General features: G+C 70.5%; 81 protein-coding genes and 2 pseudogenes. 38 read left to right on the top strand and 45 right to left on the bottom strand.

Annotated elements, in window-relative coordinates; genetic code table 11:
- Positions 1 to 535: 535 nt before the first annotated feature.
- On the bottom strand, positions 536 to 1,420 hold the full coding sequence (locus DR046_RS16225; protein ID WP_115383437.1) for an HAD-IIA family hydrolase: 885 nt from the start codon (positions 1,418 to 1,420) through the stop codon (positions 536 to 538).
- Positions 1,421 to 1,718: 298 nt separating this feature from the next.
- Here DR046_RS16225 and DR046_RS16220 point away from each other — a divergent pair, with 298 nt between their 5' ends.
- The 7 genes from DR046_RS16220 to DR046_RS16190 are packed head-to-tail and all read left to right on the top strand — an operon-like array spanning position 1,719 to position 9,087.
- Positions 1,719 to 2,498, top strand: a complete 780-nt coding sequence (locus DR046_RS16220; RefSeq protein ID WP_115383436.1) for a DeoR/GlpR family DNA-binding transcription regulator — start codon at positions 1,719 to 1,721, stop codon at positions 2,496 to 2,498.
- Positions 2,495 to 3,529 (top strand): ABC transporter ATP-binding protein, encoded by a 1,035-nt coding sequence (locus DR046_RS16215; protein WP_115383435.1) that lies wholly within the window; start codon positions 2,495 to 2,497, stop codon positions 3,527 to 3,529. Before DR046_RS16220 ends, DR046_RS16215 begins: the two co-directional genes overlap by 4 nt.
- 42 nt (positions 3,530 to 3,571) lie before the next feature.
- Positions 3,572 to 4,828 (top strand): ABC transporter substrate-binding protein, encoded by a 1,257-nt coding sequence (locus DR046_RS16210; protein WP_115383434.1) that lies wholly within the window; start codon positions 3,572 to 3,574, stop codon positions 4,826 to 4,828.
- A 58-nt stretch (positions 4,829 to 4,886) separates the two neighbouring features.
- On the top strand, positions 4,887 to 5,780 hold the full coding sequence (locus DR046_RS16205) for a carbohydrate ABC transporter permease (protein ID WP_115383433.1): 894 nt from the start codon (positions 4,887 to 4,889) through the stop codon (positions 5,778 to 5,780).
- Entirely contained in the window at positions 5,777 to 6,586 is an 810-nt protein-coding gene (locus DR046_RS16200; protein ID WP_115383432.1) for a carbohydrate ABC transporter permease, read from the top strand. The genes DR046_RS16205 and DR046_RS16200 overlap by 4 nt, the downstream gene beginning before the upstream one ends.
- A 3-nt stretch (positions 6,587 to 6,589) precedes the next feature.
- Positions 6,590 to 7,387 (top strand): phosphodiesterase, encoded by a 798-nt coding sequence (locus DR046_RS16195; protein ID WP_115383431.1) that lies wholly within the window; start codon positions 6,590 to 6,592, stop codon positions 7,385 to 7,387.
- 44 nt (positions 7,388 to 7,431) lie between these two features.
- A complete protein-coding gene (locus DR046_RS16190) occupies positions 7,432 to 9,087 on the top strand; it encodes a Na/Pi cotransporter family protein (RefSeq protein ID WP_115383430.1) in 1,656 nt (551 codons plus the stop codon).
- A gap of 113 nt (positions 9,088 to 9,200) precedes the next feature.
- On the opposite strand, the gene DR046_RS16185 is transcribed toward DR046_RS16190, so the two are convergent.
- The 3 genes from DR046_RS16185 to ugpA are packed head-to-tail and all read right to left on the bottom strand — an operon-like array spanning position 9,201 to position 12,061.
- A complete protein-coding gene (locus DR046_RS16185; RefSeq protein ID WP_115383429.1) occupies positions 9,201 to 10,286 on the bottom strand; it encodes an ABC transporter ATP-binding protein in 1,086 nt (361 codons plus the stop codon).
- The gene (ugpE, locus tag DR046_RS16180; protein WP_115383443.1) at positions 10,287 to 11,123 is read right to left on the bottom strand and encodes a sn-glycerol-3-phosphate ABC transporter permease UgpE; all 837 of its coding nucleotides are present in this window, start codon (positions 11,121 to 11,123) and stop codon (positions 10,287 to 10,289) included.
- 53 nt (positions 11,124 to 11,176) lie between these two features.
- Positions 11,177 to 12,061 carry a sn-glycerol-3-phosphate ABC transporter permease UgpA gene (gene ugpA / locus DR046_RS16175; RefSeq protein WP_115383428.1) on the bottom strand — a complete coding sequence of 295 codons (885 nt, stop codon included), beginning with the start codon at positions 12,059 to 12,061 and terminating at the stop codon, positions 11,177 to 11,179.
- A 64-nt stretch (positions 12,062 to 12,125) separates the two neighbouring features.
- Here ugpA and DR046_RS16170 point away from each other — a divergent pair, with 64 nt between their 5' ends.
- Positions 12,126 to 12,401 (top strand): ribbon-helix-helix domain-containing protein, encoded by a 276-nt coding sequence (locus tag DR046_RS16170; protein ID WP_115383427.1) that lies wholly within the window; start codon positions 12,126 to 12,128, stop codon positions 12,399 to 12,401.
- Complete coding sequence (locus DR046_RS16165) at positions 12,385 to 12,738, top strand: type II toxin-antitoxin system RelE/ParE family toxin (protein ID WP_115383426.1); 354 nt, start codon at positions 12,385 to 12,387, stop codon at positions 12,736 to 12,738. Before DR046_RS16170 ends, DR046_RS16165 begins: the two co-directional genes overlap by 17 nt.
- A gap of 18 nt (positions 12,739 to 12,756) precedes the next feature.
- On the opposite strand, the gene ugpB is transcribed toward DR046_RS16165, so the two are convergent.
- The 9 genes and pseudogenes from ugpB to DR046_RS16120 form a co-directional block, all read right to left on the bottom strand.
- Positions 12,757 to 14,073: a sn-glycerol-3-phosphate ABC transporter substrate-binding protein UgpB gene (gene ugpB / locus DR046_RS16160; protein WP_115383425.1), complete on the bottom strand. Its 1,317-nt coding sequence runs from the start codon at positions 14,071 to 14,073 to the stop codon at positions 12,757 to 12,759.
- A gap of 536 nt (positions 14,074 to 14,609) precedes the next feature.
- Positions 14,610 to 15,690: pseudogene (locus tag DR046_RS16155) on the bottom strand (IS30 family transposase).
- A 289-nt stretch (positions 15,691 to 15,979) separates the two neighbouring features.
- The gene (locus tag DR046_RS16150; protein WP_115383424.1) at positions 15,980 to 16,699 is read right to left on the bottom strand and encodes a ThuA domain-containing protein; all 720 of its coding nucleotides are present in this window, start codon (positions 16,697 to 16,699) and stop codon (positions 15,980 to 15,982) included.
- Complete coding sequence (locus DR046_RS16145) at positions 16,696 to 17,559, bottom strand: NAD(P)-dependent oxidoreductase (protein WP_115383423.1); 864 nt, start codon at positions 17,557 to 17,559, stop codon at positions 16,696 to 16,698. The genes DR046_RS16150 and DR046_RS16145 overlap by 4 nt, the downstream gene beginning before the upstream one ends.
- Positions 17,559 to 19,082, bottom strand: coding sequence for a sugar ABC transporter ATP-binding protein (locus tag DR046_RS16140; RefSeq protein ID WP_115383422.1), 1,524 nt, complete (start codon positions 19,080 to 19,082; stop codon positions 17,559 to 17,561). The genes DR046_RS16145 and DR046_RS16140 overlap by 1 nt, the downstream gene beginning before the upstream one ends.
- Entirely contained in the window at positions 19,079 to 20,131 is a 1,053-nt protein-coding gene (locus DR046_RS16135) for an ABC transporter permease (RefSeq protein WP_115383421.1), read from the bottom strand. The genes DR046_RS16140 and DR046_RS16135 overlap by 4 nt, the downstream gene beginning before the upstream one ends.
- An 11-nt stretch (positions 20,132 to 20,142) precedes the next feature.
- The gene (locus DR046_RS16130; RefSeq protein WP_115383420.1) at positions 20,143 to 21,117 is read right to left on the bottom strand and encodes an ABC transporter permease; all 975 of its coding nucleotides are present in this window, start codon (positions 21,115 to 21,117) and stop codon (positions 20,143 to 20,145) included.
- A gap of 35 nt (positions 21,118 to 21,152) precedes the next feature.
- A complete protein-coding gene (locus DR046_RS16125) occupies positions 21,153 to 21,950 on the bottom strand; it encodes an SDR family oxidoreductase (protein ID WP_115383419.1) in 798 nt (265 codons plus the stop codon).
- Positions 21,951 to 22,029: 79 nt separating this feature from the next.
- A complete protein-coding gene (locus tag DR046_RS16120; protein ID WP_115383418.1) occupies positions 22,030 to 22,992 on the bottom strand; it encodes a sugar ABC transporter substrate-binding protein in 963 nt (320 codons plus the stop codon).
- 308 nt (positions 22,993 to 23,300) lie between these two features.
- On the opposite strand from DR046_RS16120, the gene DR046_RS16115 reads away from it, so the two are divergent.
- The 13 genes from DR046_RS16115 to DR046_RS16055 all read left to right on the top strand — a co-directional run bounded on the left by DR046_RS16115 (position 23,301) and on the right by DR046_RS16055 (position 37,644).
- Positions 23,301 to 24,977: an ABC transporter substrate-binding protein gene (locus tag DR046_RS16115; protein WP_245190974.1), complete on the top strand. Its 1,677-nt coding sequence runs from the start codon at positions 23,301 to 23,303 to the stop codon at positions 24,975 to 24,977.
- Positions 24,978 to 24,990: 13 nt separating this feature from the next.
- Entirely contained in the window at positions 24,991 to 25,800 is an 810-nt protein-coding gene (locus DR046_RS16110) for an SDR family NAD(P)-dependent oxidoreductase (protein ID WP_115383416.1), read from the top strand.
- Positions 25,801 to 25,870: 70 nt separating this feature from the next.
- Positions 25,871 to 27,169, top strand: a complete 1,299-nt coding sequence (locus tag DR046_RS16105; protein WP_115383415.1) for a M24 family metallopeptidase — start codon at positions 25,871 to 25,873, stop codon at positions 27,167 to 27,169.
- 50 nt (positions 27,170 to 27,219) lie between these two features.
- Positions 27,220 to 28,197: a thiamine pyrophosphate-dependent dehydrogenase E1 component subunit alpha gene (locus tag DR046_RS16100; protein ID WP_115383414.1), complete on the top strand. Its 978-nt coding sequence runs from the start codon at positions 27,220 to 27,222 to the stop codon at positions 28,195 to 28,197.
- 13 nt (positions 28,198 to 28,210) lie between these two features.
- Positions 28,211 to 29,206, top strand: a complete 996-nt coding sequence (locus tag DR046_RS16095) for an alpha-ketoacid dehydrogenase subunit beta (RefSeq protein ID WP_115383413.1) — start codon at positions 28,211 to 28,213, stop codon at positions 29,204 to 29,206.
- Positions 29,196 to 30,482: a biotin/lipoyl-containing protein gene (locus DR046_RS16090; RefSeq protein ID WP_115383412.1), complete on the top strand. Its 1,287-nt coding sequence runs from the start codon at positions 29,196 to 29,198 to the stop codon at positions 30,480 to 30,482. Before DR046_RS16095 ends, DR046_RS16090 begins: the two co-directional genes overlap by 11 nt.
- 13 nt (positions 30,483 to 30,495) lie before the next feature.
- Positions 30,496 to 31,920 carry an NAD-dependent succinate-semialdehyde dehydrogenase gene (locus DR046_RS16085; RefSeq protein WP_115383411.1) on the top strand — a complete coding sequence of 475 codons (1,425 nt, stop codon included), beginning with the start codon at positions 30,496 to 30,498 and terminating at the stop codon, positions 31,918 to 31,920.
- Positions 31,921 to 31,930: 10 nt separating this feature from the next.
- Positions 31,931 to 32,818 carry a 2-oxo acid dehydrogenase subunit E2 gene (locus tag DR046_RS16080; protein WP_115383410.1) on the top strand — a complete coding sequence of 296 codons (888 nt, stop codon included), beginning with the start codon at positions 31,931 to 31,933 and terminating at the stop codon, positions 32,816 to 32,818.
- A complete protein-coding gene (gene lpdA / locus DR046_RS16075) occupies positions 32,815 to 34,188 on the top strand; it encodes a dihydrolipoyl dehydrogenase (RefSeq protein ID WP_115383409.1) in 1,374 nt (457 codons plus the stop codon). Before DR046_RS16080 ends, lpdA begins: the two co-directional genes overlap by 4 nt.
- Positions 34,185 to 34,901 (top strand): SDR family oxidoreductase, encoded by a 717-nt coding sequence (locus DR046_RS16070; RefSeq protein ID WP_115383408.1) that lies wholly within the window; start codon positions 34,185 to 34,187, stop codon positions 34,899 to 34,901. The genes lpdA and DR046_RS16070 overlap by 4 nt, the downstream gene beginning before the upstream one ends.
- A gap of 74 nt (positions 34,902 to 34,975) precedes the next feature.
- Entirely contained in the window at positions 34,976 to 35,143 is a 168-nt protein-coding gene (locus tag DR046_RS16065) for a DMT family transporter (protein ID WP_115383407.1), read from the top strand.
- 157 nt (positions 35,144 to 35,300) lie between these two features.
- A complete protein-coding gene (locus DR046_RS16060; protein WP_115383406.1) occupies positions 35,301 to 36,359 on the top strand; it encodes a family 8 glycosyl hydrolase in 1,059 nt (352 codons plus the stop codon).
- A 229-nt stretch (positions 36,360 to 36,588) separates the two neighbouring features.
- Entirely contained in the window at positions 36,589 to 37,644 is a 1,056-nt protein-coding gene (locus tag DR046_RS16055; RefSeq protein WP_115383405.1) for a cache domain-containing protein, read from the top strand.
- Positions 37,645 to 37,741: 97 nt separating this feature from the next.
- Here DR046_RS16055 and DR046_RS16050 read toward each other — a convergent pair whose 3' ends face one another.
- From DR046_RS16050 to mtnK, 6 genes are all read right to left on the bottom strand, one after another.
- Positions 37,742 to 39,700 (bottom strand): glycosyltransferase family 2 protein, encoded by a 1,959-nt coding sequence (locus tag DR046_RS16050; RefSeq protein ID WP_245190973.1) that lies wholly within the window; start codon positions 39,698 to 39,700, stop codon positions 37,742 to 37,744.
- An 11-nt stretch (positions 39,701 to 39,711) separates the two neighbouring features.
- Positions 39,712 to 40,887: an HlyD family secretion protein gene (locus DR046_RS16045; protein WP_245190972.1), complete on the bottom strand. Its 1,176-nt coding sequence runs from the start codon at positions 40,885 to 40,887 to the stop codon at positions 39,712 to 39,714.
- Between the two features lie 168 nt (positions 40,888 to 41,055).
- Positions 41,056 to 42,015 (bottom strand): sugar-binding transcriptional regulator, encoded by a 960-nt coding sequence (locus DR046_RS16040; protein WP_167767146.1) that lies wholly within the window; start codon positions 42,013 to 42,015, stop codon positions 41,056 to 41,058.
- A 2-nt stretch (positions 42,016 to 42,017) separates the two neighbouring features.
- Positions 42,018 to 42,665 carry a class II aldolase/adducin family protein gene (locus DR046_RS16035; protein WP_115383403.1) on the bottom strand — a complete coding sequence of 216 codons (648 nt, stop codon included), beginning with the start codon at positions 42,663 to 42,665 and terminating at the stop codon, positions 42,018 to 42,020.
- Positions 42,662 to 43,756, bottom strand: a complete 1,095-nt coding sequence (gene mtnA, locus DR046_RS16030) for an S-methyl-5-thioribose-1-phosphate isomerase (protein WP_115383402.1) — start codon at positions 43,754 to 43,756, stop codon at positions 42,662 to 42,664. The genes DR046_RS16035 and mtnA overlap by 4 nt, the downstream gene beginning before the upstream one ends.
- On the bottom strand, positions 43,753 to 45,078 hold the full coding sequence (gene mtnK / locus DR046_RS16025) for an S-methyl-5-thioribose kinase (protein ID WP_115383401.1): 1,326 nt from the start codon (positions 45,076 to 45,078) through the stop codon (positions 43,753 to 43,755). Before mtnK ends, mtnA begins: the two co-directional genes overlap by 4 nt.
- A gap of 115 nt (positions 45,079 to 45,193) precedes the next feature.
- On the opposite strand from mtnK, the gene DR046_RS16020 reads away from it, so the two are divergent.
- From DR046_RS16020 to DR046_RS15985, 8 genes are all read left to right on the top strand, one after another.
- Positions 45,194 to 46,672 carry a sugar ABC transporter ATP-binding protein gene (locus tag DR046_RS16020; RefSeq protein ID WP_167767145.1) on the top strand — a complete coding sequence of 493 codons (1,479 nt, stop codon included), beginning with the start codon at positions 45,194 to 45,196 and terminating at the stop codon, positions 46,670 to 46,672.
- Positions 46,673 to 46,689: 17 nt separating this feature from the next.
- On the top strand, positions 46,690 to 47,718 hold the full coding sequence (locus DR046_RS16015) for an ABC transporter permease (protein ID WP_115383399.1): 1,029 nt from the start codon (positions 46,690 to 46,692) through the stop codon (positions 47,716 to 47,718).
- Positions 47,719 to 47,739: 21 nt separating this feature from the next.
- Positions 47,740 to 48,774 carry a substrate-binding domain-containing protein gene (locus DR046_RS16010; protein ID WP_115383398.1) on the top strand — a complete coding sequence of 345 codons (1,035 nt, stop codon included), beginning with the start codon at positions 47,740 to 47,742 and terminating at the stop codon, positions 48,772 to 48,774.
- 27 nt (positions 48,775 to 48,801) lie between these two features.
- The gene (locus tag DR046_RS16005; protein WP_115383397.1) at positions 48,802 to 49,194 is read left to right on the top strand and encodes a 2-dehydro-3-deoxygalactonokinase; all 393 of its coding nucleotides are present in this window, start codon (positions 48,802 to 48,804) and stop codon (positions 49,192 to 49,194) included.
- Positions 49,195 to 49,258: 64 nt separating this feature from the next.
- Entirely contained in the window at positions 49,259 to 50,095 is an 837-nt protein-coding gene (locus DR046_RS16000) for a universal stress protein (RefSeq protein ID WP_115383396.1), read from the top strand.
- A 9-nt stretch (positions 50,096 to 50,104) separates the two neighbouring features.
- Positions 50,105 to 51,139, top strand: a complete 1,035-nt coding sequence (locus DR046_RS15995) for an MlaE family ABC transporter permease (protein WP_370816294.1) — start codon at positions 50,105 to 50,107, stop codon at positions 51,137 to 51,139.
- Complete coding sequence (locus DR046_RS15990; protein WP_115383395.1) at positions 51,136 to 51,897, top strand: ABC transporter ATP-binding protein; 762 nt, start codon at positions 51,136 to 51,138, stop codon at positions 51,895 to 51,897. Before DR046_RS15995 ends, DR046_RS15990 begins: the two co-directional genes overlap by 4 nt.
- A 3-nt stretch (positions 51,898 to 51,900) precedes the next feature.
- Entirely contained in the window at positions 51,901 to 53,673 is a 1,773-nt protein-coding gene (locus tag DR046_RS15985) for an MlaD family protein (RefSeq protein WP_115383394.1), read from the top strand.
- 46 nt (positions 53,674 to 53,719) lie between these two features.
- On the opposite strand, the gene DR046_RS15980 is transcribed toward DR046_RS15985, so the two are convergent.
- The gene (locus tag DR046_RS15980; protein ID WP_115383393.1) at positions 53,720 to 54,103 is read right to left on the bottom strand and encodes a hypothetical protein; all 384 of its coding nucleotides are present in this window, start codon (positions 54,101 to 54,103) and stop codon (positions 53,720 to 53,722) included.
- 80 nt (positions 54,104 to 54,183) lie between these two features.
- The gene (locus DR046_RS15975) at positions 54,184 to 54,867 is read right to left on the bottom strand and encodes a DnaA N-terminal domain-containing protein (RefSeq protein ID WP_115383392.1); all 684 of its coding nucleotides are present in this window, start codon (positions 54,865 to 54,867) and stop codon (positions 54,184 to 54,186) included.
- Positions 54,868 to 55,198: 331 nt separating this feature from the next.
- Between DR046_RS15975 and DR046_RS15970 the strand changes: the two genes are divergently transcribed.
- Together DR046_RS15970 and DR046_RS15965 are read left to right on the top strand one after the other, a co-directional pair.
- Complete coding sequence (locus DR046_RS15970) at positions 55,199 to 56,509, top strand: AAA family ATPase (RefSeq protein ID WP_209313605.1); 1,311 nt, start codon at positions 55,199 to 55,201, stop codon at positions 56,507 to 56,509.
- Positions 56,506 to 57,573: a ParB/RepB/Spo0J family partition protein gene (locus tag DR046_RS15965; RefSeq protein ID WP_115383391.1), complete on the top strand. Its 1,068-nt coding sequence runs from the start codon at positions 56,506 to 56,508 to the stop codon at positions 57,571 to 57,573. The genes DR046_RS15970 and DR046_RS15965 overlap by 4 nt, the downstream gene beginning before the upstream one ends.
- Before the next feature lie 89 nt (positions 57,574 to 57,662).
- Here DR046_RS15965 and DR046_RS15960 read toward each other — a convergent pair whose 3' ends face one another.
- The 10 genes from DR046_RS15960 to DR046_RS15915 form a co-directional block, all read right to left on the bottom strand.
- Positions 57,663 to 58,118: a type II toxin-antitoxin system VapC family toxin gene (locus DR046_RS15960; protein WP_167767144.1), complete on the bottom strand. Its 456-nt coding sequence runs from the start codon at positions 58,116 to 58,118 to the stop codon at positions 57,663 to 57,665.
- On the bottom strand, positions 58,115 to 58,345 hold the full coding sequence (locus tag DR046_RS15955; protein ID WP_245190971.1) for a FitA-like ribbon-helix-helix domain-containing protein: 231 nt from the start codon (positions 58,343 to 58,345) through the stop codon (positions 58,115 to 58,117). Before DR046_RS15955 ends, DR046_RS15960 begins: the two co-directional genes overlap by 4 nt.
- Positions 58,346 to 58,460: 115 nt before the next feature.
- Positions 58,461 to 60,587, bottom strand: a complete 2,127-nt coding sequence (locus DR046_RS15950; protein ID WP_115383388.1) for a TRAP transporter permease — start codon at positions 60,585 to 60,587, stop codon at positions 58,461 to 58,463.
- Positions 60,588 to 60,665: 78 nt separating this feature from the next.
- Positions 60,666 to 61,679 (bottom strand): TAXI family TRAP transporter solute-binding subunit, encoded by a 1,014-nt coding sequence (locus tag DR046_RS15945; protein WP_115383387.1) that lies wholly within the window; start codon positions 61,677 to 61,679, stop codon positions 60,666 to 60,668.
- Positions 61,680 to 61,870: 191 nt separating this feature from the next.
- Positions 61,871 to 62,359: an RES family NAD+ phosphorylase gene (locus tag DR046_RS15940; RefSeq protein ID WP_115383386.1), complete on the bottom strand. Its 489-nt coding sequence runs from the start codon at positions 62,357 to 62,359 to the stop codon at positions 61,871 to 61,873.
- A gap of 8 nt (positions 62,360 to 62,367) precedes the next feature.
- Complete coding sequence (locus DR046_RS15935) at positions 62,368 to 62,778, bottom strand: Xre family toxin-antitoxin system antitoxin (RefSeq protein WP_209313604.1); 411 nt, start codon at positions 62,776 to 62,778, stop codon at positions 62,368 to 62,370.
- 133 nt (positions 62,779 to 62,911) lie between these two features.
- Positions 62,912 to 64,747, bottom strand: coding sequence for an extracellular solute-binding protein (locus DR046_RS15930; protein ID WP_115383384.1), 1,836 nt, complete (start codon positions 64,745 to 64,747; stop codon positions 62,912 to 62,914).
- Positions 64,748 to 64,887: 140 nt separating this feature from the next.
- Complete coding sequence (locus DR046_RS15925; RefSeq protein WP_115383383.1) at positions 64,888 to 66,324, bottom strand: NAD-dependent succinate-semialdehyde dehydrogenase; 1,437 nt, start codon at positions 66,322 to 66,324, stop codon at positions 64,888 to 64,890.
- Positions 66,321 to 67,373 (bottom strand): tartrate dehydrogenase, encoded by a 1,053-nt coding sequence (locus DR046_RS15920; RefSeq protein WP_115383382.1) that lies wholly within the window; start codon positions 67,371 to 67,373, stop codon positions 66,321 to 66,323. The genes DR046_RS15925 and DR046_RS15920 overlap by 4 nt, the downstream gene beginning before the upstream one ends.
- Before the next feature lie 20 nt (positions 67,374 to 67,393).
- Entirely contained in the window at positions 67,394 to 68,719 is a 1,326-nt protein-coding gene (locus DR046_RS15915; protein ID WP_115383381.1) for an NAD(P)/FAD-dependent oxidoreductase, read from the bottom strand.
- Between the two features lie 167 nt (positions 68,720 to 68,886).
- Between DR046_RS15915 and DR046_RS15910 the strand changes: the two genes are divergently transcribed.
- On the top strand, positions 68,887 to 69,381 hold the full coding sequence (locus DR046_RS15910; protein WP_115383380.1) for an Lrp/AsnC family transcriptional regulator: 495 nt from the start codon (positions 68,887 to 68,889) through the stop codon (positions 69,379 to 69,381).
- Positions 69,382 to 69,387: 6 nt separating this feature from the next.
- Here the strand turns inward: DR046_RS15910 and DR046_RS15905 are convergent, their stop codons facing one another.
- The 4 genes from DR046_RS15905 to argE form a co-directional block, all read right to left on the bottom strand.
- Positions 69,388 to 70,296, bottom strand: coding sequence for a 2-hydroxyacid dehydrogenase (locus tag DR046_RS15905; protein ID WP_115383379.1), 909 nt, complete (start codon positions 70,294 to 70,296; stop codon positions 69,388 to 69,390).
- The gene (locus tag DR046_RS15900; RefSeq protein ID WP_115383378.1) at positions 70,296 to 71,684 is read right to left on the bottom strand and encodes an aminotransferase class III-fold pyridoxal phosphate-dependent enzyme; all 1,389 of its coding nucleotides are present in this window, start codon (positions 71,682 to 71,684) and stop codon (positions 70,296 to 70,298) included. Before DR046_RS15900 ends, DR046_RS15905 begins: the two co-directional genes overlap by 1 nt.
- A gap of 14 nt (positions 71,685 to 71,698) precedes the next feature.
- Positions 71,699 to 72,529, bottom strand: a complete 831-nt coding sequence (locus tag DR046_RS15895; protein WP_115383377.1) for a GNAT family N-acetyltransferase — start codon at positions 72,527 to 72,529, stop codon at positions 71,699 to 71,701.
- Between the two features lie 121 nt (positions 72,530 to 72,650).
- On the bottom strand, positions 72,651 to 73,775 hold the full coding sequence (argE, locus tag DR046_RS15890) for an acetylornithine deacetylase (RefSeq protein WP_209313603.1): 1,125 nt from the start codon (positions 73,773 to 73,775) through the stop codon (positions 72,651 to 72,653).
- Positions 73,776 to 73,974: 199 nt separating this feature from the next.
- Between argE and DR046_RS15885 the strand changes: the two genes are divergently transcribed.
- Both DR046_RS15885 and DR046_RS15880 read left to right on the top strand, forming a co-directional pair.
- Complete coding sequence (locus DR046_RS15885; protein WP_115383376.1) at positions 73,975 to 74,640, top strand: haloacid dehalogenase type II; 666 nt, start codon at positions 73,975 to 73,977, stop codon at positions 74,638 to 74,640.
- A gap of 3 nt (positions 74,641 to 74,643) precedes the next feature.
- Positions 74,644 to 75,933 (top strand): NAD(P)/FAD-dependent oxidoreductase, encoded by a 1,290-nt coding sequence (locus tag DR046_RS15880; RefSeq protein ID WP_115383375.1) that lies wholly within the window; start codon positions 74,644 to 74,646, stop codon positions 75,931 to 75,933.
- 13 nt (positions 75,934 to 75,946) lie between these two features.
- Here DR046_RS15880 and DR046_RS15875 read toward each other — a convergent pair whose 3' ends face one another.
- From DR046_RS15875 to DR046_RS15845, 7 genes are all read right to left on the bottom strand, one after another.
- Positions 75,947 to 76,819, bottom strand: a complete 873-nt coding sequence (locus tag DR046_RS15875; protein WP_115383374.1) for a GNAT family N-acetyltransferase — start codon at positions 76,817 to 76,819, stop codon at positions 75,947 to 75,949.
- Positions 76,820 to 77,046: 227 nt separating this feature from the next.
- On the bottom strand, positions 77,047 to 78,357 hold the full coding sequence (locus DR046_RS15870) for an NAD(P)/FAD-dependent oxidoreductase (RefSeq protein ID WP_115383373.1): 1,311 nt from the start codon (positions 78,355 to 78,357) through the stop codon (positions 77,047 to 77,049).
- Between the two features lie 8 nt (positions 78,358 to 78,365).
- Positions 78,366 to 79,247 (bottom strand): ABC transporter permease, encoded by an 882-nt coding sequence (locus DR046_RS15865; protein ID WP_115383372.1) that lies wholly within the window; start codon positions 79,245 to 79,247, stop codon positions 78,366 to 78,368.
- A 21-nt stretch (positions 79,248 to 79,268) separates the two neighbouring features.
- Positions 79,269 to 80,219: an ABC transporter permease gene (locus DR046_RS15860; protein ID WP_115383371.1), complete on the bottom strand. Its 951-nt coding sequence runs from the start codon at positions 80,217 to 80,219 to the stop codon at positions 79,269 to 79,271.
- Positions 80,220 to 80,296: 77 nt separating this feature from the next.
- Positions 80,297 to 81,958: a peptide ABC transporter substrate-binding protein gene (locus DR046_RS15855; protein ID WP_115383370.1), complete on the bottom strand. Its 1,662-nt coding sequence runs from the start codon at positions 81,956 to 81,958 to the stop codon at positions 80,297 to 80,299.
- 26 nt (positions 81,959 to 81,984) lie between these two features.
- Entirely contained in the window at positions 81,985 to 83,673 is a 1,689-nt protein-coding gene (locus DR046_RS15850) for a dipeptide ABC transporter ATP-binding protein (protein ID WP_115383369.1), read from the bottom strand.
- Positions 83,674 to 84,193: 520 nt separating this feature from the next.
- Positions 84,194 to 85,657: an aldehyde dehydrogenase family protein gene (locus DR046_RS15845; RefSeq protein ID WP_115383368.1), complete on the bottom strand. Its 1,464-nt coding sequence runs from the start codon at positions 85,655 to 85,657 to the stop codon at positions 84,194 to 84,196.
- Positions 85,658 to 85,940: 283 nt separating this feature from the next.
- Between DR046_RS15845 and DR046_RS15840 the strand changes: the two genes are divergently transcribed.
- Genes DR046_RS15840 through DR046_RS15830 form a run of 3 tightly spaced genes read left to right on the top strand, consistent with a single transcriptional unit; the run spans position 85,941 to position 88,752 of the window.
- Positions 85,941 to 86,954, top strand: coding sequence for an ABC transporter substrate-binding protein (locus DR046_RS15840; RefSeq protein ID WP_115383367.1), 1,014 nt, complete (start codon positions 85,941 to 85,943; stop codon positions 86,952 to 86,954).
- Positions 86,951 to 87,991, top strand: a complete 1,041-nt coding sequence (locus tag DR046_RS15835) for a FecCD family ABC transporter permease (RefSeq protein ID WP_115383366.1) — start codon at positions 86,951 to 86,953, stop codon at positions 87,989 to 87,991. Before DR046_RS15840 ends, DR046_RS15835 begins: the two co-directional genes overlap by 4 nt.
- Positions 87,988 to 88,752, top strand: a complete 765-nt coding sequence (locus tag DR046_RS15830; RefSeq protein WP_115383365.1) for an ABC transporter ATP-binding protein — start codon at positions 87,988 to 87,990, stop codon at positions 88,750 to 88,752. Before DR046_RS15835 ends, DR046_RS15830 begins: the two co-directional genes overlap by 4 nt.
- Here the strand turns inward: DR046_RS15830 and DR046_RS23285 are convergent.
- The 3 genes and pseudogenes from DR046_RS23285 to DR046_RS23725 form a co-directional block, all read right to left on the bottom strand.
- A complete protein-coding gene (locus DR046_RS23285; protein WP_135227315.1) occupies positions 88,739 to 89,044 on the bottom strand; it encodes a hypothetical protein in 306 nt (101 codons plus the stop codon). The two genes, DR046_RS15830 and DR046_RS23285, sit on opposite strands and share 14 nt — an antisense overlap.
- 125 nt (positions 89,045 to 89,169) lie before the next feature.
- Positions 89,170 to 90,100: pseudogene (locus tag DR046_RS15825) on the bottom strand (IS5 family transposase).
- Between the two features lie 250 nt (positions 90,101 to 90,350).
- A partial coding sequence (locus DR046_RS23725; protein ID WP_167767143.1) for a hypothetical protein occupies positions 90,351 to 90,547 on the bottom strand: 197 nt, incomplete at its 5' end.

The raw sequence follows: 90,547 nt of genomic DNA, 5'->3' as shown, positions 1-90,547 counted from the left end.
TCTCGCGCACGAGGTCTCCGTCCGCCTGCGTCTCAACCAGCTCGATCAGCGCCAGTCTCTCTTCGGTCATCCTCATCTCCGTCTCAGCTTCCAGGTCTCGCAACCCGAACCTTCTCCGAAGATCGGCGATGACCGCCAGCGTCACCCACGGCCGCGCGCCGCGCTACGCCGAAGGCTCCGCGCGCGGCTTCCTACACCACCACCCGGGACGCTGCCGTTAAGGACACTCCCTGGCACAGCTCTCTGCGTTTCGGTTTCGCAGGCCCTCCACCGGGTCCCGGCCCCTGCCGCCTCTTTTTCGTGGGTCGGCGTACCGGACCGGCGTGCCGCGGAGACAAGGACGTGCGTGTCTGATCCCGGCTTCGGGGTCCTGCCCTCGCAGAGACCGGCCTCGCGCACCTGGCGAACCGTGCCTCCGATTGGGCGCCCGGGGATCGACGCGTCGCGTCTACCACGCCTGCGGACCCGATCCGTTCGGCGAGGCCGGTCGGACGCCCGGACCCGCTTGCCGTGCCCGGCCGGGAGACCCGGGACTTCAGATGCGTGGCAGTCTCCAGTCGGGAAACATCCCGGCAGCCCCGCAGAAGCTCATCGCGTCCTCGCCCGAGAAGAGGCCGTCCCGCTCCACGAGGACGGTCCGCCAGCCCCGTGCCGCCGCGCCAAGGATATCGGTGTGGAGCGTATCGCCGCACATTACGATGCGGTCTGGCGCGATGCCGGGCAGCGAGGCTTCCACCATCTCGAAGACCTCCGGAAAGGGCTTGCCGAAGAAGCGTATGCCGGCAATGCCGCGATCCGCCAGAAGATGGCCGAAGTGACCGGGCTCGAGCGAGAAGCCCGTCTCGCGCGGCGCCACGAGATCGGCGTTCGCGACCACGAGCGGCCTTGGGCTGGCCAGAAGCGATCGCTCCAGAAGCGTCTGCCGTTCCCCTGTCCAGGTCTCCGTTGACAGGAACACGAACCCTTCGGCGCGGTCGTAACCGGCCGCATCGTCCCCCAGGGTGTAGGCGCCGGCGGGCAGGTCCGACAGGTCGTCGGCCGGGGCGGCGATGCAGCCCCAGCGGCGATCGTCGAGATGAGCCAGCGTCGCGTCGCGGCTGGTGACGATCTCGGCATCCTCGACCCTGATCCCGAGCTTGTCGAACTTCGCGACGGCGCCCGCATGGTCGTAGCTGGCGGCATTCGAGAGGATCCGGATCCGGCGGCCCGCGCTGCGAAGCCGGTCCAGGCGTTCGGACGCGCCAGGGATCGCCCTGTCCCCGATGTTGAGGACGCCGTAGGCGTCGAACACGAAGGCGTGACCCGCATCGACGATATCGCCCAGGGAGTCGATCCGCTGCGTCCGGGGCCAGGGCCCCGCAGCGGGCAGGCGCGCGCCGATGGCCCCGTAGCGGTCGAATATCGTGGCGACTGTTTCCATGCCTTGCTCCCTCGATTCCGACGGCTCGCGCGATGCGAAACCGGGCGCGCACGCCGCGGTCACGTTACCGGAAACGACACGTATTGGAAGAATAAAGCGACAAACGTACATTCCTGCCGGGACGAGGCCTGGAAGTCATCTGTGCGAGGCATTTGACGATCTGAAAGCGCTGGCCCCTCCTCCGATGACAGGGAAGCGTGACGTCCGTATGTAACTTTCTTCCAGAACAATGTTGGAAAAGAGTGTTGCTTTGTCGCTTTGACTCGTGAACACTCGACACAGCTTGCGAGGGGCGGAGATGGCTTCGAAGAAGGTCACGCGACGCGATCTGATCCGTCAGGTCGTCCAGGAGAAAGGGGGGGTCAGCGTCGGTGCGCTGGCCGAGATGTTCGGCGTCTCGACCCAGACCATCCGGCGCGATCTCGACACCTTGTCCGCCGACGAAACCCTGCAGCGTGGCCATGGCCGCATCGAACTTGCCGAAGGCAGCCGGAACACGCCCTTCGACCAGCGCGCCGGCACCAACCTGCTGGGCAAGCGCGCCATCGCCGGGCGCGCGGCGGCGATGATCCCGGACGGGGCCACGCTGTTCTTGTCTATCGGCTCGACGGCGCTGAGCGTGGCGCGGGCGCTGAGCGGCAGGAAGGGCCTGACGGTCATCACCAACAACCTGAGCGCGGCGATGGCGCTGAGCGAGGAGATCTCCAACCGGATCATCCTGCCCGGCGGCGAGATCCGCCTGCCCGACCGCGATTTCGTGGGCGAGGAGGTGGTGGAGTTCTTCTCGCGCTTCCGGGCGGAGTTCGCGGTGTTCGGAACGGCAGGCGTCGACAGCGAGGGCGCGCTGCTCGAATTCCACCAGAGCGAGGTGCGGGCGACGGAACAGATGTGGCGCAACGCGCGCAAGTCGATCCTCGTCATCGACCGCAGCAAGTTCGGGCGACTGGCACCCGCCGTGGGCGGCAACATCGCCGAGATCGATCGCATCGTCTGCGACCAGCCGCCGCCCGAGACCTACGGCCCGCTGATCGAGGCGCTCGGGGGCCGGATTACCTTCGCAGAGGACCCCGCGCGATGACAGACCCCTTCGTTCACGTCGACGACGTCGCAAAGCGCTGGAAGGGACAGCTCGGCGTGGAAGGCATTACCCTGTCGATCCCGCGGGGATCCTTCGTCGCTCTGCTCGGCCCGTCGGGCTGCGGCAAGTCCACGACGCTGCGGCTGCTCTCGGGACTGGAACTCCCGGACGAGGGGCGCATCCATATCGACGGCCGCGACGTGACCACGGCAGCCCCGTCCGAGCGCAACCTGTCGATGGTCTTCCAGTCCTACGCGCTGTTCCCCCATCTCAGCGTGGCCGAGAACGTCGTATTCGGGCTGAAGGTCCGCAGGGTCGGAGCCGCCGAGCGGCGCGAGAAGCTGCGCCGCGCGCTCGAGATCACGGGCCTGCTGGGCTACGAGGCGCGCAAGCCCGGCGAACTGTCGGGCGGTCAGCGCCAGCGGGTCGCGCTGGCCCGCGCGATCGTCGCCAACCAGCCGCTGTGCCTGATGGACGAGCCGCTCTCGAACCTCGACGCCAAGCTGCGCGCCTCGGTCCGCAAGGACATCAAGAAGCTCCAGGTCGATCTCGGAATCACGGTGATCTACGTCACCCACGACCAGACCGAGGCGATGAGCATGGCCGACATGGTCGTGCTGATGAAGGACGGCCACATCCAGCAGACCGGCGCGCCCGAGGATCTGTATTACAGGCCCGCGAACACCTTCGTCGCGGAGTTCGTCGGCGCGCCGCCGATGGCGCTTCTCGACGGTGCGGCGGTGCCGGGCTTCGAGCGGGCGGCGAAGGTCGGGCTGCGCGCCGAAAGCCTGCGCGTCGCGGAGGCGGGCCAGGGGCGGCTGACCTGCCGCGTCTCCGAATGCGAGTTCCTCGGGTCGGAGACCTTCGTCGGGCTGACGCACCCGGCCGCCAACGGGCTGACCGTCTCGATGCCGGGGCTGAAACACATCCCGCCCGGAGAGAAGCTGGAGATCGATTTCGCGGACGAGGACCTGCATTTCTTCGACGCGAAGGGAAACCGGGTGGGCCATCCGGACACCGCGACGGCGTAGCGCCGCGCGGGAAAGGCCAAGGTCATGTCTAGGGAGGACATCATGAAGACCATCAGGACAAGCGGTCTCGCGACCATCGCGGCGACGCTGATCGCCGCGCCCGTCGCGGCCCAGACCGAATTGACGATGTACTACCCGATCGCGGTGGGCGGTGCGCTCACCGATGTCGTCGACGGCATAGTCGCGAAGTTCGAGGAGGAGCACCCCGACATAGACGTCAACGCGATCTATTCGGGGAACTACGACGACACGCGCGTGCGGGCGCTGTCGGCGATCGCGTCCGGGGAACCGGCGCAGCTGGCGGTCATGTTCTCGATCGACGCCTACGACCTGATTGAGCAGGAGCGGATCGTCCCCTTCGAAGATATCGAGGGCGTCGACGAGGAGTGGCTCGACAGCTTCTACCCGGCGCTGATGGCCAACAGCGAGATCGAAGGGAAGACCTGGGGCATCCCGTTCCAGCGGTCGACCATCGTGGCCTACTACAACAAGGACATGTTCCGCGAGGCGGGGCTCGACCCCGAGAACCCGCCCGAGACCTGGGACGAGATGGTCAGCATGGGAAAGGCGCTGACCGACGAGGACACCTGGGGGCTGATGATCCCCTCGACGGGCTATCCCTACTGGATGTTCCAGGCGCTCGCGATCCAGAACGGCAAGGAGCTGATGTCCGCGGACGGGCTCGAGACCTATTTCGACGATCCGGCCGTGATCGAGACGCTGGAGTTCTGGAAGTCGCTTTCCGCCGAGCACGGCATCATGCCCGCCGGGACGGTCGAGTGGGGCACCCTGCGCCAGGCCTTCCTCGAAGGTCAGGCCGCGATGATGTGGCATTCCACCGGCAACCTGACGGCGGTCAAGGACGCCGCCAGCTTCGATTTCGGCGTGGCCGAACTGCCGGCCAACGAACGGCCCGGCTCGCCCACCGGCGGGGGCAACTTCTACATCTTCGCGGACACGACCGACGAGGAGCGGGCCGCCGCCCTCGAGTTGATCAAGTTCATGACGGCGCCCGAACAGGCGGCGGAATGGTCGATCGCGACGGGCTACATGGGCGTCTCGCCGGCCGCCTACGAGACCGAGGCGCTGCAGGCCTATACATCGGAGTTCCCGCCGGCCCTGGTCGCGCGCAACCAGCTCGAGAACGCGGTCGCCGAGTTCTCGACCTTCGAGACGGCGCGGGTGCGCGACGGGCTCAACAATGCCATCCAGGCGGCGTTGACCGACGCGAAGCCCGCCGCAGAGGCGCTGGAAGAGGCGCAGGCCGCGGCCGAGCGTCTGCTAGAGGACTACCGCTGATCCCCGGCGCGGAGGCCGGCCCCGGCCTCCGCATCCGACGGGCGAAAGGTCGAGGACCATGGCGAACAACGTGAACATCGAATACCGCAGGCAGGCCATCTATGGCTGGCTGCTGCTGTCGCCCGCCGCGATCCTGCTGACGGCCTTCGCCTTCTACCCGTCCATCGCGACCTTCTGGACCAGCCTGTTCAGCCGCGGCACGCGCCGGCGCCCCAGCGAATTCGTCGGCGGCGAGAACTACAGCGACCTCTTCGCCGATCCGACTTTCTGGAAGGTGGTGACGAACAACCTGATCTACGCGGGCGCGACGATCCCGATCTCGATCGCGATCGCGCTCGGCATGGCGCTCTGGGCGAACTCGAAGATCCCGGCTCGGGGCTTCGTGCGCACCGCCTATTTCACGCCGACCGTGCTGCCGATGATCGCGGCGGCGAACCTTTGGCTGTTCTTCTACACGCCGGGGCTGGGCGTGCTCGACCAGATCGGGTCGCTATTCGGCCTGCCGTCGGTCAACTGGCTGGGCCAGCCCGAGACGGCACTCTGGGCGGTGATCATCGTGACGATCTGGAAGGAGGCGGGGTTCTTCATGATCTTCTACCTCGCCGCGCTCCAGACCATTCCCGAGGACCTCAAGGAAGCCGCCGACATCGAGGGCGCGAGCCGCTTCACCTATACCCGCCGGATCGTGCTGCCGCTGCTCATGCCGACGACGCTGTTCATCATGGTCAACGCCCTGATCAACTCGGTGAAGCTGATCGACCATCTGTTCATCCTGACCAAGGGCGGGCCGAACGACGCCTCGAAGCTGATCCTCTACTACATCTGGGAGATGGCCTTCGCCTTCTTCGACGCGCCTCAGGCGGCGGCCATGACGATCCTCGTCCTGGTAGTGCTGGGCGTCGTCGCCGGCATCAAGTTCACGATCCTCGACAAGCGGACCCATTACCAATGAGCGGCCTTTCCCGACATATCGAGACCCTCAGCGCGCTGCTGCTGGCGGTGATTTGGATCTCACCCCTCGTCTTCGCCTTTTGGGCCGCGTTCCACACGACCTCGGACGCGGTCAGCTTCGACCTCACCGCGCCCTGGACGCTGGACAATTTCCGCATCGCCTGGGCCGGGGCGCCGTGGCTGCAATACTTCCTCAACACCTTCCTGCTGGTGACGATCATCCTGATCGGGCAGTTCATCGTCACCACCCTGGCCGGGTTCGCCTTTGCACAGGTCCGGTTCCCGGGGCGGGACGTGGTGTTCATCCTCGTTCTGATGCAGCTCTTCATCCTGCCCGAGGTGCTGATCGTCGAGAACTACGTCATGGTCTCGCGCCTCGGGCTGTTCGACACGCTGCTGGGCGTCGGAATGCCCTACATGGCCTCGGCCTTCGGAATCTTCCTGATGCGGCAGGCCTTCAAGGGCGTGCCGATCGAACTGCACGAGGCCGCCCGGGTCGAAGGCTGCGGCTGGTTCGGGATCCTTTGGCGGGTCTACGTGCCGCTGGCGCGTCCGACCTACCTCGCCTACGCACTGGTCTCGGTCTCGACCCACTGGAACAACTTCCTCTGGCCGCTGATCGTCACCAACTCGCCAGACACCCGCCCCCTGACGGTCGGGCTGTCAATATTCGCCGCGCCCGAGAACGGAGTCGACATCAGCGTGATCTCGGCGGCGACGATGATGTCGGTCGCGCCGCTGCTGATCGCGTTCCTGGTGTTCCAGCGCCAGTTCGTCCAGGCCTTCCTGCGCGCCGGGATCAAATAGGCGATGGCCAGGTTCCTGCTTCTGTCCGACCTGCATGCCGTGGCGCCCGGCGAGCTGGTGTCGGGGCGGCTCGACACGCCGGCGCTGTTGCGTGGTGCGATCGACGCGCTCCGCGCGCGGATGCCGGCGATCGGCCCGTTCGACGCGGTGCTGGTCGCGGGCGATGTCAGCGACGATGGCAGCGCCGAGAGCTACGCCCTGGCGCGGGCCGAGCTTGCCCGCCTCGGTCTGCCGGTTCTCGCGATCCCGGGCAACCACGACATGCGTGCGGCGTTCCGGTCAACCTTCGCCGATCTGCCGGGCATGCCGTCCGAGGGTCTGCTCGACTGGGTGCGCGACATCGCCGGCACCCGGGTCGTCGGCCTGGACACGCTGGTCGAAGGGCAGGGCGGGGGCGACCTGCGGCGCGAGAGCCTGGACCTGCTGTCCTGCGCCCTGCGCGACGCCGGGGACCGCCCCGTCCTCATCGCGCTGCACCATCCGCCGCTCGGCACGGGTATCCGCTTCATGGACGGGATCGGCCTTCGCAACCCCGGCGACCTCGCCGCCATTCTCGCGGACGCCCCCCACCCCGCACGGATCGTCGCCGGGCATGTGCACGGCATCCATGCGGGGATGGTCGGGGCAAGCCCCGTCGTGACCCTGCCTTCGCTCTGCAGTGCCTTCGCGCTGGACCGGCGCGCCGACGCGCCGGTGGGGTTCATGACGGCCCCGACCGGCTGCGCCGTGATCGACACCGGCCCCGGCGGGGCATGGACGCTCCTGCCCCTCGACCACGGAGACGGCCCCTTCCCCTTCTGACAGACGCCCGACACCACCGACGCCCGAAAACCCCAGGACCTGCAATGGAAAACGGCCCCCTTGTCTTCCTCGTCAACATGGCCGCCGCGGCGGCCCTGCTGATCTGGGCCGTCCGCCTCGTGCGCACGGGGTTCGAGCGCGCCCTCGGCGGGCAGCTGCGGCTCTGGCTGCGGCGCTCGACCTCGAACCGCGTCGCGGCGGCGGCGACCGGTGGGGCGACCGCGGTCCTGATGCAAAGCTCGACCGCCGTGGCGGTGCTGATGGCCGGCTTCGTCTCGACCGGCGCGATCGGAAGCGTCGCCGGGCTCGCGATCATGCTGGGCGCCGATGTCGGGTCGGCGGTCGTGGCGCTCCTGCTGAACTCGCGGCTCGCCGTGCTGACCCCCCTGCTGCTGCTGGTCGGCGTGCTGATCTTCCTGCGCAGCGGGCGCCGGCGGGTGCGGCAGGTCGGCCGGATCCTGATCGGGCTGGCGCTGGTGTTCCTGTCGCTCGACCTGATCCGCGAGGCGAGCCGGCCCTTCACCGAAAGCGCCGGGGCGGAGGCGGTGATGCTCTACCTCGCGCAGGACATGATGTCGGCCTTCCTCATCGCGGCGCTGTTCGCTTGGCTGGTTCATTCGAGCGTCGCTGCCGTGCTTCTCTTCGCGACGCTGGCGGCCCAGGGCCTGCTGCCCGCCGACGCCGCGCTGGCGATGGTGCTGGGAGCGAACCTGGGCGGGTCCCTGATCGCCCTCGGGCTGACGCTCCGGTCCGACGCTCCGGTGCGGCGCGTGGTGTGGTGCAATCTGCTGGTGCGTGGCGGCGGCGCCGCCGTGATCCTCTACACGCTCTCTGCGCACGATCTCCCGGTCGCGACCCTCGGGGCGGGACCGGACCAGCAGGCACTGCATCTCCACCTGCTCTTCAACCTCTGTCTGATGCTCGTCTGCCTGCCCTTCGTCGGCCCGCTCATGAAGATCGCCGAGAGGCTCCTTCCCGACACGCCCGCGGCAGCGGACGGAGCCTGGCGTTCGGCCTTGGACCCGGCCGTGCTCGACCAGCCCCGGCGTGCCTTCGGCTGCGCGCAGCGCGAACTCGTCGAGATGGGTCACCGGATCGAGATCATGCTGCGCGAGGTGATTGGCCTGTTCGATCGCTACGATGAAACCGTCGCGCAGCGGCATCGCGGCGAGACGCGCGCCATCTCCCGAATGTCGCTCGACACCCGGACCTACCTGTCGCGCGTGCGCAGTCACGACCCGAAGGAAGATACCGGCAAGCGCGCCTTCGACCTCGCCGGGATAGCGGTCAACTTCGAGGCCGGCGCGGACGTGATCGGCAGGAAGCTGGTCCGGCTCGCCGAACTCAAGGACAAGGAGGATCTGAACTTCTCGGCGGAGGGCTGGCGGGAACTGTCCGACTTCCACGACGTCGTGCTGCGGAACGTGCAACACGGGATTTCCGTCCTGATGTCCGAGGATATCGGCCTGGCCAGGGAACTCGTCGAACAGAAGGAACGTGTGCGCGACCTGGAACAGAGACTGCAGCAGCGACACCTGAAGCGGCTCCGGCAGGGTCTGGCCGAGACCTTCGAGACCAGCTCGATCCATATCGACATCCTGCGGTCCCTGAAGACGCTCAACACCTCGTTTGCAATGATCGCCTACCCCTTGCTCGAGGACAGGGGCGAGCTTCTCGAAAGTCGGCTTGCCAGTTCCTGAAGCGAGGTCGCCCGATCCCCCGGGTGATCGGGTTGCCGCGCGCGCGGAACCCCTCCGAACTCCGTGATCGGCCGGGGCGAGGGTCGCAACCCGGAGTGCCGACATGTTTCAGTTCATGTGGCCGAGCCGGTCCTGATCGCCGCGCCGTCGTCCAGCCGCAGCCCCGTCGCGGAGTCGAAGACGTGCAGCGCCCTTTCGGGGATCGCCAGCCGGATCGTCTCGCCCTTGCCGCCGATGCGATGCACGCCCGGCAGGGCCGCGGTGAATGGCGCCTCCACTCCGGCGATCGTGCCGTGCAGCAGCGTGTTCGCGCCCAGCGGTTCGGCCAGCGAGACGCGCAGCTCCAGCGGGCCCTCGGGATCGACGGCCATGTGCTCGGGCCGCAGACCCAGCCGCACGGGGCCGTCCTTGCCGGGCCGGGATCCCAGATCGACCGGACCCAGCATCGCGCGGCCGCCCTCGATCCGGCCCTCCAGCACGTTCATCGCCGGAGAGCCGATGAACTGCGCCGCGAAGACCGTCCGGGGCCGCTCGTAGACCTCCAGCGGGGTGCCGATCTGCTCGGCCACGCCGGCATTCATCACGATCATACGGTCGGCCATGGTCATCGCCTCGACCTGGTCGTGGGTCACGTAGAGCGCGGTGATCCCCAGCTTGGCCTGCAATTCCCGGATCTCGACCCGCATCTGCACCCGGAGCTTGGCGTCGAGGTTGGACAGGGGCTCGTCGAACAGGAACACGCTCGGCTCGCGCACGATGGCGCGGCCCATGGCGACGCGCTGGCGCTGGCCGCCCGACAGCGCCTTGGGCCTGCGGTCGAGATAGTCCGTCAGTTGCAAGAGCCGCGCCGCCTCGTCGACCTTTGCGGCGATCTCGGCCTTCGGCAGCCCCGCGATCCTGAGCCCGTAGCCCATGTTCTGGCGCACCGACATGTGCGGATAGAGGGCATAGTTCTGGAACACCATCGCGATGTCCCGGTCCATCGGCTCCGCCTCGTTGACGCGGGTGCCGCCGATGCGGATCTCGCCCGCGCTGACGCTTTCCAGCCCCGCGACCATGCGCAGAAGCGTGGACTTCCCGCAGCCGGAGGGGCCGACGATCACGATGAACTCGCCATCCGCGATGTCGACGCTGACGCCGTGGATCACCTCGGTCTTCCCGAAGCGTTTCTTCACGTCCCGAAGCTCTACCGTCGCCATCTATTTCTCACTGTCCACGAGCCCCCGGACGAAGAGCCGTTGCATCCCCACGACCACGATGACCGGCGGGATCATCGCCAGGATCGAGGTCGCCATGATCACCGGCCAGTCGGCCGTGTCGTCGCCCGAGGGGAACATCTGCTTGATGCCCATCACGACGGTGTTCATCGAAGGGTCGGTCGTGATCAGCAGCGGCCAGAGATACTGATTCCAGCCGTAGATGAACAGGATCACGAAGAGCGCTGCGATGTTGGTCCGGCTCATCGGCAGGACGATGTCCCAGAAGAAGCGCATCGGCCGGGCGCCGTCGACCCGCGCCGCCTCGGCCAGCTCGTCCGGGATCGTCAGGAAGAACTGCCGGAACAGGAAGGTCGCCGTGGCCGAGGCGATCAGCGGCAGGATCAGGCCCTGGTAGCTGTTCAGCATCCCGAAGCCCGCCACCACCTCGTAGGTCGGCACGATCCGCACCTCGACCGGCAGCATCAGCGTCAGGAAGATCAGCCAGAAAAAGACGGTCCGGCCCGGGAACCGGAAATAGACGATGGCGAAGGCCGACAGCAGCGAGATGACGATCTTGCCCAGGGCGATGCCCACGGCCATCACCATCGAGTTGACCAGCATCGTCGTCACCGGCACGTTGACGCCCTGGAACAGCGCGCGGCGGTAGTTTTCCAGGAACTCGCCGCCCGGAAGCAGCGGCATGGGCGGGCGCGCGATCTCGGACTGGGTCACGGTCGAGGCGACGAAGGCCAGCCAGATCGGGAAGAACACGACGAGCACGCTGAAGATCAGCAGCGCATGGGTCAGCCAGAGGCCGCGGCCGCGCTTCTCGACCATGCCGGGGGGCGGCTCGTGCGCCGGGGCCAGCGGGGCGATCTTGGTGGCGTCGGTCATCCGTAATGCACCCGCTTCTCGATCACCTTGAACTGGATCACCGTCAGCAGGCCGACGACCACCAGCAGGATCACCGACTGGGCCGCCGAAGACCCGAGGTCCTGGCTGACGAAGCCGTCGCGATAGACCTTGTAGACCAGGATGGTCGTCGATTGCTGCGGCCCGCCCGCGGTGATGGTGTGGATCACGCCGAAGGTCTCGAAGAAGGAATAGACCACGTTGACGACCAGCAGGAAGAAGGTCGTCGGGCTCAGGAGCGGCAGCACGATGGTCCAGAACCGCCGCCAGAAGCGGGCGCCGTCGATCGCCGCCGCCTCGATCACCGATTTCGGAACCGCCTGCAGGGCGGCGAAGAAGAACAGGAAGTTGTAGCTGATCCGCCCCCAAGCCGAGGCCACGACCACGAGACCCATCGCCTCGCCGCCGTTGAGGACGTGGTTCCAGTCATAGCCCAGCAGGCCCAGATACCAGGCCACCACGCCGACCCGCGTGTTGAACATGAACAGCCAGAGCACCCCGGCGATGGCGGGCGCCACCGCATAGGGCCAGATCAGCAGCGTCCGGTAGGTCCCCGCCCCCTTGATCAGCCTGTCCGCCAGCACGGCGAGGAACAGCGCGGGGATCATCGAGACCAGCGTGACGAGGATCGAGAAGACCGCCGTCGTCACGAAGGAGGCGCGATAGAACGGATCCGAGAGCAGGAACTCGAAATTGCCGAGTCCGACCCATTGCATCGACAGGCCGAACGGGTCGGGGATGAACAGCGACTGATAGACCGCCTGCCCCGCCGGATAGAAGAAGAACACCAGCGAGATCAGCAGCTGCGGCGCGACAAGCGCGGCGGGCAGGATCCAGCCCCTGAAGGTGACGCGCTTTTCCATTCAGCGCACCCCGGTCTTGACCCCGGTGCGACCCGGTCGCACCTTGGCGCAAAGGAGAGACATCATGACCGTCAAGATTTCGATCTCCATCAGCGACCAGCAGGCCGAATATGCCCGCCGCCAGGTGGCGGAGGGCCGCTTCTCGTCCACCTCGGCCGTGATCCAGCAGGCGCTGGAGGCCAAGCGCCGCGAGGACGAGGAGTACGAGGACTGGAAGGCCGGGTTCTTCGCCGAGATGACGCGCCGCGCCGAGGGACGGCACCTGTCCCGCGAGGAAGGCGATCGCCGGTTCGCGGAGATGATCGCCCGCAAACGGAGAGAGTATGGCCTGGACGGCTGAGGAGTCCGACGCGTTCCTCGACGACCTCGAAGCCATCGCGGACCACCTTTTCCGATCCCACATGAGCTTCGGACATGGCGAGGCCGACGCTGCGGAGGCATCGCTTGCCCGCATCCATGCGATCCGCGAGCGCGCCTGGGCTCTCATCGACACGCCGCATATCGGGACGCGCCACGACGACATCCGCCCCGGGCTGCGTCACGTCACCTTCGACCGGGCGATCTACTGGTTCACGCTCGACGAGGACCGGCGCATCCTCCGCCTCGTCGGGGTGTTCCAGGGAAGTCAGGATCATCTTGGCTGGATGCTCAAGCGGCTGATGGCGGAGGGCGGCTGAGAGCCGCCCTCCGACCGGTCAGCGGCTGGCCTGCTCGAAGCGGCGCAGAAGCTGGTTGCCCCGTTCCACCGCCGAATCCAGCGCGGCCTGCGCGTCCTTGTCGCCGGCCCAGACGGCCTCCAGTTCCTCGTCGATGATCCCGCGGATCTGGTCGAACGATCCGAGGCGGAGGCCCTTGGAATTCGCCGTCGGCTCCTTCGCGGTCATCTGGGTCACCGCGACGTCGGTGCCTGGATTCTCGTCGTAGAAGCCCTGCTGGCGGGTCAGCTCTCCGGCGGCCAGGGTGATCGGCAGATAGCCGGTGTCCTGGTGCCACTTGGCCTGGATCTCGGCCGAGGAGAGGAAGTTGAGGAACTCGGCGACGCCCGCATATTCCTCGGACTCGTGCCCCTCCATCACCCAGAGCGACGCACCGCCGATGATGGTGTTCTGCGGCTCTTCCGTGATCGCCTTCCAGTAGGGCAGCGGGCGCACATCAAACTCGAACTCGGCCTCTTCCTTGATACCCGCATAGCCCGCCGAGGATTCGGTGAAGAGCGCGCATTCCCCGCTGCGGAAATTGGCCCCGCCCTCGTTGCGGCGTCCGGTATAGACGAAGCGGCCGTCCTTGGCCCACTCGCCCATGGCGGAGATATGGGCGACCTGCGGCTCGGAGTTGAAGACGAGCTCGGTATCGGCGCCCTCGAACCCGTTGGCCCGCGTGGCGAAGGGCACGTCGTGATAGGCCGAAAAGTTCTCGAGATGGATCCAGCTCTGCCAGGCGGTCGTCATCGGGCAGGAGACGCCGGCATCGCGCAGCTGGTTCAGGACGCCTTCGACGTTCTCCCAGGTGCTGAGGTCGGTGTCGGGGTCGATCCCGGCCTCTTCCAGCTTGTCGCGGTTGACCCACAGAACCGGCGTGGAGGAGTTGAACGGCAGCGAGAGCATGTCGCCCTCGGGGGTGGTGTAGTAGCCCTTGACCGAGCCGATGAAGCTGTCGGGGTCGAACTCCACGCTGGACTGGTTCATCACCTCGTAGACCGGGCGGATGGCGCCCTCGGCGTTCATCATGGTGGCGGTGCCAACCTCGAACACCATCAGGACATGCGGCTGCTCTCCGGCGCGGAAGGCGGCGATGCCGGCGTTCAGCGCCTCGGAATAGTTGCCCTTGTGGGTGGCGACGACCTCGTACTCGTCCTGGCTTTCGTTGAAGGTCGCGACCTGTTCGTCCACCAGCTCGCCCAGCCGGCCGGTGAAGGCGTGCCAGAAATCGATCTGGGTCTGAGCCGCCGCCGGGGCTGCCGCCGCGACCGCCGTCGTCAGCGCCAGCGCCGACCCCGTGAGAAACCTGTTCATGTCTGTCCTCCCAAACGTGACCACCAATGCGGCAGTCCTGCCGAAAGATTAGGCAGGAAAGAACCCGATAGTGAAGAGCGTTGACGCCCCGTCATGCCGCCGTGCCCTTTCTCGCCAACGACACGAACACCGCCGGACCTGTCCGCAAGCCTCGGTGAGCAGATCGCTCGTCGCGTCCGCCTCGCGCGGTGACAGTTGCGCAAGACGCCCGAAAAGACGCACTCGAGCGCGATCACTGGTGGGCGAGGGACGGCAACACCTCTCCGGATCGACGGGAGGCACCCGCAGGGGTTGCCAGCGCCGCGCACCGCGAGTGCATCGGCCTTCTGATGGTACGTCGCGCGGCGACGGCGGTGCTAGTGACGATCCATCCGCAGATGCTGGACGTGATATCGTGTGAACTCACCCTTGGTTGCGACACGTCCCCCGTCTTTCCCGTTATCCGTTCCATCTCCGCGGCGAAGGCCTCGGCCGGGGTCGCGTAGCCGAGGCACTTGCGCGGCGTGCCGTTGAGCCTGGCGCAGAGCCGGTGAGCGCTACGTGAAGTGCGACTTTCTGGTGGTGTGAGGGTAGGGCCGTCGGGCTCCGATTGCCATCATCTTCTCGGCGAAGACCTCGGCGGGGGTGCGCCATCCGAGGCATTTGCGGGGGGTCCCGTTCATCCGGTCGGTGATGGCGCGGACGCCCGCCTCGGTGAGCTGGCGCATGTCGATCTCGCGCGGCAGGAAGCGGCGGAGGCGGCGGTTGGTGTTCTCGACGGCGCCTTTCTGGTGCGGCGACTGCGCGTCGCAGAGCCAGCTCCGCGTGCCCGTCTCGGCCTGGAGATGCGGCCAGGTGACGAACTCCGAGCCACGATCGAACGTAATCGAGCGGCGCGCAGGAAGGGGCAGGGCGCCGATGGCCCTCGCGATCTTGCCCATCACCGGCTTCGAGCGCTTCGTCGTGTTTCGCAGGAGCACCGTGAAGCGGCTCATGCGCTCCATCAACGAGGTGACGTTGGGCTGGCCGAACCTCTGCTGGAGCGAGGCCCCGAGCGCCATCGGTCCGAGCGAGCGGGCCGAGCACCAGGTCGCCTTCCCAATGGCCGAACTCGGTTCTGTGTGCCACGGCCTCGGGGCGGAACAGGATCGAGACCTCGCGCGCGAAGGTCGACGCGCGGCGTTTTCTGGCGCGCCTCGGGCGTCGTGACATCCGGTGGTTCGGCAGATGCCACCAGAGCTCGGACCGCATCCCGTCGCGGCTATAGACGTGGCGGTAGATCGTCTCCTGGCAAACCCGCGGCCGCGCACCCTCCAGCCGCATCCGGCCCGCGATCTGCTCCGGCGTCCAGCCCGCCTTGAGCCGGTCCTCGACCGCCTCACGGAGGCGGTCATGCCGCACGAGCTTACGATGCCGCGCGCGTCGGTCGGCCGTCTGGCGTTGCGCCGCCATCGCGAAGTAGCCCACGACCTTCGGGAAGTCGCGATCCTGGAAATGGTTGCCCCGCAGCTCCCGGAAGATCGTGCTCCGGTGCCGCCCCAGCACCCGCGCCATCTCGTCAGGGGAGATCTTCGCCAATCTCCAGCGTTCGATCTTCCGGCGATCCTCGACGCTCAGCTGCGCGTATCTCATGCCCATTCTCGACTCCTTCCATCCGACAAGACATTGTCTCAGAAAGAAAGTCGCAGTTGGAAGTAGCGCGCACCTACGGCGCCTTCGTTTGTCGGGAATCGATCTTATGTATTTGCCCCATCGGCCTCAGCCGATCATGGTCGCCGAGACCTGCCGCCCCCCGGGCACGGCCGTCGTCCTGAACGACCTTGGCCGAGTCGCTGGTTCCCTCTGCGTCATGTTCCGCCCGGAAGCGTGCCGGACCTGCCTTCCCACGCAGGCCGTGCGCCAGACCCACGATCCGGCGCCTTGACCCTCACGAGTCGCGCGCCGTCCTCCCCTGGGCAGCCCAGAGCGCGCCGCGGCGGATCATCTCGGTCACCTGAGGCACCTTCAGGTCGTCGAGTTCGTGCCCGATCGAGCAGTAGAAGACGCGGCCCCTGTCCCAGCGGCGTGTCCAGGCTACGGGCATTACCGTGCCCTCGATCCACCAGAGATGATCGCCCGAGAAGGTCGTCGTGGCCAGCACCTCGTTGGAGGGGTCGGTGAGCATGTAGTATTGCTCGGACCGCAGGCGGAAGCTGCGGATGCCGCGCACGAGCGGGTGGTCGGGACGGCAGATGGTGACGTCGTAGTCGATATAGTCCTCGGCCGGCTGCAGGTTGTCGGGCCAGCCGGGCGGATGGGCGACGAACTGCCCGCCGATGAGGAAGTGATAGGTCGGGCGGTCACGGAAGGCGTCGCCCATGTGCCCGTGCCAGCCCGCGAGGCCGCAGCCGTCGCCGACGAGCTTCAGGAGCCCGTCCTCCTGCGGCTTGGTCATGGTGCCGAACTCGGGCCGGTGGCCGGAGCGGGCCGAGGACCAGATCGGGGTGATCAGGTCCACGTCCGCCATCGCCTCCGGGTCCTCGAGCGGGGCGAGCGTGTCGTGGCGGACGACCTCGGCGCCCTCGGCGGTCAGGAGGTCGGTATACCAGTCGGCGAAGCGCTCGGGCGCATGGCCCTCCCACCCGCCGACGAAGAGCGCGGCTTTCATCTCGATTCCTCCCGCATGAAGGCCAGGATGGCGGCTATGTCCCGCTCGGCGAAGCCCGCGCCGCGCGCCCGGCCCAGCACGGCGCGCGTGACCTCGGCCTGGGGCATCGCCACGCCCAGCCGTTCGGCCAGGGCGGCGGCGAGCGTCATGTCCTTCTCGGCCAGCCCGACGGTGAAGGTCACGTCATGGGCCGCCTCGTCCAGGTAGAGCGGCCTGCGGTAGGACAGCATCGGTGCGGCGGCAGCGCTGTTCTCGATCACGTCGAAGGCCAGCTCGGGCGCGATGCCCGCCGCCTCGGCGAGGGTCATCGCCTCGGCGAGCGTCTGGTTGAGCCCGTGGATCAGCGCATTGACGGCGAGTTTCATCACGGCGCCGCGGCCGGTCTCGCCTAGAGGGATGACCTTCCGCGCCATCGCGTCGAAGGGGAGGCCCGCCGCGGCCTCGGCGGTGCAGCCGGCCATCACCAGAAGCTGCGCCCCCTCCGCTGCCGCGGTCGAGCCCGAGACGGGCGCGTCGATCACCCGCGCGCCCTGCGGAGCCGCGGAGGCGAGGGCCGCGACATGCTCCGGCGAGACGGTCCCCATCTCGACGAAGGCGCGGGGGCCGGGCCTGGCGAAGAGCCCCTCCGGGCCCAGATGCACCGCCTCGGAGGCCGCGTCGTCGGCCAGCATGGTGAAGACGACCTCGGCCCCCTCGGCCAGCGCGGCAGGCGTCGGCGCGACGTCGCACCCCGCCTCCGCCGCCAGCGCCTCCGCCGCGCCGGGGCTGCGGTTCCAGACGGTGAGGTCATGCCCCGCGGCGGCGAGGTTGCGCGCCATCGGCCGCCCCATCCGGCCCAGCCCGGCGAAGCCGACGCGCATCAGGCCGCGCGGCCCGGCTCGATGCCCGAGATCGCCTGGATGAGGCTGTCCTCCGTCACCTCCTCGGAGGTGAAGGTGCGCATGACCTGGCCCGAGAACATCGCGACGATGCGGTCGGAGACATGCAGCACCTCCGGCATCTCGGAGGAGATGACGATGACGGCATAGCCCTGCGCGGCCAGGTCGCGGATCAGGTTGTGGATCTCGGACTTGGAGCCGACGTCGATGCCGCGCGTGGGCTCGTCCACGATCAGGACTTCCGGGTGCATCGACAGCCATTTGCCGATGACGATCTTCTGCTGGTTCCCGCCCGACAGGTTGCCCACGGTCTGGCGCCAGCCCGGCGTCCGGATGTCGAGCTTCTTGTGGTACTTGTCGAAGATCTCGACTTCGGCCCCGCCGCTGACGAAGGGCCCGGACCTCAGCGCACCCACCTGCGGCAGGGTCATGTTGTCCCGGCAGTTCATGCCGAGCACGAGGCCCTGCCCCTTGCGGTCCTCGGGCACCAGTGAGATGCCGCGCGCGATGGCGTCCTGCGGGGAGGCGATGCGCACGGACTCGCCGTTCAGCAGGATCTCGCCCGCCGACGGCTCGCGCAGGCCGAAGAGCGTCTCGGCGATCTCGGTGCGGCCCGCGCCGACGAGGCCGTAGAAGCCCAGCACCTCGCCGCGGCGGACGTGGAAGTCCACGTCGTGGAAGAGCTTGCCGCAGCTGAGCCCCCGCACCTCCAGCGCGATCTCTCCGAGTTCGTGATGCGAGGCGTTGCGGCTCAGGTCGAGGCTGCGGCCGATCATCAGCTGCGTGACCTCCTCCTCGTTCGTCTCGGCAGTGTTCAGCGTGCCGCGATACTGCCCGTCGCGCAGCACGGTGATGCGGTCTGTGATGCGGAAGATCTCCTCCATCCGGTGGGAGATGTAGATGACGCCCACGCCGCGCGCCTGAAGGTCGGCGATCACCTCGAAGAGGACAACCTTCTCGGCATCGGTCAGCGAGGCGGTCGGCTCGTCGAAGATCACCGCGCGGGGATCGACGGTCAGGGCGCGGGCGATCTCGACCATCTGCTGGTTGGCGATGGAGAGATCCCCCACCCGCGTCTTCGCGTCGAAGCCCACGTTCAGCCGCGACAGGATGCGGTCGGTGTCCCCGTAGAGCCGGGCCCAGTCGACCCGGCCCAACGATTTCCGCGGCAGCGCGCCGAGGAAGATGTTCTCGGCCACGGTCAGCTCGTCCGCGAGGCTCAGCTCCTGGTGGATGAAGACGACGCCCTCGGCCTTGGCGTGCATGGGCGAGGTCATCTTCACCGGACGCTCGGCGATGTAGATCGTGCCCTCGTCGGGCTGGTGCAGCCCGCCCAGCACCTTCATCAGCGTGGACTTGCCCGCGCCGTTCTCGCCCATCAGCGCGTGGACCTCGCCGGCCAGCACGCTGAGCGCCACCCCGTCGAGGGCGCGCACGCCGGGGAACGTCTTGACGATGCCTTCGAGGCGGAGGACGGGGCGGGGATCGCGAACGTCGTCGGTCATGTCCGAAGCTCCTGCTTGCCCTTGCGGTTGAGCTGGCGGTCGAGGAACAGCACCGCGATCAGGATCAGCCCGATCACCAGGTTCACCGTCTGCGTGTCGGCGCCGATATGGCCCAGCCCCTTGCGCAGCAGCTGGATCGCGATCACGCCGCCCAGCGTCGCCACGACCGAGCCGTAGCCCCCGGTCAGCTTGGTACCGCCCAGCACGACGGCCGTGATTGCCCAGAGCTCGAACAGCATCCCGTCATTGGGGTTCACCGAGCCCGACTCGGAGTAGAAGACGACCGCCGAGAGGGCCGCGAGGAAGCCGATGATCATGAAGTTTATCATCATGTGCGGCCCGACGCGGATGCCCGCGTTCACCGCCGCCTCGCGGTTGTTGCCGATGGCGTAGGCGTTGCGGCCATGCACCGTGCGCGTCATCAGAAGCCACAGCAACAGCGCCACGCCCAGCAGGAACCAGGTCGCCGTGTGCAGCCCGAGGAACCGCGCCTCGGCGAAGTCCACCAGCGTCCAGTTCAGGTGGCTGGTCGGCTGCTCGCCGTTGTACATGAAGACGAGGCCGCGGAAGCCCAGCATCGAGCCCAGCGTGACGATGAAGGCGTCGACGCCGGTCTTCCAGACCAGCAGCCCGTTGATGGCGCCGAGCGCCATGCCGGTCAGCAGCGCCAGCCCCCAGGCGAGCGGGATGGCGCTGTCGCCCAGGGCCTGCATCCACGGCCAGGTCATCGAGTCGAGCAGCACGATGGCGGCCAGCGCATAGGTGGCGCCGACGCTCAGGTCGATGTTGCCGTTGATCATGATGATCGTCATGCCGAGCGCGATGATCCCGATCGGCGCCGACTGCTTGAGCAGCAGCAGCATGTTCTCGAAATCCATGAAGGCCTTGTCGGAGACGGACAGGTACTCGCCCGCGACCGAGAAGAAGATCAGTTCGACGACGATGAAGGCCCAGATGGCGCCCTGCGCGATCAGCTTGCGGCGCTGAAGGGCGACGGGCGTGTCCTCCTTGACGGGCGAGACGATCTTGTCGGGGGTGACGTCGGTCATGGCTTCCTCCCTCAGGCTATCGGCGACAGGAGGCGGCCGCGCTTGGCCGCGACGTCCAGCCAGACCGCCAGCACGATGATGACCCAGGTGACGACGTACTGGACGTAGAATGCCAGTCCCATCAGCAGCAGGCCGTTCTGGATGAACCCCAGGATGAGCACGCCGATCACCGTCTTGAACACGGTGCCCGATCCGCCAAGCAGCGAGGCGCCGCCGAGGATGACCGCGGCCAGCACCTCGAGCTCCAGCCCCTGGCCCACCGTGTTCTGGCTGCCGAGGGACCGGCTCGCCTGAAGCAGGCCCGCAACCGCCACGCAGCCCGACGAGACGAGATAGGTGAGGAACACGACTCGCGCCCGGGGAATGCCGGAGAAGACGGCCGCGGTGCCGTTGCCTCCCACCGCATAGACCTTGCGCCCGAAGGGCGTGCGCGACAGCAGCAGCGACAGGACGACGGCGAGCAGCGCGAAGATCAGGATCGGCACGGGCAGGCCCAGCACCGAGCCCTGTCCGAAGACCGAGAACCAGGTCCCCTCCTTGTCAGCGATGTCCATGTTCTTGCCGCCCGACCAGGTCAGCGTCAGCCCGTGGATCGCCGAGAGCATGCCCAGCGTGACGATCAGCGAATTCAGTTTGAGATAGCCGACGAGGAAGCCGATGAAGGCGCCCAGCCCCAGCGTCAGGGCGAACATCGCCGGGATGGCGAGGGCGGGACCGATCTTGTCGTGGAGGTCCAGCACCACGATGGTCGAGAAGGACATCATCGAGCCGACGGAGAGGTCGAGGTTCCCGCCGATCACCACGAAGGTCACGCCGAGCGCAATCACGCCGAGGATCGCGGTCGAGCGCACGACGCCGAGGATGTTGTCCACCGCGATGAACCGCGGATTGGCCAGCGCGAAGACGATCATGAACGCCACGAAGGCGATCAGGATCCCCTGCCGCGCGAGCAGTCCGCCGATGCGTTCCCTGGTCATGTCCGCCATTCTGTTCCTCCCCCCTCCGGTCCGCGCGCCTGGCGTCAGACCAATGTCATGCCCCCGTCGATCATCACGATCTGGCCGGTCATGTAGTCGCTGTCCTCGGACGCCAGGAACGTCGTCGTCCCGGTGACGTCCCGGGGCCGCGCGACGCGGCCCTTGAGGATGTCGGCCGAAAATTCCTCCATCGCCTGGCCCGGCCGCTGGGCCGCGCCGATCTCCATCAGGTCGCGGTCGACCTGCTCCCACATCTCGGTGGCCACCACGCCGGGCGCGAAGCCCGTCACGGTGATGCCATGCGCGGCGAGGTCGCGCGCGCCCGACTGCGTCAGCGCCACGACCGCGAACTTGCTCGCGCAATAGGGCGCGACATTGCCGAAGCCCTGGCGGCTGGCGATGCTGGCGGTGTTGACGATCTTGCCGCCCCCGCCCTGGGCGATCATCTGGCGCGCGGCCTCCTGCATGCCGATCATGCAGCCCAGCCCGTTCACGTCCATGATGAAGCGCCAGTTCTCCTCGGTCACGTCCAGGAAGTTCATCGGCCGGTTCACGCCCGCATTGTTGAACTTGACGTCGAGCTTGCCGAAGCGCTCGACCGTGTGCGCGATCATCGCGCGGACCTGCTCGCGGTCGGTGACGTCGACCCTGGCATGGGTGACGCGGGCCGCGCCGCCGTTGAGGCGGGCGCGGTTCGCCTCGGCCACCTCGGCGGCCAGGTCGCCGTTGATGTCCGCGAAGCAGACCTCGGCGCCCTCGTCGAGCAACGCCTCACCGATGGCGCGACCGATGCCGCGCGCGGCGCCCGTCACGATGCAGGACCGCCCGGAAACCCGTCCCATGAGATACCCCCTTCGTCGTTGATCCGAGGGACGGGACGGCCGAAGCCGCCCCGTCCCGACGGGGAGAGAGTGGGCGGGATCAGAAAACGGGCTTCTCGTAGTCGCCCATGTTCTCCTGCGTGATCTTCGGCGTGTCGAAGTAGTTGAGGAAGGGGACCTCCTCGCCGTTGAGCACGTCGATGGCGGTCTGCAGCGCGGCGCGGGCGTCGTCGACGGGCGACTGGTAGATGGAGCCCCAGTACTCGCCGGCCTCCATCGCCTCGTAGCCGACGGCGAAGTTGGTGGCGCCGACGAAGACGATGTCCTCGGCGCGGCCTGCGGCCTTGGCGGCGTTCAGCGCGCCCACGCCCATGTTGTCGTCGCCGGCATAGACGCCGTCGATGTCGTCATACTTGACGAGGAAGGCCTCCATGACCTGCTGCGACTTCTCGCGGTTCCAGTCGCCCGGCTGGGTCTCGACCAGCTCGACGTTCGGGCAGACCTCGGGCAGGCGCTCCTCGAAGCCCTGGGCGCGCTCGATGGCGGTGGTGTAGCCGGGCTGGCCCGAGATCTGGACGACGCGGGCCTCGTTCTCGATGCCGTCGGCCTTGAACTTGTCGCACATGATCTCGGCCGAGCGGGCGCCCTGCGTGATGTTGTCGGGCCCCGAGAAGGAGGCGACGAAGTCGAAGCCCTGCTCGGCGATGTTCGAATTGGTCACGATGACCGGGATGCCGGCCTGGCTGGCCTTGCGCACGGCGGGGATGACGGCCTCGCCATTGGTCGGCCAGATGATGATGGCGTCGACTTCCTGCTGGATCAGGTCCTCCATCTGCGCGATCTGGCGGGCGACGTCGCCGCCGGCATCCAGCACGACGGTTTCGACCATGTCGTTGGCCTCGGCCGCCTCGATGAAGGCGCGCTCGTAGGTCGTCTGGTAGCTGTCCACGCCCACGTTGTTCTGGGTGATGCCGATGGTCATCTTTTCCCCGTGCTGTTCGGCCAGTGCGGCGCCGGCCAGCGCGGTGGTCGCGACGAGGGTCGCGGCGAAGGTCGTCTTCATGTGGTGGTCCTCCCTCTTTCTGGATCGATCGCCTCTGCCTCCCGACACGGCGTTCTGCGTCGGTTGTGGGCGAAAACCGGGCGGCGCGGAAAACCAGAAGATACCCATTATGGATAAATTTCTGTCCATAATGGACATATGGGGCGTGTCGGCCCCTCGCCAATTCGGACATTTCGACTGGACACCCCATGCGCCAACCGCACCACCCCCCCAAGCCGGACGGACAGATGCACGCCGCAGCCGCCGAAAACATCCGATCCGGACCTCGTGGCGCCCCCGCGAGCGGCGCCCTCGCCGCGACCCCGGACATGGCGCGCGTGCTGGCCTTCCTGCAGGCGCTGACGCAGGAGATCGACGGCGCGATCGAGCCCAACACGCCGAACCCGCATCTCAACATGCTGCTCCACCTGATGCGCAGCCATCTGGAGGGGCGGATCGTCTCGCCCTCGGGGCTCGTGCTGGCTTCGGGCGTGCCCTACGCCACCGGGACCCGCAAGCTGGCCGAGATCCGCGAGGCGGGCCTGGTCGAGCTGCGCCCGCGCACCCGCAGCGGGCGAAGCTTCTCACTCCACCCAAGCCCGGCCCTGCTCGAACGTTTCGCGGAGATCGCAGGCCGCGTCCACCGACTCGGGCGCGACCATTTCGGCGCGGGCACCCGCGACATCGACTATTACTACGGCGGCTCCTACCAGCCGGGCCAGGCCACCATCGCGCCGCCCCTGCCCCTGCCCCGGCCCATCACGCTTTCGGGCGGCCTGCGCGTGCTGGTTCATGGAGATCCGACCTTCATGGTGATGGGCACGCTCAAGCGGCAGTTCGAGCAGATCGTCGGGGCCGAGATCCACCAGCGCGCCTTCTCCATCGACCGGCTGCGCGAGGAGGCCCTGCGGAACGCGACGCGCGCGCGCAGCCGCTACGACCTGATCGCCGTCGACCTGCCCTGGCTGGGCGAGTTCGTCGAGAAGGGCGTGATTCGCCCCCTGCCCGAGGTGATGGAGGTCGACCGGCTCGACCCGAACGACTTCCACACCGCGGGCTGGCGCGCGACCCATTGGGACGGCGTGCCCTACGGCGTGCCGAGCCAGACCACGCCGGAGCTTCTGTTCTACCGCCGCGACCTCTTCGCGGAAGCCGGGCTGGAAGCGCCCGGCACGGTCGAGGCCGTGCTGGAGGCCGCCCGCCACTTCCACGAACCGCGGCGGGGCCGCTACGGCATGGCGTGGAACGCGGCGCGGGGCACCGCGCTCGGCCATACCTTCATGATGACCTGCGCGGCCTTCGGCCAGCCCATCGTCGACATGCCTTCCATCGCGGGCGGCTTCGATGCCGACCGGCTGGCGCAGGGAGGCCTGGCACCCCGGCTCGACAGCCCCCGCGCGCTGGCGGCAGCGGAATACCTGATGGCGCTGCTGGACTTCTCGCCGCCCGACATCCTGTCGATGTCCTGGTACGAGCGCGTCCGCCCCTATGCCGAGGGCCGCGTGCCGATGGCCTACGGCTACACGCTGCTCGCCCCCTATTTCGAGCTGGACGAAAGCTGCCCCGCCCACGGGCGGACCGGCTACCTGCCCCACCCGCACGGCCCCGAGGGTGCGCCGATCGCCCCCGTGGGCGGCTATGCGCTCTGCGTGCCCGCGAACCTCGCGCCCGAGCGGGTGGACGACGCGGTCGAGGCGCTGGTCGCCTTCACCTCGCCCGGCGCGCAGAAGCTCTATGCCCAGAACGGCAGCCGCACGGCGCCGCGCTACTCGGTCGGCGCCGACCCCGAGGTGCGGCGCCTGTCGCCGGTCTTCGAGGCGGTCGACCAGATGTCCTGGCGCGACGAGCTGCAATTCTGGCCGCGCCCGCCCATCCCGCAGATCTCGGACATCATCCGGCTCTGCGGGGAGGAGCTTCACGACATGCTGCGCGGGCTCATCGCCCCGCGCGACGCCCTCGCCCGCGTGCAGGAACGCGCCGAGGAGATTCTCGAACGACCGGTCTGACAGGGAGGAAGACATGGACCCCAAACGCCTCGAAGGTAAGCACATCCTCATCACCGGCGCCGCCCGCGGCATGGGGGCCGCCAACGCGGAGGCCTTCGCCGCCCAGGGCGCCGATGTCTGCCTCGGGGACCTCGACGGCGACGCCGCGCAGCAGATGGCCGACAAGATCAACGCCGCCGGGGGCGGGCGCGCCATCGCCGTCCGGATGGACGTCACCAAGCGCGAGGACAACGCCGCCGCCGTCGCCGCCACCGTCGAGGCCTTCGGCTCGATCAACGTGGGCCTGTTCAACGCCGGGCTGAACAAGCCGCGCTTCTTCATGGACATCGACGAGGACAACTGGGACCTCATCATGAACGTGAACACCAAGGCGATGTGGCTGGGCATGCAGGAGACGGCCCGCCAGATGATCGCCCAGGGCCCGATGGAGAAGCACCCCTACAAGCTGATCAACGTCGGATCCATCGCGTCGCGCAAGCCGCTGGTCGACGTCACCGTCTACTGCACCTCGAAATACGGCTGCCTCGCCCTGACCCATTGCGGCGCCATCGGCCTGGCCGAGCACAACATCACCGTCAACGGCTACGCCCCCGGCGTCGTTGTCACCCCGCTGTGGGAGCAGCTCGACAAGGACCTCGTCGATATCGGCTTCAAGCAGAAGGAAGGCCAGGCCTACGAGGACATCGTCCGCGACGCGCTGCAGATCAAGCGCGTCAGCTATCCCGACGACATCACCGGCACCGCCTCGTTCCTCGCCTCGGACGACAGCGACTACATGACCGGCCAGATGATCCACATCGATGGCGGCTGGTGCATCCAGTAACGCCGACCGACCCCCATTCATCCACAGACAAGACGGGCGCGCCGCCGCACGCCCGCGGAGGAGCCACGCGATGTCCCGCGCCCTGATGCCCAACCTGCTGACCCCCCAGGATCTCGAACCGAACTGGGAATGGCGGGAGAAGATCCCCGCCTGGGGCCACATGTCCGTCGATTTCGAGCGCCGGATCGACCACGACCGCCTGCGCCGCTACCGCCTCGCCCGCACGCGGCAGTCGCTGCAGAACTCGAACGCGGGCACGCTGCTGCTCTTCGACGTCAACAACATCCGCTACGTCTCGGCCACCAAGATCGGCGAGTGGGAGCGGGACAAGATGTGCCGCTTCTGCCTGCTGACCGGCGACGACTCACCCTACGTCTGGGATTTCGGCTCCGCCGCCGTCCACCACAAGCGCCATTCCGACTGGCTGGAGCCTGACCACTGCCTCGCCGGCGTCGTCGGCATGCGCGGGACCATCCCGCCGGAATTCGGCCTGATGAAGAAATACGCGAAGATGATCGCGCAGCTCATCAAGGACGCGGGCATGTCCGACATGCCGGTGGGCGTGGATTACGCGGAAACCGCGATGTTCCACGCGCTGCAGGAAGAGGGTCTGCATGTCGTCGATGGCCAGCAGATCATGCTGGCGGCGCGCGAGATCAAGAACTGGGACGAGATCCAGCTTCTGACCCAGGCGGCCAGCATGGTCGATGGCGTCTACCACATGATCTACGAGGAGCTGAAGCCGGGCGTCCGCGAGAACGACATCGTGGCCCTGTCGAACAAGATGCTCTACGAGATGGGCTCCGACGACGTCGAGGCGATCAACGCGATCTCGGGCGAGCGCTGCAACCCGCATCCGCACAACTTCACCGACCGGCTGATCCGCCCCGGCGACCAGGCCTTCTTCGACATCCTGCAGTCCTACCAAGGCTATCGCACCTGCTACTACCGCACGTTCAACGTGGGCATGGCGACGCCCGCGCAGAACGACGCCTACGTCAAGGCGCGGGAATGGATCGACGCCTCGATCGCGATGATCAAGCCGGGCGTGACCACCGACAAGGTGGCCGAGGTCTGGCCCACGGCCGAGTCGCTCGGCTTCCCGAACGAGGACGCGGCCTTCGGGCTGCAATTCGGCCACGGGCTGGGCCTCGCCCTGCACGAGCGGCCGATCATCAGCCGCGCGGTCAGCCTCGAGCACCCGATGGAGATCCAGACCGGCATGGTCTTCGCGCTCGAGACCTACTGCCCCGCCGCCGACGGCTACTCGGCCGCGCGCATCGAGGAGGAGGTCGTCGTGACCGAGACGGGCTGCGAGGTGATCTCGCTCTTCCCCGCGCAGGACCTGCCCATCGCCAACCGCTACTGACCGGACCGCCCGCGCGCTTCGGCGTGCGGGCCCCGGCGCACGAGGACATCATGGCCGAACAGAAGACCAATTCCGAGGACTACCTGCGGATGTACCGCCAGATGGTCCGCATCCGCACCTTCGAGGACAACGCCAACCAGCTCTACCTCTCGGCCAAGATGCCGGGCCTCACGCACATGTATTCGGGCGAGGAGGCGGTGGCCGTCGGCATCTGCGAGGCGCTGACGGACGACGACCGCATCACCTCGACCCATCGCGGCCACGGGCACTGCGTCGCCAAGGGCGCCGATTTCAGGCGGATGTTCTGCGAGCTTCTTGGCAAGGAGGAGGGCTACTGCCGCGGCAAGGGCGGGTCGATGCACATCGCCGACCAGAGCCACGGCAATCTCGGCGCCAACGCCATCGTCGGCGGCTCGATGGGCATCGCCACCGGCTCGGCGCTGCGCGCCAAGCTGCTGGGCCAGGACGACGTCACCGTCTGCTTCTTCGGCGACGGCGCGACGGCGCAGGGCCTGCTCTACGAGGTGATGAACATGGCCGCACTCTGGAAGCTGCCGGTCATCTATGCCTGCGAAAACAACGGCTATTCGGAATACACGAGGACCGAGGAGATCGCCGCGGGCGAGATCACCGCCCGCGCCGAGGCCTTCGGGATCGAGGCGTTCAAGGTCGACGGGCAGGACGTGCTCGCCGTCAACGCGCTGACCCAGAAGCTGGTCGCCCGCGCCCGCCGCGGCGAAGGCCCGTTCTTCATCGAACTCGAGACCTACCGCTACCACGGCCACCATGTCGGCGACATCAACCGCGAATACTACCGCTCCAAGGACGAGGAGAGATCCTGGAAGCAGGATCGCGACCCGATCGTGCGCTTCCGCGGCTGGCTGGTCGAGCAGGGCGTCGCCACCGAGGAGGAGATCGAGGCGATGAACGCCGAGATCGAGAAGGACGCCTCCGACGCCGTCGCCTACGCCGAGGCCGCCAAATATCCCGACATGTCCGAAGTGGACATGCACGTCTACGCGGACTGAAGGAGTGTCCCCCATGCGAGAGATCACCCTGTCCCAGGCCGTCAATGAGGCGCTCGCCGAGGAGATGCGCCGCGATCCGACGACCTTCATCATCGGCGAGGACGTGGCCGAGGCGGGCACGCCCTTCAAGGTGCTGTCCGGCCTCGTGGAGGAGTTCGGCACCGCGCGCGTCATCGACACCCCCATCTCGGAGCCGGGCTTCATGGGGCTGGCGGTCGGGGCCGCGATGACCGGCGCGCGGCCCATCGTCGACCTGATGTTCGGCGACTTCCTCTTCCTGATCATGGACCAGCTCTGCAACCAGGCGGCCAAGATCCACTACATGTCGGGCGGCAAGCTGAACGTGCCGCTGGTGCTGCGCACCAACATGGGCGCCACCCGGCGCTCGGCGGCGCAGCATTCGCAATCGCTTCAGGCGCTGGTGGCGCACATCCCGGGGCTGAAGGTGGCGATGCCCTCCTCGGCCTACGAGGCGAAGGGGCTGCTCAAGACGGCGATCCGGGACAACAACCCGGTCGTCATCTTCGAGGACAAGCTGATGTACCAGGACAAGGCCCCCGTCCCCGAGGAGGAGTATCTGATCCCCTTCGGCGTGGCCAACGTGAAGCGCGAGGGCAGGGACATCACGCTGATCGCCACCTCCTCGATGGTGCAGGTGGCCGAGAAGGCCGCCGTGATGCTGGCGAAGGAGGGGATCGAGGCCGAGGTGATCGACCCGCGCACCATCGTGCCGCTCGACGAGAAGACCCTGGTCGACAGCGTCAGGAAGACCTCGCGCGCCATCGTCATCGACGAAGGCCATCAGAGCTACGGCGTCACCGCCGAGATCGCCTCGCGCCTCAACGCCGCCGCCTTCTACCACCTCGACGCGCCGGTGCTGCGCATGGGCGCGATGGACGTGCCGATCCCGTTCTCGCCCGTGCTCGAGGACGTGACGGTGCCCACGCCCGAGGCCGTGGCCGACAACGCGCGCAGGCTATGCTCGGGGGAGATGATCCATGCCGCGTGACGTCACGATGCCGCAACTCGGCATGGCGCAGGACGCGGGCAAGATCGTCTCCTGGCTCAAGGCGCCGGGCGACGCCGTGGCCAAGGGCGAGGCGCTCTTCGAGGTCGAGACCGACAAGGCGGTGATGGAGGTCGAGGCCGCGGAGGCCGGCTTCCTCACCAACGTCACGGCCGAGGCCGGGGCCGAGGTCGCCGTGGGCGCCGTCATCGCCCGCATCTCGGACAGCGCCGAGGACGTCGCGGAGGATGCGCCCGCCACGGGGCCGGAACCCGCCGCGGGCCCGGACGCCTCCGACGACCTGCCCGAGGGCCGCAGCGTGACCATGCCACAGCTTGGCATGGCACAGGACGCGGGCCGCATCGTCGCCTGGCTGGTCGCGCCGGGCGACGCGGTCTCGGCCGACGCCGCGCTGTTCGAGGTCGAGACCGACAAGGCCACGATGGAGGTGCCCGCCGGGGTCGACGGCTACCTCGCCGCAACGCTCGCCCAGGCGGGCGAGGACGTGCCCGTGGGCCAGCCCGTCGCCATCGTGAGCAAGACGAAGCCCACGCGCACCGCCACCCGCTCCGCCGCCGCCCCCGTCTCTACGCCTTCCGCGCCCCCCGCGCCCGAGCAGACGGCCGAGGCGCCCGAGACGGCCCGCGCCCCAATCGCGCCGGCTCCGGGCGGCCGCATCCTGGCCTCGCCCAAGGCCCGCCGCCTGGCGCTGGAGGAGGGCCTGGACCTCGCCGACCTCGTCGCCGCCGGCCATCCCCAGCCATATCATGTCAAGGACCTGGAGGTGCTGCGCGCCCTGCCCTCCAGGACCGCCGCACCCGCTACCGCGACCGTCGCCGCCGCCCCGCGCAGCCTGATGGCAGAGGTGCCCGCCGAGGGCTTCGACGCCTTTGCCGCCTGGGCCGCCGAGGCGGCGGGGCTCGACGCCGAGGCCCTGCTCGCCGGTCTCGCGGGCGCGGGACTCGACGCGCCCGCAACCGTCGCGGTGGAGCGCGCGGGCCAAAGCCGCGCCTACGCCGTCCCCGCCACCCGCACCCTTTCGGGGGTCGCGCCGACCGAGGCCGCCCCCGACCTGATCCTGCGCGACCTGCGCGGCACGGCCCTGCGCACCGTCTCGATGGGGGCGGAGCCGGTCCCCGTGCTGACCGTGCTGAACTCCCCGCATGGCCTGACCCTGACGCTCGACTGCGCGGCGGGTGCGCTCGACGCGCCCGCCGCCATCGCGCTCCTGACCACCTTCGCGGGCCGGATGGAGCAGCCGCTCCGCCACCTGCTCTGACCGGAGGCCCTTCATGGACCATACCGACCTCTATATCGACGGCGACTGGCACAGGACGGCCGAGCGCTTCGACGTCATCAACCCCGCGACCGAGGAGGTGCTGGCCTCCGTCGCCTCGGCCGACATCGCCGACGCAGACGCGGCCCTCGACGCGGCCGAGCGCGCGATGGCGGACTGGGCCGCGCGGACGCCGCGCCAGCGCTCCGAGGTGCTGCGCCGCGCATGGGAGCTGATGACCGACCGGCTCGACCATTTCGCCCGTCTCATCACGCTCGAGAACGGCAAGGCCGGCGCCGACGCGCGCGGCGAGGCGGCCTATGCCGCCGAGTTCTTCCGCTGGTTCGCCGAGGAGGCGGTCCGCGCCGACGGGCTCATCACCCACGCCCCGGCCTCGGGCGCGCGCATCCTCGTGCAGCACAAGCCCGCCGGGCTGGCCGTGCTGGTCACGCCCTGGAACTATCCGGCCGCCATGGGCACGCGGAAGATCGCGCCCGCGCTGGCCGCCGGCTGCGGCGTCATCATCAAGCCCGCCTCCGAGACGCCGCTGACCATGCTGGCGCTGATGCCGCTCCTGGCGGAGGCGGGCGTGCCAAAGGGCCTCGTCAACGTGCTGCCGTCGAGGAAGACCGGGGCGCTGGTCGACCACATGCTGCACGACCCGCGCGTGCGCGTGGTCAGCTTCACCGGCTCGACCGGCGTCGGCCGGAAGCTTCTGAAGTCGGCCGCCGATCAGGTGCTGAAGCCCGCGATGGAGCTGGGGGGCAACGCGCCCGTGCTGGTCTTCGAGGATGCCGATATGGACACCGCGATCGAGGGCACGATGCTGGCCAAGATGCGCAACCTGGGTGAGGCCTGCACCGCCGCCAACCGAATCTACGTCCACGCCGCCGTGGCCCCCGAGTTCACCCGCCGACTGACCGAGGCCATGGCGGCGCTGAAGGTCGGCGACGGCACCGACCCCTCGGTCGATGTGGGCCCGCTGGTCAATGCCGATACCCGCGACAAGGTCGCCGCCTTCGTGGCCGACGCGGTCGCCAAGGGCGCGAAGGTCGAGACCGGCGGCGAGGTGCCGGACGGCCCCGGCTACTTCTACCCGCCCACCGTCCTGTCGAACGTCCCCGAGACGGCCGATTGCGTCCATGACGAGATCTTCGGCCCCGTCGCCGCGATCCAGACCTTCACCGATCAGGAAGACGCCATCGCCCGCGCCAACGCGACCGAATACGGTCTGGTCGCCTATGTCTTCTCGGGCGACTTCAAGCGCGCGCTGCAGGTCTGCGAGCGGCTCGACTACGGCATGGTGGGTCTCAACCGCGGGCTGGTCAGCGACCCGGCCGCGCCCTTCGGCGGAACCAAGCAGTCGGGCCTCGGCCGCGAGGGCGGGCACGAGGGGATGCTGGAGTTCATGGAGACCCAGTACATCTCGGCAAGCTGGTGAGGGGGCGGACATGACCGACATTACCGCCAGCCCCTCCGTCCGAAAGCTCGCGCGCGAGAAGGGCGTCGACCTGGCCGAACTCGCCCGCAGCCTTGGCCGCACGACCCTCGTCCGCGAGGACGTGTCGGGCGGCGCGGCCCCTGCCCCGGCCGCGGCGCAAGCGGGCGACAGGTCCTACTGGGACGTGGACCATGCGCAATACGGCCCCGTGACCGAGGAACCGACGAGCCGCATCGCCCGCCTCTCGGCCCGCAACCTCGCCGCGGCGCAGGCGCTGATCCCGGCCGTGACCCATCACGACCGCGCCGACGTCTCGGCGCTGGAGGCGCTGCGCAAGGCCTGGCGCCCCGAGGCCGAGGCGCAGGGCGTGAAGCTCACGGCGCTCGCCTTCCACGTCGCCGCGCTGGCCCGCGCGCTGCGCGCCTTCCCGCGCTTCAACGCCTCGCTGTCCCCGGACGGCGAGACGCTGATCCTGAAGGGCTACGTCCATGTCGGCATCGCGGTGGACACGCCCCACGGGCTGCTGGTGCCGGTGATCCGGGACGCGGACCGGAAGGGGCTGCTCGCCATCGCGGCAGAGATCGCCGACCTCGCCGCGCGAGCGAACGCCCGCAAGCTCGGCCCGGACGAGATGGGGGGCGCCTCGATGACGATCTCGAACCTGGGCGGGATCGGCGGCACCGCCTTCACGCCCATCGTCAACCCGCCCGAGCTGGCCATCCTGGGCCTGACCCGGACCGAGACCGTCACCGTCTGGGAGGGCGAGACCCCGCGCCCCGTGCCGATGGTGCCGCTCGACCTCAGCTATGACCACCGCGTCATCAACGGCGCGGACGCCGCGCGCTTCCTCGCCCATCACGCGGGCCTGATCGCCGATCCGCGAAGGATGACGATATGACCGATCGCTGCGACCTCCTCGTCATCGGCGCAGGGCCGGGCGGCTATGCCTGCGCCTTCCGCGCCGCCGATCTGGGCCTGAAGGTCACGCTGGTCGACGCGCGCGAGCGGCTGGGCGGGGTCTGCCTGAACGAGGGCTGCATCCCGTCCAAGGCGCTGCTGCACGCGGCCGAGGTGATCCGTTCGGCGCAGGACATGGCCGGCTGGGGCATCGCCTTCGGCAAGCCCCGGATCGACCTCGACGCGCTGCGCGCGCGAAAGGACGGAATCGTCGGCGGCCTGACCGGCGGGCTGGGCGGGCTGGCCGCGCGCCGCAAGGTGACCGAGCGGCGCGGGACCGCCACCTTCACCGGCCAGAACGCGGTCGAGATCGACGGCGAGGCGCTGGAGTTCGACCGCGCCGTTGTCGCCGTGGGCTCGCGCCCGGTGCGCCTGCCCGGCTGGCCCGACGATCCGCGCATCTGGGACAGCGCCGCCGCGCTGGAGCTGCGCGAGGTGCCGGACCGCCTCGCCATCGTCGGCGGCGGCATCATCGGGCTGGAGATGGCGACGATCTATTCCGCCCTCGGATCCGAGGTGGCGGTGGTCGAGCTGTCGCCACAGATCGCGCCCGGCGCCGACCCGCAGGCGGTGGCGATCCTCGCCCGCGCGCTGGAGGGCCACGGCGTGACGCTGCACACGGACACGCGGGTCGAAGAGGTCGAGGCGGGCGACGCCCTGACGCTGACCTGCACCGGCGATTTCGCCGGGCGGATCGAGGCCGACGCGGTGATCCAGTCCGTCGGCCGCCGCGCCAATGGCGACCGGGTGGGCGCCGAGGCCGCGGGCCTGACCGTGACCGCGCGCGGCGAGATCGCGAGCGATGCGGCCGGCCGCACCGACCAGCCGCATATCTACGCCATCGGCGACGTCTCGGGCCTGCCGATGCTGGCCCATCGTGCGACGCATCAGGGCCATGTCGTGGCCGAGGTCGCGGCAGGCCACCGCGCCGCGCTCGACACGATCCTCATCCCGTCGGTCGCCTATACCGACCCGGAGCTGGCCTGGATCGGCCCGACCGAAGCCGAAGCGAAGGCGCGGGGCCTCACGGTCAAAACGACGTCCTTCCCCTGGGCGGCGAGCGGTCGCAACCTTGCCTCGGGCGGCGGCGACGGGCTGACCAAGCTGGTCTACGACCCCGGGACGCTGCGCCTGCTGGGCGGCACCATCGTCGGGCGCAACGCGGGCGAGCTTCTGTCCGAGATCACGCTCGCCCTCGAAATGGGGGCCACGCTGGAGGATATCGGCCTCACGATCCACGCACATCCGACCCTGTCCGAGACCACGGCCTTCGCGGCCGAGCGGGCGCTCGGCATGTTGACGGACCTATGAGCCTCGCGGGCCGCACGGCGCTCGTCACCGGGGCCAGCCGCGGGATCGGCGCGGCCATCGCCGCCGCGCTGGCGCAGGCCGGCGCCGAGGTGATCGGGGTCGGAACGCGGATCGAGGCCGACCCGCCCCCCGGCCTCCGCCCCCGCGACTGCGACCTGTCAGACCGCGCGGCGATCGACGCGCTGCTGCGCGACCTCGACGGCACCCGCATCGACATCCTCGTCAACAACGCGGGCACGATCCGCCGCGCGCCGGCCGCCGAGCACCCGACGGAGGACTGGGACGCGGTCATGGCCGTGAACCTCGACGCGCCTTTCCTTCTGTCCCGGGCGCTCGGCGCGAAGATGGTGGCGCGGGGGCGCGGCCACATCGTCAACGTGGCCTCGGTGCTGAGCCAGCAGGGCGGGCTGACCGTGCCGGGCTATGCCGCGTCCAAGGGCGCGCTCGCCAACCTGACGCGCGCCCTCGCCAACGAGTGGGCGCCCCTCGGGGTCAACGTCAACGCGGTCGCGCCGGGCTATGTCGCGACCGACAACACCGCCGCACTGCAGGTCGATCCGGACCGCGAGGCCGCCTTGCTGGCCCGCATCCCGCTCGGGCGATGGTTGAGGCCGGAGGAGATCGCAGGCCCCGTCGTCTTCCTCTGCTCCGACGCGGCGTCCGCGATCCACGGAACCGTGCTGGCCGTCGATGGCGGATGGCTTTCGCGATGAACGCGCCACGATGGATCAGATCGGGGGTCCGGCGAAGCGTGGATCGCCGGACATCCGTCCGTAGAGCCTGACCCGTGACGGCGACACTTGCCTTCCTGGTCGTCCTCGCCCTCGGGGTAATGGCTCTGGTCGCCGACCGCCTTGGTTTCGCCGGTCGAGCCACCGTCGCGATCACCTGGGCCCGTGTCCTGTCCGTGGCCCTCGTCGCAGCCGGGGTGGCCCTGTTCTTCCAGCCGGACTGATCGGCCACGGTCTGCCGCGCCCCCGACACTCTCCCCTCCGCCGTCGCACTCGCTCCCGTGGTCGGCTGCTTGTTCCGGGTTTGAAGCTTGGCGCGATCGGGCCAGGCCCCGACGGCAAGATTGCCTCCGACGGCCCGCGAATGCGAGGAAGACCCGGATGAGACGCAGGGACCTCCTTTCCTCGGCGCTTGCCGCCGGCGCGCTCGGCACGGGATCGGCCCGGGCCCTGACCGGCCGCGGGGGCTGGCCGGAGGCCTGGGAGTGCTGGAAGGCGGCGTTCCTGGATCCCGAGGGGCGCGTCGTCGACGCGCTGCAGGGCGAGGCGAGCCATTCGGAGGGACAGGGCTGGGCCATGCTGCTGGCCGTGGCCTTCGACGACCGGGATGCCTTCGACCGTCTGCGCGCCTGGACCGAGACGCATCTGGCCGTCCGGCAGGACCCGCTGCTCGCCTGGCGCTGGCGCCCGGGCGAGGGCGTGGCCGACTACAACAACGCGACCGACGGGGACCTCTTCTTCGCCTGGGCGCATCTGCGCGCCGCGCGCCGGTTCGGCGACCCGGCGCTCGCCCGGCGCGCCCGCGCCGTTGCCGAGGCGATCGACCGGATCCTCGTGGTCGCGGCGCCGGGCGGGGATACGCTCCTGCTCCGCCCGGCGGCGGAGCGGTTCGCGGCCCCCGGGGCCGAGACGATCAACCCCTCCTACCTCATGCCGCTCGCGCTGCACGACCTCGCGGCGAGCTTCGGCCTGCCGCGGCTGGCGCGCGCCGCCGCCGACGGCGAGGCGGGTCTAGCGGAGCTCGCCGCACCCGGCCTCGTCCCGGACTGGGCGACGCGGGACGACGCGGGCTGGTCGCGCCCCGCAGGCCTGTCCGGCGCTTACGGCTACGACGCGCTGCGGGTCCCGCTCTACCTGATCTGGTCGGGACGGTTCGCGCATCCCGCCGTGGCCCGCGTGCGGGCGCTGCTGGCGGCGACCCCGGAGGCCACGCCGGTGCGGGCGGAGGCGGGGACCGGGCGCGTGATCGAGACGAGCGACGCGCCGGGCTATGCCGCGGTCGCCGCCCTCGTGACCTGTTCCGGCGCAGCGGTCCCTGCTGCCACGATTCCGGGCTGGACCGCCTCGCAGGCCTACTATCCCGCGACGCTGCACCTCCTGGCCGCGCTCGCCGCATCGGAGGCGGCGCCGCACTGCCTGGGCGACGGCGCCGGACCATGAGGTCGGCCCCGGAAACCTCAGCGGCTTTGTCCTCTCCGGACCTTTCCGGCACCCCCCGACTCCCCTAGACCGTCGAATGCGGCAGGCGGCCTTCGCTCCTGGACCGAGGACGCCGACGCTGCGTCAACGGATGGACGTGAAATCGTCGCATCCTGCGCGCATGACGAAGCGCCGGGCGGTTCCCTTGCCCCGGCGCCAGCATCGACGTGAAGTCAGCGAGGACCACCGCATGAAACTCCGGAACGCCGTGTTCGCCTGCTTCGGCGCAGGCCTGATCCCCCTGCTCGCCGCGGTGGGATTCGTGCTGCCGGGCTTTGCCGAGGATATCGGGACGCGCACGCTCGCCCGCACGACCCAGGTCCAGACGCAGACGGTGGCGCAGGACGTCGCGCGGCTGCTGGAATCGGACTGGTCCGAACTCCAGTACGTGGTCGAGCGCGCGCCGCAGATCGATCCGGAGCGGCTGGGCGTGTTCCTGGACGGCCTTGTCAACGAGGGCCAGCGCGTCGCCTGGGCGGGATATGCGGGCGTCGACGGCGTTGTGCGGGTCGCGTCGGGGGGGATGCTCGAAGGGCAGGACGTGTCCGCGCGGCCGTGGTTCGCGGGCGGGCTGCGCGGGGGCTTCGCCGGGGACGTGCGCGAGGCCGTGCTGCTCCAGGCCCTTCTCGGGCAGGAGGGCGCCGAGCCGCTGCGCTTCATCGACCTCGCGGCGCCGGTGCAGGGCCCGGACGGCGCGATCACGGGCGTGATCGGCCTGCGCATCAACTCGACCTGGCTGGAGCGTTACCTGGAGGGGTCGGCGGCGACGCGCGGGATGGACTTCTACATGGTGTCGACCAACGGCTCCGTCTCCGCGGCGAGCGGGGCCGTCCCGCCGGAGCCGCTCGCGCTGGAGCCGTTCCGGCTGGCCGTCGCGGGCGGCAGCGGCCTCGTGCGCGAGGCGTTTCCGGAGGCGGGCGAGCAGATCTGCGCGGTCGTCCCGCAGGTCCTGTCCGGCGACCTGCCGAGCTTCGGCTGGCGTCTCGTCGGCTGCGCGGACTACGCGATCGCGACCGCCGAGCGCGACGCGGTGCTGAGCCATGTCGCCGCTCTCGGGCTGGCCGGCGCGGCCTTCTTCGGGCTGGCGGCCTTCGCCTTCGCCCGTGTCTTCCTTGCCCCCGTCACCCGCCTCGTCGACAGCGCCGAGCGGATAAGCCGAGGCGAGGATCCCTATCCCCGGCCCTCCCGCACCTCCCACGAGGCCTCGGTGCTGGCGGCCGCCCTCGCCCGGCTCCAGGCGCGCTGACGCGTCGGACGATCTCGGCGAGTCAGGAGGCCCGGAAGGGTCCCGAGAGAGCGAAGCCCGGCAGCGTCTTTCCGGGGCGATTCGGTCGTCCGGCGCGCTAGCGGGTGAAGGCGAGCCGCCGCCCCAGGTCGCGGACGAGATAGCCCAGCCGCGCGCCCGCCACGCCGGGCATGTTGTCCTCGGCATAGAGCTTCAGTTGGAGCGCGTCGAACTGCTCGGACGTGCAGTGGAACAGCAGCGTGGTCCCGCTCGTGCGGTAGCCGAGGCTCGTCGCCGCGATCTCGCCCACCTCTGCGATCCGGATCGTCACCGGCTGCCCCGCCGGGATCTCCGCCCCGTCGACGCGGGTGCCGCGGGTGGTGAGCTGCGTGATCCAGACCGGGCGCGCGCGCCCGTCGATCAGCTCGGCCCGCTCCGGCGCGTCGGCGACATGGCGCTCGCTGCGCGGCAGCTCGATGCAGACGATGATGGTCAGCGCCAGGACGAAGACGTTGTAGAGCGTCCAGAAAAGGACCACCGCCTTGCCGTCGCCCGCGTCGAAGAAGGCGAAGCGGTCGGAGACGATGCCGAGGCCTAGCCCCACCAGCGTCAGGACGAGCAGGATCGCGAAGGGCGCCATCAGCCGCCACTGCACCTGGATGCGGCTGCGGTCGCCGCCCTTGGCCGTGACCTTGAACGGATGCCCATGCGGCTTGAACAGCCCGACCAGCGCGGCGCGGCTGATCTGGAAGGCGCCGACGAGCTGGCTGACGTCGTTGACCAGCGGCACGACGTTGCCGCGCGACAGGTGGTTCAGCGCGACCAGCGTCCAGAGGTAGTAGACCCCGAAATAGCTGAGCACGTCGGGCACGCGCGCGTCGACGACGAGGATGTTGAAATACCAGTAGAGCAGCGGGAAGACGAGCGCGGCGATCCGGAAGGGGAAGGTCGTCAGCCAGTAGGCGCCCGCGTCGAGCACGCTCCAGCGGTCGCGCAGGCGGATCCTCGACCGCGAGAACGGCCCGACCTTCGAGCGCGCGATCTGCATCATCCCGAGGCACCAGCGCGCGCGCTGCGTGATGTATTCCTTCAGCCCCTCGGGCGCGAGGCCCTCGGTCAGCGCCTCGTTGAGGTAGACCGTCCGCCAGCCCTCGGACTGAAGCACGACGGTCAGCATGAAGTCCTCGGTCACGCTCTCGGTCGGGAAGCCGCCGATCGCCTCGATCGCCTGCCAGCGCGCGATCGAGGAGGTGCCGCAGCAGAAGGCGATGTCCCAGGCGTCGCGGCAGGGCTCCATCGTGTCGAAGAAGAACCGCTGCTCGTCGGGGTAGGCGCGCGAGAGGTTCAGGTTGTGCTGGATCGGGTCGGCGTTGAAGAAGTGCTGCGGCGTCTGCACCAGCCCCACGGTCGGGTCGTGGAACAGCGCCAGCGTGCGGCTGAGGAAGCCGCGATGGGGCACGAAGTCAGCGTCGAGCACGACGACGAAGCCCGGCGGGTCCGCCGCCAGAAGCCCGAGCGCGTGGTTGATGTTGCCGGCCTTCGCGTCGCGGTTGTCCGGGCGGCGGACATACTCGACCCCCCTCTCGGCGCAGTAGTCGCGCAGCCAGTCGCGCTTGCCGTCGTCGAGCAGGTAGACGGTCTTGGCGCCGTAGCGCAGGCCGAGCGAGCCGAGGATCGTCCGCTCCAGCACCTCGCGATCCTCGTTGTAGGTCGCGATCAGGATCGCCACTCGCGGCTCGGGCGCGTCCCCCCACCAGCCGAGGTTCTCGGTCGCCTCCGCCGTCCTCTGGCGTGTCCGGCTCATCATGGTGAAGGCGCTGATCGAGCCCAGGACCGACAGCGTTTCGAGCGCCAGCAGCGACCAGCTCGCCGCCCAGTCCCAGGTCAGGCCCAGCGGGGCGACCGTCTCGGTCGCGCGCCACCAGATGTAGCGCAGCGCGAGCAGCGAGGCGATCACCAGAAGGACCGTGCGATGCGCCGTGCGGTCCTTGTCGACGAGGAAGGGGATCATCAGCGCGAGGCCGGCGACCAGCATCACCTGCATGAAGCTGGACGCCGTCTCGCCGAGAGGGATCACCGGCACCCGCGTCAGTCCCAGAGGCCGCGGAACCAGTCGAGCGGCCGGCGGTCGAAGAAGACCCGTCCCGTGCGCCCGACGGCGCAGGCCAGATCGCCCTCGGCGGCGGCGAGTCCCGGCACCAGCAGCGAGACGTCGTAGCGCTGCAGGTGCTGCGCGCTCGGCGCGACGGCCAGGTTCCGGTAGACCGTCTCGGCCCCCGCCCCCGCGCGCCGGATCACGGTCGCCTCGAAGGTGCGGCTGTCGCCCGACGGGCGGAACACCGCGCGCTGGCCGAAGGCGAGGTCGTTGAAGACCCCTTCGGTGACCGAGGCGGTCACGAAGACCGAGCCGCAGTCGAGAAGCCGGATCAGCGGGTCGCCCCGCTGGACGTTCTCGCCGTCGGAGGCGAGCGCCTCCCAGAACCGCCCGCGCGCGGTGGCCTCGACCTCCGCGCTCCGCGCCGTGTTCACGCGCAGCCGCTCGGCGGCGAGACGCGCGTCGAAGGCATCCCGCCGCGCCTCCGCCTCGCGAAGCTGCGCCTCGGCGGCGGCGATCTCGCTGCGAAGCTCGGTCACGCGCTGCTCGGCGTTCGGCGCATCGTTGTAGCTGTCGCCGATATAGACGCCGCCCTCCGCCGTCGCGAGTTCCAGCTCAAGCGCGGCGATCCGCTCCGAGACGGCGTTGATCCAGAGGTCGCGCAGCCCCTCCGCCCCGGGCGCGTCCCCGCGCTCGACGCCCGCGTCCTGCGGGGGGGCGATGTCGAAGGCGGCGGGGAAGACGCCGTCCTGAAGCAGCTCCAGCCGTTCGCGCGCGAAGCGCAGGCGCGTCTCGATCTCCTCGATCCGCGCCGCGCGGTAGGTGTCCGACCGCGCCTCCAGCGACGCGACGATGGCCTGCGTCTCGTCGCGCAGCATCGCGAAGCGCGAGATCGCGGCCTCCGCCAGCGCGCGCTCCATCACCAGGTCATCGAGCCGGACGCCGTCCACCAGCGGGTCCGTGACCGTCGCCAGCACCTCGCCCGCCGTGACGAGCGATCCCAGCTCCCGCGAGGGCATGGACACGTCGCCCGCGATGGGCGCACGCAGCGTCGCAAGCCGGGCGTTGACCGTGGCGTCGGCGCTGACCCCGCTGATCTGCTCGCCCACGATGACCCAAAGGGCAATCGCGACGATCGCGCCGCCCAGAAGCAGCCTCCAGACTATCAAGACGGGATCTCCCCTTCGGTCGCACGCCGGTCCGGCCAGGCCGATCCCGAAGCGGATCGGCTCACGGGGCGCCAGTGCCCCGCCCGGCAACGAGCAAGCGGGTCGTCAGTATGACGGACAGGGGGTGGGATCAAGTCCGCGGACCCGCCGGGCCTCGGGCGCCCGTGGTCAGGGCCCCGCGTCCCGAGGCGAGACGGGGAGGCGCGGCGCCATGGCCTCCGCCGCGGCGGCATCGGTGACGAGGTGGGTCGCGAAGCCGCCGCGCAGCGCCGCGGCCAGCGCGTCGGCGCGGGCCGCCCCGAAGGTGACGACGATGCGCCGCGGGATGCGGAGCAGCCCCTCGGGCGGGATGCCGATCAGCCGCCCGTCGAGCGAGCCGCTCATCGGCCGCCCCTCGCCGTCGATGAAGCGCCCGGCCACCACGCCCGCCGCGCCGCGCCCGTGATAGTCCGCCAGCGTGTCGAGATCGGCCACGCCGGACTGGACGATGTGGCTTTCCCGCGAGGCCAGCCCGACCGCGAAGAGTGCGGCATCGCAGCGCGCCAGCGTGTCGAGCTGGCGTGCGATGATCGGCTCCCGCGCGAGGCGGGCGACGAGCGACGGGTCCGACAGGACCGCCGGCGCATGCAGGTTGACGCAGGCCGCGCCCAGCCGCGCGGCGATGAGGGTGGAGCAGTCCTCGGCGTTGAAGCCGTAGGGCGAGGCCATCGACCCGACCATCTGGACGATGGTCAGGTCGGGGCGCCGCATCTGCGGCAGACGCTGGGCGAGGCGATAGACCGTCTCGCCCCAGGCGACGCCGAGCGTGGCCCCCTGAGGCACCAGCTCCGGCACCATCCCCGCCGCCGCACGCAGCGCCGCCTCCGGGTCGTCCGAGGGCAGGACGACCGCCTGTTCGAGGCCATAGGCAGTGGCGAGGTCGCGCGCCTGATCGGCGCGGCCGAGCAGGTGCGGGTCGAAGGAAACGCGCACCAGCCCGGTCTCGCGCGCCTCGCGCAACAGGTTGTGCACCGTCGCCCGCGACACGCCGAGCCGGGCGGCGACCTCGGCCTGGCTCAACTCGCTGACATGGTAGAGATAGGCAGCGCGTGCGGCCGGCCCGGGCAGCGCGGGCTCGAGCCCGTCCACCCTCAGGCGCCTTCCAGCGCGGGCTGCTTTCCGTAGCTCGCGAAGAGGTCCTGCACGCGCGCCATCTCGGCATCGTCGAGCAGCACCGGCTCCCCGATCCCGCGCGCGAGCAGGTATTGCCGCGCGAGCGTCTCGACCTCGCCCGCAAGCCAGAGCGCCTTCTCCAGCGACGGCCCGAAGGCGATCTGGCCATGGTTGGCGAGCAGGCAGGCGCTGCGGTCCGCCAGCGCCGCGAGCATCGCGTCGGACAGGTCCTGCGTCCCGAAGGTCGCGTAGTCCGCGCAGCGCACGTCGTTTCCGCCCGCGACCGCGACCATGTAGTGGAAGGCCGGGATGCCGCGCCGGTGGCACGACAGCGCGGTGGCATAGGGCGAATGGACGTGGACCACCGCCTGCGCCTCGGCGCGCGCGCGGTAGATGTCGAGATGCATGCGCCATTCCGAGGACGGCTTGAGCGGGCCGGTCGCGGTCCCGTCCGCCGCGACCGGCACCATCATCTCGGGCGTCGTCCGGTCGTAGGGCACCCCCGACGGGGTGATGAGCATCCCGCCCTCCTCGCGGACCGAGACATTGCCCGAGGTGCCCTGGTTCAGCCCGCTCGCGTTCATCGCGCGGCAGGTCGCGAGGATTGCGGCGCCCGCCTCGCTCATTCCGCGGCCATCCGCTCGGGGAAGAGGCTCGCGATGGCGTCCTTCTCGGCCGCGACCACGCCCTTCTCGGTGATGAGGCCCGTGACGAGCCGCGCGGGCGTCACGTCGAAGGCATGGTTCGCGGCCGGCGTGCCCTCGGGGCAGATCAGCACCTCGGTGACCTCGCCGCCCCGGGTGCGGCCCGGGACCCAGCGGACCTCGTCCGCGCTGCGCTCCTCGATGGGGATGTCCATGCCGTCGTCGAGCCGGAAGTCGATCGTGGGCGAGGGAAGTGCGACGTAGAAGGGCACGCCGTTGTCCTGCGCGGCCAGCGCCTTCAGGTAGGTGCCGATCTTGTTGCAGACGTCGCCCCGCGCCGTGGTCCGGTCGGTCCCGACGATCACCAGGTCGACCATCCCCCGCATCATCAGCAGGCCCCCGGAATTGTCGGTGATCAGGTGATGCGGCACGCCGTGGTTCAGAAGCTCCCACGAGGTCAGCGCCGCACCCTGGCTGCGCGGCCGCGTCTCGTCGACCCAGACATGGACGCCGATTCCTGCGTCATGCGCCTGGTAGACGGGCGAGGTGGCGGTGCCCCAGTCCACCGTCGCGAGCCATCCCGCGTTGCAATGCGTCAGCACGTTGACCGGGCCGTCCTTCTTCGCCGCGATCTCGCGGATCAGCTCCAGCCCGTGGACGCCGATCATGCGGCAGATCTCCACATCCTCGTCGCAGATCGCGGCCGCCCGGTCCCAGGCGGCCTGCGCGCGCGCGTCCGGGGCGAGAGGCCGGAGCACCCGCATCATCTCGTCGAGCGCCCAGCGGAGGTTGATCGCCGTGGGCCGCGTCGCGTGCAGCACGTCGTAGGCCTGCTTGAGCCGTGCGTCCGAGGCGTCGTCGCGGATCGCGAGCGCCATGCCATAGGCCGCCGTCGCGCCGATCAGCGGCGCGCCGCGGACCAGCATGTCGGCGATGGCGCGGGCCGCGTCCTCCAGCGTGGTCAGCTCCACCGTCTCGTAGCGATGCGGCAGGCGCGTCTGGTCGATGATGCCGACCGCGCCCTTCTCGCGCAGGGGCCAGATCGTGCGGGTGGGGGTGCCGTTGACCTTCATGCCGTCTCTCCGTCCTTCGGGTTCAGCGCGTCCCGCGCCAGTTCGGTCGCGGCCGCCACCGTGGCAATGCTCCGCGCGCCCTTCACGAGCCGCCCGGCCAGCGCCAGCGCCCGCGCCTCGCATCCGGCGCGGGCGGCCGGCTCGGGAATGGTCCGCAGGTCGGCCACGCCGGCGAGGCCCACGACCCGGCGGGCCATCTTGGCGCCCGCGAAGCCGAGCGTGTCGATCTGGACGCGGGCGAGGAAGGCGTCGCAGGCGGCCTCCGACGCGCCGCCCAGAACGCGCTCGACCATGGCCTCGCCGGTGCGTTCCTCCTGCCAGAGCATCCTGAAGCGGTCGGCGAAGGCGGCCCAGAACGCCTCGCCCTGCCGCAGTACCCAGTCCTGCTGGTCCTCCCAGCCCGCGCCCCAGCCCGGCTGCGCGGCGGCGTTGAGCCAGAGATTGGCCAGCACCGCGCCCAGGTCGAAGCCCATCGGGCCGTAGAAGGCGAATTCCGGGTCGATGATCCGCACCCGCTCGCCCGCGCCCGGCGGCGTCACCATGACCGAGCCGGAATGCAGGTCGCCATGCAGCAGCGCCTCGGCCCGGCTCATGAAGGCGAACTTCCACTCCTGGATCGCCAGCCGCCAGGCGTCATCGGCGCGCATCGCGGCGATGGCCTCGTGCAGCGCGGGGTTGTCGGGGTTCATCTCGTGGTCGTGATAGGGATCGGTGAAGATCAGGTCCTCGCTGATCCGGCAGAGCGCGTGGTTCCCCGCGAAGCCCGCCATCTCGGCCTTCTTCGTCACCGGGTCGAGCGCGAGGTCCGAGGACCGGAACAGCGTCTCGGCACAGAAGCGGCCGAGGATCGGGGCGGCGCTGTCGTGGCGCTGCCGCTCGATCAGGGCGCCGCGCAGGATGACGTGGCCGGCGAGGTTCTCCATCACGATCAGCGCCTGCCCGGCGTCGAAGCGGATCACCTCGGGCACGACGCCCGGTCCCGCATCCGCCGCCTGCCGGACCAGCGCGGCATGCTCGTAGATCGCGCGGTCGAGCGGCAGAGGCCAGGACTCGCCCACCAGCCGGACGTAGGGCAGCGCCTGCTTGGCGCAGACCGAACCCGCCGGCCCCTCGACGATGTAGACGAAGTTGAGGTTGCCGTCGCCCACCTCCCGCACGGACCAGTCGGACGGCGCGCCGCCGAGCCGCCGCGCGACCTCCGGGTAGGCCGCGAGCCGCGCCGGGACTGTCTCGACCGAGAGCGGTTCGTAACCCGCGAAACCGGGCACCGTGATCCCCAGGCGCCTCGGGTGGGACGTCTCCGAAACCGGTCCGCTGTCCATTCCTCGCCTCCCCTTCAGCCCCCTCTGGCATATGCCATCCCTGCTTGACATCTGTCAAACCCGAATGCAGGGTCCCGCTCACGGGGCGGCCGGAAGCGGCCGGGGAGGTCCGGGGATGAGCCTGCAGATCGAGGGGATGACGAAGCGATTCGGCACGAACACCGTGCTGCGCGGCGTCGATCTGGCACTCGCCCCCGGGACGATCACCGCCTTCATGGGGGCGAACGGCGCGGGGAAGTCGACGCTCGTCAAGATCGTCGCGGGGGTGCATTCCGCGAGCGGCGGGACGATGACCCTCGACGGGCGGCCCTTCGCGCCCGTCACGCCCTCGGCGGCGCTGCGCGCGGGCGTCGTCGTGGTCCACCAGATCATCAACGACAACGTCGTCCTGACGATGGACGTGCTCGAGAACCTGATGATCGACCGGCTCTGCGCCGGGGGCAGCCCGATCTTCCGGCGCCGCACGCACCGGGACGAGGCGCAGGCGATGCTCGACCGGGTCGGGCTCGACGTCCCGCTCTCGGCGGAGCTCGCGGACCTGCCGCTCGCCGACCGCCAGATGGTCGCCATCGCCCGGGCGCTCGCGCATGACCCGAAGCTGCTGATCCTGGACGAGCCGACCTCGGCGCTTTCCGACAGCGAGGCGGAGCGGCTCTTCGCCGTCCTCGAAGGCCTGCGCGACCAGGGCGTCCCGATCCTCTACATCTCGCACCGGATGGGCGACATACGGCGCCTCGCCGACCGGATCGTCACCCTGCGCGACGGCCGCGTGACGGGCGATTTCTCGGCGCCGCTCGACTACAGTGGCGCGGTGCGGGCGATGCTCGGCGCGGCGCTCGATGCCGCGGCGCATGACCGCGTGCCGCCGGGTCCGCCGGTCCTGACGGCGCGGGGGCTGCGCGTCCTGCCCGGCGCCGCGCCGCTCGACATCGACCTGAACGCGGCCGAGGTGACGGCCATCGTCGGCCTCGTCGGCGCGGGCAAGACCGAACTGGCCGAGACGCTCTACGGCCTGCGCCGGCCCCTGGCCGGAAAGATGACCCTGAACGGCGCGCCTTACGCGCCGCGCCATCCGGGCGACGCGGTCGCCGCCGGCGTCTTCATGGCCGCCGAGGACCGGACCGGCGGCTCGATCGTGCCCGACTTCGACCTCGCGCGGAACGTCACCCTGCCCTTCCTCGGCGCCTTCTCGCAGTTCGGGATGATGCGCCGGGACCGCGAGGCGCGCCGCGCCTCCGAGGCGATCGCGGCGCTCGACATCGTCGCGCAGGGGCCGGACGACCCCATCGCCTCGCTCTCCGGGGGCAACCAGCAGAAGGTCGTGCTGGCCCGCTGGCTGACCCGCCCCGCGCGCGTCCTGATCCTCGACGAGCCGTTCCAGGGCGTCGACATCGCCGCGCGCCGCGACATCGGCCGGGCCTTGCGGGCGACCGCGCGGGACCGGGCCACGCTGGTGCTCTGCTCGGACCTCGACGAGGCCATCGAGCTGGCCGACCGCATCGTCATCCTCTCCCACGGCGCGCTGCGCGCGGAGCAGGAAGCCGGCGCGCTCGACCGCACGGCGCTGGTCCACGCGATGTCCGCCGCCGCATGACCAGACCGGAGCGCCCCATGCCCGACACCGTGTTGACCGCAAGCGAACCTCCCGCCCGTTCCGGGGCCGACCTGCGCGTCCTCGCCGTCCGCTGGGGGCTGATCGTGCTGCTGCTCGGCATGGTCGGCTTCTTCGCCGCGGCCGAGCCCGCCTTCCTGTCGGTGCGCAACATGGTGATCGTGCTGCAATCGGTCAGCATCGTCGCGATCCTGGCACTCGGCGTGACCTGCACGCTGGTCGTCGGCGGCTTCGACCTCTCGATCGGCTCGGTCGCCGCCTCGGCGCTGATGGCCGCCTCCTACGTCATGGTCGTCTGGGAGGGCGGGACGCTCGCGGCCGTGGCCGCCTGCCTCGCGCTCGGGCTTCTGGTGGGGCTCGTGAACGGCCTCCTCATCGTCAAGCTGCGCGTGCCCGACCTGCTGGCCACTCTGGGCATGATGTTCCTGCTCCTCGGGCTCCAGCTTATCCCGACGGCGGGGCGGTCCATCGCCACGGGAATGTCGCTGCCCGACGGGACCGTGGCCGAGGGCCGCTTCACCGCCACGTTCCTGGCGCTCGGCCGCCACCGGGTCTGGGACACGGTCCCGATTTCGGTCCTCGTGATGCTGGCGCTCGCCGTCGCGATCACCGTCTTCCTGACCTTCACCCGCTGGGGCCGGGTCATGTACGCCATCGGGTCGAACCCGCAGGCCGCCCGCCTCGCCGGCGCCAATGTCGAGCGCTACAAGATCGCCGCCTACATGATCTCGGGCCTCTGCGCATCCATCGGGGGCATCCTGCTCGCCGCGCGCGTGGGCCGGGGCGACGTGTCCTCGGGCAACTCGCTGCTGCTCGACGCGGTGGCCGCCGCGCTGATCGGCTTCGCCGTCTTCGGCGCGGGCAAGCCGAACGCGGTGGGCACCGCCATCGGCGCGCTGTTCGTCGGGCTGCTGCTCAACGGTCTCACCATGATGAACGCGCCCTACTACACGCAGGACGCCATCAAGGGCGCGGTGCTGGTCGCCGCGCTGATGTTCACCTTCGGCCTTTCGGTCCGGAGATCCTAGGTCATGACAGGGAGGAATCTCATGACGCTCACCCGACGGATGCTGCTGGCGGCCACCGCCGCGACCCTCGCCCTGCCCGCCGCCGCGCAGGACGCCCCCGCGCCCTGGGACGGCTCGGAGACGCCGACCATCGCGCTCGTGCGCTACCTGTCGACGGGCGACTTCTTCCAGGCCTACCTCTCGGGCGTCGAGCGGCAGGCCGAGGCGCTCGGCGCCGAGCTGCGCGTCTTCGACAGCCGCCAGGACGCCGCGCTCCAGTCCGACATGATGGACCAGGCCATCGGCCTCGGCGTCGACGGCATCATCGTCCAGCACGGCCTGACCGAAAGCATGGCGCCCGCCGTGCAGCGCGCGGTCGATGCGGGCATCCCAGTGGTCGCCTTCGATGTCAATGTCGAGAACGACGCCGTCCCGCAGATCGAGCAGTCCGACCGCGACCTCGCGCGCCTGGCACTCGAGCAGGCGATCGCCGACAACGGCGAGAGCTTCCAGGCGGGCTATGTCTACGTCGCCGGGATCGCCCCGCTCGACCGCCGCGACGAGACCTGGCAGGAGTTCAAGGAGCGCTATCCCGGCATCGAGGAGGTCGCCTCCTGGGGCACGCTCGACAACCCCATCGCCAACTCGGTGGCCGACCAGGCGAGCGCCGTTCTGCGCGCCAACCCGATGATCGAGGTCGTCTTCGCCCCCTATGACGAATTCGCCAAGGGCGTCGTGATCGCCGCCAACGAGGCCGGCATGGCGCAGGACCTGAAGATCTACTCGGCCGACATGTCGACCGCCAACATCAACGCCATGCGCGAGCCGGGCAGCCCCTGGGCCGCCTCGGCCGCGACGAACCCCGCCGTGGTGGGCGAGGTCAGCGTCCGCGCGCTCGCCATGCTGATGGCGGGCGAGGACCCGGGCGACCAGGTCGTCATTCCGCCGGCGCTGATCACGCAGGACTTCCTCAACGAGAACGACATCGGCAACATGGAGGAGCTGGCCGCCAAGCTGCCGAGCTTCGCCCATGCCGACGTCGCCATGACCGACTGGATGCCCCTGCCCCCGCGCTGAAGCAGGCTCCCCCGGACGGCCCGTCGCATGCGGGCCGTCCGGACAGGCCCGGCCAGGAGCAGGACCGTAAGCAGGACCCGCGCGATCGACGTGCACGAGGGCGAGGACGGCCTGAAGACGGTGCCGCCGGGTGGCTTCGCAGCCGTGCTGGAGCGCTATCTGGACGGCTGGCCCGAGACCCGCGTGCTGCTGTCCGGCATGGTCACCAGCCGGACGGGATGGCTCGAGACGCCCTGTGTTCCCTGTCCCGCCGGGCTGTCCGACCTTGTCCGCAGCCGGATCCTGCGCCGCGAGGGCGGGCGCCATCTTCACTTCCTTTCCGGCCTCTCGCATCTCGACGGCGGGGTGCTGACCGACGTCACGCGCGGCGAGGAGGTGCAGCCCCCCGCGCGGCGGCGCGAACCTCCGTCAAACCGTTGATCTCCGTCAAATCGGCGCCAGCACGGGCGTGCTAGTCAGGGCCGTTCCCGAAGGAGGAGCCGCCATGACACCGAAGACCGTTCTCGCCTGCCTGACCGACGAGGCCGGGGCCCCCGCCCTCACCCGCACCGCCAGCACGCTCGCCACCGGATGGGACGCCCATCTCGTCGGGCTCCACGTCATGGAAGGCGTGGTCTTCTATCCCCGCTACCCGGTCAGCATCCCGGCGACCGTCTACCAGGGCATCCGCAAGCATCAGCGCGAGCAGGCAGAGCGCCTGAAGGCCGTCTTCGACAAGGAGAGCGCCGGGCTCGGCGCCCGCGCCGAGTGGCGGCTTCTGACCGCCGGGGACGAGCTGCCCTCGGATGCCGCCGTCGAGGTCGCGCGCGCGGCCGACCTCGTGATGATGAGCGCGGCGGAAGGCGGACAGGACGCCCACCAGCAGCGCTTCCTGCAGGAGGCGGTGATCCGTGGCGCGGGCCGCCCCGTGCTGGTCGTGCCGAAGGACGGCGAGACCGCCGGTCTCGGCCGCGCGCTGGTCGGCTGGCGCGACACCGCGCAGGCGGCGCGGGCGCTGCATGACCTCGTGCCGCTGCTCTCGGCCGGGGCGGCGATCCGGCTGGTCTCCTTCGGCCCCGGCCCGCGCCTCGGCGATGCCGGCGAGGTGATGACGGACCTCGCCGCGACCCTCTCGCGCCACGGCTTCGAGGTGGAGATCGACCGGCGGTTCGACCGCGTCGAGTCCATCGCGGGCGCGCTCGAGGCGGAGGCGCGGGAGTTCGGGGCCGACGTGCTGGCGGTCGGCGCCTATGGCCATTCGCGCGCCTACGATCTGATCCTCGGCGCCGTGTCGCGGGACCTGCTGCGCGAGGCCCGGATCCCCGTCCTCTTCTCGCGGTGAGCGCCCCCCGTGCCCGCCCCCACAGCCGAGCCGGTCGGCCCGCATCTGCCCGAGGGCGCGCTGACGCTCGGCACCGTGGACGCGCTGCGCGACGCGCTCGGGCCGGGGACGGGGCCGCTCGACCTGTCGGGCGTGGCGCGGGTCGACATGGCGGGGGCCTGGTTCCTCGCCGCCTCGGGGCGGCCGCTCCGGGGCGCGCGGCCCGAGGTGGCGGCCCTGATCGACCTCGCCGCGGCGGCGATGCCCGCGCCCGCGGCGCCCGCGGCGCGGCCCTCCTGGCGCCTGCCCTCGCCGCGGGGTCTCGTGGCCGGGCTCGCCTTCTTCGGCCGCGTGCTGGTGCTGGCCGCCGCCCTGCCCCGCCATCCGCGCCGCCTGCGCCTGACCTCTACCGTCCACCACCTGCGCGAGACCGGGCTGACGGCGATCCCGATCGTGACGCTGATGTCCTTCCTGATCGGCGTGGTGCTGGCCTTCCAGGGCGCGGCGCAGCTTCGCCAGTTCGGCGCGCAGGTCTTCGTCGTCGACCTGATCGCGATCTCTGTCCTGCGCGAGCTGGGCGTCCTGCTGACCGCGATCATCGTCGCGGGCCGCTCCGGCGCGGCCTTCACAGCCGCCATCGGCTCGATGAAGATGCGCGAGGAGGTGGACGCGCTGCGCACGCTGGGCCTCGACCCGGTGGCGGTGCTGGCCCTGCCGCGCATCCTCGCGCTGGTGATCGCGCTGCCGCTGCTGACCGTCGCCGCCGACGTGGCGGGCCTCCTGGGCGGGGCGGCGATGTCCTGGATCGAGCTCGGCGTCTCGCCGGCCATGTTCGTGGCCCGGATGGAGGCCGCCATCGGCGCGTCCCATTACCTCGTGGGGCTGGCGAAGGCCCCGGCCTTCGCGCTGATCGTGGGGCTGACGGGCTGCTGGTTCGGGCTGCAGGTCGGCTCCGACGCCGAAAGCCTGGGGCGCATGACCTCGCGCGCCGTCGTCGTGGCGATCTTCCTCGTGATCGTGGCCGACGCGGCCTTCTCGATCCTCTTCGCGGTGCTGGGCGTATGACCGCGGCGCTGACCGTCGAGGGCCTCGTCACCGGCTTCGGCGACCGCACGATCCATGACGGGCTGTCGCTGACGATGCACCGGGGCGAGGTGCTGGGCGTGGTCGGCGGCTCGGGCACCGGCAAGTCGGTGCTGCTGCGGGCGATCATCGGCCTCGTCCCGCCGCGCGCCGGGCGGATCGACCTGCTGGGCACCCGCATGGACGAGGCCGGGGAGGAGGCGCGCCGCGCCGCGCTGCGCCGCACTGGGGTGATGTTCCAGGACGGCGCGCTGTTCTCGTCGCTGACCCTGCGCCAGAACGTCGAGGCGCCGATGCTCGAACGCTTCCCCGGGCTCGACCCCCGCACCAGCCGCGGCGCGGCCGAGCTGAAGCTCGCGCTCGCGGGCCTGCCGCCAGAGGCGGCGGACCTGCGCCCCTCCGAGATATCCGGGGGCATGCGCAAGCGCGCCGGGCTCGCCCGCGCGCTGGCGCTCGACCCCGAGGTGGTGTTCCTCGACGAGCCGACGGCGGGGCTCGACCCGATCGGCGCCTCGGCCTTCGACGCGCTGATCCTCGACCTCAAGCGCGCGCTCGGCCTGACGGTGTTCTTCGTGACCCACGATCTCGACAGCCTCGCCGCGATCTGCGATCGCGTGGCGGTCCTGGCCGACAGGCGCGTCGTCGCCGTCGGCACCGTGCCGGAGCTGCGCGCGACCGGCCATCCCTGGATCGAGCGCTATTTCGGCGGCCCGCGCGGCCGCGCCGCCTTCGGAGGCTGATCCTTGGAACGCAGCGCCCCCTACGCCCTGATCGCGGCCTTCGTCCTTCTAGCCGGCGCCATCGGCGCAGGCCTGCTGGTCTGGCTGACCGACTACGATCCCGGCCGCCGCACGACCACCTATGCCGTCGTCTTCGATGACGTGTCGGGCCTGAGCCCCGCCTCCGAGGTCCGCTACAACGGCCTGCCCGTGGGCGAGGTCTCGGCGATGGAGCTGGACCCGGCGGGCACCGGGCTGATCCGGGTCGAGATCGAGGTGCTGGAGGACGTGCCGCTGCGCGAGGGCGCGGTGGCGCGGCTGTCGACGCAGGGCGTGACCGGCGTGGCCGTGGTTGCGCTGGAAGGCGGCGATCCCCGCGCCGGGCCGCTCGAGCGCGGGCCGCAGGGGATGCCGATGCTGACGCCGGGCCGTGGCGCGGTCGAGACGCTGGCCGACGAGGCCCCCGCCCTGCTGGAGGAGGCGCGCGCGCTCGTCGCCGACCTGCGCGCCTTCGCCACGCCCGAGAACGCCGCCCGCGTCACCCGCGTCCTTTCGGAGCTGGAGCAGGGCGCGGCCGGGCTGGGCGAGATCGGCGCGCTGGCCGAGGATCTGGGCGGCATCGGCCGCGACCTCGCCCCCGCGCTGCGCGGCCTGCCCGACACGCTGGCCCGGGTCGAGGGCGCGGCCGCCGAGGCGGAGGCGCTGGCCGCGACGCTGCGGACCACCGTCGCGGCGCGCGGCCCCGGCCTCGCAGACGCGGCCGAGGGCGCCCTGGCGGAGCTGTCCGCCGCCGCCGCGACCGGCCGGGCGCGGCTCGCCGAGGCGGAGGCGGTGCTGGGCGCGATAGACGCCGCCGCCCGAGAGACGGAGCAGCTTGCCGCCGGGGCGCGCGGGACGACCGACGCACTGACCGCCACGCTGGCCGAGGCGCGGCCGGCCGTCGCCGCCCTGCCCTCCCTCCTCGCCGAGGCGGAGGGGATCGCCACGGCCCTGCGGCCCCTGGCCGAGACCCGGCTCCCGGCGCTCTTCGACGAGACCGGGGCGACGCTCTCCGCCGTCACGCAGGCAGCCGAGGCGGGCCGCGCCCGGCTGGACGAGGCCGCCCCGACGCTCGCCGCCGCGACCGAGGCCGCCGAGGCGCTCTCCGCGCTCGCCCGCGACGCCCGGACCGTCGCCGCGGCCGCAGACCGGGCGCTGGCCGACCTGCGCCCGGTGCTCGCCGATGCCGGGGCGGGCGCCGCCGCGCTCCGCGCCGATCTGCCCCCTGCCCTGGCCGAGGCCCGCGCCGCCGCCGCGCGCCTCCCGGGCCTTGCCGACCGCGCCGAGACCACGCTCGACGCCGCCACGCAGGCGGTCGAGGGGGCGGCCCTGCCCGAGCTGTCGGCCCTCGCCGCGGCCCGGCTGGAGCAGGGCGGCCCCGCCCTCGACGCGCTGACCGGCGCGGCGCGCGCCGTCGACGCCGCCTCGACCGAGATCGGGACCGTCGCGCGCGACATCGCCCCCGCCGCCACCGGGATCGCCGAGGCCGGGGCGCGGCTCGCCACCTCGGCGGAGACCGTCGCAGGACGCATCGGCCCCCTCACCGAGGAGGCGGAGGCGCTGCTGGGCGAGGCGCGCGCCGCCGTCACCACCGCGCAGGCCGCCCTCGGCCGCGCCGACGGCGCCTTCGCCGATCTCGGCCGCGCGGCGCCGGGCATGGACCGCGCCCTGCGCGAGATCGCCGCCGCGGCCGAAGCCGTGCAGCGCCTCGCGCAGGCGCTGTCACGGGACCCCTCGATGCTGATCCGCGGTCGCTGACGCGCCGGAAGGACGCCGCCCCTTCCCCGTGACGCCCCCCTCAGCCTCAGACCGGTGTGGCGTGCCGCTCCTCCACGGGATCGGGCTGCCCCGGACCCGGCCGCGTCGCGGCGGCGAAGAGCCGGCCCCATTCCCGCGCGTAATCCTCGGACAGGCCGCTCAGATAGCCGATCTGCGCCGCGCAGAGCGCCTCGGGCGTGCGGCAGGCCAGCATCTCCGCCTGCGCGTCCAGCGCCCGGCGCAGCCGATGCGCGCCGAAGCGGGCGATCCTGGCCTGCACCCACGCCGCCGAGCCGACCATCCGCCCCAGCCCCGCCGCCACCTCGGGCCCGTCGCCCGTTAGGACGCCCTCCCCGATCCCGCCCATCTCCGCCTCGTCCCCCGCTGCGCCGGTGTCCGGTCGCGGTGCCGCCTTCGTCATCGTCCTCATCTCGGGCCCTCCCTGCCACTCGCCCGGACCCTAGCGCCGCCCCCCAGGCGCGCCTTGATTCGCGTCAAACGGGAGCGCCGTCACGGACCGGCGACGATGATGCGGCGGCGCGGCCCCATCTCCGCCTCCACCGCCTCGGCCAGCGGACGCATCAGCCGCGTCTCGACGTAATGGCCGATGAAGCGCGTCGGCGCGCGCAGCGTCAGCACCCCGCCCTCGTCCGCCTCCAGCCTGAGCGGCGCGATCCAGGCCGCGTGCATCCCGGCATCCGCCCGCCGCAGCCGTCCCGTCGCCGCTCGCCAGGTTCCCCGCGGCGCGGGCTCGACCGGCTCGGGCGCCTGCGCCGGGGCGACCGGCTCCGGCACCTCCCCGCGCGGCGCCATCCGCTCCACGTAGTCGGGACCGATCCGCGGCCAGAGCTCCGCCGCCTGCGCCCGGATCTCGATCAGGTCCAGCCGGTAGGCCCCCGCCCTGCCCCGCACGCCGACCCGCTTGCGCACCATCAGCCGCGCCTCGACCCAGGCGCGAACCTCGCGCTTGGCGGTGCGCTCGGTGACGCCCCAGATCCGCGCCATGTCGCGCTGGCAGACGCAGAGCTCGTCGGCGCGCCAGTTGTAGCGCGCCGTGATCAGCCCGATCAGCCGCAGCACCGAGACCTGCATCCCCCCGCCCCGGGCGAAGGCGATCAGGCTCAACGCGGTCAGCACGTCGTATTTCGCCTCCGGCGCGTGCGGCCCGGCGAAGTGCCTGACGTCGATCTTCATGCTATGGATCCCTGCCCCGATTCCACCTGTGCCTCCGAATACGGAGTAGATCGCGTTTTCTGTCAACGCATTTCCAAGAGCGGGATTTCCGGGGGTGGTCTTCCTCTTGATCGATTCAGATCGGATAGTTGGTTTAGGGGGGCGCCGAATGTCACCCTATCCGGCACTCTATGACCCCGAGTCGCCGCTCCCCTGTGCCTCAATGGGCAGAGCACTGTTGCACGCAATCCCGTTTCCTGCGTACGCACCCCACAAGACGCGAAATCGCGGTTTCCCCGTTCGGCGAAATCCCGTTATTCCCGTCTTCAGGGTACAAGACGAGAGGGGCCCCATGCGCGACCACCGCGATCTGCTGAAGATGAACGAGCGCAGCCTGTCGCAGCAGGCCGCCGTGCGCCGCGCGACCTTCTCGCCGGGCGAGGTCAAGACGCTGCGCCCCTTCTCCATCTGGGAGATCAGCCAGTTCATGTTCGACATCCCCGCCGACACGCTGCGCAAGAAGCTGGCCGACGACCCCTCCCTGCCCCAGGGCACCGTCGAGGAGGAGGGGCGCCAGCGCTGGTTCACCCTGGCCGAGATCAACGAGCTGCGCCGCCGCCTGCGCTTCCGTGGCAAGACGCTCCTGCCCCGGCGCCCGAAGGGCCGGGCGATGCGCGTCGCCGTGTCGAACTTCAAGGGCGGCGTCGGCAAGACCGTGGTTGCCCAGCATCTCGCCCATGCCGCCGCGCTCGACGGCTACCGCGTGCTCTGCATCGACTTCGATCCGCAGGCGACGCTGACCCATTCCATGGGCCTCGTAGAGGTCAGGGAATGGGAGACGGTCTGGGGCATCATGTGCCGCGACCTCTGCCGCGAGGCCGACCGCATCACCGCCACCTACGACGACCCCGACGACTGCCCGCATCCCTCGTCGGACGAGCTGCCCGAGGACGTGCAGTCGATCGGCGCGCAGCGGACGGGCGACTTCATCCAGTCGACCTGCTGGCCGACGATCGACATCATCCCCTCCTGCGCCAACGCCGCCTTCGTGGAGTTCGCCTCGGCCCAGTACCGCGCGCTGCACAAGGCCTGGACCTTCTTCGGCTGCGTCGATCGCTACCTCGCGGAGCTGCCGGACGATCAGTACGACCTGATCGTCTTCGACTGCCCGCCAGCCATCGGCTACCAGTCGCTCAACGCCGCCTTCGCCTGCGACATCCTCTACGTGCCCTCGGGGCCGGGCTACTGGGAATACGACTCGACCACCTCCTATCTGGGGCAGCTCGGCGACGCGATGGCCGACATCTCCGAAGGGTTCGCGGGGCTCGCCGAGGAGGCGGGGCTGCACCTGCCCAAGACCTTCCGGGACGTCCGCCTGCTGATGACGCGGTTCGAGTCGGGCAACCCGCTGCACCAGGCGATGCAGGATGCGTTCGCCAACGTCTTCGGCGCTGACATGTGCACCCACCCGATCGAAATGACCCGCGCGGTCGAGCAGTCGGGCCGCTTCCAGATGTCGGTCTACGAGCAGGATTACCGCCAGATGACGCGCGAGACCTGGAAGCGCGCGCGGCAAAGTTTCGACAGGGCCTATGCCGAGTTCAAGGCTACGGTGCTGGATGCCTGGGACCAGGCCGATTCGCAGACCGGAGGTGCATCTTGACCGACCGCAACAAGTTCGGCTTCTCGCCGCTCACCCCTGACGAGGCGCCCGCCCGCCCGCGCGACCGCCGGCCGGGCCCCATGGGCGCTGCCGTGCGCGAGACCGCCGAGAACCTGGCCGAGGCGACCGAGGCCAAGATCGAGCAGCGCCGCCGCAATGCCGAGGACGCCAAGGCCTTCCGGGCCGCGGCCGCCGAGGGCCGGGTGCTGTCGGATCTGCCGCTCGACCGCATCCGCACCGACGCCCTGCCCCGCGACCGGCTGGAGCTGGAGGCCGTCGCGCAGTCCGACGAGATGGAGGAGCTGAAGGCCTCGATCCGCGCGCGTGGCCAGCGCGAGCCGATCGAGGTCTGGGCCGAGGGCGACGGCTATCAGCTGCTCAAGGGCTGGCGGAGGCTGACCGCGCTGAGCCAGCTTTTCGCCGAGACGGGCGAGGCGCGCTTCTCCACCGTCACCGCCCGCGTCGCCGCCGATCCGCGCGACCGGCTGGCCCGCTACATCGACATGGTCGAGGAGAACGTGGTCCGCGAGGACCTGACCTTCGCCGAGATGGCGCAGGTCGCCATCGCCGCCGCCCTCGACGAGGGCGTGGACGAGATCGACCCCGACGCGATGGTCGGCCGTCTCTACGGGGCGCTGCACAAGACCAAGCGCAGCTACATCCGGTCCTTCGTGTTCCTACTGTCGGTGCTGGGCGAGGACCTCAAGTTCCCCAAGGCCGTGGCACGCAACCTTGGCGTCGAGGTGTCCCGTGCCCTGCGCAGGCCCGACGCGGTCGAGGCACTGCGCGCGCGGCTTGCTGAGGCCGCCGATGCCGAGGCGCAGACGCGTATCCTGACCGAGTTCCTGGAGAGTGCGAAGCCCGCGCCGAAGGAAGGTCCCGCGCCGGCGCCGAGCCCGAAGCTGGAGCTTCACGTCGGCGCGACCAAGGTGACGGCGCGGGGGCGGGAGTGCCGGATCGTCGGCACGACGGACTATTCCGAGGTTCCGCGCGACCGTCTGGAGCGGGCGATCCGCGCCTTCGAGGCGGAGATCGGGAACACGGCGCGCATCCGGCGGCTGTAGCGCGGTTACCCGCGGGTAACGGGGCTTGCAGACTGTTACCCGCGGGTAACCGGGATCGCGGGTGGAGTTGTGGGGAAGGGCAGGGGGACCTACCCCGCCACCTCCGCGAGGGCGATCACGTGCCGGGCATATCGTCCATGCTCCGAGACCGCGCGGACAAGGCGCCGGTCGGCAGTGACCATCGGCAGGTCGCGGTCCACCGCGAGCGCGAGATAGGCGCAGTCACGGACAGGCTGACCCAGTTCCAGCGAGAGGGCCAGCGCGGAGGGCAGGAGGGCCCGGTGGCCGACGATCTCCGCCTCCATCCGGGCGAGCAGGGCGGCGGCGAGCGCGGCCTCGTCGCCCGTGATCTCCCCCCGCATGGCCTTCTTCCAGAGGATCTCGGCGCAGTCCGGCAGGATCAGTTCGGGCGCCGCCAGCGGCCGGCCGTCGAGCAGGCGGGCCGCTTCGTCCGACCCCTCCTCCTGCACGACCCATTTCACCGCGACCGAGGCGTCCACCACCGCGCCGCGCGTCGGATCGGACAGGCCCACTGCCGCGCTCACCGCGCGTCCCGGCCCTCGCGCAGGAGCGTCTCGGATGGGGTGCCGTCGCGCCCGGCGGTCATCTCGCGCAGGCGGGCGGCGAGGTCGGCGAAGCCCGGCTCCGCCTCGGCCGAGAGCACCTGCCGCAGGATCTCGCGATGCTCGGCCTCGGCGGACCGGCCGTGCCGTGCCGCGCGCGCCTTCAGCCGCGCGATCAGCGCGTCGTCGAAATTTCGGACCTGGAGCATTCCCATTGGGCGTCCCTTCGCGGCGTCAGGCACTGCATGCACTGCATGCACTGCATGCAGATTATGCGCCCCGTTCAGGTCTGGCAAGACGAGGGGGGACGGCACCCCCCGAGCGTCAGTCCCGCGCCGGCGCCGTGCGGCGGCCCCAGCCCATCAGTTGCCGGAGCGCGATGGGGGCGACGAGCAGGACGCCGATCGCCGTCGGGATCGGGTGGGGTGCCACGAGCAGGATCGCCGCCACCGCCAGCGCCGCGCGTTCCAGCGCGTAGAGCGGGCCGAAGAGCCAGTCCGAGAAGGCCGCCGACAGCACCCAGATGCCGGCCATGGCACCCAGCGTGGCGAGCCAGAACTCGCTCCAGGTGAAGCCCTCCACCACGATCAGCATCGAGGGGCTGAAGACGAAGACGAAGGGCACCAGCACCTTGCCCATGCCCAGCCGGAAGGCGGTGTTGCCCGCCTTGAAGGCGTTGGCCCCCGCGATCCCCGCCGCGGCATAGGCGGCCAGCGCCACGGGTGGCGTGATGTCGGCTAGGACGCCGTAGTAGAACACGAAGAAATGCGCCACGATCGGCTGCACCCCGAGCGCGCCCAGGATCGGCGCGGCGATGGCGATCATGATAAGGTAGTTGGCCGTCGTCGGGATGCCGCAGCCCATCAGCACGCAGACCACCGCCGTCATGATGAGCGTCAGCAGTAGCGTCAGCCCCGCCGTGCCGTCGAGGAAGGGGATGTAGGGCGCGAGCGTCTCGGCCCAGCCCGCCGCCGTCTGGGTGACGAGGTAGACGATCTTGAACCCGACGCCGGTCAGCGTGACGACGCCGATGATGACGCCCACCAGCGCCGCCGCCGCCGTCACCGACAGCGAATAGCGCGCGCCGGTCACGAAGGCCTCGCCCATGTCCTTCAGCGTCAGGCGGCAGGACGGGTTGAGCCAGCCCAGCCGCGCCAGCACGCTCTGGCCCAGGCCCACGGCGACGCAGGCGAGGATGCCCCAGAAGGCCGCATTGTAGGGCGTGCGGCCCGAAAGCAGGATCGAGACCAGCACGATCAGCGGCACGATGGTCAGCCAGTCGCGGGCCAGAACGGCGGCGACCACCGGCAGTTCGTCCTTCGACAGGCCGCGCAGGCCGCGGCGCTTGGCCTCCAGGTGGACCTGCACGATCACGCCGAAGAAATGCATGAAGGCCGGGACCAGCGCCGCCGTCAGGATGGTGGTCAGCGGGACGCCGAGATACTCGATCATCAGGAAGGCCACGGCGCCCATCACCGGCGGGGTGATCTGGCCCCCGGTGGAGGAGGCGGCCTCGACCGCGGCGGCGAAGTGGCGCGGATAGCCGACGCGCATCATCGCCGGGATCGTCAGCGAGCCGGTCGTCACCGTGTTGGCGATGGACGAGCCGCTGATCGAGCCGAGCATCGCCGAGGACAGCACCGACACCTTGGCCGGCCCGCCCGCGAAGCGGCCCGCCGCCGCGGAGGCGAGGTCGATGAAGAGCTGGCCGAGGCCGATCTTGGTCGCGAGCACCCCGAACAGCACGAAGTGGAAGACATAGGTCGAGATCACGATCAGCGCGGTGCCGTAGATGCCCTGGCTGGTCAGGTAGAGGTGGTTGACGATGTTGGGCCAGGATGCGCCGGGATGCTGGAGGACCCCGGGCATCGACTGGCCGAAATAGGCATAGGCCATGAAGCCGATGGCGATGACCGGCAGCGGCCAGCCCATCGCGCGCCGCGTCGCCTCCATCAGCAGCACGATCAGCACCGTGCCCATGACGAGGTCGGTCAGGCTGGGCGCGCCGACGCGGAAGGCGAGGTCGTCGAAGACCCAGGCGACGTAGTAGGCCGTCACGGCCCCGGCGATGGCGAGCACCCAGTCCAGCGCGGGCAGGCCCAGCGGGGCGAGCGGGCCGGAGCGGACGCCGCCGCGGCCCCAGGCCGCGAAGCTGAGGAAGATCAGCGCCAGCGTGAAGGCGAGGTGCAGGCCCATGTGGTTGGTGGCCCGCGGGATGCCGAAGCCCGCCGTGTAGGTGTGGTAGACCGCCAGCACGAAGAGCGCGACGGTCGTGGCGATGGTCAGCGGCTTCGAGAGCGGGCGGAAGCGGACCTCGCTGTCGAAGCGCTCCTCGATCTCGCGGAGCTGTTCGGCGGTCGGCCCGGTGGCCGCGTCCGCGCGCACGGCCACGTCGTCATGGGCGAGGCCCGCGGCCTGGCGCTTCGCGGCGGCGTCTCGATCTTCGGCCATCGGTCTCTCCCTTCAGAAAGGTGGGGCCGGCCCCGACGGGCCGGCCCCCTCATGGTCAGGCGATAGGGCGCTGGCCGATCACTCGATCAGCCCCGCCTCGCGGTAGAAGCGCTCCGCCCCCGGGTGCAGCGGGATGCCGATCCCGTCCAGCGCCGTGTCGGCGGTGATCTGCGCGCCCTTGGCGTGGCCGCCGTCGAGCAGCTTGCGGGTGTTGTCGTTCCACAGCGCCTTGGTGATCTCGTAGATCAGCTCCTCGGGCTGGTCGGCCGAGGTGATCCACTGCGCGCCGACCGAGATCGTCTCCACGTCCTCCTCGACGCCGTCATAGGTGCCGCCGGGGATCGTGTCGGTCGCGAAGAAGCCGTACTCGTCGATGATGCCCTGCGCGCCGTCGCCCGAGATCGGCACGATCGTGATGTCGTGCTGCGAGGCGAGCTCGGCGATGCCGCCTGCCGGGAAGCCGCCGACGAAGAAGAACGCATCGAGCGCGCCGTCCCGCATCCGGTCGCCGGCCTGCTGGGGCTTGAGGTATTCCGCCTCGACGTCATCCTCGGTCAGGCCCGCCGATTCCAGGATGATCCGCGCGTCGACCAGCGTGCCCGAGCCCGGCTCGTCCAGCGAGACGCGCTTGCCGGCGAGGTCGGCGACCGAGGTGATGCCGGACTCGGCCGAGGCGACGAGGTGGATGGATTCGGGGTAGAGGTTGGCGATGGCGCGCAGGCTTTCGACCGCCTCGCGGTCTTCCCAGATGCCGGTGCCGGTCTGCGCCCAGGTGGCGACGTCCGACTGGCTGAAGCCCGATTCCAGCGCGCCGCCGGCGATGGCGTTGACGTTGGCGACGGAGCCGTTCGACGACAGCGCCGAGGCGACCAGCCCCGGCACCCCGCAGGAGCCGCCCTCCTCGCAGGGGCGCGAGCCCGGCGGGTTGGAGATGGCATTCGCGATCAGGCCGCCGATCGGATAGTAGGTGCCCGAGGTGCCCCCGGTCCCGATCCGGAAGAACTGCGGGGCCTGCGCCGCGGCGGCCCCGGCAATCCCGATCGCGGCGGCGGCGGCAACGGCCAGCGCGGCGAAGTCTCGTTTCGTGAACATGTCGGTCTCCTCCTCTGCGCGGCCGGTGGATCCGGCCGCCTCGGACCGGCATTGAACAATCAAAGTGATACGGGCGCAATCGCTCTCCGCCCCGCGGCGGGAATCGGCGTCGGTCCCCCTCTCTGGACGGTCGAGGCGCGGGCCGGGAAACGGCAGGGCAGGGGGCACGGGAGCCCGATCCCCGGCGAGGGCTAGCCGCCGAACAGCCTTCGATCCCAATGGACTGGCTCGTGCAGCGCGTGCTCGATGCGGGTGGCGTCCGGGTGCGCGGGGTTGATGACGACGTTCCGCTCCTCCCGCGCGACGACGGAGGGGACGAGCAGGACGGCCGAGCGCTTTTCCCGCACCCAGGCCGCGCCGAAATCGACGGAAGGGCCGGGCGGCATCGCGTCCCAGCCGGGCAGGGCGTCCTTCGTGACGATCTCGTAGGTCGTGCCCGGCGGGATCGTGATCCGCACCGCGTGCTGGTTCGGCGGCAGCCGGCCGGAGCCGTGGACGAGCTTTTCCAGCAGCGCGGTGGCGTAGTGCTCTGCGGCGTAGATCACCGGCGTGGCGGCGTCGTTCCAGCGCCCGGGCGCGATGGTGGAGCCGGTCGCGTCGTAGATCGGGTAGAGCCCGTCCGGGTCGCCGATCCGCCACGCGCCGAGCGTGCGGTCGAGCCGCTGCGGGGCTTTCGCCACGGGCGCCGTCAGGCGGCGGAGCCGAAGCGCAGGCGCTGCAGGATGCCCTCGACGAGATCGGCGCCGAACTCGTTGTCGAGCGTGACGTCGATGGGCCGCCTGTCCTCCAGCATCGGGTGGGGGCGGTGGAGGAAGGCGCGGGCCTCGTCGAGCGAGCCCCAGACTGCCTCGGCCAGCGCGAGGATCTTGGCGCCCCGGGCGAGCCGGGCGCTTTCTTCGCGTGACAGCGGCTCGTGGCGCTTGCGGCGGGTGGCGAGCGTGGCCTTGGGCACGATGCGGTAGCGGAGCGCGGGATCGAGCCCTGCGCGGGCGGCGAAGGCGTCGACGGCAGCGAGCGGCAGGCCGTCGTTGATCCGGTCGACAAGGGCGAGCGGCGAGGCCGCGCCGGGAAGGTCGAGGATGGCTTCGACGGTCTGCATGGGGGTGGGTCTCATATGGGACGGTTATGGGTCCAACATGGGACGTCGCGAGGCTGCCGTCAAGGTCGCCGCGTCCGGCGGGGCAGGGACGCGCGCGCTGAAGCGGCAGGCCGGAAGGCGGCGGCGGTCGCCTTCAGAGCGCCCCTTGCGCCTGCAGCGCCGCCAGCTTGTCCCGGTCGAGCCACCAGAACTCGACATTGCGCAGGAAGTCGTAGGGGGCGGGTGTCTCGGGGATGCCGAAGACGTCCCAGACGGCGATGCGGTGCGTGCCGGAATGCCAGTTCGGCACCCAGATGTGCCTCGATCGCAGCACGCGGTCGAGCGCGCGGGCGGCTACCTCGAGCGCGTCGCGGCTCTCGGCCTCGACCACGGCCTCGACCAGCGCGTCGACCACCGGATCGGCGAGGCCGCTGAGGTTGTTGGACCCCTCCGCCTCGGCGGCGTCGGAGCCGTAGAAGGCCCGAAGCTCTGCCCCCGGCGTCACCTTCACGCTCCAGGCGCCGACGGCGAGGTCGAAGTCGAACTGGCTCCGCCGCTCCGCCAGGGTGGTCGGATCGACCCGGACGAGCCGGAAGTCGATGCCGAGGGCCTTGGCGTTCTCGGCAAAGGGTTCGAGCACGCGCTGCATGGTCTGGCTGTCCTCGGGCAGCTCCAGCGTCAGAAGCTCGCCTGCCGCGTTCCGGCGCATGCCCCCTTCGCCCACCGTCCAGCCGGCCGCGTCGAGAAGCTGCCCGGCGGCGCGCAGGGCCGCCCGGTCGCGGAGCGTCGGCGCCCCGGCATAGGGGACATGCGGGGGCTCGGTGAAGAGCTCGGGCGGAAGCTGGTCGCGGAAGGGCTCGAGCAGGGCGAGCTCGGCGCCCTCGGGGACGCCCTCGGCCTGCATCGCCGTGTTCTCGAAGAAGCTGTCGGTGCGGGCATAGGCCCCGTAGAACAGCGTCTCGTTCGTCCATTCGAAGTTGAACGCGTATTCCAGCGCCTGGCGCACCCGGATGTCCTGCAGGACGGGCCGCCGCATGTTGAGCCAGATGCCCTGGGCGTTGGCGGGGCGGCCGTCGGGCAGCTCGATCTTCCGCACCCAGCCGTTGCGCGCGGCCGGGAAGTCGTAGCCCTCGGCCCAGGAGGCGGAGCGGAACTCCACCCGGAACAGGTATTCGCCCGCGGCGAAGGCTTCGAGCCCGATGAGGTCGTCGGCGAAGTATTCGTAGGCGACGCAGTCGAAGTTGTTCTTGCCGGCGTTCACGGGCAGGTCCTCGGCCCAGTAGTCCGGGTCCTTGCAGAACCGGACCGTCCGGGGCGCGTCGACCGTGTCGAGGAGGTAGGGCCCAGAGCCCAGCGGCGCGGTGAGCCATGTCTCCGTGAAGGGGTGCTCGTCGTAGAAGTGCTCGGGCAGAACGGACAGGACCGCGATGTCGGCGGGCAGGGCGCTGCCCGCGCCGGGGGCGAGGTCGAAGCGCACGCGGTGCGGCCCCTCGGCGACCACCTCCTCGACGCTGGCGAGCAGGTTCCGGTAGTAGGGATGGCCCCGGGTCCTGAGGGCGTCGATGGTGAAGACCACGTCGGACGCCTCCACCGGAGAGCCGTCGTGGAACCGCGCCTCGGGCCGCATCTCGAAGGCGATGTAGGACAGGTCGTCGGGATATTCGATCGTCTCGGCGATCAGGCCGTAGACCGCGTCCGGCTCGTCATTGGCCCGCACCATCAGGCTGTCATAGACGTGGTGGGTGACCTCGGGGGCGCTGTCGCCCTTGATGATGAAGGCGTTCAGGCTGTTGAAGGTCGGCGTGCCGTAGAGCTGGCGCTGGCTCAGGATACCGCCCTGGGGCGCGTCCGGATTGGCATAGTCGAAATGGGTGAAGTCGGGGCCGTATTTCAGGTCGCCGAAGGCGGAGTAGCCGTGGCTGACGGTGATCTCGGCCGAGGCCGGGCCGGCCAGCGCGCAGGCGACGATGACGGGGACGAACGGTTTCACGGGACCCTCCAGACGCTTGACCTTACGACAGAGCAGGCCGGAGCGGTTCGTCAAGTCTCTACCGCGCGGCGCGTGGCGATCTCTCCGCCGCACCTGCGTTGACCGCCCGGAAGGCGCCGCGGTGCTGCGACGCACGCGGATCAGAGACCGCCGAAGTGGAACGCCTTGGTTTCCAGGTATTCCTCGATCCCTTCCTGCGCGCCCTCGCGACCGAGGCCGGACGCCTTGACGCCCCCGAAGGGCGAGACCTCGTGACTCAGCAGGCCGGTGTTGAGGCCGACCATGCCGAATTCCAGTGCCTCGCCGAAGCGGAAGGCGCGGGCCATGTCGCGGGTGTAGAAATAGGCGGCGAGGCCGTAGGGCGTGCCGTTGGCAAGCTCCAGCGCCTCCTCCTCGGTGTCGAAGCGGAAGATCGGGGCCACGGGGCCGAAGGTCTCCTCGGAGGCGAGGCGCATGGTGGTCGCGGCGCCGGTGAGAACGACGGGATCGGCGTATTGCCCCGAGAGGTCGCGCGTCCGGGTGACGCGGGTCGCGCCCCGGTCCAGCGCGTCGGCGACATGGGCGGCGATCTTCTCGATCGCGGCGGGATTGATCATCGGGCCGATATCGGCCTCCGCCTCGGTCCCGGGTCCGACGCGCAGCCCGTCGACGCGCGCGGCCAGCGCCGCGACGAAGGCGTCGTGGATGCCCGACTGCACCATGATCCGGTTGGCGCAGACGCAGGTCTGGCCGCCGTTGCGGAACTTCGACTGCATCGCGCCCTCGACCGCCGCGTCCAGATCGGCGTCGTCGAAGACCACGAAGGGCGCGTTGCCGCCCAATTCAAGGCTGAGGCGCTTGAGCGTGGGCGCGCATTGCTCCGCCAGAAGCGCGCCGACCCGGGTCGAGCCGGTGAAGGACAGCTTGCGCACCACGGGGCTTCGGGTCAGCGCCCCGCCGATGGCCTCGGGCCGCCCGGTCAGGATGTTCAGCACGCCCGCCGGGATGCCGGCGCGCTCGGCCAAAACGGCCAGAGCCAGGGCCGAACAGGGCGTGAAGTCCGAGGGCTTCACCGCCATTGTGCAGCCGGCGGCCAGGCCGGGGGCGACCTTGCGGGTGATCATGGCGATGGGGAAGTTCCAGGGCGTGATGATCGCGCAGACGCCCACCGGCTCCTTCATGGCGAAGATCTTCTTGCCCTGCACGGGGGAGGGGATGATCCTGCCGTTGATGCGCCGCGCCTCCTCGGCGAACCAGCGCACGAAGCTGGCGCCATAGGCCACCTCGCCCCGCGCCTCGGCCAGCGGCTTGCCCTGTTCGGCCGTTAGGATCCGGGCGAGGTCCTCGGTGTTGTCGAGGATCAGGTGATACCAGCGCATCAGCAGGTCGGCGCGGTCGGCATGGGTGCGCGCCGCCCAGCCCGTCATGGCGCGCGCGGCGGCGGCGATGGCCTCGTCGGTCTCCTCCGCCGTGCAGTCGGGCAGGCTGCCGAGCGTCTCGCCGGTGGCCGGATCGGTCACGGTCATCTCGGGGCGGGCGCGCCAGCTCCCGCCGATCAGGGCGGCGTTGCGGAACAGGTCGGGGTCTTGCAGCTTCATGCTCTGTCCTCCAGCGCGGCGAGGATCGCCGTCGTGATCTCTTCGGTGGAATTGCGGCCGGGGCGGGTGCCGATGCCGCTGGCGGTCGCGGCCTCGGTCGCGGCGAGGATCGCCGCCGCCGCCGCCGCCTCGCCCAGATGGTCGAGCATCATCGCCGCCGACCAGATGGCCGCGATCGGATTGGCGATGCCGCGCCCGGCGATGTCGGGCGCCGAGCCGTGGACCGGCTCGAACATCGAGGGGCCGCTGCGGTCCGGGCAGATATTGGCCGAGGCGGCGAAGCCCAGCCCGCCCTGGATCGCCGCGCCGAGATCGGTGAGGATGTCGCCGAAGAGGTTCGAGGCGACGACCACGTCGAGGCTTTCGGGCGCCATCACCATCCGCGCGGCCATCGCGTCGATATGCATCGGCGCGACCGTCACGTCGGGATAGTCCTGCGCGACCAGCCGGGTCATCTCGTCCCAGAACACCATGGAGTGCTTCTGCGCGTTCGACTTCGTGACCGAGGTGACGTGCCCGCGCCGGGTGCGGGCCTGCTCGAAGGCAAAGCGCAGGATGCGCTCGACGCCCGTGCGGGTGAAGATCGCGGTCTCGACGGCCACCTCATTGGCCGTGCCCAGATGGACCCGGCCGCCTGCGCCGGAATACTCGCCTTCGGTGTTCTCGCGGATGCAGAGGATGTCGAACTCGCCCACCTTCAGCGGGCCCTCGACGCCCGGCAGCAGGCGATGCGGACGGATGTTGGCGTATTGGTCGAAGGCCTTCCGGATCGGCAACAGCAGGCCGTGGAGCGAGACCGAGTCCGGCACCGTCTCGGGCCAGCCGACGGCGCCGAGGAGGATCGCGTCGAAGCCGCGCAGCGTCTCGATCCCGTCCTCGGGCATCATCGCCCCGGTCTCCAGGTAGTGGGCGCAGGACCAGTCGAAGCGCCGCGAGGAGACGGCGAAGCCGTGGCGGGAGGCCGCGGCCTCGACCACCGCCATCGCGGCATCGGTGACGTCGCCGCCGATCCCGTCGCCCGGGATGAGGGCCAGTTCGTAAGTCTTCATCGAAGTTTCTCCGGTCGGGATCAGAAGTCGGACACCTTGCCCCACTGGCTGTGCCCGAAGCGCGCCAGGCGGTATTGGCGGGTCTCCGTGATGGGCCCGCGCCCCAGCACCATGTCCGCGACGAGGTGGCCGACGCCAGGCCCGATGCCGAAGCCATGCCCCGACAGGCCCGCCGCGAGGACGAGGCCGGGCACGCCGATATCGGCGTCGATCACCGGCACGCCGTCCGGGGTGCTGTCGATATATCCGCCCCAGGCCGCCTGCACCGGCAGGTCGCGCAAGGCGGGCAGCAGCGCGCGGCCGCGTGCGAGGGTCCTGGCGATCAGGCCCGCGTCGGGCCGGGGGTCGAGGATGCGCGCACGCTCCATCGGGGTGGGGCGGTCCAGCGCCCAGCGGCGGCGCGTCTCGACCCCCGCCGCCCAGGCCTGCGTGCCGCCGGGGCGCAGCACCCGCCAGCGGCGGGCGAACATCGGCAGGAAGTGCCGCGCCCCGAGCAGCGCGCCGGGGGTCGGGTCCAGGTTCGCCCGGCCCGAGATCGCCAGCGTATAGCCGCCATCGGCACGCCGCGTGACCGAGACGGGCGCGGTGTGCAGCGCGTCCGGCAGGCCCTGCGCGCCGGGCGCGACGGAGAGGATGGAGCTGCGCGCCGAGGCCTGCGGGAAGAAGAGGCCAAGCTGATGCAGGAAGCTGCCCGCCCAGGCGCCGCCCGCGACCACGACGGAGCGCGTGCGGATCGTGCCTTGCTCGGTCACGACGCCGCAGACGCGGCCGGCCGCCTGCTCGATCCCGCGCGCGGCGCAGCTCTGCAGGACATGGCCGCCGATCCTTTCGACCGCCTGCGCGATCAGCGGGGCCGCGCGGGAGGGATCGGCGATGCCGTCACTGGGCGACCAGACGCCGCCCTTCCACGGCCTGCCGGTCGCCGCGCCGCGGGTCGTCGCCTGCTCGGCCGTCAGCATCCGCGTGTCCACGCCCTCGCCGCGCGCGAAACGGCCCCATTTCGCCCAGCCCTCGATCTCGGCCTCGTCGTCCGAGAGGTAGAGCAGCCCGCTGCGCCGGAAGCCGAGGCTGTCGCCGATCTCGGCGCCCATCCGCTCCCACAGCTCCAGGCTGCGGGTCGAGAGCGGCAGTTCCCGCGCGTCGCGGTTCTGCTGGCGGCACCAGCCCCAGTTGCGGCTGGACTGCTCGCCGCCGATCGCGCCCTTCTCGACCAGCACGACCTTCTGCCCCGCGCGTGCCAGCCACCAGGCGGCGCAGGTGCCGACGATGCCGCCGCCGATCACCACGCAATCGGCCTCGGGCGGGAGGACGTCGGAGGTGGTCACGGCAAGGCGCGGTGCGGACATGGGGGACCCTTCGTTTGACCGGAGGCTAGCCGCAGCAGAAAAGCGGGTTGTTCCGCAATCGCCGCCGAACGCGGCATTTCCTGTTGAATGACAGGGGAGATAACGTGCAGGAGCGACGCATCCCGCAGGGGCGTCGCCGACGCCCCGACGCGGCCCGAGGATGCTCCATGAAGCCGGCCTACAAGCTCGACAGGATCGACGTGAAGATCCTCTCCGTCCTGCAGCGCAACGGCCGCATCACGAATGTCGAGCTGGCGGAGGCGGTGAACCTGTCGCCCTCGCCCTGCCTGATGCGGGTGAAGAAGCTGCAGCAGGCGGGCTACATCTCGGGCTATTCGGCCCAGATCGACCTGGCGCGGCTGGGCTCCACGATGACGGTCTTCACCGAGTTCACGCTGAAGAACCACCGCCAGATCGACTTCGCCCGCTTCCAGGAGGCGCTGGAGAAGGTCGACAGCTGCGTGGAATGCCACCTCGTCTCGGGCGGCTACGACTATCTCGTGAAGTTCGTCACCGGCGGGATCGACGACTACCAGTCCATCGTCGAGGGGCTGATCGAGCGCGACATCGGCATCGACAAGTATTTCAGCTTCGTCGTGCTGAAGACGCCGTTCTCGCGGCAGCATGTCGACCTGTCGCGGCTGTTCGGCGATCTCGACTGACGGGTGTCAGTAGCCGCGCGCCCGGTCCACGAGTCCCGGAAGCGGCGTCCCGTCCCGGAGCGCCCGCATCACGGCCAGCGCGTGGCGCGCGCCCTCGGCCGCGTCGGTGTTCGCGCCGACATGGGGGGTGACGATCACGCGCGGATCGCGCCACATCCAGTGCCCCTGCGGCAAGGGCTCGGGGTCGGTCACGTCCAGCATCGCGGCGGAGATCTGGCCGTCGTCCAGCGCCGCGCGCAGCGCCTCCGGGTCGAGATGCGCGCCCCGGCCCGCGTGGATCAGCCCGGCGCCCCGCGGCAGCGCCGACAGGGTCTTCGCGTTCAGGATGCCCCGCGTCTCGGGCGTCAGGGGCAGCAGGCAGACCAGCAGGTCGGACCGTGCGAGGAAGGCGTCGATCTGCGATGCGGCGAAGATCGGCACCGCACCCGTCCTCTCGGAGCGGGACAGCCCCGCCACCTCGAAGCCGAGCGACTGCAGGCTTTCGGCGGCAAGCGCGCCGATCCGGCCCATGCCGAGGATGCCGACGCGGCGCGAGGAGGCGAGGCGCACGGGATGGCTGCACCAGTCGCCGGCGCGCGCCTGCTCCAGATAGGCCGGCATGTCCCGATGCAGCATGAGCGTCGCCATCACGACCCAGTCGCGGACCATGGCCTCGATCCCCGGCGCCAGCGTGCGCGACAGCGCCACGCCGTCGGGCAGGGGAGGAAGATGGTCCACCCCCGCCCCGACCGAAATGACGGCGCGCAGGTTCGGGTAGCGCGACAGGTCGGCGGGCGGCACCCAGCAGGCGATGGCGGTCACCCCGGCCGGGTCGGTCACGGCGTCCTCGCCTTCGATCAGCGGCTCGCCGTCTGCCGCGAAGAGAGATCGCCAGACGGGCAGGCGCGCGGCGGTGGAATGGAACAGCAGGGACATCAGCGCAGCACCGCGCTGATCTCCGGGTCTTCCAGCGTGAGGTCCAGCACCTTGCGCGTGCGGTCCACGATGGCGTCGATCTCCTCCGCGGTGCAGCAGAGCGGCGGGGCATAGCCGAAGACGCCCTGCGGGAAGGCGCGGACCACCAGACCCTGCTCCCACGCGCGGTCGAAGAGGCGGGTCGCGGCGTTCAGTTCGGCGGGGAGGGGGGTCTTCGCCACCTTGTCGGTGACGAGCTCCACCGCCGCCAGCATCCCCCGGCCGCGCACGTCGCCGACCAGTGGGTGATCGGACAGGCCGCGCAGCCCCGCCTGAAGCCGCTCGCCCATGGCGCGGCCGTTCTCCAGCAGGCCGCCCTCGTAGAGCGCGAGCACCGCGAGACCGACGGCGGCGGAGACGGGATGCGCGGAATAGGTGAAGCCGTGGCCAACCGCCTTCGCGCCAGCGCAGTCGGCGATGGTGTCGTAGACGGCGTCCGACATGAACACCGCGCCCATCGGCGCGTAGCCCGAGGTCAGGCCCTTCGCGACGGTCATCAGGTCGGGCACGATGCCCTCGTCCTCGCAGGCGAAGAGGGGTCCGGTCCGCCCGAACCCGGTGATGACCTCGTCCGCGACGAACAGGACGCCATGCTCGGCGCAGGTGTCGCGCATCGCCTTGATCCAGCCGAGCGGCGGGACCAGCACGCCGCCGGAGCCCTGGATCGGCTCCACATAGAAGGCGGCGACGCGCTCGGGCCCGATCTCCGTGAGCTTGGCGCGCAGCTCGGCCACTGAGGCGTCGATCACCGCCTGCGGGTCACCCGCCAGCGGGTTGCGGTAGAGCGCATGCGAGGCGATCCTGTGCTGCCAGTCGTAGGGAAGGCCGAAGCCCTCGTGGAAGAGCGGCAGCGCTGTCAGACCCGCGCCCATCCCGGCCGAGCCGTGATAGCCCGAGGCGACCGAGATGAACTGGTCGCGCTGCGGCTCGCCGCGGGCATGCCAGTAGTAGCGGATGAAGCGGATCGTGCTGTCGACCGCGTCCGATCCGCCCAAGGTGAAGTAGACGTGGTTCAGGTCGCCCGGCGCGCGCTCCGCCAGCGCGGCGGCCAGCCGGATGGGCGCCTCGGCGCCGAGGTCGAAATACCCTGTGGCATAGGGCAGCTCGCGCATCTGCCGCGCCGCGGCCTCGACCACGCTCTCCTGCCCGTAGCCGGCATTCACGCACCAGAGCCCGGCGAAGCCGTCGATCAGTTGCCGCCCTTCGGCATCGGTCACGGTGGCGCCCTTGCCTCCGGTCAGGATGCGCACGCCGCGCGCCTCGTGACCCCGGTAGGAGGAGACCGGGTGGACGAGATGCCGCCGGTCGAGTTCGACGAGGGAGTTCGGGAGAGGGAGTCTGTCGAGCATGGTGGGTTCCAACGTTAGCCGAGGGCCTGGGAGACGAGGGCGTAGGTCCGGACATCCGATGCGGCGCGCGGCCCGGGGTTGCGCACCATGGGGGTTCCGTCGCCGACGACCCTGAGCCCCAGCCCCTCGACGTAGGGGACGAGACCGCGATCCTCGATCAGGTCCGTCCGCAGAAGGCGGCCCTCCATGCGGCTGGCCGCTTCGGCGATGAGCGCGCGCGCCGCCCGGGGATCGCGGGCGACGACGGGTCCGAGGACGTGCCCGTTCCCGAAGCGGCGCAGCAGCGCGAAGCCGCCCTCGGTGGTCAGCGTCTCGCCCGTCCCGGCGATCCGGGCCAGCAGCGCCCCGCGCTCCATCCCGCTGGCGGCGCGGTCCATTTCGGCGAGGGCATGGAGGTCCGTCGGGCCTGCCCGCACCGGCTGCTCGGGCGTCGCGGCACGGGCCAGCCCGCGCAACTGGACGATGCGCCCGCCTCCCTCGAAGCCGAGCTTGCGGTAGAGCGGCAACCCATCCGCCGTCGCCACCAGGCGCAACTCGCGGTCCCCTGCCAGCGCGATGACCCGCTCCATGATCTGCCGGCCGAGACCGCGGCCGCGCATGGCCGCGTCGACGATGATCATGCTGATCGTCGCCACGGGGCCGTGCAGCGAACAGAGCGCCGTCGCGACCACGCGCCCGCCTTCGAGGGCGACGACCCCTTCGGAGACCGAGAGGTTCAGCGCCCAGTCCTCGACCCGGTGCGGCCAGTCGACGGCCTGCGACAGGGCCTGCGCGCCTTCGAGATGCGCGTCGGTGAATGGCACGATCTCGATCGTCGCGGGGGGCGGGGTGTCAACTCTGGTCATAGGGCGTTCCTGCATGTCTCCCCTGTAGCCTAGCCGCTTCGGCGGCGCATCTCCGCCTCGATCGCGCGGCCGTGCGGCAGTTTCGGACAAACTGCGCCGGCCGGGGCCGCAGAAAATGCCGTCAGCCGCACAGGCTTTCGCCGAGCCGCCGGATCAACCCGCAGCCGGCCCGCAGCTCGTCCCGCGTCAGGTATTCCTCGGGCTTGTGGGCGCGCGAGATATCCCCGGGCCCGCAGACCACGGACGGGATTCCGGCGGCCTGGAACAGTCCCGCCTCGGTCCCGTAGCTGACCGCCGGCAGCGGGTCCCGGCCGGAAAGCGCGGCGATCCGCGCCGCCAGCGGGTGATCGGCCGCGAGGGCCAGCGCGGGATAGGCCGAGATCGTCTCGGCCTCGATGCCCGCCGCTTCGGCCGCGGCGATCACGGGGCCGAGCAGGTCCAGCGGGTCGGTGCCCGCGATGGCCCGCGCCTCGATCTCCGCCACGGCGATGTCGGGGACGATGTTGAGCGCCTGTCCGCCCGATACCGTGCCGACCTGCAGGCTGGACCAGGGCGGCGCGAAGCGGGGATCGGTCGGGCCTCGGGTCAATGCCTCGGCCCGCTCGACGGCGGCCCGCAGCACCGGGACGAGCGCGTGGATAGCGTTCCGCCCCAGATCGGGGCGCGAGGAATGGCCTGCGATCCCGCGCGCCGTGAGCCGGATCGCGGCCTTGCCCTTGTGCGCCAGGACGGGGACGAGGCGCGAGGGCTCGCCGATGATCGCGCCCTGTGGCGGCGCGCAAAGCCGCGGCAGCGCTTCCAGCAGATGCGGCACGCCCCGGCATCCGGCCTCCTCGTCGTAGGAGAGCGCCAGATGGATCGGCGCCTGAAGCCCCATGCGCGCGAGGTCCGGCGCCATCGCAAGGGCGGCGGCGACGAAGCCCTTCATGTCGCAGGCGCCGCGCCCGAGCAGCCGGTCGCCCTCGTTGCGCAGCAGGAAGGGATCGGCGCGCCAGCCGGGCTCCGCCGCCGGGACGACGTCGAGATGCCCCGACAGGACGAAGCCCGGCCGGTCCGCCGGACCGATGCTGGCGAAGAGGTTGGCCCGGTCGCCCTCCGGCCCCGGCAGGACATGCGCGGCGATGCCGTGGGAGGAAAGCCAGTCGTGCACGAAGGCGACGATGGGGCCGTTCGGGCGGCCGACCACGCTCTCGAAGCCGACCAGCTTCGACAGCATCGCTTCCGGCGTCAGGGTCTCTTGCGGCATCGGTCTCGGCCTCCGTGCGAACCTGCCGGCAGTCTGCGGCGGCCTTCGGCGAAGGGGGAACCGGTTTGCCGCAGGTGCCGGCACGGCGTGCCGCGGGGCCCGGCACAATCGCAATTTCCTGCCTCCCGCCGGGCGAAGCCGGCACCTCCGTCGCCGCGAAGCGCCGATGCTGGGGCGAAAGCCAGTCCCGGAGACCGCCATGACCTTCCGTCCCAAGTTCGTCACCTTCGACTGCCACGGCACCATGATCCATTTCGACATGGCCGGGGCCGCGCGCGACCATTACGGCGCGCAGCTTTCGTCCGAGGCGATGGAGAGGTTCATCCGCGACTTCTCGGCCTACCGGCTCGACGAGGTGCTGCACGACTGGAAGCCCTATGCCGATGTCGTCCACAACGCGCTGGAGCGGACCTGCAAGCGCAACGGCGTGACCTTCGACCCGGCCGTGGCCGCGGAAATCTACGACCGCGTGCCGAGCTGGGGCCCCCATCCGGACGTGCCCGAAGGTCTGTCGAAGGTGGCCGCCGAGGTGCCGCTCGTCGCGCTGACGAACTCGATGAACGAACAGATTCCGCACAACATCGAGAAGCTCGGCGCGCCGATCGCCCATGTCCTGACCGCCGAGAGCGCGGGCGCCTACAAGCCGCACATGCGTGCCTTCGAGTACATGTTCGACACGCTGGGCTGCGGCCCGGAGGATGTGCTGCACGTCTCGTCAAGCTTCCGCTACGACCTGATGACGGCCCATGACCTGGGCATCCGGAACAAGGTCTGGGTCAATCGCGGGCACGAGCCGGGCAATCCGCACTATGGATATACCGAGGTGCCGGACATCTCGCAGCTGCCCGCCGCTCTGGGCCTCTGAGCGATGAAACTCGCATCCTACTGGCACGACACCGCGCCCGCCTTCGCGGGCGGGCAGGCCGGGCCGGTCGAGGGCCGGTTCGACGTGGCGGTGATCGGCGCGGGCTTCACCGGACTCAACGCCGCGCGCAAGCTGGCGCGGAACGGGGTGCGCGTCGCCGTGCTGGAGGCGTCCCGCGTCGGCGCCGGCGCGTCGGGCCGCAACGGCGGGCATCTGAACAACGGCATCGCGCACGGCTATGCCGACGCTCAGGCCCATCTCGGGGAGGAGCGGGCGCGGAGGCTCTACCGCGCCTACGACCGTTCCATCGACATGATCGAGGATCTGATCGCCGAGGAGGGGATCGCCTGCGACTTCCGCCGCGCGGGCAAGCTGAAGCTGGCCTCGAAGCCGTCGCACGCGGCCGGGCTCCGGGCCAACCAGGAGCTGGTGGCGCGCGAGGTCGATCCCGCGACCCGGTGGCTCGACCGGGGCGACCTGCAGGGCGAGATCGGGTCGGACGCCTTCCACGGCGCCGCCCTGTTCGAGAAATCGGCCATGATGCACATGGGGCGCTACCTGACCGGCCTCGCCGACGCGGCGGGGCGCCACGGGGCGACGATATGGGAAGAGGCGCCGGTCACGGGGCGCCTTCGGACGCGCGACGGCTGGCAACTCGACACGCCGCGCGGGCAAGTGTATGCGGGCACGGTGATCGCCGCGACCGGGGCCTACAGCGCGCAGGTGCGCAAGGCGCCGCTGGGATATTTCCGCAAGCGGATCATCCCCGTCGCCTCCTTCGTCATCGCCACGCGCCCGCTTTCGGAGGCCGAGGCCGCCTCCACCATGCCCGGCAACCGGACCTGCGTCACCTCGCTCAACATCGGCAACTACTTCCGCCTGTCGCCCGACAGGCGCCTGATCCTGGGCGGCCGGGCACAGTTCTCGGCGCGTTCGGACCAGAGGTCCGACGCCCGCTCCGGCGCGATCCTGCGCGCGGCGATGGCGGGGATCTTCCCGCAGCTTGCGAAGGTCGAGATCGATTATTGCTGGGGCGGTCTCGTCGGGATGACCCGCGACCGCTTCCCGCGGGCGGGCGAGGCCGACGGCATGATCTACGGCATGGGCTATTCGGGCCACGGCGCACAGATGTCCACGCTTCTGGGTCAGGTGCTGGCCGATCTCGCGATGGGACGGCGGGACACCAACCCGCTCGACGGGCTGGACTGGCCGGCGGTGCCGGCGCTGAACGGCCAGCCCTGGTTCCTGCCGCTGGCGGGCCTGTGGTTCGGGCTGAAGGACCGGCTGTCCTGAGCGGCGCCGCGCCCTATCCCAGCGAATGCGCCGCAACACCGTAGGTCACGAGCCCCTCGGTCGCGCGGCGATGCGGCCCGATCCGCATCTCGGTCACGGTGTCGGCCCGGACCATTCCCGCGGCGGTCAGGAAGGCGGGCAGGGCCTCTCCGTCGCAGGGCGTGTCGAGCCTGACGAAGCCGCCCTGCGCCTGCCGGATCAGGGGCGCTGCGATCCAAGCGGCCATCGCCTCGGTCTCGGCGACCAGCGGGCCGACGACCTCACCCTTGCCGAAGCGCCGCATCAGGGCGTAGCCGCAGGGCTTCCCGGCGCGGGTGGCGAGCAGCCCGGACGAGACGCCCAGCAGCGCGTCGATCACCGCCCGGCGGTCGGCCCCGAAGGCGACCCTGTCCATCTCGCGGATCGCGTCGTGATCCTCCTCGGTGATCTGCGACAGCTCGACCCCGGGGAGCGGATCGAGGGCAGGCACGTCGCCGATGTAACCCTGGTGCTGGAACACCGTCGTCACATGCTGGAACCCGGCGCCGAGATAGAGCCGGTAGCCGGAGCGCGTCGCGTTCAGCCGCAGGTCGCGGCCGGCGCAGTCGTCCATGATGCGCCGCAGCAGGAAGCGGCCGCCGCCGAGCGCCTGCAGGCGTGGCGGCGTCACCATCATGCCGAGCATGGAGAAGTCGTCGCCGGCCGGGAAATGCATGGCCGATCCCATCGGCCGGCCGATCTCGTCGAGCGCGATGTAGCCCCGGCCCAGCCTCATCAGCAGGTCGAGGTCCTGGTCGCGATGCGGCCAGAGGACGCTGACGGTGAGCTCGTGCAGGCGCGCGCGGTCGGTCCCGGTGATCGGCACGACCTGCGCCTCGTAGGTGTCCATGCGGAGCGTGTCGTTCACCTGCGCTACCTCCGGTTCGGCCGGGCATCGCGCCCGGGCAAAGCACCCCGTCCGCGCCCGCGCGCATCTGCCGCCGAGCGCCGGGCCGGCCCGGTCGACGCCGGGACGGCCCTGCCTTGGGCATAGCCCCGATCACCAGACAGGTATCCCTGTTTTCGAACCCGTCCCGGCATTTTCTGCCCTTTTCCTGCGCGGCGCGGTGCCGCGAGGCAGGGGAAGGGGGTCGGTCACCTCCGGGCCCGGCGCATCGCGAGATGGTCCTGCAGCGCGTAGCTCTTGATGATCGCCGGCATGAACCAGGGATCGCCGTTGTAGAGCGGGACGGCGGCCGGGGGGCGGAACGCGAAGGCGCTTTTTCCGGCTTCGGCGCCCAGCATCCGGTGCGCCGCCCGGCTGCCGACCCACGGGGCCCAGACCACGCCCGAGCCGCAGAACCCGGTCGCGTAGAGCACCCCGTCATGCTCGAACAGCCGGGGCAGCATGTCGCGGTTCATCGCGACATGGCCGAACCAGCTGTGGCTCAGCTTGACCTCGCTCAGCTCGGGGAAGAGCTGGGCAAGCCCGGCCCGCAGGCGCAGGGTCGGCTCCAGCGGGTCGCCCCGCCGGGAGGTGTCGCGGCCGCCCAGCAGGATTCGCCGCCCGTCGGGCGAGGGGCGGTAGTAGTAGCCCAGCTGCCGCATCTCGCCCATCATCATGCCCTTCGGCATGAGCCGGGCCATGGTCTCGGGCGGCAGCTCCTCGGTGGCGATGATCCGGCTGCGGACCGGGATCAGGCGGCGGCGGAGATAGGGCGCGGCCCCGTCGGTGTAGCCGTTGGTGCAGACCAGGACCTGCCGCGCCCGGACCTCGCCGGTGCCGGTGGCGATCCGGAAGCCCTCGCCGTCCCGGGAGATGCGCGTCACGCGCGTCTCGCCGTGGACCGCGACCCCGGCGGCGAGCGCGATGCGCAGGAGCTCGGCGTGGAACTTCGCCGGATGCAGCCCGCCGACATCCATCCGCACCGTGCCGCCGCGGTAGAAGTCGGTTCCGATATGGCCGTGCTGCTCGGCATGGGGGACGGCATAGGCCTCGATCCCGAGGCGCCTGACCAGCGTCTCCGCGGTGCGGGCCATGCCGTCGTACTGGTCGAAGCCGATGGCGCCCTTGAAGAGCCCGGTCAGCCTGAAGTCGCAGTCCAGCCCCTCGGTCCGGATCATGTCCCACAGGAACTCGCGCGCCGTCTTGCCCTCGGCCTCGATGGCGAGCGCGGTCGTCTCGCCGAAGCGGCGCGAGAGCTCGGCGAAGCCCGGGCGGATGTTGCCGCTGGTGATGCCGCCGTTGCGGGACGAGGCGCCTTCGCCCGGGCGCATCGCGTCGAAGACGGTGACCGACCGTCCGGCCCGCGCGAGGATCAGCGCCGCCGACAGTCCGGCATAGCCTGCGCCGACGACCGCGGCGTCGACCCGGCCGGGCAGGGGCGTCTGCGGCAGGGACCGGGGCGGGGCGGCCTCCCACCAGTAGGGGGTTGCGCTGCGGGCGGCGCGGGGGTCCTGGGACATGGACGACCTCAGAAGCTGTCGTTGCGGACGTCGAGCGCGTCGCGCAGCCCGTCGCCGATGAAGTTGAAGCTGGTGACGGCGACGGTGATGGCGGCGCCGGGGACGACGGCGAGCCAGGGGGCCGAGCCGAGATATTGCTGCGCGCCGTTGAGCATGTTGCCCCAGCTGGGCAGCGGCGGCTGGATGCCGAAGCCAAGGAAGCTGATATAGGCCTCGAGCAGAATCGCCCGGGCGACGGTCAGTGTGGCGGCGACGATGATCGGGCCCATGCAGTTGGGCAGGATCTCCCGGAACATGATATGCGCGCGGCCCAGCCCCAGCATCCGGCCGGCCAGCACGAACTCCCGCTCCTTCAGGGAGCGGACCTCGGCCTCGACGATGCGGGCGACCTCCATCCAGCCGGTCAGCGCGATGATGACGGTGATCATGATCGGGCTGGGCTTGAGCGCGACGGCCAGCGCCAGCAGCAGGAAGATCGTCGGGAAGGACAGGAACCCGTCGACGAGCCGCATCAGGACCGCGTTGACCGTGCGCCCGCCATAGCCCGCGACGACGCCGATCAGCGTGCCGAGGACCGTCGCCAGCAGCATCGCGAAGAAGCCGACCAGAAGCGAGATCCGCCCCGCCATCAGAAGCCGCGCGGCGACGTCGCGGCCGAGCGGATCGGTCCCGAGATAATGGCCGCCCGTCAGCGGCGGGGCGAACCGCGCGAGCAGGTCGATATGGAGCGAGTCGTAAGGCAGCAGATAGGGACCGATCCCGCAGGCCAGCGTCAGCAGCGTGATCATCACCAGCCCCAGAAGCGCGAGCCGGTGGCCGAAGAACCGCTGCACGACGCGGCTGTGCCACCAGCGGGGAAGGGGCGTCGTGTCGATGTCGGTCGAAGCCATAAGGGGGTCCTCCTTGCGGGATCAGGCCAGGCGGATGCGGGGATCGACCAGGGCGACGGTGATGTCGGCGACGAGGTTGGCGACGATGGTCAGCAGCGCCGAGAACATCAGCAGCCCCATCACGACCGGATAGTCGCTGTAGCCGAGGCTATCGAGGAACAGCCGCCCCATGCCGGGCCAGGTGAACACCGTCTCGGTCACCAGCGCGCCGGTGAGCAGCGATGGAACCTGCACCCCCGCCAGCGTGATCATCGGCAGAAGCGCGTTGCCGACGACGTGCTTCATGACCACGCGCCGCTCGGACAGGCCCTTGGCGCGGGCGGTCTTGACGAAGTCCTGGCTGATCGCGTCGAGGGTCGCGCCGCGCATGAAGCGGCTCCAGATCGCGATGTGGACGAGGGCCAGCACGACCGAGGGCATGATCAGGTGGTGCAGGTAGTTCAGCACCGACCCGTCGCCGATCGTGTACATGTTCCCGGCCGGAAGCCAGTCGAGCCGGAGCGAGAAGACGTAGATGCCGATCAGGCCGAACCAGAAGGTCGGGATCGACAGGGCGATCATCGCGCCGACGGTCGCGACGTAGTCGAAGCCGGAATAGCGGTGCGTGGCGCCGCGGATGCCGATCCAGGTGCCGACGGCCACGGCGATCACCGTCGAGGATCCCATCAGCAGCAGCGTCGCCGGAACGTGCCGCGCGATCACCTGGATCACCGGGCTTCCGTCACGGAACGAGGTGCCCCAGTCCCCGCTCAGAAGCCCCCAGGCCCAGTCGAGATACTGCACGTAGAGCGGCCGGTTCAGCCCCAGCTGCTCCGAGATGCGCGCGATATCTGCCTGGGTCATGCCGGGGTCGAGCGCATATTGCGAGAGCGGGCCGCCCGGCATCAGGTTGAGCACGGTGAAGCCGATGATCGACACGATCACGAGCAGGGCCGCGCTCTGCAGCAGGCGGCTGAACAGGAAGGCGGCCATGGGCGTCTCCGGTCAGGAGGGGAGGGAGGGGCCGCCGCCCGCCGCGCAAGGCGGGCGGGCGGCGGCGGTGCGCGACGTCAGTTCCAGTACCAGCCCGCGGCGTTCCAGGACTCGGTCCGGGTGTTGGCGTTCGGCTCGAACCCCGCCATCCCGGCCTTGTGGCCGTAGACGTTGGTGTAGAGGAACAGCGGCAGGAACGGCAGGTCCTCGCGGATGATCGCCTGCACCTCCTGGTAGATCTCCTTGCGCCGCTCGATGTCGAAGGTTCGCGCGCCTTCCTCGAGCAGCGCGTCGACCTCGGGATTCGAGTATTGCGCGTTGTTCGAGCCGGCCCCGCCCTGCGCCGCGATGGCCTTGCTGTGGAAGCGGTTGGTCACGTCCGGGTCGGCGCCGATCAGGTAGGTGATGCCGACCATGGCCGTGTCGAACTGGGACTGGCCCCAGAACTCGCCCCACATCACGGCGGGCGGCAGGTTCTCGATCGTCATCTCCACGCCGATCTGGCCGAAGGTCTGCTGGATGAACTGCTGCGCCTGCTCGCGCAGGTGGGCGCCGGTGGTCGTCGAGTTGCTGAAGCTCAGCCGCACGCCGTCCTTCTGGCGGATGCCGTCGGGCCCGGGAACCCAGCCGGCCTCGTCCAGAAGCCGGGCGGCTTCCTCGAGGTCGAACTCGTGCTCGGGCAGGGTCGGGTTGTAGTAGGCCGAGGTCGGCGGCATGAAGGTCTCGATTTCGCTCGGCACCCCGAAGTAGAGGATGTCGATGATCGACTTGCGGTCGATCGCCTTGTAGAGCGCCTCGCGCACCGCCTTGTCCTGAAACTGCGGCAGCGCCTGGTTGAGGTAGATCGACTCGACCGTGGCGCGCGGGACCAGCGTCACCTCGCGATCCTCGAGCGTCCTCGCCTCCTCATAGTTGTCGGGCGTGATGTAGGCCTGACCCACGAGGTCGATCTCGCCGCTGCGGAACTGGGTGTAGAGCACCGTCATGTCGGGGATGTACTTGAACACCAGCTGTTCGACGTAGGGCCCGTCGCCGTGATAGTCGGGATTGGCCACCAGCGTGAGGTTGTCGCCGGGCTGACGCTCGCCCCACTTGAACGCGCCGGTGCCGACGGGCGCCTGGTTGAACGCCGCCTCGTTGGGATCCTCGGCCGCGCCCAGGATGTGCTCGGGCAGGATGAAGGTCTCGGTCAGGAACGACATGTAGGGCGCGAAGGGCTCCTCCATGCGCCAGGTGATCTCGGTCGGCGAGACGACCTCGATGTCGCGCACGAGGTCGTGGCCGGTGGTGCGCCAGGCGCGGAACGCGGGATCGGTGATCAGCTCCAGCGTGAACTTCACGTCCTCGGCGGTGAAGGGCTCGCCGTCGTGCCACGTGACGTCGTCGCGCAGCTTGATGCGCCATTCCAGCCCGTCCTCGGACAGGCCGCCATTCTCGACCGTCGGCACCTCGGCGGCGAGGTTCGGGACGATCTCGCCCTCCGGCGTGATGCGGAACAGCGCGTCGAACAGCGAGAAGGCGACCCCGTCGTCCACCTCGATATGCGGCATCAGCGGGTTGAAGACCGTCGGCTCCTGCGAGAGGCCGACGACGATGCGGCCGGTCGGCTCCGCGGGCTGGGCGAGGGCGGGCTGGCCGAGGAGATTGGGCGCGAGCAGGCCGATCGCCCCGCCGGCCGTCATCATCCGCAACGTGGCGCGCCGGGTGAGGGCCGGGCCTGTCCTGTGTGCTTTGGTCATGTCGTTTTCCCTATCGTGGCTGTGGGTCATGCTCTCGCGGCGGTCTCGGCCGCCGTCCTGGTCTGTTCGCCGAAATGTTCCCCCGGGATCGCCGCCACCAGTTCCCGCGTGTAGTCCGCCTCGGGGTGGAAGAAGATCCGCGAGGGGCGGCCGAACTCGACGATCCGGCCCTTCTGCATCACCGCGATCTCGTCGCAGATCTGGCTCGCGACGCGCAGGTCATGGGTGATGAAGATCATCGCGACGCCGGTCTCGCGCTGGATCCCGTCGAGCAGTTCGAGGATCTGCGCCTGGATCGAGACGTCGAGCGCCGACACCGCCTCGTCCGCGACGAGAAGCTCGGGCTTGAACATGAGCGCGCGGGCGATGCCGATGCGCTGGCGCTGGCCGCCCGAGAACTCGTGCGGATAGCGCTCGAAGGCGCGGGCATCGAGGCCGACGAGGTCCAGCAGCGCCTTCGCCTCGTCCCGTGCCCGGGCCGCCCTGGTCCCGTGCGCGATCGGGCCGACGGTGAGGATCGTGCCGATGGTCATCCGCGGGTTCAGCGAGGCGAAGGGATCCTGGAAGATCATCTGGATCTTCGGCCTGAGGCCGCGGAACTCCGCGTCCGACAGGGCCGCGATGTCGCGGTCCCCGAACAGGATTTCGCCGGAGTCGACCTCCATCAGCCGGATCAGCAGCCGTCCCAGCGAGGACTTGCCCGATCCGCTCTCGCCGACGATCCCGAGGGTGCGGCCGGGCCAGACGTCGAAGGTGACGTCCTGCACCGCAGGCACGACGCGCTGCGTGCCGAAGAGGGCGCTGCCGCTGCGATAGGTCTTCACGAGGTTCCGCACCCGGAGGACCGGCTCGGCCTTGGCGGGCGCACCGGCCCCGGCCGCGCGCGGCCGGTCCTCGGCCCGCAGGTGCGGCACGGCGGCGATCAGGCGTTGCGTGTAGGGATGGTCGGGCGACTTCAGCACCTTCTCCGCGTCGCCGCGTTCGACCACATGGCCCTTCTCCATCACGACGACGCTGTCGGCGATCTCGGCCACGACGCCGAAATCATGGGTGATGAACAGGACGCTCATGCCCTTGCGGCGCTGGATCTCGCGGATCAGCGCCAGGATCTGGGCCTGCGTCGTCACGTCGAGCGCGGTCGTCGGCTCGTCGGCGATCAGGACCGTCGGCTCGAGCGCGAGCGCCATGGCGATCATCACGCGCTGACGCTGGCCGCCCGACAGGCGGAACGGGTACTGGTGATACATCAGCGCGGGCTCGGGCAGGCCGACCTCCGTGAGCAGCGCGATCGCCCGCTCGCGGCGGGTGCCAGGCGTGCCGATCCCGTGCGCGGCCATGGTCTCGTCGATCTGCGCGCCGACGGTCATCAGCGGGTTCAGCGCCGAGAGCGGGTCCTGGAAGATCATCGCCACGACCTGGCCCCGCAGGCGGCGCAGCTCCTCCGGGGCGATGCCGACGATCTCGCGCCCTTCCAGAGTGATCGATCCGGCGCTGGTCTGCATCACCTTGGGCAGCAGCCCCATGACGGTATTGGCCGTGACGGACTTGCCCGACCCGGATTCGCCGATCACGCAGAGGATCTGGCCGCGAGGCAGGTCGAAGGAAATGTCCTCGATGGCGTGGCGCCGTTCCATGCCGTCGGGCAGGCGCACGGTCAGCCCGCGGACCGACAGGGCGATGGCGGGGGCGGATGCGGATTGACCTCCGGCGACCATGGGCTCCGTCTCCTCTGCGCTCCGGATCGGGCCGACGCGCGCGTCGTCGGGCCGGGAGGCTGGCTGGGGGCGGTCCGGAGGCCCCGCCCCGAACGGGAGGGGCGACACGGGCCGCCGTTTCACCGAGCTTGACGGGTCTGCCGCGGCGATGGTGTCGTTTCGCGGAGGCGACGCAGCAGGAAACGCCGTCCTTGCGTCAACGTCAGGCATATTCTTCGGGCGCGGCGCCGCCGCGCGCCCCGGGCCTCGTCGGACGGGATCAATCTTCGGCGCGGACATGGATCCTCCCTCTCGCTTCCAGCGCGCGCCGGGCACCCGGAACGGCCGGCGTCGGGTCGATGGCGGAAAGGTCTGTCATGGCGGCTCCTGTCGGGACGGGGGCCTCGCTTGCGGGCCTTCTCTCCCGTCCACCGTGACGCCCCGGACGAAGCGTCGGATGCCGATTTCCCCGCTTGCGCGGCGGATGATGACGACCGGGCGCCATGCGACGGACGAATCTGCCGGGCCGGGCGGCACGGCTTTACCCCTCGGCGAAGAAGCCCAGCACGGACTTCACCTCGAGATATTCCAGCATCCCTTCCCGCCCGAACTCGCGCCCGTTCCCGGACTGGCGATAGCCGCCGAACGGCGCGTGCGGGTCGAAGGCCGGATAGTCGAGATGGACCTGACCCGCGCGGATGCGTTGCGCGACCGCGCGCACGAGATCCCGGTCGCGCCCCTGCACATGGGCGCCGAGCCCGTAGACGGTGTCGTTGGCGATGGCCACGGCCTCCTCGACGTCGTCATAGGGGAGGATGCAGAGGACAGGGCCGAAGATCTCTTCCTGCGCGATGCGCATGTCGCTGCGGACGTCCGAGAAGACCGTGGGCCGCGCGAAATAGCCCCGGTCCAGCCCCTCCGGGCGGCCCGGTCCTCCGGCGACGAGCCGCGCGCCTTCAGCGATCCCCATCCCGATCATCGCCTGGACTCGGTCGAACTGCGCCCGGTTGGCGATCGCGCCATGGGTCACGGCGGGGTCCAGCGGGTCGCCGACGACCATCTCGCCGACGGCCCGGGCGGCGATGGCCTCGATCTCGGCCAGAGCATCGCGCGGCACGATCATCCGGGTCGGAGCGCTGCAGGACTGGCCGAGGTTGCGCATCCCGGCAGCCACGCCCAGCGTCACGGCTCGTTCCAGATCCGCGTCGGGCAGGATGACGTTCGGAGACTTGCCGCCCAGCTCCTGCGCGACCCGCTTGACCGTGTCCGCGGCCGCCTTGGCGACGGCGACGCCTGCGCGGGTCGATCCGGTGATCGAGATCATGTCGACATCCGGATGCGCGGCCAGGGCCGCGCCGACGTCCGGCCCGTCCCCCTGCACGAGGTTGAAGACGCCGGCAGGCAGCCCCGCCTCGCAGGCCAGATCGGCGAGAAGCAGCGCGCTCAGCGGGGCCAGCTCGCTCGGCTTCAGGACCACGGTGCAGCCCGCCGCCAGCGCCGGGGCGAGCTTGGCCGTGATCTGGTAGAGCGGCCAGTTCCACGGCGTGATCAGCCCGCAGACGCCGATGGGTTCATGCGCGATCGCCGTCGTCCCGCGCCGCGTCAGGAAGGCGAAGTCCCTCAGCACCTCGCAGGCGGTCCGCAGATGGGCGATGGCGAACGGCACCTGCGCGGCCCGCGCGTAGGACCGCGCGGCGCCCATCTCCAGCGTCACGCAACCGGCCAGCAGGTCCGCCCGGTCCTCCATGAGCTCTGCGAGGCGCGCGAGCGCCGCGGCGCGCTCGCCCGGCGCGCGCGCGCTCCAGCCGGGGAAGGCCGCCCGCGCGGCGGCGACGGCCGCGCCGACGTCCCGCGCATCGCCCAGCGGGATGCGGCAGGTCTCGGCCTCCGTCGCGGGATCGACGACCGCGCAGGAAGCGGCGCCCCGCGGCGCGACCCACTCGCCCGCGATGAGGAAGCGGTCCAGATGGCCCGTGCGGGCGAGGTGATCGAGCGGCGCGGACATCAACTTTCCCCTGAGGCGGCACGTTCTGTCCCGTGATGGACCCGGGGCGACGGAGTGGGATGCCGAAGCTCCCCGTCCCGTCGGCAGGATCGCCTGTCCCCGGACGCGGAGGGGGCAGGTTCTTGCGCCGGGACCGTCGGGCAGGATGTTCCTCCGAAGGCGCGCGGAACGCTGCGACGGGACGCGCGAAGCCGCCGCGATATTCCCGACTAAAATACTCTTGTTTATCCCCGCGCCCGCGGATAGGCGGGCGGCGCAATCCCGGACAGACGAGGACGATCCGATGACGAGCGGCAACATTCTTGCGGTGACGGCCGCGGCGGTCGCGGGCATCGCCGCCACCGGCCTCCGGGCCGAGGCGGTGACCTACCCGCTCGAGATCGAGAATTGCGGGCAGGTCGTGACCTTCGACGGGCCGCCGCAGAACGCGGTCGCGCTCGGGCAGAACAGCGCCGAGATCCTCTACATGCTGGGGCTGGAGGACCGGATGGCGGCCACGGCTTTCTGGCCGAACGACGTCCTGCCGGAGCTGGAGGCCGCGCATGCGCAGGTCGAGCTTCTGTCCGTGGAGTTCCCGACGCTGGAGTCGATCCTGTCCACGCAGCCCGACTTCGTCTCGGCGATGCTGGTGACGCTGCTTGGCCCCGACAGCCGGGTGGCGAAGCGCGAGGATTTCCACGCGCTCGGCATTCCCACCTATCTTTCGCCGAGCGCCTGCACGACCGCCGACACCGCCGGCGACGCCTATGGCAGCCGGGACGCGCTCTGGAGCATGGACCTGCTCTACCGGGAGATCGAGGACCTGTCGCGGATCTTCGACGTGGCCGACCGGGGTGACGCGCTCATCGAAGACTTCAAGGCCCGCGAGGCGGCGCTGCGCGCGCGGTTCGCCGAGGACGAGGACCTTACCTTCCTCTTCTGGTTCTCCAGCCCCTCGCCATCGGACGACGCCTATCTGGGCGGCGGCAACGGGCCGTCGGGCTATATCGCGGACTTGCTCGGCGGCTCGAACGCGGTGCGGACCGAGGCGGAATGGCCGACGCTCGGCTGGGAGGGCATCCTCGCCGCCGACCCGACCGTGTTCGTCGCCGCGCAGGTCGACCGCGAGCGGTGGGAGCTGGACGAGGCGGGCAACAAGGTCGCCTTTCTCGAGTCCGACCCGACCGTGAGCCAGATGGAGGCCGTCCGGGAAGGCCGCATCGTCGTGATGAGCGGCGCGGCGATGAACCCGAGCATCCGCACGCTCTACGGCGCCGAAGAGGTGGCCGAACAGCTCGAGGCGCTCGATCTGCCGTGACGGCGACGGCCGACACCGGGGGCGGGCCTGCGCGGCTCGCCCTGCTGCTCGTCCTGTCGGGGGCCGTGCTCGTCCTCTGCGTCGCGCTCGCGACTGCCATCGGCGACTACCGCATCGGGCTCGGGACGGTGTTCCTGGCCGTGACCAACGAGCTCGGCCTGACAGGGGCCGAGATTCCAGCGATCGAGCAGAGCGTCGTCTGGGACCTGCGGCTCAGCCGGGCGCTGGTCGCGGCGCTGGCGGGGGCGGGGCTGGCGATCTGCGGCGCGATCCTCCAGGCGCTGCTGCGCAACGCGCTGGCCGAACCCTTCGTGCTGGGCGTGTCGGCGGGCGCCTCGACCGGCGCGGTCTGCGTGATCGTGCTGGGAATCGGGGCAGGGGGGCTTTCGCTTTCGGCCGGAGCCTTCGCGGGGGCCTTCGCGGCCTTCGGGCTGGTCGCGCTGCTGTCGAACGGTGCGACGAGCGGGCCGAACCACACGATCCTGGCGGGCGTGGCGGCGTCGCAGCTCTTCAACGCGCTGACCTCCTATATCGTGACCACCTCGGGCAACGCGCAGCAGGCGCGGGACGTGATGTTCTGGCTGCTGGGCAGCTTCGGCGGAGTGCGATGGCCGGATTTCCAGCTGCTTCTGGTCGTCGTGGTCCTCGGCCTCGCGGTCTGCATCTGGATGGCGCGCGCGCTCGACGCCTTCACCTTCGGCGACGAGGACGCGGCCTCGCTCGGCGTGCCGGTGGGGCGCATCCGGCTGGTGCTGTTCGCGGTGACGGCGATGGTGACGGCGACGATCGTCAGCATGGTCGGCGCGATCGGCTTCGTCGGGCTCGTGGTGCCGCATGCCGCCCGCTACGTCGTGGGGCCGATGCATCTGCGGCTTCTGCCGGCCTGCGCCGTCGTCGGCGCGGTGTTCATGGTGCTGGCCGACATCGCCTCGCGGGTGATCGTGGCGCAGCAGACCATCCCCATCGGCGTCGTGACCGCCCTGGTCGGCGTGCCCTTCTTCGCCGTCATCCTCTACCGCGCGCGGCCGCAGGCATGAGCGTCGTCGCCGAAAGCCTCACCTGGGGGGTCCGGCGCCGGACCATCGTCTCGGACGTGTCGCTCTCGGTCGCGCCGGGCGAGACGCTGGGGCTGATCGGCCCGAACGGATCGGGGAAGTCGTCACTGCTGCGGCTTCTGGCAGGCCTCCGGCGCCCGCAGTCGGGCCGCGTCACGATCAACGGGCGCGATATCGCGGGCGTCGGGCGTCGGGTGCTGTCGCGCGAGGTGGCCTTCGTTCAGCAGAGCGCCGCGACGGACACCAACGTCTCCGTCCTCGACGTCGTGCGGCTGGGCCGGACGCCGCATCGCTCGGCCCTCGCCGGCTGGTCGGCGGAGGACGAGGCGGCGGTCGCGCGCGCCCTCGCCCGCGTCGACATGGCCGGCCACCGGGCGCAGCCCTGGCAGACCCTGTCGGGCGGCGAGCGCCAGCGCGTCCACATCGCGCGCGCCCTCGCCCAGTCGCCGCGCGTGATGTTCCTCGACGAGCCGACCAACCATCTCGACATTCACCACCAGATCGAGATCCTGCGCATGGTGCGCGACCTCGACCTGACGAGCGTCGTGGCGCTGCACGACCTGAACCTCGCGGCGATGTTCTGCGACCGGATCGTGGTGCTGCGCGGCGGCTCGGTCGTCACCGCGGGCACGCCCGAGGCGGTGCTGACCGAGGGGCTGCTGCGCGACGTCTTCCGCGTCGAGGCGGGCATCGGCCGCTCCCCGCATCACGGGCGCCCGCACATCCAGTTCATCCCGGGCTGACGCGCCGCACCGGACGGGGCTGGCCGCCTCTACTGGGCGAGGTGCGCCGGAAGGCGTCTTCCTCGGCCGATCCTGTGACGGTGCGAGGAGAGGGGGCGAAACCGGCGGCGGTGCGGGCGCGTGCCCTGTGTGGACTCAACTTTGGTTGCGACACGTCCCCCGTCTTTCGCGTGATCCGTTCCATCTCTGCGGCGAAGGCCTCGGCCGGGGTCGCGTAGCCGAGGCGCTTGCGCGGCGTGCCGTTGAGCCTGGCGCAGAGCTTCGCGAGGCCGTCCTTGGCCAGGTCCGCCACCGGCGTCTCAAAGGGGAGCCAGCGCCGGACCCGGCCGTTCGCATTCTCCACCGCGCCTTTCTGATGCGGTGGGCGTTGTTGCGCAACTCTGGCCTGAGGCGTGACTGCCCCTTTCCCCACTGACGTCATGCCACATGGACGATCTCGGCGGTGCCGAGGGCGTTGAAGCGGTTCGTGAGGGCGATGCGGATGTGGATTTTGACGGTCTGGCGGTCCGGGTCTCTCGCCATGATGCGTTCGCCGAAGGATTTCAGGCAGCGCATCTTCGCCTCGATGCGGCTGCGGGCGTGGTATCCCGTCTAGCGTTTCCAGAACGCCCGACGGTGGTGCCGTGTGGCGCGCATTGTCTCGTTTCTGGCGCGTGCAGCCGGGCAGTCTTCCTTCCAGAGACGTCCATTCCTGCGGATCGGCATGATCGCGGTGCCCTGCCGGTCGACGATGGCGGTGTGGCAGCGGCGCGTGTCATGGGCGCCATCGGCGGTCACGGTGCCGATCTGTTCGTCGGTCGGGATCTGCCCAAGGAGGTCCGGCAGCACGGGGCTGTCGCCGTCGCGGCTTAGGGTGAATCCCACAGCGCGGATGTCGGATGTGGCCGGGTCCATGGCCAGATGGACCTTGCGCCATTGGCGCCGCCCCTGCACCCCGTGCTTGCGGCCTGCCATTCTCCATCGCCGAGGAACTTGATGCCCGTGCTGTCGACCAGCAGGTTCAGCGGCCCGTCGGCACGACGATAGGGATCTGCACGGCCAGGGTCTTCTGCCGGCGGCACAGCGTAGAGAAGTCGGGTACCGGCCAGTCCAGCCCCGCCAGCTTCAGCAGGCTCGCCACCATCCCGGCAGTCTGGCGCAGCGGCAGCTTGAACAGGATCTTGATCGACAGGCAGTACTGTATCGCCGCATCGGAAAACACCGCTGGCCGTCCGGGCCGACCGTCAGGCATCGCGCGCCAGGCCATGTCCTTGTCCAGCCAGATCAGCAGGGCCCCCCGCTTGCGCAGCGACGCGTTGTAGCTGGACCAATTCGTCGTGCGGTAGCGTGCGGGTGATGGCTTGCTCATGCGGCACGTCTAACGGCATGGATTCACGAAGTGAATCCTCTAGCGACAGACTTGTGCAACAACGCCGCCTGAACAGGTCGATCCTGGACGCGGCCCCGGCCGCGTTCGTGAACATGCTCCGGTACAAAGCGGAAGAGCACGCGCTTGAAACGGACACCCGGCCGGGACGCTCGGGGATCAGGCGGAAGCCTGATCCGAAACCCCCTCCAGGCGAACGCATTGGTGGGGGAGGTTCATCGTGGCGGACAGGTCAGGCCCAGTAGAGATCCTCGTAATCGATACGCGTTCCCGGCGTAAGGAAGACCACGTCCTCCAGGACGTCGTCACCGTCGCGGTCCAGGCTGATGACGCCCCTGGCCCGGTCGTAGCCCGCCTCCCCGGATGCGAGCAGCGCTTCGACCGTGGCCGCGGGGATCCGCCGGATGTCGATGGTGCCGTCGCCGCTGC

It is taken from the genome of Jannaschia formosa (assembly GCF_003340555.1).
Taxonomy (GTDB): domain Bacteria; phylum Pseudomonadota; class Alphaproteobacteria; order Rhodobacterales; family Rhodobacteraceae; genus Jannaschia; species Jannaschia formosa.
This window is presented reverse-complemented; position numbering and strand designations above follow the sequence as displayed.

Coding starts and splice junctions, on each gene's coding strand:
- DR046_RS16225 (WP_115383437.1), bottom strand. CDS start 1,420: ATGGAAACAGTCGCCACGATATTCGACCGCTACGGGGCCATCGGCGCG.
- DR046_RS16220 (WP_115383436.1), top strand. CDS start 1,719: ATGGCTTCGAAGAAGGTCACGCGACGCGATCTGATCCGTCAGGTCGTC.
- DR046_RS16215 (WP_115383435.1), top strand. CDS start 2,495: ATGACAGACCCCTTCGTTCACGTCGACGACGTCGCAAAGCGCTGGAAG.
- DR046_RS16210 (WP_115383434.1), top strand. CDS start 3,572: ATGAAGACCATCAGGACAAGCGGTCTCGCGACCATCGCGGCGACGCTG.
- DR046_RS16205 (WP_115383433.1), top strand. CDS start 4,887: ATGGCGAACAACGTGAACATCGAATACCGCAGGCAGGCCATCTATGGC.
- DR046_RS16200 (WP_115383432.1), top strand. CDS start 5,777: ATGAGCGGCCTTTCCCGACATATCGAGACCCTCAGCGCGCTGCTGCTG.
- DR046_RS16195 (WP_115383431.1), top strand. CDS start 6,590: ATGGCCAGGTTCCTGCTTCTGTCCGACCTGCATGCCGTGGCGCCCGGC.
- DR046_RS16190 (WP_115383430.1), top strand. CDS start 7,432: ATGGAAAACGGCCCCCTTGTCTTCCTCGTCAACATGGCCGCCGCGGCG.
- DR046_RS16185 (WP_115383429.1), bottom strand. CDS start 10,286: ATGGCGACGGTAGAGCTTCGGGACGTGAAGAAACGCTTCGGGAAGACC.
- ugpE (WP_115383443.1), bottom strand. CDS start 11,123: ATGGTCGAGAAGCGCGGCCGCGGCCTCTGGCTGACCCATGCGCTGCTG.
- ugpA (WP_115383428.1), bottom strand. CDS start 12,061: ATGGAAAAGCGCGTCACCTTCAGGGGCTGGATCCTGCCCGCCGCGCTT.
- DR046_RS16170 (WP_115383427.1), top strand. CDS start 12,126: ATGACCGTCAAGATTTCGATCTCCATCAGCGACCAGCAGGCCGAATAT.
- DR046_RS16165 (WP_115383426.1), top strand. CDS start 12,385: ATGGCCTGGACGGCTGAGGAGTCCGACGCGTTCCTCGACGACCTCGAA.
- ugpB (WP_115383425.1), bottom strand. CDS start 14,073: ATGAACAGGTTTCTCACGGGGTCGGCGCTGGCGCTGACGACGGCGGTC.
- DR046_RS16150 (WP_115383424.1), bottom strand. CDS start 16,699: ATGAAAGCCGCGCTCTTCGTCGGCGGGTGGGAGGGCCATGCGCCCGAG.
- DR046_RS16145 (WP_115383423.1), bottom strand. CDS start 17,559: ATGCGCGTCGGCTTCGCCGGGCTGGGCCGGATGGGGCGGCCGATGGCG.
- DR046_RS16140 (WP_115383422.1), bottom strand. CDS start 19,082: ATGACCGACGACGTTCGCGATCCCCGCCCCGTCCTCCGCCTCGAAGGC.
- DR046_RS16135 (WP_115383421.1), bottom strand. CDS start 20,131: ATGACCGACGTCACCCCCGACAAGATCGTCTCGCCCGTCAAGGAGGAC.
- DR046_RS16130 (WP_115383420.1), bottom strand. CDS start 21,117: ATGGCGGACATGACCAGGGAACGCATCGGCGGACTGCTCGCGCGGCAG.
- DR046_RS16125 (WP_115383419.1), bottom strand. CDS start 21,950: ATGGGACGGGTTTCCGGGCGGTCCTGCATCGTGACGGGCGCCGCGCGC.
- DR046_RS16120 (WP_115383418.1), bottom strand. CDS start 22,992: ATGAAGACGACCTTCGCCGCGACCCTCGTCGCGACCACCGCGCTGGCC.
- DR046_RS16115 (WP_245190974.1), top strand. CDS start 23,301: ATGGCGCGCGTGCTGGCCTTCCTGCAGGCGCTGACGCAGGAGATCGAC.
- DR046_RS16110 (WP_115383416.1), top strand. CDS start 24,991: ATGGACCCCAAACGCCTCGAAGGTAAGCACATCCTCATCACCGGCGCC.
- DR046_RS16105 (WP_115383415.1), top strand. CDS start 25,871: ATGTCCCGCGCCCTGATGCCCAACCTGCTGACCCCCCAGGATCTCGAA.
- DR046_RS16100 (WP_115383414.1), top strand. CDS start 27,220: ATGGCCGAACAGAAGACCAATTCCGAGGACTACCTGCGGATGTACCGC.
- DR046_RS16095 (WP_115383413.1), top strand. CDS start 28,211: ATGCGAGAGATCACCCTGTCCCAGGCCGTCAATGAGGCGCTCGCCGAG.
- DR046_RS16090 (WP_115383412.1), top strand. CDS start 29,196: ATGCCGCGTGACGTCACGATGCCGCAACTCGGCATGGCGCAGGACGCG.
- DR046_RS16085 (WP_115383411.1), top strand. CDS start 30,496: ATGGACCATACCGACCTCTATATCGACGGCGACTGGCACAGGACGGCC.
- DR046_RS16080 (WP_115383410.1), top strand. CDS start 31,931: ATGACCGACATTACCGCCAGCCCCTCCGTCCGAAAGCTCGCGCGCGAG.
- lpdA (WP_115383409.1), top strand. CDS start 32,815: ATGACCGATCGCTGCGACCTCCTCGTCATCGGCGCAGGGCCGGGCGGC.
- DR046_RS16070 (WP_115383408.1), top strand. CDS start 34,185: ATGAGCCTCGCGGGCCGCACGGCGCTCGTCACCGGGGCCAGCCGCGGG.
- DR046_RS16060 (WP_115383406.1), top strand. CDS start 35,301: ATGAGACGCAGGGACCTCCTTTCCTCGGCGCTTGCCGCCGGCGCGCTC.
- DR046_RS16055 (WP_115383405.1), top strand. CDS start 36,589: ATGAAACTCCGGAACGCCGTGTTCGCCTGCTTCGGCGCAGGCCTGATC.
- DR046_RS16035 (WP_115383403.1), bottom strand. CDS start 42,665: ATGAGCGAGGCGGGCGCCGCAATCCTCGCGACCTGCCGCGCGATGAAC.
- mtnA (WP_115383402.1), bottom strand. CDS start 43,756: ATGAAGGTCAACGGCACCCCCACCCGCACGATCTGGCCCCTGCGCGAG.
- mtnK (WP_115383401.1), bottom strand. CDS start 45,078: ATGGACAGCGGACCGGTTTCGGAGACGTCCCACCCGAGGCGCCTGGGG.
- DR046_RS16020 (WP_167767145.1), top strand. CDS start 45,194: ATGAGCCTGCAGATCGAGGGGATGACGAAGCGATTCGGCACGAACACC.
- DR046_RS16015 (WP_115383399.1), top strand. CDS start 46,690: ATGCCCGACACCGTGTTGACCGCAAGCGAACCTCCCGCCCGTTCCGGG.
- DR046_RS16010 (WP_115383398.1), top strand. CDS start 47,740: ATGACGCTCACCCGACGGATGCTGCTGGCGGCCACCGCCGCGACCCTC.
- DR046_RS16005 (WP_115383397.1), top strand. CDS start 48,802: ATGCGGGCCGTCCGGACAGGCCCGGCCAGGAGCAGGACCGTAAGCAGG.
- DR046_RS16000 (WP_115383396.1), top strand. CDS start 49,259: ATGACACCGAAGACCGTTCTCGCCTGCCTGACCGACGAGGCCGGGGCC.
- DR046_RS15990 (WP_115383395.1), top strand. CDS start 51,136: ATGACCGCGGCGCTGACCGTCGAGGGCCTCGTCACCGGCTTCGGCGAC.
- DR046_RS15980 (WP_115383393.1), bottom strand. CDS start 54,103: ATGAGGACGATGACGAAGGCGGCACCGCGACCGGACACCGGCGCAGCG.
- DR046_RS15975 (WP_115383392.1), bottom strand. CDS start 54,867: ATGAAGATCGACGTCAGGCACTTCGCCGGGCCGCACGCGCCGGAGGCG.
- DR046_RS15970 (WP_209313605.1), top strand. CDS start 55,199: ATGCGCGACCACCGCGATCTGCTGAAGATGAACGAGCGCAGCCTGTCG.
- DR046_RS15955 (WP_245190971.1), bottom strand. CDS start 58,345: ATGCTCCAGGTCCGAAATTTCGACGACGCGCTGATCGCGCGGCTGAAG.
- DR046_RS15950 (WP_115383388.1), bottom strand. CDS start 60,587: ATGGCCGAAGATCGAGACGCCGCCGCGAAGCGCCAGGCCGCGGGCCTC.
- DR046_RS15945 (WP_115383387.1), bottom strand. CDS start 61,679: ATGTTCACGAAACGAGACTTCGCCGCGCTGGCCGTTGCCGCCGCCGCC.
- DR046_RS15935 (WP_209313604.1), bottom strand. CDS start 62,778: ATGCAGACCGTCGAAGCCATCCTCGACCTTCCCGGCGCGGCCTCGCCG.
- DR046_RS15925 (WP_115383383.1), bottom strand. CDS start 66,324: ATGAAGCTGCAAGACCCCGACCTGTTCCGCAACGCCGCCCTGATCGGC.
- DR046_RS15920 (WP_115383382.1), bottom strand. CDS start 67,373: ATGAAGACTTACGAACTGGCCCTCATCCCGGGCGACGGGATCGGCGGC.
- DR046_RS15915 (WP_115383381.1), bottom strand. CDS start 68,719: ATGTCCGCACCGCGCCTTGCCGTGACCACCTCCGACGTCCTCCCGCCC.
- DR046_RS15910 (WP_115383380.1), top strand. CDS start 68,887: ATGAAGCCGGCCTACAAGCTCGACAGGATCGACGTGAAGATCCTCTCC.
- DR046_RS15905 (WP_115383379.1), bottom strand. CDS start 70,296: ATGTCCCTGCTGTTCCATTCCACCGCCGCGCGCCTGCCCGTCTGGCGA.
- DR046_RS15900 (WP_115383378.1), bottom strand. CDS start 71,684: ATGCTCGACAGACTCCCTCTCCCGAACTCCCTCGTCGAACTCGACCGG.
- DR046_RS15895 (WP_115383377.1), bottom strand. CDS start 72,529: ATGACCAGAGTTGACACCCCGCCCCCCGCGACGATCGAGATCGTGCCA.
- argE (WP_209313603.1), bottom strand. CDS start 73,775: ATGCCGCAAGAGACCCTGACGCCGGAAGCGATGCTGTCGAAGCTGGTC.
- DR046_RS15885 (WP_115383376.1), top strand. CDS start 73,975: ATGACCTTCCGTCCCAAGTTCGTCACCTTCGACTGCCACGGCACCATG.
- DR046_RS15880 (WP_115383375.1), top strand. CDS start 74,644: ATGAAACTCGCATCCTACTGGCACGACACCGCGCCCGCCTTCGCGGGC.
- DR046_RS15870 (WP_115383373.1), bottom strand. CDS start 78,357: ATGTCCCAGGACCCCCGCGCCGCCCGCAGCGCAACCCCCTACTGGTGG.
- DR046_RS15865 (WP_115383372.1), bottom strand. CDS start 79,247: ATGGCTTCGACCGACATCGACACGACGCCCCTTCCCCGCTGGTGGCAC.
- DR046_RS15860 (WP_115383371.1), bottom strand. CDS start 80,219: ATGGCCGCCTTCCTGTTCAGCCGCCTGCTGCAGAGCGCGGCCCTGCTC.
- DR046_RS15855 (WP_115383370.1), bottom strand. CDS start 81,958: ATGACCAAAGCACACAGGACAGGCCCGGCCCTCACCCGGCGCGCCACG.
- DR046_RS15850 (WP_115383369.1), bottom strand. CDS start 83,673: ATGGTCGCCGGAGGTCAATCCGCATCCGCCCCCGCCATCGCCCTGTCG.
- DR046_RS15845 (WP_115383368.1), bottom strand. CDS start 85,657: ATGTCCGCGCCGCTCGATCACCTCGCCCGCACGGGCCATCTGGACCGC.
- DR046_RS15840 (WP_115383367.1), top strand. CDS start 85,941: ATGACGAGCGGCAACATTCTTGCGGTGACGGCCGCGGCGGTCGCGGGC.
- DR046_RS15830 (WP_115383365.1), top strand. CDS start 87,988: ATGAGCGTCGTCGCCGAAAGCCTCACCTGGGGGGTCCGGCGCCGGACC.